The sequence below is a fragment of the Halomonas sp. AOP25-F1-15 genome (genome assembly GCF_052378675.1).
GTDB classification, from domain to species: Bacteria; Pseudomonadota; Gammaproteobacteria; order Pseudomonadales; family Halomonadaceae; genus Vreelandella; species Vreelandella casei.
The window spans coordinates 287,874-403,216 of the sequence record NZ_JBQSXV010000003.1 but is presented as its reverse complement, the minus strand read 5'-3'; the positions used below and the strand labels follow the sequence as shown (position 1 = coordinate 403,216).

Genomic DNA, 115,343 nt, shown 5'->3' with positions numbered 1-115,343 from the left:
TGACGCGGCTGCGTTCGGAGCTTTCAGCGGGAGTGAGCAATCCAGATGTACTGCTGATTGCCGACAGCATGACCATGGAGTCGCTCAAACAAGAAGGCCTTTTGCAGCCTTACTTAAGCGATGAGCGTCAGGCACATGACGCCGAGCTATACGACCCCGAGGGCTACTACTACGGCACCAAGCTGATCACCACTGGGATTGTGTATAACACCGGCGCTGAGCACCAGCCGCAAAGCTGGCAAGACCTGTTGGGCCCCGACTATGAGGGGCTCGTCACCATGCCCAGCCCGCTTTACTCGGGCGCAGCGTTAATCCATATGGCGGCCATCAGCGCCAATCCGGCACTTGGAGCTGACTACTACGACGCGCTGCACGCCAATCGTACCGAAGCCCAGGGCGGCAATGGTGGCGTATTTAACGCCGTGGCCGCAGGCACTAAGCCCTACGGTATCGTGGTCGACTTCTTACCCATTCGTGAAGCGGCTAAAGGCTCGCCGGTCGCGTTTGTGTTCCCTGAAGAGGGTGTCAGCGCGGTGACTGAGCCAGTGGCGATTATGCAGGACGCCAAGAATGTGGATGCCGCACAGAAGTTTGTGGATTTCGTGCTCTCCGAACAGGGCCAAGCACTGGTGAGTCAGCAGGGATATCTGCCTGCGCGCAACGATGTAACGCCCCCCGAAGGCTTCCCTGCCCGCGACAGCATTACGCTGATGCCAGTGGATATTGAGCAGGCTCTGGAACAAGAAGCTGCGTTGAAACAGCGCTTTAGCGATTTATTCGGCGGGTAATTATGACATCTGCCCTGACCTATAGCAGCCAGCATCGCTGGCTGCTTTCCAGCCTGTTAATCGGCATTGTGCTGCTTAGCCTAGTGCCCAGCGTGCGCCTGCTGATGGAGGCCTTGAGCGACCTTGCTCAAGGCCGGCAGTCTCCACTGTGGCAAGTACTCAACAGCGCCAGCACCTGGCGTGCACTCTGGCACAGCCTGTATACCTCAGGGCTTGGCATGCTGATTGCGCTGGTGCTGGGCAGCCTGTTTGCGTTTGCCATCACGCTCACCAACGTGCGTGGTAAATCGTGGCTGGTGTTCTGCTTCATGCTGCCCATGATGATCCCACCCCAGGTCACTGCGCTTAGCTGGTTACAGCTTTTTGGCCCAGCCAGCCCGCTATTAAAGAGTCTGGGCATGGCACCGCCGCTAGGCAGCCCTCAACCGCTCTACTCAGCGGAAGGCATTGCCTTACTGCTAGGTATTCAAAGCGCCCCGCTGGTGTTTCTGGCTCTGCGCACTAGTCTACTTTCACTGCCCCGCGAGCTTATCGAAGCCGCGCGCATTAGCGGCGCCAAGCAAACCCAAGTGTGGGGCCATATTATCCTGCCCGTTACCCGCAGCGGCTTAGTGGCCGGGGGCTCAATGGCGTTTATTTCGAGCCTGGGCAACTTCGGCATTCCCGCCATGCTGGGCATTCCTGCCGGGTATTTTGTGCTGCCCACGTTGATCTATCAGCGCATGGCCAGTTTCGGCACCGGCGTGCTGGCTGAAATGGCCGCCCTGTCACTGCTGATTGGCTTACTCGCGCTGACGGGCGTGGCACTCCAGCAGCGCCTGATGAGCCGCAGCCGCTTCGGATTAGGTGGCCATAGCGGCCGCTCGCATGATTTTACGCTTGGCCGCTGGCGCACGCTGGTAACGGCAACGCTGGTCGGCATCTTAGTGGTTATTTTAGTCGCACCGCTACTCGCCCTTATCGCCAGCTCTCTGGTACCGGCCATGGGCGTGCCGCTTAACGCTGAAACGCTCACGTTGAACGCTTATGCCGACGTGATTGGTCGTCAGGGTGCAACGTGGCGGGCAGTCAACAATAGCCTATGGCTGGCGGGCAGTGCCGCCGTGGTGTTGATGCTGCTTAGCCTGCCGCTGGCGTATCGATTACAGCGCTTGCCCGAACGCTTGCGTGGCGTAGTGCTCAGCGCGATTGAAATTCCCTACGCCCTTCCCGGCGTGGTGCTGGCGATTGCCTGCATTCTGCTGTTTGTACGCCCACTGCCGATTATTAATGTGGCGCTCTACGGCACGCTGGGGCTTATTTTCATCGCCTATCTGGCGCGCTTTTTGGTGGTTTGCGTCAAGCCCGTGGCCGCCAGCTTAGCGCAGCTTGACCCGTCGCTTGAAGAAGCCGCCCAGCTAGCCGGCGCAGGCCCTTGGCGGCGGCTAGGCGGCATCGTGCTACCGCTGGTGGCACCCGCCGTGTTTGCCGGTGGGCTGCTGGTGTTCTTATTAGCGGTCAACGAACTCACCGTGTCCGCGCTGCTTTGGAGCGCCGGTAACGAAACCCTCGGCGTGCTGATTTTCAATCTTGATGAAGGTGGCGAAAGCGTTCTGGCCTCCGCCGTTTCAGTGCTGGTGGTGATCATGGTTGCTTCATTAATGCTGGCACTTAGTTTACTGGCGCCACGACTACCCAAAGGAGTGATCCCATGGCAGAGCTAATACTGACAAAGCTAATATGGACAAAGCTAATATGACCGGGCTAACCATTGAGCGTGTCACCAAACGTTTCGGTGAACATACCGCCATCGATGAACTATCCCTCGCGGTTGCCCCTGGTGAGTTTGTGGCGCTGCTCGGCCCCAGCGGCTGCGGCAAAACCACCATGCTGCGAATGCTGGCAGGCTTTGAGGCGGTTAACGACGGCACTATTCGACTAGGCAACCGCACGTTGGCAAGTACCGAGATTCATGTACCGCCCGAACAGCGCAATATGGCCATGGTGTTCCAGTCCTATGCGCTATGGCCGCACATGAGCGTGGCTGACAACGTGGGCTATCCGGTCAAACTACGCGGCCTGCGCGGGGCGGCGTATCAGCAAAAGGTGCAACAAGCCCTGGCCTTGGTGGAACTTGAAGCCTACGCCGAGCGAACGCCCCAGGCTCTCAGCGGCGGCCAGCGCCAACGAGTGGCCCTGGCACGCTGCCTGGTCAGCGACCCGTCCGTCGTACTGCTGGATGAGCCATTGGCCAATCTTGACCGCCACCTGCGCGCCACCATGGAGCACAGCTTCCGTGACTTTCATCAGCGCACTGGCGCTACCCTGGTCTACGTCACGCATGACCAGAGCGAGGCGATGGCACTGGCCGATAAAATCGCCGTGATGAAAGCAGGGAAGCTAGTTCAGTGGGGTGCTCCGGAGATGCTCTATCGTGAGCCGCGCACAGCGTGGGTCGCGGGATTTATAGGCCAAGGCAGCCAGCTAAACGTCGCCGCTGGCCGCCCTGGGCAGAAGCTGGAGAGCGCAAGCCTAATGCACGGCCTGAATGCCATGGCGTCCGAGCGCACTCAAACGGTACTGGTACGCCCCGAGCATATTCGGATCAGCCTCTCTGCTGCGATGGCAGACCAACTGCCCGCTCAGGTTGAAAGCGTCATTTTTCGTGGCGAGCGCTATGAGCTCAGCCTGCGTCTGCCCAGCGGCGAAACGCTGCTCGCCTATCACCACAGCGCACCTGAACTGGGTAGTCAAGTCGCTGCCACCCTTCTTCAAGGCTGGTGTCTGGAGCCCGACCAATGACCGTCAACATCGACATTCTAAGCGGCTTAGGCGACAAAGGCCCTGCCGCTATCGTGGTCGAGGCGAACGGCAAACGCCTGCTGCTGGATGCAGGTGGCGCGCTCCATCCCGGTGACACCATCACGTGGGCCAACCGTCTTGATGTAGACGCAGTGCTGATTAGTCACGATCATATCGATCATATTGGCGGTGTGGCCCACCTGCCTGACGATGTGCCGCTGTACTGCACGCCGCTGGTCGCTCAGGCGCTGCCACCTAGCCGCGCCTGGCGACCATTGCCCGAGCGCGGCTCGCTAAACGTCGCAGGCATTGACGTCACCACGGGGCAAGCCGGCCACTCGCTAGGGGGCGTATGGCTGCACTTAGCGATGGGCAACGGCGTATTTTACAGCGGCGATGCTTGCTTTGAGTCGCGGGTGTTCCCGTTCGATACGCCGCCCAAAGCCGCCACTGCACTACTTGACGGCTCTTACGGCAGCTACGATGCCCCGCAAGCAGTGTGCTATCAGCAGCTGCGCCAGCAGCTTCATCGTCCGCTCGCGCTCCCCGTTCCCACCTCCGGTCGCGCATTGGAGCTGGCGCTATGGCTTAGCCAGCTAGCCCTGCAACAGGGAATAAGTTTGGCGATTGATCCAGCAATACGACGTGCCTTGGCAAGCCTGCTTGCTCAGCCTGTCACGCTAAGACGCCCGGGCATCGATGCCGCCATTGCCCGCGTTTTGACAGGTAAGAATGACCCAAATGCCACGCTTCAACTGATTAGCGACCGCGATGACACGCCAGATCAGTGGCCCCATCATCATCTACTGCATACCGGCTATTTAACGCCCGAACGCTGCGCCCAGCTCGCCGCAGGCAAGATAAGCGCGCAGCGCTGGAATGTGCACCTGCGTGCCTCGCACCTGGTGGCACTCACCGATCAGTTAGGCGCTACCCAGACCGTTCCGCTATTTACTCAGCTTACTGATCATGAATTGAACACGTGGAGCAGGCTGCTGGGTAAGCGCCTCTGTACGACTCGCCGACTTAAAGCCGATGCGCGCTCAGCCACTTTTTCGCCACTAAGGAGTTTTGCATGTCCGCAGTAATTGTTGATGTTGACGGTACCCTTGCCGAGTTTCATCCGCACCAGGTCAGCGACTGGGTGCTGGGTAGCCAAAAACAGTGGGAACCCTTCTTCGCCCATATGGCCGAGGCGCCGGTCATTGAGCCGGTTGTCAGGCTGGTGAAAATGCTTAAGGCACAAGGTCAGCAGATTGTGATTTGCAGCGGCCGGCCGGATAGCCACAGAGCGCATACCCAGCGCTGGCTAGAGCGCCACACCATCCCTTTCGATGCCATGTACCTACGCCCTGAGGGCGATGATCATGTGGATGATGAAGAGGTAAAAGCTGCACTTCTCAATCAAATGCGCCGCGACGGCTTCGCCCCCTGGCTGGTGCTGGATGACCGCGATGCCGTGGTCACCCAGTGGCGCGCACTCGGGCTTACCTGCCTACAGTGCGCGCCGGGGGATTTCTAAGCGTGTGCCAAACTGGCGCGATGCTGCCACAACAGTACCGCCAAGGGCACCAGCGCAGCGGGGATCAACAGTAGGTTAAGCGTCGCCCATCCCAAGCTGCTGACCAAAGGTCCTGCGAGCAACGCAGTGATGGCGGCGGTGCCAAACACTAAAAACTCGTTGGCGGCCTGTGTCCGCGCCTTGTCTACCGGGCGGTAGCTTTCAGTGAGCAGCCCGGTAGCGGGTAGGAACGTAAAGTTCCAGCCCAAACCCAGCAGAATCAGCGCCACGTTGAAACCGGCTAAACCGATCCCCCACTGGGCAACCAACGCACTGGCCACCAGCAGCAGGCAGCCTGCCACAATGACCTGCTTGGCGCCGAAGCGGGCGGCCAAATGGCCGGTGAAGAACGAGGGTAAAAACATCGCCACCACGTGCCACTGAATGGTCATTGAAACGTGGTTAAAGTGGTGTCCAGCCCCTGCCATGGCAAGCGGTGTGGCCGTCATGGCCAGGTTCATCACACCGTAACCGACCATCGCCGCGCTCACCGCCACAATGAAGCCGGGCTGGCGGAGTATCTTACCCAGCGGCAGCGGGGTGCCTTCACCATGGGTGCGCGAGGCAGGCGGTAATCTTATTAGCATTAATACCACTAACGCCAATGCGTAGAGCGCGGCCAAGCCCACAAAACTCGCCAAAAAGGGTACGTCGCCAAGCTCACGACTCACCCTTGCTAGCCACGGCCCAGCAAAAGCAGCCAGCACGCCACCGCCCATCACCAAACCAATCGCTCGATCACGTAGCTTGGCGGGTGCCGCCTCCACCGCTGCAAAGCGATACAGCTGGCCAAAGCCAATACCGATACCAATCAACCATGTTGCCAGCAAGAACAACCCAAAACGCTGGCTCATCAACGCTTGCACGGCGACCAGCGCGCCCACCAACCCAACGATGTTACCCAGTATAAAGCCGCGCTTGCGGCCCAGCCTGGCCATGATGAGCGAGGCAGGAATGGTGGCGCACATTAGCCCCAGCCACTGGGTGGCAACCGGTGCGGTGGACCAGGAGGAACTGGGCGCTAACGACGCTCCAATCAGCGGCGAAACAGCAATCAGCAATACATTGCCGGTGACCAACAGCGCTTGGCAGAGCGATAACAAAGCGACCGTTAAAGGCATGAGGCACTCTCCACTGAGGAATCAGCGTAGGAAGAAGCAAAGCGTTGGCGATAGCTATGAGTGTCAGCGCAAAGCCCAATGTCGGCAAGGGCCATTACCCCACCGATAGGGATAAATCTAACCGGTATGCTCTAGCGGCCCCTCCATACGCCGCACGCTAGAAACGAAATCGCTAAAGCGCTCGCCTTGAATCAACACGTGGTCGCTCAATGCTTGCTGCGCCGCCACAGGGTCACCCTTCTCAATCGCTTCTACGATAGTTTTATGCTCGCTCAGCGAGCTATGCACCCGCTGGCGCACCTGGAGCTGCAGGCGCCGGTAGGGCTTGAGGCGTTGCTTTAACTGACGCGCTTCGCTAGCCAAAAAAGTATTGTGGCTGGCGGCGTAAATGCAGTCGTGAAAGCCTTCATTCTCATAATAATACTCGTCGCTATCACCGGCTAAGGCAGCCGCTTCGCACCGTCGATGCGCTTCACGTAGTGCCGTCAGCTCCTGATCGGTGATCCGGCGGGCAGCGAGGCGGCCGCACATTCCTTCAAGCTCGGCCATGACTTCAAACATTTCGATCAACTGGTCGATTCCGACTTTTGCCACAAAGGTGCCTTTCTTGGGTGACACCGTTACCAACCCGCTGGCAACCAGCTGCTGAAAAGCCTCACGCACCGGCGTGCGCGAGACCTGAAACGCCTGCCCCAAGGCCTCAGGGTCGAGCCGCTCTCCAGGGACACGGCGGCCATTAATGATGTCATCTTCGAGAGAATCTCTCAGTCGCTGTGCGTTTGAACGCTTAATGCCCGTCATGTTTTACCTCCTGAATCGTGGCTTATTTCACGCATTTAAAAAGACCATATAGTTGACATTAGCACAGTTAACCGCTATTGAAATATATATCAGCTTGCCTGATGAACACACAAAAGCTAATCCAAAAACATAACAACAAGTGTTGGAGATGCCACATGAAACGCTATTTGATCCCTACCGCGGCTGCACTAGGTCTTGCTATTGCGGCTTCTCATGCCTCTGCGGATACCGTACTACGCGCCTCGCACCAATTCCCCGGTGGCCAGGGGGATGTGCGCGATGAAATGGTTCAGCTCATGGCCCGCGAAGTGGCCGCCGCGGACGTCGGTCTGACCATCGAAGTTTACCCTGGCCAATCACTGTTCAAAGCACGCGAGCAGTGGGGAGCACTGGCGAGAGGCCGATTGGATATCACGTCGCTACCGCTTGATTACGCCAGCGGCCGCCACCCTGAGTTTTCTGCCACGCTGATGCCGGGCTTAGTGCGCAATCAGGCACATGCCCAGCGCCTGAATGACTCCGAATATATGCGGCTCATCAAAGATGTCATTTTAGAAGGTGGCGGGCGCGTACTTGCCGACGCCTGGTTGTCTGGCGGTTTTGCCTCCAGCGAGCAGTGCATAACGTCACCTGATAGCGTGAGCGGGCAGAATATTCGTGCGGCGGGTCCTGCGTTTGAAGAGATGCTGAAAGAGGCAGGCGCATCCATAGCCTCAATGCCCTCCTCTGAGATTTATACCGCCATGCAAACTGGCGTGCTGGAAGCAGCCAACACGTCCTCCATGTCATTTATCTCCTTTCGACTTTACGAGCAGGTTGAATGTTTGACCCAGCCAGGCGACTTCGCACTGTGGTTTATGTACGAGCCGATTTTGATCTCGGAGCAAGTGTGGCAGGGGCTTAACGAGGAGCAGCAAACGGCGCTGATGGAAGCTGGCAAATCGGCACAGGATTTCTTCGCCGACGCCGCGGCGGCGATTGATCAAGAAATGGTCGACCTCTACGAAGAAAATGGCGTTGAAGTCGTCAGCATGAGCGAAGAAGACTACAACGCTTGGCTTGATATCGCCCGCGAGACCTCCTACAAAAACTTTGCTGAGAACGTACCTAATGGCCAGGCCATTATCGATGCGGCTCTTGCCGTTGAGTAAGCAACGGGTTAACACCTAATAGCTCGGCCACTCCGCTAGGCGTGGCCGCCTTATGATGCTTGCTCAGCCGGATGAACAAATATGGCAACCACCACTCACGAACCCTCCTCACGCGGGGGCATTCTTGGCGGCTACATTCGCGCCATGGACGTGCTTTCTCGCTATTCTGCCTACTTAGCCAGCGCGATGTTTATTGCTGGCGTGCTGGTTATCTGCCAGATGGTCTTTGTGCGCTACGCATTGGGAATGAGCACCAGTTGGCAGACCGAGTTCACCATTTTTTCGGTCACCGGGGCGATGCTCATGGGTAGCCCCTACGTCTTAATGACCGGCGGCCACGTCGCAATCACGATTGTGCCCGATGCGCTGGGTGGCATTGCCCAAAAAGGCATGCGCTTAGTGGCATCGCTATTTGGTCTCGGCTTTTGTGCCGCCTTAGCGTATGCCAGCTGGGTTTACGTACTTGAGGCCCTCCACGGCGACTGGACCACGGGCTCGGTATGGAACCCACCGCTATGGCCGGCACTGTTGCCGATGGCCGTCGGCGCGACCCTGCTATCACTTCAGTATGTGGCTGAAATTTTACGTGGGGAGAGCTGAGCATGGATCCCATTACGTTAGGCATTATTGTCGCCATCGCGTTGATTGCACTAATGGCCATCGGCACCCCTATTGCGTTTGCACTGGGCGGCGTATCCCTGCTGGCGCTGCTTTATGATCGCGGTCTTTCCGAGCTTACTTACTTCGGGGAGACCTTTTTTGATCGCATTGCGGAATTTGGCTTTGTCGCCATTCCCATGTTCATTTTGATGGGCGCTGCGGTGGCATCCTCGCCCACGGGGCGTGATCTGTATCGCTCGCTGGATCTGTGGATGGGTAAGCTACCCGGCGGCTTGGCCGTTTCCAACATCGGCGCCTGTTCGATTTTTGCCGCACTTTCAGGCTCGTCACCGGCGACCTGTGCGGCGATAGGTAAAATGGGCATTCCTGAAATGCGCAAACGCGGCTACCCCGACGGCGTTGCGGCGGGCTGTATTGCCGCCGGCGGCACCTTGGGGATTTTGATTCCGCCGTCGGTCACCATGATCATCTACGGGATTTCCACCGAAACCTCGATCGGGCGGCTGTTTATTGCCGGCGTGGTGCCGGGCTTTATGCTCGCAGGCCTGTTTATGACCTGGACCATGATCGCCTGCAAAAGAGCCGGGGGTTATAGCAACCCAATGGCGGAATCCGCCGAGCGGCTAAAACAGACCGTCAAGCAGAATGTCGATACCAACATGAAGGCATTGGTACGTGTACTGCCGTTTCTCGGCGTGGTAGCGGGCATTCTATTTGCTCTTTACGGCGGGGTGGCAACACCCTCGGAGGCAGCGGGCGTCGGTGCATTCCTCTGCTTGGCGCTGGCTATTCTTATCTACCGCATGTGGCAGCTGGGTCCGATTAAATTGATCATGCGCGACTCGCTGCGCGAAAGCGTGATGATCATGCTGATTATTGCCACCGCCGAAGTGTTTGCCTACGCGCTGTCTTCAATGTTTATCACCCAAACCGTGGCGGCCGCGATTGCAGATTTAGAAGTAAACCGCTGGGTACTCATGGGGGTGATTAATCTTTTCTTGCTGGTAGCCGGCTTCTTCCTACCGCCCGTCGCCGTGATCGTGATGACTGCGCCGATTTTATTGCCTATCATTTTGGCGGCCAACTTCGACCCCTACTGGTTTGCCGTCATTTTGACCATCAACCTGGAGATCGGCCTGATCACGCCACCGGTGGGCCTTAACCTATTCATTATTAAAGGCATCGCGCCGGATATCTCGTTGCGCAACATTCTGATGGGCAGCTTGCCCTACGCGCTATGCATGGTGCTGGGTATGTTGCTGCTTTGTCTTTTCCCAGGCATCGCCCTGTGGCTACCTAATTTGATCATGGGTTGAGGAGCAAATAATGAACATGATGTTTCTTCAGGAGCTGTTCAACAACATCACCCAGCGTGATGCTCTGTTGCGACGCCGCCAGCCTGAGACGCTAACGCCCGACCACCGCCAGCTAGTCAAAGCCTGCCAAGCGCTGCTTGAAAGCGATGGGGAAGCCTCCAGCATCGCCTTGGCAAGTCGCGCCTTAGCGATCTATCAACGCCTTTCAGATGCTGAAAAAAGCAGCTTCTTTGCTCGCCTATCAGCTGACTTCGCGGCCGAGCCAGATCCTATCGACGCTGCCTATGCAAGCTACCATGAGGCCCGTGACAATGACTCACTGCAACGGCTTTTCGAGGCCTGTGAGCCACGTCGTCAGGAGCTCTTCCGGCGTTTGAATCTGGCCAGCGACGGTACTTTTGAGCTGGTTAAAATGCGCGAAGACTTACTAAGATTATTACGCGAACAGCCTGAACTGGCTGCGATTGACGATGATTTTGACCATCTATTCGGCTCTTGGTTTAACCGCGGTTTTTTGATGCTCAAGCGTATTGATTGGAACACGCCGGCCTCAATTCTAGAGAAGATTATTCGCTACGAAGCAGTCCATGAAATTCAAGACTGGAACGATTTGCGTCGACGCCTAGACGCTCGCGACCGGCGCTGCTTTGCCTTCTTCCATCCGGCGATTGGCGACGAGCCACTTATCTTTGTCGAAGTCGCGCTGCATAAGGGTCTGCCGAGCCGTATTCAGCCCATCTTATCTGGAGAGGTGTCTGGCGAGATGTCCGGCGAGAGACCTGGCAATAAAAAAGGACTCAATGATCCGGATGACGCCGATACCGCGGCGTTCTTTGGCATCAGCAACTGCCAAACGGGGCTACGCGGAATATCTTTTGGCAACTTTTTAATCAAGCAGGTGGTTCAGGAACTGTCTCAGGAACTGCCGCAGCTTAAATACTTTGTGACGCTTTCGCCGGTGCCCGGCTTCGCTCAATGGCTGCAAGCCCAGCGTGATGATGAACAGCTGCCCCAGCCGCTGCGACAGACACTCAAAGCGCTTGAAACACCGGCGTGGCATCAAGATAAAGCCCATGAAGAGCAGCTTAAAGCCGCGATTCGCCCGCTGGCCGCGCGCTACTTGGTGGATGAGAAAAACAGCCATGGCCTGCCGCTAAATCCGGTCGCGCGTTTTCACCTGGGCAACGGTGCTGAGCTGCACCGCATCAACTGGTTAGGCGACACGTCCGTCAAGGGGTTTCAACAGGGCGCCGGCTTAATGGTCAACTATCTATATGTGCTGGACGATATCGAGCACAACCACGAAAACTATACCGCCAAGGCCACCGTTGCCTGCTCAAATGAGGTGCGCGACCTCGCTCGTCGCGCGCGCAAACTGGCTAAGGGAGAAACAACCAAATGAGCCATAACCTATTTACAACGTTTGCCGCCAAGATGCGCGAGCGTGCTGATGCCGCGTTTATTACCACGCGCGAAGGTCGCCACTACAGTTATACCGATGCGCTGAACATGAGCGCGCAGCTTGCCGGAGCACTAACCGAGCTTGGCGTAAAACAAGGCGATCGTGTCGCCGTCCAGGTCGATAAAAGCCCCGAAGCAATCCTGCTTTATTTAGCCTGTCTACGCATCGGCGGCGTTTATCTGCCCTTAAATACCGGCTACACCGGCGATGAGATTCGCTACTTCTTAAATGACGCCGAGCCTGCGCTTTTCGTTTGCCGGCCCAAGGCAGCAGATGAGGCGCGCGCATTGGCCGCAGACACCGGCTGCCCAGCGGTAGCCACCCTGGGCAGTATCGCAGACGGCACCTTGATGGACGACGCCCGCCAGTCAGCACCACGAGAAGATATTGTAACGCTCGGCGAGCGCGATCTGGCCGCTATTTTGTATACTTCGGGAACCACGGGGCGCTCAAAAGGCGCCATGCTCACGCATAAGAACCTTGCCTCTAATGCACAAACCCTCTTAAAAGCATGGCGCTTTAGCGCAGATGACCGGTTAATTCACGCCCTCCCCATCTTTCACACCCATGGTCTATTCGTTGCCTGCAACGTCACTCTGATGGCGGGTGCTAGCATGCTGTTCCTGCCTAAGTTTGATGCCGATATCATCTTTGATGAGCTGCCCCGTGGCAGCGTGATGATGGGCGTTCCCACCTTCTATACTCGGTTAGTACAGGATGAGCGCCTAACCCCAGAAGCTACCGCCAACATGCGGTTATTCGTCTCCGGCTCAGCCCCGCTGACCGCTGAAACGCATGAAGCCTTTGAGGCTAAAACGGGCCATGCGATTCTTGAGCGCTATGGCATGACCGAAACCAATATGAATCTTTCCAATCCTTATGAAGGCGCACGCCGCGCGGGCACCGTCGGCATGCCGCTCCCCGGCGTGGAAATGCGCATTACCAACCGTGAGACCGGCAATGAGGTGGCGCATGGCGAAATAGGCATGCTGCAGATTCGCGGCCCGAACGTGTTTATCGGCTACTGGCGGATGCCTGAAAAAACCCGTGAAGAGCTGCTCGATGATGGCTTTTTCATTACCGGGGATCTCGCCATGGTCGACGATCAGAGCTATGTGCATATCGTCGGCCGTGACAAAGACTTAGTGATTTCCGGTGGCTACAACGTCTACCCCAAAGAAGTCGAGCAAGTGATCGATGAGCTTGCGCAGGTCGCTGAGTCAGCGGTGATTGGCTTACCCCACCCTGACTTTGGTGAGGGCGTAACGGCGGTAGTCGTGCGCCAACAAGGCGCTGATGCTGAAGAAAACACGCTTGAAGAAGCGGCAGTGATCCAACATTTAGACGGGCGACTGGCCAAGTACAAGCAGCCCAAGCGGGTGTTTTTTGTCGATGAGCTGCCGCGTAATACTATGGGCAAAGTACAGAAAAATGAGCTGCGTAAGCAGTTCAATGACACCTATCGCTCGTCTTAACTGCCCGCTCTACAAGCATACTCATCCGAGCCTTTGGCCCCGCCGCGTGCGGGGCTTTTAGTAGGCCTCTTCTGGGAAAAGGAACCATTTGCTTCACTAAGTGTTAAGGTGAAACCACTTAACGAACGATGGAGCAAATCGCCTTGACTCAGCCTACCGTCACTAATGGTATAACCGCCGCCGAACTGTATCGTATAGTAAGCCAGCCATCGTCCAGCAGCGACGACGCTGCAACGATCGAGTGGCCCCAGGCGACAATCAGCCTGGATGAAACGAATCAAACGCTGATTTGGGAACTTAACGATTACGGCAACTTGCCGATGACGCTTTCGCGCAGCGAAAATGAGTGGATCGCGATGGCGCCCATTGTGGCGGTGGAAAGCGTGACCAAAACCGCTGAACTGAACGACGTGCTGCTGCGTCAGGGTATTTCACTACCGTTAGCCTCTGTCGGCATTGTAGAAATCGACGGACAAGATGTTTATGTGGCCTACGGACAGCTGTTTGGCGACTCCAAGCTTGAATCCATTTGCGCTGAGCTGCACGCCACGGCCGCTGCCGCTATGGATGTCGCTGAACTGATTCAAACGCACTTCGTCTGATACCGATTAATGTACCGTCGCCTCTATGGTCACTATTGATAGGGTTAATATTGATAGCGATTAGTCGTTGTAGGGCGGCGGTGAGATAACGATATTTTTTAAAAGAGACTCTCTATGTTAAGCAAAATCATGACGGCCCTGCGCGGTAAAGCGAATGAAACCGGTCAAACCGTGGTGGATTCACAGGCACTGCGCATTTTAGACCAGGAAATTCGCGACTCGGAAAACCACCTTAGCCAATCGAAAACCGAGCTCACCCGCTTAATGGGCCAGCGCCAGTTAAACAGCAACAAAGCGGACACCTTGGAAAGCAAAGTTGCTGAGCTGGAAAAAAGCGCTGAGGCGGCACTCGATAAAGGTGAAGAAGAGCTGGCGGTGGAAGTAGCCGAGCGCATGGTCGCGCTACAGGATGATCTCGAAGCAGAGCGCGCGATCGTCAGCGAATACGATGCCAGCATCGAAAAACTGCGCGGCGCGATTCGCGGCACCGACAATCAGCTTCGCCAGCTTAAACAACAGGTTAGCGTTGTAAAAGCCACTGAGTCGGCGCAAAAAGCCCAGTCGGCCGTCGCGGCTCGTCATTCCGGCCAAAACAGCGCCATGAGCAGCGCGATGGAATCTCTTGAGCGCATCAAAGAGCGTCAGCAGCTTAACTCAGCGCAAATGAGCGCGGCGGATGAAATGGCGGCAGAAGAGAGCGGAAGCTCGCTTGAAGCGCGTCTAAAAGCGGCTGGTATTGGCGGCACACAGCGTAAAGCCGATGATGTACTAGCGCGCCTGAAAGCGAAGAAAAGCACCGCACAAGAGTAAAAGCTCATCGCTTGTATGACCAAGCTGCTGAGCAGCCGTATTCACTAACGAGGTAGGCCATGTTTGACACCCTCAAGGCACTTTTTCGCGCCAACACGCAAAAAGCCCACGAACCGAGCACAGGCCGCTCGGTAGCCGCAGGGTTGCCCACCGGCATCAGCCAGGAAGACCTCGAAGGACTGCGGCTGGATGGGCGCGTCAACATTAAGCTGATTGGCCTACGCGCCCACCAGGACGCTCTGTTTCGCTGGGATGATGACGCCTATCATCATATCGCCGCTGTCGGGCACGTTGACCTGGGGCAAGGGGCACACTTAGTGCGCTTTTACTTAGACAACGACACGTGGCTGCAGGCCAACATTGAGCATGGTCAGGTACTTGAATATAAGCTATTCGACTTTTATCGTGTTGCCCATCTGTCGGATGCCGAGTTTGACGATGTCGTAAACGGTGAAACCAAGCAGCCCGACGGCATCGGCGCGCAGACTATCGCCCTTGCTTCGACAGATGATGAGCCTCGCACCTGCAGCTATGAGCGTGCCTGGGGAAACGGCGAAAGCCTGTGGTCACCGCCGGTGATCTTTGAAGAACAGGTAATGACCACGGAAAGCATCGTCGCACGCACGGTCATACACCATGCCATGCTGTACGAGCGCACAATACAAGATACTGAGCGCATGGAGTATTTACTGCTAAGCGCTGAAAACGATGGTGAAGGTGGCTATATGCTGGTGCAAAACGTCGGTGTCGATGTAGCCTCCGTCGACATTGATGCGGTGTAACCCGCTCGATAATTTTACAATCTAAACAAGCCTCTCGAAGGAAATAAGTACCATGGTAAATTACCTCTACGGCCTGCCGTCATTTTTGGCATACCTAGTGACCGCGATCGTTCTGTTAGCCGCTTTTATGTACTGCTACAGCCGTATTACGCCGCACAACGAGTGGGCGCTGATTCGGGCAGGCAATGCCGCTGCGGCCTCTGCTTACGGCGGCTCCATTCTAGGTTTTACCATTCCGCTGTATGGCGCAATGGCGCACTCGATCAACTTTATCGATTTTGTGCTTTGGGGCGTCGTGGCCTTTATCGTCCAGTTGGCAACCTTCTTCGCGGTTAAGCTATTTTTGCGTAAGCAGGGTGAAAGTCTTTCTCAGCACATCACCGAAGGTCATCAGGCTTACGGTATTTTAATGGCAAGCGTAGCCGTGGCCGTTGGCTTGCTCAACGCCGCTTCGATGACTTGGTAATGATGGCATAGCAAAGGAGAAAGCCGGTATGTCTACACAAGATCGCACCCCGCATTTGCCACGTCGTAAGCGTAGTGGTCGCCTTACCTTAGCGATGATGGGTGCCAGCGCATTTGGTCTCACCGCCTGTGGTCAGCCGCCTCAAGAAGAACAAATCACTGAAGTCGACTTCGATGAGCCGAAAAGCTTTCAGAGCGTCGATGAGTGCGTTGCAGAGAATGTTTATACGCGCAGTGCCTGCGAAGATTCCTACAAGGCTTCCTTAGAAGCGGTGCCGCGTTATAACACGCTTGAAGAATGTGAAGCGGAAAACGGCGAAGGCGCTTGCGCCGCACCCACTGAAGAACAGTCCCAAGCCGCCACTGGCAGCACGGGTGGCAGCTGGTTTATGCCCGCCATGATGGGTTATATGGTCGGCAGCATGATGTCCAATACTAGCCGTGGTCGTTCCTTTGAGCGGGTTTACCAAGAGCCGGTATACCGCAACCGCCAGAACCAGGGCAACTGGAACACCGCCTCTAACCAAGCCACGCAGCGCGTATCTCAGCGCAACGAGTCAATGCGTAGCTCTGTGGCCCAGAATCGCCAGGCCGCGTCTCAGCGCAGAGGCTTTGGCTCGCGCTCTTCGGCGCGGGGTGGCTGGGGCTCCTAGCCATCAGCGGATACGACTATGCTACGAATCGATATCCCTGAACGCAAAGAATGGAAAGCCCTGGCACAAGAGCTGGGGTTTCATTTTCATACGATTGACGGGGAGCCCTACTGGAAAGAAGACGCCTACTATCAGTTCACCATGGAACAGGTGGAAAGAGATATTGAAGCGCCTACCGAAGCGGTGCATGAGATGTGCATGGAGCTGGTCGATAAAGTCTGCCACTCCAATGCACTCATGCAGCGTTTGGCTCTACCCGAGCACATGTGGGACAGCATCCATAACTCATGGACATCAGGCCAGCCGCATCTTTATGGGCGGATGGACTTTGCCTACTCCGGCGACGGCCCGGCCAAGCTACTGGAACTCAATTACGACACGCCCACCTCGCTTTACGAAGCCGGTTTTTTTCAGTGGGTGTGGCTTGAACAGGCGATTGCTCAAGGCATTCTGCCGCGCCACGCCGACCAGTACAATTCGATTCAAGAACGGCTGATCAATGCCATGGCACACCTTGGCGATCGCCTGGACGCACGCACGCTGTATTTTTCCTGCATCAAAGATAACGCCGAAGAGCGTGCCACCGTGCACTATTTACAGGATGTGGCCGTACAAGCGGGCCTGAACGCACCGTTTATCTTCACCGAAGATATCGGGCTACAGCCCGGTGCCGAGCACTTTGTTGATTTAGATGACCAGCCTATCCACGCGCTGTTCAAACTCTACCCGTGGGAAGAAATGGCCGATGATGCCTTTGGCGAGGCTATTCCGCAGTTAAACACGCACTGGTTTGAGCCTCCCTGGAAAGCCATCCTGTCTAACAAAGGTATTTTGCCGCTCTTGTGGGAGCATTTTGAAGGCCACCCCAACCTGCTTCCGGCGTTCTTCGAGAATGCCAGCAGTCCACCGCTGCCAGCGGGCTGGGTGCGCAAGCCGTTCTTCTCACGGGAAGGCAGTAATGTAGAACTGATTACCCCAGCTGGCCAGCACGAAGCCGTGGGCGGCCCGTATACTGACAGCCCTTGGATTCGCCAGGCGTACCATCCGATGCCTCGCTTTGGTGACAACCACGCCTTAATTGGCAGTTGGGTCGTCGGTGACCGCGCCTGCGGCATGGGGATACGCGAAGACGTAGGGCGCATCACCAAAGACTCCTCCTGCTTCGTGCCCCACGCGATTGTGTAATATGGCTGGCGTTAGCCCGCCAGCCACAAGCAGCTAATCATATCGCCTTCAGCTATCTCGCTGTTGGGCGGTATCACCGCAAACGCATCGGCATTGATGCACGACGAGAGCACGCCTGAGTTCTGATCATCAAAGGCCGTGGCGGTTACTCCACGGGGCGTAAACTGCAGCGTGACACGCATGTAGTGCTCGCGCGGCCCGGTCGAGGTGGCAAAGTTAGCGCTGGCGGTAATGGTGGGCAGCTGGCTTAGCGCCGGGCAGCCCAGCATTGTGCCTAGCAACGGGCGTAGAAACAGCCAAGCTCCCACAAATCCCGATACCGGATTGCCCGGCAGACCAACAAAGCGTGCCTGGCTGCCATCACGGCGAGGCAAGCGGCCAAGCGCTAAGGGTTTGCCTGGGCGGATCGCCAGCTTCCACATATCGAGCTGGCCAATTGCCTCCAGCGCTGCCTTAACGTGGTCTTCTTCACCAACACTCACGCCGCCGGTGGTGACCACAAGATCTGCCTCAGCGGCTTCTTTTAACAGCGCCACGGTACGGGCATAGTCATCCGGTACGCTGACCGTGCTCACCACCTCAGCACCAAAGTTCTCTAACAGGCGCTTCAGCATGGGCCGGTTAGAGTTATAGAGCTGCCCCGGTTTCAGCGGCGTGCCGGGGTCGATGATTTCATCACCGGTCGACAGCAAGGCTACCCGAGGGCGGCGACGCACGCTGACCTGAGTAACGCCCTGCCCGGCCAAATGGCCTAGCGCGGCGGCTTCCAGACGCTCACCGGCATTAAGCAGCACGCTGCCTTGACGCACGTCACGACCTCGGCGGCGAACGTTGTCACCGCTGGGAACATCGGCAGGTATCAAGGCGCGCTCGCCATCAACGTCAACACGCTCCTGCATGACAACGCAGTCAGCCCCTGGAGGAATTTCCCCACCGGTAAATATACGCGCGCAGCTGCCCGGCGCCAGCGCTTGGGCTGGCGTTCCTGCGGCAATACGCTGGCTAACGGGTAGCCACTTTCCGGCATCGACGGCGCGCAGCGCATAGCCATCCATCGCGCTGTTATCGAACGGCGGCACGTTTAACTGCGCGGTCACTGCATCGGCCAGTACTCGTCCGGCGGCGGCTTCCAGCAAGACACTTTCGATCGCAACGGGGCACACGTCGGCTAGCAGAGCGACAAGCGCGGCGTCTATCGGCTGCAAATCAGCCATGTTGACCTCGGCCTGGAATGACCAGGTTAGCGAAATTGCAGGGCTTATGGCGACTATCCAACTGTTCAGCCAGAATGCCGTCCCAGCCGGTGCGGCAGGCGCCGGTTGAACCGGGTAAGCAAAACACTACCGTCGCGTTTGCCAGACCGCCTAAGCAGCGGCTTTGGATAGTGGAGCTGCCAATTTCATCACCGCTGAGCTGGCGAAAGCGCTCGCCAAAGCCCTCAATGCGCTTGTCCAATAATACTGAGATGGCTTCCGGGGTTGAATCACGGCCGGTAAAGCCGGTGCCGCCGGTAGTGATCACCACCTGCACGTCGCCACTGGCTATCCACTCCGCGACCACTGCGCGAATACGGTAGACATCGTCTGGCACAATGCGCTTTTCCGCCAGGATATGCCCTGCGCTGGTTAGGCGCTCAACGAGCGATTGGCCGCTACGATCCGTGTCTTCCGTTCGGGTATCCGAGACGGTGAGTACCGCTATGCTCAAAGGCACCATGGATTCCATTCGCCTACTCCTGGCTATTTTTCTTGGCTTGACGCGCATCAAGTGCGGCCAGCTGTTCCGGGGTCGCCTTTGCCTGGTGGTGCTCTTTCCACTCACTGTAAGGCATGCCGTAGACGTACTCGCGCGCGGCCTCCAACTCCAGCGTCTCGTCGCGCTCATCGGCGGCGCTCACCATCCATTTGGAGAGACAGTTACGGCAGAAGTCCGCCAGAATCATCAGGTCAATGTTCTGCACGTCCTTGTTGTCGTCCAAATGGCGCAGCAGGCGGCGAAAGGCGGCTGCTTCAAGTTCGGTACGGGTGGCCTGATCAAATTCGTTAAACGCTGACATTGCCGTTCCTCTCGTTAAAAGTGGCGTAAGGTGCAGCATAACAAAAGACACCGCCAAATGGCGGTGTCTCAGATACTGCGCATGGTGCTCAGCTGGTTCGCGTTGCCGAGGGTTCGCCGCTGCCGCTAGACGATTTACGCGCCGCGATCTCTTCCTCCGAAACCGTCTGATCCTTGACCTCTTCGTACCACAGGCTGTGGTGCTCTTTGGCCCAGGTTTCATCCACGTAACCCGTGGTCATACCTTCTAACGCGCCTTCCGTACCCAGCGTACCGATATAGATATGCCCCAAGGAAACGGCGGTCAGCCCCAGCGCACCCACTGCATGGATAATGTTCGCCCACTGCATGGTGTCGCGCCCCTGATTGAAGTTGGGGAAATCGAGCACAAAGCCACTGGCAATCACCAGCACTCCAACGCTGGCTAGCAGCCAGTACCAGGCTTTCTCGCCGCCGTTAGCAAAGCCTGCTTCTACATGCTGTTTACCAATCATGCCGCCGCCCTTTTTGAACCATACCCAGTCGTGCTTTTTAGGAATGTTCTCTTTAATCAGGCTAACCAGCATGACCACCAGCAATATGCCAAAAATAGGCCCTAAATAGTTATGCAGCACTTTCGAGGCTGCGATCATCCATGCCCAGAAGGCATCGCCAAACAGCGTGCGGAAAACAAACTTACCGAGCAGCAAGTTCAAACCGGTCAGCGCCAGGGTGATAAACAGCGTGGCGACCGTCCAGTGCAGCGCGCGCATCACCAGCGACCAGCGCAGCAGTTTGCGCCCGGTGCGCGGAGCCTCCAGGTGCTTGCGCCCAACAATCAGGTAGAACAGCGTAATCAACGCGGCCGTACCGCCTATCGCAATCATCCCAAACGGTGAGACCCAGCGATTGCGAATCTGCCGCCAGGTTTCACCACTTGCATTGATCAGGCTGTAGTTGCTGTCGTAACGCGAATCGCGGTAATTGGGACCAGTTTCCCCGCTACGCACCTGACGCCACTGATCGGCGGTAATGCCCGGAGCGGCGGTGGTCATTTCACGATCAGGATCCGCCTGCGCTACCGCTACCTGCGTAAAACCAAGGCTAAGTAACAGCGCAAGTGCCACCAGCATAAAGCGCCACATGCCCAGGGCGATGAGCCTTTTATCTGAGCGCGACACCCTGCTGGGCGCCTGTGCAGTCAACTGGTTCATGACACGCCTCCTTACCCTTTATGGGCAGCATCATAGGCTAGGTTGTCGGCACTGGCCTGGGGGTTGTTAGACCAGGCACCGTCTTTGTGACCGCGCTGAACCACTCGCTGGCGAAAGATATCAGCAACGTCTTGCGCATCACCGGCCAGCAGCGCTTTGGTAGAACACATTTCCGCACACAGCGGCAGCTTACCTTCCGCAATGCGGTTAGAGCCGTACTTCTCGTACTCTTCTTCTTTGCTATCGGCAGGGCCGCCGGCGCAGAAGGTACATTTGTCCATCTTGCCGCGCTCGCCAAAGGCATCCTGCTGAGGAAACTGCGGCGCACCAAACGGGCAGGCGTACAGGCAATAGCCGCAGCCAATGCACAGATCTTTGTCGTGCAGCACGATGCCGTCATCGGTTTTGTAGAAACAGTCGGTGGGGCAAACGGCCATGCAGGGTGCGTCGTCACAGTGCATGCAGGCGACAGAGATCGACATTTCGTTCGCTTCGCCGTCATTGAGCGTGACCACACGGCGGCGCTGAATGCCCCACTCAACATCGTTAGCATTCTTACAGGCGGTGACGCAGCCGTTGCATTCAATGCAGCGCTCGGCGTCACACATAAATTTCATTTGAGCCATGTTGTTCTCCTAATGCCGGGGGCTTGTTTTCTAGACTCAGGCGCGCTCAATGCGGCAAATGGTGCACTTGGTCTCTTGCATCAGTGTCACCGGGTCGTAGCCGTAGGTCGTTGCGGTATTAGCCGCCTCACCAATGATGTATGGATCAGACCCATCCGGATAACGATCGCGCAGGCTTTCACCTTGGAACATGCCGCCAAAGTGGAACGGAATAAACGCAACGTTACGATCAACGCGAGGCGTAACCAGCGCTTTGACTTTTATGCGCCCCCCTTCCGCCCCTTCGACCCAAACATCATCGCCATCTTTGACGTTAAGATCATTGGCATTCGCCGGGTTGATCTCGACGAACATCTCCTGCTGCAGCTCGGCAAGCCACGACATGGAACGCGTTTCATCACCACCGCCCTCGTATTCCACCAGCCGCCCGGAGGTGAGAATAATGGGATACTCGCTGGCGTTGTTGCGATCCTGGATCGTTTTGTACAGGGTCGGCAAACGCATGATCGAGTCGAAGTCATCCCAAGTGGGAAAGCGGTCAACCAAATCACGCCGCGTGGTGTACAGCGGTTCGCGATGCTTTGGCACCTGGTCAGGGAAGGTCCAGACCACGGCGCGCGCCTTGGCATTGCCGTACGGCGCGCAGCCATGCTCAATGACCACACGCTGGATACCACCGGAAAAGTCGGTCTTCCAGTTTTTGCCTTCCGCTGCCTGCTTCTCTTCGGCGGTCAGATCATCCCACCAGCCCAAATCTTTAAGCAGCTGGTCGTTGAACTCAGGATAGCCATCGTCGATATCGCCACCCACTGGCGCCGAGCCTTCGGCCAGAAGATTCACGCCGTCACGCTCAATACCAAAGCGCGCCCGGAAACCCATGCCGCCTTCCATCACAGGGATACTGGTGTCGTAAAGGTTGGGTGAACCGGGATGACCGAATTCGGGCGTTCCCCAGCACGGCCATGGAAGACCATAGTAGTCCCCATCGGCAGGGCCGCCCTGGGCGCGCAGATTCTCAAAACTGAAGGTATGCCAGTTTTTTTGATGCTCTTTAAGGCGCTCAGGACTTTGGCCGGTGTAGCCTACCGTCCACATACCGCGGTTAATTTCACGCAGGATATCGTCGATCAGCGGCTCGTCACCGTTCATCTGATAGTTTTTTACCAGCTCATTGCCAAACCCTAACTTACGGGCAAATAAGTACATGATTTCGTGATCGGGTTTGGATTCAAACAGCGGTTCAATCACGCGGTCACGCCACTGAATAGAGCGGTTCGTGGCGGTAACGCTGCCGGTCGTTTCAAACTGACTGGCGGCAGGCAGCAGATAAACGCCGTCGCTGCGATCATGCATCACCGATGCGACGGTGGGGTACGGGTCAACGATGACCATCATTTCTAGCTTGCGCATCGCCTGCTGCATTTCAATGCCACGTGTTTGAGAGTTAACCGCGTGCCCCCAATAGAACATGGCTTTCAATGCAGTACGTTGAGAGATGTTTTCATCATCTTCAAGCACACCGTCAACCCAGCGCGAGACGGTAATGCCGCTGGTGTACATTGGCTGGCCATCGGCATATTCGGCGTCATCAAAGCGGCCTTTAATCCACTCGTAGTCAACGTCCCATACCTGCGCCCAGTGCTGCCACGCGCCTTCCGCTAGGCCGTAGTAGCCCGGCAGCGAATCAGAGCCTAAGCCCAAATCGGTCGCGCCCTGCACGTTATCGTGGCCGCGCAGGATATTGGCACCACCGCCGGATTTACCGATATTGCCTAGCGCCAGCTCTAAAATGCAGTAAGCGCGAGTATTGTTGTTGCCCGTGGTGTGCTGCGTGCCGCCCATGCACCACACGACGCAGCCAGGGCGGTTGTCAGACAGCCGCTTGGCCACGTCAAACATGTCGGCTTCGGAAACGCCCGTCACGTCTTCAACCACATTGGGAGGGAAGTTGGCGACTTCGGCGCGCACTTCATCCATGCCGTAAACGCGCTGGTTGATGTACTCGTTATCTTCCCAGCCGTTGTCGAAGATATGCCACAGCAGGCCCCAAATATAAGCCACGTCTGAGCCCGGACGCAGGCGCACGTACTTGCTAGCTTTAGCCGCTGTGCGAGTAAAACGCGGGTCTGCCACGATGATGTCGCAGTTGTTACGCTCTTTCGCGATCAGGATATGCTGCATCGCTACCGGATGAGCTTCGCTGGGATTCGAGCCTATAAACAGCATCGACTTGCTGTTGTGCATGTCGTTGAGCGAATTGGTCATCGCTCCGTAACCCCAGGTATTGGCCACGCCCGCAACGGTAGTGGAGTGGCAAATGCGTGCCTGGTGATCGGTGTTGTTGGTGCCCCACAGCGAAGCAAGCTTACGCATCAGGTAGGCTTGCTCATTACTAAACTTGGCCGACCCCAGCCAGTAAACGCTGTCAGGGCCATGCGCTTCGCGTAGTTCAAGCAGCTTGTCGCCAATTTCGTCAATGGCGTCATCCCAGCTCATGCGCTCCCACTCGCCCGCCACTAGCTTCATGGGGTACTTGAGGCGCCGCGTAGAGTGGCCGTGTTGGCGCAGTGAGGCGCCTTTTGCACAGTGCGCCCCGCGGTTGATCGGATGATCGAATGCCGGTTCCTGCTTGGTCCAAATGCCTTCCTGCACTTCCGCATAGACGCCACAGCCCACCGAACAGTGCGAGCAAATGGTGCGCTTTGTTTCTACGGGTGAATCCAGCACGGGCGTTTTACCGGCGGACTCGGCACGCCGCATCATCGGCGCGCCCATAAAGCCCACCGCGGCAACGCCACCCGTGGCAGCACCGCTGCGTTTAAGGAACTGACGACGTGAAATACCCAGCCCGGGAGCCTTGGGGGCGTCTGTTTTGCGAGTTAAGCGCATGGCAAATCTCCTGGCATTCTGCCGTCAATCACGCAACGAGGCGTAATACGCCCGAACGTGGTCGGTCTCACGGTAGTTAGCCGTTTGTTTTTCTTCTTTCGCCGGGGCGCTATCAGCCTGAGCTAAGGTGACATGACCGGCGGCGGCCGCGGCACCAGCGGCAGCGGCTCCTAACCCAACCGTTTTCATAAACCGGCGGCGCTCAGAATTGTGGGGGGTGTGCATGGATTTCTCCTCTCGCCTATGTTTTATACTGGGTCTTTTTATACGCGACTATCGCCGACGATCTATCCACGTTTGCGTTCAATAATGCGCACCGGAGCGTGGTCAGCATCAATGCTTAAGCTCACCCTCTCGCTTTCCACATAAGCACTGCCTAACGCTCCCAGCGCTGCATAAAAAGCGGTGTCTACCTGCCCTAGATCGTCGAAACAACTGGCTGCCCAAGGGGCAATATGCTGACTAAAAAAATAGGCCTGTTCATGGCTTTCAGACGCAATCAGCATGGCCATTACTTCACATAGCGCCGCCAGATGGTCTTCAGGGTCTCGGGTGTGCTCACTGCGTTCAAAGCCCAGCACTCGGAGGTCTTGGCGCAGCGCCACTAGCGCGGCTTCCATCAACTCACCATTGCGATACCATGAGGCATACGGCACGACGTCGCCCTGAATGACGCCCACCAGATGACGAAAGTGAGCGCGCTGAAGCGGCTCTACGCCAGCGCCTGTCTCATCCATGGCGACTGCCGCATCTGCCAATGCTTGCCAGCGCTTTGCAAGTTGGCTGCCATCTTGTTCAATCGCCAGCTCAGCTAGCCATGCCAGCAGGTCTGCATCCGGGGCTTGACGCAATAAGGTGGCCAACAGCCGGTAGATATCGGCACGTAGGGCATCCGCTTCTTTCAGCGCGGGCAATCCATCCGTCATCGGCTTATACCTTCAGTTGCGCGTCAGGATCGCGAATCATGGTTTTCCAGACATCCTTCACCCGGCAGTCTTCGCACATTTCCAGGCGGCTCATCGCCTCACCGGCAAAGTAGGGATGATGGGCAAGCTTCTGTTTAATCGCGGCTACCGTGCTCACGGTGGCAAATGGTTTGCCGCAATTGATGCATTCAAAGGCCGCTTCTTCATGGCAGATATGCCGCGTTTCACGGGCGCCATCTGCCAAAAAGCCTGGCATCAGCGTAATCGCGTTTTCCGGGCACGCCTGCTCACAAAGACCGCACTGCACGCAGTCCGCTTCAAGAAAGCTAAGGGCGGGCGTATTGCCGCCAGATTTTAACGCGGGCGTAGGGCAGTTGCTGACACAGGCCTGGCACAGCGTACAGGCGTCGCGGTCGACCTGAATCGCGCCGTAGGCAGCGCCTACCGGCATCGTGGTGCGTGCCCCGTTAGGGCTACCCAGCTCGGCAAGGCGCGCTAACACGCGGTTCAAGCGTGTGCGCTTTTCAGGCTCAGGCAGCTGCAGCGGCGCCTCTGTTAAAGGAGGAAGCGTCGGCAGTGCATCACGCGCGGCCCCATCGGCGACGCCAATCAGCTGTACACGAGCGCGGTCGTGCCCCAAAGCATCTAGCATGGCGTGCGCTTGAGCGATCTGGTCGTTCAAAAAAGTACTTAGGCGTGCAGGCATACTAGGATGCAGCTGGATACGCACCTCGGCGGCACCCGCAGCCAGTGCGGTTAGCCACTGGTCGTGGCCCGCCGCTCCCAGCTCTTCCAGTGGGGCATCAATCACATGGCCTGCAGGCACCACGCCGGTTGCGCGCTCAGCGTCTTGCGAATCATGGGTAAGAAAACGTAGCACCGGCACCTGGCCACCCGCATCACGATAGGCCGCGAGCCAAGTAGATAGCGTATCCTGCTGGCGGCGTGTTTCTGGCATGCGAAACTCGATCGCCCCCGTCGGGCAGGCGCTGGTGCAGCTGCCCACGCCTTGGCAAAGGTAGGGGTCAATTTCAATATGGGATTCAATGCGCCCTTGAATGCTGGAGATAGCATCCGCCGGGCAGACATCCAAACAGCGGGTACAGCCAATATTGCCACTTGTGGAGTGGGCACATAGGTCGCTGTTGACCTGAAAATAGCGCGGCTTGTCGAATTCACCGACCAGCCCGGCAAAATTTTCGAGTGTTTCGCTGCGCTGCTCAACATCCTGCCAAGACATCACCACGTAGCCAGGTGGCGGCAATTCTGAACGCTGGGGATGAGCCATCGCTGTAAGATCAAGCACAAGGTCAAATCCGGCGCGCTCAATCAGCGCCCTGGCGAGATCCAGCGGAGCATCGCCGTCATCTAACCGAGCGCTAAACGCCCCCAAATAACCGCTTATGTGTAGCTGGCTTAGCTGCTCGTGGGTGAGCATTTGCGTCACTAACGGCTCGCTGGCGCCGACTAGCTCTGCCGCCTCGCTTTCAGCACCATTACCAACAGGCCAAGTAACAAGCAACGTAAGCGATGCAAGACCGCGCCCCTGAAGAGCGCGGGCAGCCGGGTATACGTCGGCGGCCGCGCCTATCAGCAGCGCATGGCCACGGCTGTGATAGGTCACATTAGCAGGTGTTAAATTAGCAGGCCACGAAATACGTCGACGTACCGTTTCCCGAGCCTCGGCATTACGCTGGTCGTCTATCGACGCCAGTTGGATTCTTTGATTCATGCATTCTCACGGTCAGTGAATAATTCTTATTATAATTTTGAGTAATATTATTTAACTATTATGGCATAACGTTTCGTTGACACTAAGTTGAGCCTAGGCGTAACGCGGTGTTTAGCCAACTTAATTGCGTTTAATGCAGTCTGCAAAAAGGAAGAAAATTAACTTTAACAAATTGATTCTATAGCCATTAATGAGAGTATTCAGACTTTCTTTGGGGAGTAAATATTAAATCAGACTGGTCGTCTAGGAGGGGCTTTTCTGCAGCGCTACCGTTGGCGCTGCCAGGTATAGCAGATTCGTTTTCAAACGCGATCAAGTGATCATTGGATTGCTCGCTGGCCACCTGCTCTTTTTGTGGCTCAGCAGAAGCATCTTCTAGCGGCTTATCCAGCGTCTCGTCTACTTTATGGGTCCAGCTGCGCAGTTTGCTGGCAAGCCCAGAGGCCATGGGCTTGAGCTGCTGGCGATAGTCAGCATCGTAGTCATCCAAACCATCGCGCACGTTGTAATTACCGGTGGCCCAAAGGCGCTTCAAAGCGCGCCGGCGCAGGGCTCCGCTGACGCCCGGCAACATGAATGCACTAAAGTCGCTGCCGACACCCAGGGTATCGGGGTCGGGCAACGTGTGATCGAGACTGCCGGGCGCGGGTTCGCGTTCTGGCTCTTGTGCGTCCAGTGCCGGTGCCGACCGTTGATCAACGGTGGCGTGCGGCTGCTCGGCGCCGCTATGAAGCGCGCCAGTTGGCTCCACGGTGATGTCATCTGCAGGCTCGCTGGCAGGCACAACGCCTGGCGAGGCACCGCCTTCCTTTTGGGCATTGCGCTTTAGGCGCGACCAGCGTTCCAGGCGGCTCATCGCGGCGGCTCATTGGCCGGCATCTCTTTTGCACGCCCTGCCCCCTTGCGTTTTTTCTTGCGTACCTCGACGGGCGCCTCGCCGTGGCGAGCAAGGTAGCTCTCAATCCATACCTGAATCGCCATTGGCATCAAGGCTTCCAGCACCTGTTGTTCACCATCCATCCAGCCTGCCGCCACATCTTGGCTAGCCGTGATTGCATCGGGTTGCGGTGCTTGCCCGGTAAAGCCCGCGCGGACAAATAGACGCGGCGCGCTAGAGGTGAGGTTAAAGCGATACGCCGCGCGCTCGGTCATCGAAAGCTGTAGTTGCAGCGCGATCGGCCCCCGATCGCCCAAAGCAAGTTCCGCAATGCGCCACTGCGTTAGGGTAAAGCGCTTTACCTGCTTGGCTTCGGCAACCAATGTGATACTGATGGAGCGTAAATTATCACTCATGGCATTAGCACCCTGAAACTGGAGTCGACAGAACTTGAATAGGCTGAGCTTGAATAGATGGAGCTTGAATGGGTAGACAAGTAAGCATCCCCAGCCCCATCATCGTCAACCCCGACGTTTTGCGAGAACTATTTTCAAGAACTATTTTTCAAGAACTACTTCTCAAGAACTATTTAGCGAGGTTCATGGATGCCTGCCCTTCAGTTAAGCCGAGCCCGCTTACCGGCTACTACTCAGATTAGCATCGTTGACGAATATGGCGATACGCGCCAGCAGGCGATTGCCGCTGAACGGGCGCTAACCGTGTATCTCAATAAGCGCGAAATTGTCACGCTGATGACCCTGGGTGACGACCCCGAAGCGCTGGTGGTCGGCTATTTACGCAATCAAGGCTTGCTGCGAGCTGCCGAGGACTTGACTGCCGTGCAGGTCGACTGGGAGGTAGAAGCCGCCGTGGTGGTTACCCGCCACCTACCTGAAGACCTGGAAGCACGCTTAAGTACTCGCACGGTCACCACCGGCTGCGGCCAGGGCACGGTGTTTGGTAAATTGTTGGATCAAACCGCGCTGATGGCGCTGCCCGATACGCAGCTGGCACAATCGACGCTTTATCAGCTGTTGCAAAATCTCAACGCCTATAATGAAACGTACCGGAGCGCTGGCGCCGTTCACGGCTGCGCACTTTGCGATCAAGCACAGGTGCTCGATTTTGTCGAAGACGTTGGGCGACACAACGCCGTAGATACCCTGGCGGGGCGCCAATGGCTTCAGCAGGCAGATAGTGCCAATGCAGATATTTTTTATACCACAGGGCGGCTGACGTCAGAGATGGTGCTAAAGGTGGCGCAAATGGGGATTAGCGTACTGGTGTCGCGTTCAGGCGTAACGCAAAAAGGCGTTGAGCTGGCCGAGCGCTTTGGCGTGATGCTTATCGCCCGCGCTAAAGGCCGCCATTTTCAGTCGATCAATACCCAGCATCGCCTGACGCTGGACGCGATTCCTGAGCGACCGTCCACAGTACATTCATCAAAACAGGCGCGCTCATCAAAGCAGGCACATTCATCAACACAGGCACGCTCATGATTCCTACCCAAGAACTAACCGGTATGATTCTAGCCGGCGGCGAAGGTCGTAGAATGGGCGGTCGCGATAAGGGACTTGAGCCTTTTGCGGGCTTACCTCTTGTCGCCCATGCGGTTAAACGCCTGGAGGGCCAAGTAGGCGAACTGCTGATTAATGCCAATCGCAATGCCGATGCTTACCGCTTCTTTGCTGACCGTGTGATCGCTGATCTGGTAATAGAGGGCGCCGACGAAGGCTTCAAAGGCCCGCTCATGGGGATTTATAGCGGGCTGCGCGCAGCCAAAACGCCTTGGCTGCTGATTGTTCCCTGTGACTCTCCCGCCCTGCCAGATGACTTAGTAGCACGTTTGGTCGCAGGGATTGGCGATCATGATATTGGCGTGGCCTTTGACGGCGAGCGGCTGCACCCCGTGATAGCGCTGCTGCGTACGTCACTCGCCGATGACTTAGCCGCCGTATTGGCCGAGGGTGAGCGCAAAATCGACCGCTGGTATGCGCGCCATCACTGGTGCAAGGTCGATATGTCCGACTGCCCCGAGGCCTTTGCTAACCTCAACACTGAAGAGGAAAAGCTGCACCTTGAAACTGTTCTGCTGTCGACTAAAGGCAAGGAGGCAACGTGACGCTCTCCTGCTTTGATCTCGGTGAGAAAATGCTTAGCGTTGACGAAGCCCGTCAAGCGCTCGCTACGTTGATTGAGCGCCCGCTAGACAGCGAACAGGTGCCTCTGGCACAGGCCCATGGCCGCCGCTTGGCCACCGAGGTGCTGGCGACGCTTAACGTGCCGCAAAATACCAATGCGGCGATGGATGGCGTGGCGCTGGCCTTGGCGAGAGAAGGTGTTGGGGCCAAGCAAACCCATTGGCCCGTGGCCGGAGAGGTATTAGCAGGCCAGTATCGCAGCGAAATGGTGCCTGCCGGCCACTGTGTACGCATTACCACCGGCGCCCCATTGCCGCCAGGCACCGACACAGTGGTGATGAGTGAACAGCTGCGCGAACCGTCAGACGAACAGCCTGAGCATGTGATTATTGAGTCGCCTGAGCGCCTCAAGCACGGCCAGCATGTACGCCAGGCCGGTGAAGACATGGCGATTGGCGATACGGCACTTGCGGCAGGTTCGCGACTCGATGCCGCCAAGCTGGGCTTATTAGCGTCGCTAGGCTATGCCACGGTTACCGTGTGCCAACGCCCGAAGGTGGCGATTTTCTCGACCGGCAACGAGGTCACGGCCCCCGGCGAGCCTATTGCTCCGGCCGGGGTTTATGACGCGAATCGTTTTACGCTGATCGGCATGCTTGCCGAGTACGGCGCTGACGTGATTGATCTCGGCATTTTGCCGGACGAACAGGACGCTATCCAAACAGCGCTGGAGCAAGCCGCCCAGCAAAGCGATTTGGTGATCACCAGCGGCGGCGTATCCGTGGGTCAGGCTGATTTTACCCGCACCGCGCTGCAGCAGTTGGGCCGCTTAGCGTTCTGGCGCGTAGCGCTTCGCCCAGGCCGGCCCATGGCCTGCGGCTGGTTAGGCGAACAGCACACGCCGTTCGTCGGCCTTCCCGGCAATCCAGTGGCGGTCATGGTAACCTTTCTACAGTTTGTGACGCCGCTGCTGGATCGACTTCAAGGGCTGCCGGTTTCACCGCCCCATCGCCTTTATGCGATTGCCGATGACGTCTTAAAAAGCCGCTTAAAGCGCACTGATTTTATTCGCGGTGTCTACCATACTGATGGAGAAGGACAGTTACACGTACGTAGCACCGGCGCCCAGGGTTCGGGTATTTTAACCTCGATGGTGGCTGCTAATTGCTTGATTGAACTTGCCGATGACCAAGACGGCGCACAACCAGGCGAGGTAGTCAGCATACAACCACTAACGGGATGGCTATGACCGAGCAACGAACGACTCAGCAACGCGCTGGCCACTCACATTTTGACCAACCACATGCTGACCAGCCACTGATTGATGATTTTGGCCGCCGTATTAGCTACGTGCGTATTTCGGTCACCGACCGCTGCGATTTCCGCTGTGTGTACTGCATGAGCGAAGAGATGACGTTTCTGCCTCGTGCTCAGGTACTGACGCTGGAAGAGATTGCCATGGTGGCCCGCGCCTTCACCGAGCTGGGGGTTGAAAAGATTCGCCTTACCGGTGGCGAACCGCTCGTGCGCAGCGGCATTGACCAACTGGTCGATGAGATCGGCGCCATGCCGGGCCTTACCGACTTCACCATGACCACGAACGGCGCCAGCCTGCGTAAGCACGCTCAACAGCTTTATGCCAGCGGCCTGCGGCGTCTCAATACTAGCTTGGACTCACTGGTTCCGGAACGCTTCAAGCAGCTGACTCGCACCGGCGATCTCGCCAAAGTGATTGACGGCATTCGCGCCGCTCAGGAAGCTGGGTTTAAGCGTATTAAGCTCAACGCGGTGATCTTAAAAGGCCGTAATGACGATGAAGTGATCGACTTGGTCACCTTTGCCCGCCAAGAAGGCCTGGACATTAGCTTTATCGAAGAAATGCCGCTGGGCGATGTCTCCGATCACTCACGGGCGGAGACGTTCTACTCCAGCGACGACGTGCAGGCGATGATTGAGTCCCGCTACCCGCTGATTGCCACGGCCGAAACCACACCGGGCCCATCGCGCTACTTTAAGATGCTCGACAGCGAAAGCCGCGTTGGATTTATCTCACCGCATAGCCACAACTTTTGTGATACCTGCAACCGCGTACGGGTCACCGTGGAAGGCCGTCTACTGCTCTGCTTAGGCAATGAACATTCAGTAGATCTTCGCGCCGTGCTGCGCCGCCATCCGGGCAATATGCAGATACTTAAGCAGGCCATCATTGATGCCTTGCCGCTTAAGCCGGAGCGCCATCACTTCACCACCGATGGCGATGTGCAGGTGGTACGCTTTATGAATATGACAGGAGGCTAGGCCTTGTCAGCGTTAACGAAAGTCCCTGTGCATATTATTACTGGCTTTCTAGGTAGCGGCAAAACCACGCTTATCCACAGCCTGATCGAGCAAAAGCCTGTGGATGAAAAATGGGCAATTTTAGTCAACGAGTTTGGTCAAATCGGCATCGATCAGGCGATGTTTGATGCCCGCGATGATGTCGTTGTAAAAGGCCTGCCTGGCGGCTGCTTATGCTGTCAATTGGCGTTTGTACTGCAAGCGGCTCTGGTTAATTTACTGGCACGTAGCAAACCCGACCGGGTAATCATTGAGCCTTCAGGCCTTGGACACCCCGCAGGCCTGCTGGACTTATTGCGTGGTGAGGCATTTAACGATGTGGTCGACGTGCGCGACATTATTGCCACTCTCGACCCGCGCCGCCTGGATGACGCCCGCGCTCGCCAGCACGACACCTTCCTCGATCAGCTCGATATGGCAGACGCCGTGGCGCTTACGATGCTCGACCAGAGCACTTCAGGCCAGCTAGCGGCTGCCCATGCGTTTGTCGCCGAGCGCTGGCCTCCGCGCAAATGGGTGCAGGAAACCTTACAAGGCGAACTATCGCTCACGCTGCTCACTCAAAGTAGCAGCGCCGCTGTTCGCGGCCAAGAAATGCCAGGCAGTCATCAGCAGCTCGCGGCAATGCCCAGCCTAGCGGGTTCGTTTTTTGATTTCCCGCCGCCACCGGGCAAACCCCAACGTGAAACCGGCACGTCGCTAGGCTATACCAGCACAGGACTACGCTGGCATCCCAGCGAGCGCTTTGACCTGGACAGCCTCGCCGCGCATCTAGGGGAACTGCCAAGAGAGACGCGCATTAAAGGCGTTTTTCATACCGATAATGGCTGGAAGCGCCTTAACCGTGCGGACGGCACACTCAGCATTGAAAGCAGCGCATGGCGGCAAGACTCTCGACTGGAAATGATTCTTCCCGACACGCTGCCCACCCCTAGCCTGGATCTTGAACCCCACCTATGCGCCCTGCCCGTCAGTTAACAGGCTGACAGCTGCGCTGAGCATTCAGACTTTTTCAATCCGTCTTTCCATTTCATCTACGGTTACCGGTTGCCCAAACAGATAGCCCTGGTAAACGTGGCAGCCATGAGCCAATAGCCACGCCTGCTGTGCTTCTGTCTCCACTCCTTCCGCAATGACCTCTAGATTTAAACTACCAGCCAGGGCAATCGTACTTTCCACAATGGACGCATTCGCTTGGCTATCCAGTACCTGTTGAACAAACGACTGGTCGATTTTCAATTGATCCAACGGCAGCTGAGCCAGATACGCCAATGACGAATAGCCGGTGCCAAAATCATCCAGCGAAAAGCGCACGCCCTGCGCCTTTAAGGCGAGCATTTTATGCCGAGTTTCATCCTGGGCTGCCACGAACAGTGACTCAGTCACTTCTAGTTTTAAGCGGCTAAGCGGCGCTTGGGTGCGGGCAAAAACCCCCTCTACACGGGATAAAAAATGCTTATCGCGAAACTGTTGCGGGCTAAGATTGACCGATATGGTTAACGTGCTTAAACGCGGATGCTGCGCCCACCGCGCTAATTGCTGACAGGCACCGGCCAATATCCATTCACCCACGTCATTAATCAATTCAGTGCTTTCTAGCAACGGAATAAATTCACAGGGAGACACCATGCCACGCTCTGGATGCTCCCAGCGTAATAGCGCTTCTACGCCAATGATCGTACCGCAGGAGTTGACCTGAGGCTGGTAGTAAAGCAACCACTGCTGGTTTTCCTGTGCCTGGTGTAAATCTGCCTCTAACTTCACATGGGCCAACAGCGCTGCCTGCATGGCGGGATCAAAAAAACACAGCGTGTGGCGGCCATTGTCTTTGGCTTTAAAGAGTGCCAGATCCGCCTGCTGCAAATACTCATCGACGCTGTGTTCATCGCCCTCCATCACCGCAATACCAATACTGGCCGTGATCGTAACAGTCTCTTCACCAAGTACGATGGGCTCATTGAGTACTGCCAATAATTTATGGCCAATACGCTCAACAAGCTGCGTGATTTGAGTACGGCTACTCTCAGCACCTTCAATTAACACCGCAAACTCGTCGGCTCCCAAGCGTGCTAGTGTGTCCGTATCGCGTAGCATTTGGCCCATCCGCTGAGCGACACACTGCAATAACTGATCCCCTTGGTAGTGTCCAAGGGTGTCATTAATTTGCTTAAAGTTATCAATATCGATAAACAACAGTGCGACACCATGCTGATGGCGCTGAAGCGCTTTGAGCGCAGCATCCATGCGATCTAGAAATAGGCGCCGGTTCGCCAGCCCCGTTAATGAATCATAAAATGCCAGCTGATGAATCTCCTGCTCAGCGGCTTTGCGCTCGCTGATATCGCTCATCGTAGTCACGTAATGCGTCAACACGCCGCCGTTGCCATAAACCGCGCTCACCGTGAGCCACTCAGGAAACAGCTCACCGTTCTTGCGCTGATTCCATATCTCGCCTTCCCAGTTGCCGGTTTTGAGCACTTGCTTCCATAAACGACGATAAAATGCTGCATTATGTAGCTCGGAGCTAAAGACGCGCGGGGTTTTACCGACAATTTCGACTTGGCTGTAACCGGTAATACGCGTGAACGTGTCATTCACTTTCAGAATCAAGCCCTGAGCATCGGTAATTAAAATGCCTAAGTGTGTTTGAAAGGCGGCGGCAGCGACTTGCGCTTCAGCACGCGCCTGTTCTCGCTCTTCAATGCGCTGGCGTAATTGATCCGCTAGCGTTAAACGGCTTAGATAATGACGCGCCCCCCAAGCCCCTAGCAGCGCCATCACAGCTACTATCAGCACAAAAATCCACGTCCGTTGGCGCCAATCCGCTAGCAGCGCATGCAGATCAATACCGACAATGACCAGCATGGGATATGCTCCGACTCGCTGCATGCGCATCAGCCGCATGCGGCCGTCAATAGGTGACACTCCCTTTAGTGCAAGAGCGGATTCGCCACTGTCTAACCATTGCGTCATATTAGGGCTAACGATTTGACTACCAATAGCCATTGATCCCTCTGACGGCGGATATCTAGCGATCATCTTTAAATCGGTGTCGATCAGCGTAATGCTTTCGCCGTCATAGACATTCATCTGCTCAAGCACGTCGGTAAATACGCCCGGTACGATGCGTGACACTACGACACCTGCAACGCCGTTATTGGAGTTCTCGAATCGCCTTCCATGGTAAAAGTAGAGACGTTGATCACCGGTCGATACCTGCAGCGGCGTAATCAGCTCCTGTTCTTCCCCCTGCGTCAAGGCATTAAAAAACGCTGTCTCGCTGATATTAAAACGTGTATTCCACTTTCCGCCACCGCTTGCCAGCAAGCGTCCCTGGGTATCAAAAAGAACTATTTCGTCGATCAGAGGCACGTACTGGGTGAGATTTTCTAATGCTTGCTGAAGCTGCGGATTAGAATTGCTATCCGATATATCTTGTAAGGCGAGTAGTTCGGTTAATCCGAACTGGGCTTGCCCACTTTGAGAAAAGCCTCCTTTTGCCCACGCCATAACGACATTGGCGCGGGCATTAATATGCGACTCTGCGGCGGCCATTTCTTGCTTATACTGCTCACTCAACAGCCAACCGAAAAGCGCCATAATGATGCTAAGCGCTAGCACATATAGCGCTATCACATGTCGCCGCTGCTGGCGGTAGGTAGCCGTCGCTTTCAGCACATCGTCTTTTGCATCAATAGAGATGACGGGCATCGCACAGGGGCCTTATCTAGGTATGCCATGAAAACACCTAGTACAGTTTAAGAAAAATTAGAAATGCTATACCCCACTCACAACAAGCGGCTATGCCATGTATATCAGTTTTTATCGTAGTTGATTCATTAAAAAAGCATGGCACTATATATTAATTATTTAGATACCCAGGGGCTGTGATGGCATCGCTAGGTCAAATGAGCGACTACGAAATACGCTTAATTCGTATTTTTAAAACGGTTGTCGAATGCGGCGGTTTTACCGCGGCTGAAACGACGCTCGGCATTAGTCGCTCGGCGATTAGCCAGCATATGAACGACCTGGAGGGGCGGCTAGGATTCTCTCTCTGCCAGCGAGGGCGTGGTGGGTTTAGCTTAACCGAAGAGGGTAAAGAGATTTATCAGGCAGGGCTTACGCTGCTCACTGCGTTGGAAACCTTTAAAAGCGATGTAAATGCTCTGCATCAAACCATAAAAGGTGAGCTTAACATTGGCATTACCGATAATTTGGTCACGCTACCGGCCATGCATGTCACCAATGCGCTGGCCGAGCTGAGTGCACCGGCGCATGATGTCACGCTGCATATTCATATGGAGCCTTCCGATGCGGTAATTCGTGGCGTGATGGATGGCCATCTTCACGTTGGCGTTGTACCCGCAGTGAACCTACCGACCAGCTTAGAAACGCGGCACCTCTACGATGAGCCTTCTTATCTTTACTGCGCGGCAGAGCATCCGCTTTTTTCTGAGCCTGATGACATTCTTGATACTGCCAATATTGCCCATTACCCCGCTATTTCACCGCGCTACCCGCTTCCTGCAAAAGCGCGCGAGGCGCATGATGCGCTTTGCCTGCGCGCCTCGGCATCAGACCGCGAAGGAGCGGCCTTTCTGATTCTTACCGGGCGCTTTATCGGTTTCCTACCCGAACACGTGGCTGCCCAGTGGGTGGCCGCCGGCAAGATGCGGGCGCTACATGCAAGCGCCCAGCACTATCGCATCCCCTTTGTACTCATCACCCGCCACGACCGGCGCCCTAATCGCGTAGTGGATGCGTTTTTAAGTTTTATTAAAAATGCAGAGTAAGCAAAAAACAGTGCGTTTTATGAACGTTGCTCTGCTGCGTCACGCGCCATGATGGGTACCGGCCCAACCTGTGGCGACGATGACAACACTTGGCTCGCCACGTAGTAAACGATGGCTCCAAGCGCTGAGCCTGTGAACCAGCCATAGTCATAAAACCAGTTCATCGTGTCTGTCACTAGCGACATTAACGTGAGCAGCACCGGCACACCAAAAGCAATAAAGCCAGCGATGTTCACAGCAGGATAGGCGTGATCATCCATGTACAGGCTCGGCACATCCAAACGCTGCTTTTTAATCAGAAAGTAGTCCACTGCCATGATGCCAGCGATGGGCCCTAACAGGCTTGAATAACCCAGCAGCCAGTTGGAATACATCTGTTCAAGGGAAACCCCGGGAGGAATAACACCCGCCTTTTGCAGCAAGTCATAACCCATTAGCAGCACCCCAACAGCCCCAGTGATCAATACACCGCGCGTTTGGTTAATCAGCTTAGGGGCAATGTTTTGGAAATCGTTGGTGGGCGAGACAATATTCGAGGCGGTATTCGTAGAAATGGTAGCAATAATAATCAGCAGCATCGCCATCACGACCCAGAAGGGGCTGTCGATATAGCCAATTAAGCGCACCGGGTCGGCAACGGTTTGGCCCACTAACGTCTCAGAAGCGGCAGTCAACACTACCCCGAGAGCTGCAAAGAAGAACATCGTCAGTGGCAGGCCGATTACTTGACCAACAATCTGGTCTTTTTGGCTTTTCGCAAAGCGGCTGAAATCGGGGATATTAAGCGATAGCGTGGCCCAAAAACCGACCATAGCGGTCAAGCCCGCGAAAAAATAGCCGTAAACCGATGCCCCTTCAGGGCGCGATGGCGGCTGCGCGAGAAGCTCGGTCATCGACATATTCGGCCATGCCCACATCATTAGCCCAATACCCACCGCTAGCAGCAGCGGCGCGGCCAATGTTTCCAGCCATTTGATCGATTCAGCCCCGCGAATAACCACGTAAAGGTTCATCGCGCCAAAGACAAAAAAGCCAATAACTTCACCAACCCCACCTAATGCTGCCCAAGCAGGCACCAGTTCTGAAAGCAGCAGATGAATCGCCAGACCGCCAAACATCGTTTGAATACCAAACCAGCCACAGCCTACCAATGCGCGCACCAGGCAGGGCACGTTAGAGCCTAAAATGCCGAATGAAGAACGCAAAACCACGGGAAAAGGAATACCAAACTTGGTGCCTGGAAAAGCGTTCAACGTCAGCGGGATCAGCACGATGATATTCGCCAACAGAATAGCGAATAACGCCTCGCCCACGCTTAAACCAAAATAGGCGGTTAAAACGCCGCCCAGTGTGTAGGTAGGCACGCAGATCGACATGCCGACCCACAGGGCGGCGATATTCCATTTGGTCCAGGTGCGCTCGCTAGCCTGGGTCGGTGCAATATCTTCATTAAAACGCGAACTGTTGCGTACATCGTTCCCTACCTCAAGCTCAATCAGACCATCTCGATCCACCATCTGAGAGGTTGTTTCTGGCATTTTTGTATCTCCTCAGCATTGCGTTGTCCAACCCAGGCGGTGTCTGAACGCTAGCGACAGCGGCTAAATCCTGACAAACCTTAATCCCCACGGTCAGTGAAGTTTCCTAGACAGGATTCAAAGCAATAAGTGTGCCTAGCTAAGCGAGCATGCCAATTAACTCATTGATTAAAAAGCTGCCTTTATGGACAACAATATTATTATTAGATCATTACCTTTGACGATGTTACCTCTCGAACAAACGTCGACTAAACAAAGCTAGATCAAAAAAAATATTTGCACCAACTTTAAACATCTCAGAATTTAAAATAAGCCCTCTAAAATAGATAACATCATGATTCAAAACAATTAATAAAAAATTCCAAAACAGTGCGCATGATCACCAAAAGAGTGAACACTGCTATTTATATAAATAAAATCAAACAAACTCAAAGAGTTAACGTTAATTTAAAAAACAATAAATGATGACTTGCCAAAACCACCAAGCCAACGATACTTTTAAGAAAAGCTGTCTTGATTGTCAGCTTTATTAGACAACGCTTAAGACTCAAACAAACGCTTTACACCAACAATTAGAGGGAGCGTCTAATGCAGAAGATGAAAATCGGCTTAATTCAAATGGGCTTAAAAACCAGCACCGAGCTTTCGCCCGCGGCCATTCGTGACGCGATGAACGAAGCCCATCTACCGATGATTCAGCAAGCCGCAGACCAGGGCGTGCAGGTGCTGTGCTTTCAGGAAGTCTTTAATCAGCCGTACTTTTGCCCCAGCCAAGACGGCAAATGGTACGCCGCCGCCGAGCGCGTACCCGAAGGCCCCACCTGCCAGATGATGCAAAAACTGGCCGCTGAGCACCGCATGGTCATTATTGTTCCGATCTATGAAGAAACCGAAACCGGCGTTTACTACAACACCGCCGCCGTGTTCGATGCCGATGGCAGCTACTTGGGCAAATACCACAAAACGCATATCCCTCAAGTGGCCGGTTTTTGGGAGAAGTTCTTCTTCAAACCTGGGCAATCCAACTGGCCGGTGTTTGATACTGCCTACGGCAAAATTGGCGTGTATATCTGCTATGACCGCCATTTCCCCGAAGGCTGGCGGGCGCTTGCGCTCAACGGTGCCGAAGTGATTTTCAACCCCTCTGCCACCGTGGCGGGGCTTTCTCAATATCTTTGGGAGCTTGAACAACCCGCCTCTGCGGCAGCCAACGGCTGCTTTATTGCTGCCATCAACCGTGTAGGCACTGAAGCACCGTGGAATATCGGCAATTTCTACGGCTCCAGTTACATCGTCAACCCCCGCGGCAAAATCGAAGCTCAGGCTAGCGAAACCAACGATGAACTCCTCGTCCACGAGATTGATTTGGACATGGTGCGAGAAGCCCGTAACAACTGGCAGTTCTTCCGCGACCGCCGCCCGGAAACCTACACCCGTCTCACCGACGGCGAATAGCACTGTCCAAACAATCATCCAAGGAGCGAACGATGAGCTTATTAATCAAAGGCGGCACGGTGGTCACTCACGCAGACACCTACCGGGCCGACGTGCTCTGCGTAGACGGTAAGATTCATGCCATTGGCACGGATCTAGACATCCCTGAAGGCTGTGAGACGGTTGATGCCAGCCATCAGTTGGTAATGCCCGGCGGTATCGACCCGCATACCCATATGCAGATGCCGTTTATGGGCGCGGTGGCCAGCGAAGATTTTTACACCGGCACCGCCGCGGCTATGGCAGGTGGCACCACAACGATTATTGACTTTGTCATCCCAAGCCCCGGCCAGTCGCTGCTAGAAGCCTTCGAAACCTGGCAAGGCTGGGCAGAAAAAGCCGCCACTGACTTTGCGTTTCACGTCGCCATTACCTGGTGGGATGAAAGCGTTAAAGAGGAAATGGGCACTCTGGTGCGCGAGCATGGCGTTAACAGTTTTAAGCATTTTATGGCCTATAAAGGCGCCATTATGGCCACCGATGATATTCTGGTGGAAAGCTTTTCGCGCTGCCTAGAGCTAGGCGCCATTCCCACGGTACATGCCGAAAACGGCGAGCTGGTGTACCACATGCAGCAAAAATTGCTCGCTCAAGGCATAACTGGGCCAGAGGCGCACCCGCTTTCCCGCCCGCCTCAAGTAGAAGGCGAAGCGGCTAGCCGCGCGATCCGCATTGCTAGCACGCTAGGCGCGCCGGTGTACCTGGTACATGTTTCCACCAAAGATGCGGTGGATGAAATCGCCTACGCCCGCCAACAGGGCCATCAGGTGTTTGGCGAGTGTTTAGCAGGCCATTTACTGATTGATGACAGCGTCTACCAGCACGCCGACTGGGCAACGGCAGCGGCCCACGTAATGAGCCCTCCCTTCCGGCCCAAGGGCCATCAAGAAGCACTCTGGCACGGCCTGCAATCCGGCAACCTACAAACGACCGCTACCGACCACTGCTGCTTCTGCGAGGAGCAAAAAGCGGCCGGCAAGGATGACTTCACCAAAATCCCCAACGGCACCGCCGGTGTCGAAGACCGCCTGGCCGTGCTGTGGGATGAAGGCGTTAACACCGGCCGACTTTCGCCCCAAGAATTTGTTGCTATCACCTCGACCAACACCGCCAAGATTTTCAATCTCTACCCGCGCAAGGGTGCGATTCAAGTCGGTGCCGACGCTGATATCGTGGTGTGGGATCCCAACGGCACCCGCACCATCTCCGCCAAGACCCATCACCAGAACGTCGATTTCAACATCTTCGAGGGTAAAACAGTCCGCGGCATCGCCCGTCACACGATTAGCCAAGGGAAATGGGTGTGGCGAGATGGCGAGCTACGCGCCGAACGCGGTGCAGGCCGCTATCTAAAACGCCCCGCCTATCCCGGTGTATTTGAGCTTCTGGCCAAGCGGGCCGAGTTAAACGCCCCGAAGGCTGTCGCACGTTAAAAATGAGCCAATAAAAAATACAGCGCAAGACAAGACTAGAGAATGGGAGTAACACCGTGACCAATCCACTGGACTACCTGCCCAGCGCAAAAGAGGTCGGCACCTACGACCCGCAAGCGCTGGTGAATAACTTTAGTGATCTTCATCCCCCACTCACCGATCGCCAGGCGATCATCGAAAGCCAGCGCTGCCTCTACTGCTATGACGCGCCCTGCGTTGAGGCCTGCCCCTCGGATATCGATGTCCCAAGCTTTATTCGCCAAATCAGCGACAGCAACATCAACGGCGCGGCAGAAACCATTTTGAAAGCCAATATTCTGGGCGGCAGCTGTGCCCGCGTATGTCCTACCGAAATTCTCTGCGAGCGTAGCTGCGTACGCAATCACGATGCCGAGTGCCAGCCGGTGCTGATTGGCCTATTGCAGCGCCATGCCACCGACAACATGCAGTTTGAACAACACCCTTTTACGCGTGCAGCCTCAACTGGCCAGCATATTGCGGTGGTGGGTGCAGGGCCTGCAGGGCTCTCCTGCGCTCACCGCTTGGCCATGTTTGGCCATCAGGTAACGATTTTTGAAGCCGAACAGAAACCCGGCGGGCTGAACGAGTACGGTATTGCACGCTATAAAATGACCGATGACTTTGCGCATAAGGAAGTCGCATTTTTACTCGAAATCGGCGGCATCGATATACAGTACGGCCAGCGCTTGGGAAGCAATTTAGCACTGAGCACGCTTCGCCAGCAGTACGACAGCGTGTTCATAGGCCTAGGGCTGGGCGCCAGCCGCGCTTTAGGCCTCACCGGCGAAGAAGCACCCGGCTTAATGCCGGCGGTTGAATATATAAAAACGTTACGCCAAGCCACTGACCTGGGCAGCCTACCCGTTTCCAAACGCTGCATTGTCATCGGTGCGGGCAATACCGCCATTGATATGGCCACGCAGATGTCTCGCCTAGGCGCCACCGAGGTCACGCTGGTATATCGCCGTGGCCTTGAGGCAATGTCCGCCACCGACCATGAACAGGAAATCGCCAAGGCCAACGGCGTACGCATAGTGACCTGGGCACAGCCTGACGAGATTATGCTGGATACCCAAGGGCGCGTAGCGGGGATGCGCTTTGCCAAGACCGTTGAACAAGCGGGGCGTTTAATGCCCACAGGCGAGACGTTTGAACTTGCCGCCGAGGCCATCTTCAAAGCTATTGGTCAGGGTTTCGACGACACAAGCCTAAGCGACGCAACGGCCGCTGAGCTTGATCGAGACGGCGAACGCATCCACGTCGATGAGATGTTTCGCACCTCTTTACCCAATGTTTATGCTGGCGGCGACTGTGTCCAAGCCGGCCAGGACCTTACCGTGCAAGCGGTGCAGCACGGCAAACTGGCGGCTCACGCCATTCATCAGGCGCTTGCCGCCAAGCAGGAGGCCGCATGAACGTCTTAAATAACGCATCACTCTCTTTTCCAGGCAAGAAAAACAGCGGCGATAGCGTGGTCAACGGCGTTGATTTGTCGGTTAATTTTGCGGGCATTAAAGCCCCTAATCCGTTCTGGCTGGCCTCAGCCCCGCCCACTGACAAAGCTTACAACGTGGTGCGCGCCTATGAGGCGGGCTGGGGTGGCGTGGTATGGAAAACCTTAGGAGAAGAGCCCGCCGCAGTGAACGTATCCTCGCGTTATTCGGCCCACTATGGCAAAAATCGCGAGGTGATCGGCTTTAACAATATTGAGCTGATTACCGACCGTTCGCTGGAGATCAACCTTCAAGAAATCACCCAGGTGAAGAAGGATTGGCCCGACCGCGCGCTGATCGTTTCCATCATGGTGCCGTGCAATGAAGAGGCCTGGGCGTATATTTTGCCGCTTGTGGAAGCGACCGGCGCAGACGGCATTGAGCTTAACCTAGGCTGCCCACATGGCATGCCCGAGCGCGGCATGGGCGCGGCGGTAGGCCAAAATCCTGATCTGATTGAAAAAGTCACCTACTGGTGCAAGAAGCACTACTCCAAACCGGTGATTGTGAAACTGACGCCCAACATTACCGACATTCGCGTGGGCGCTCAGGCGGCACTGCGCGGCGGTGCTGATGCGGTATCGCTAATCAATACCATTAACTCGATTACCAGTATCGATCTCGATGCCATGGTCGCCAAGCCTACGGTGGGCCATCAAAGCACTCACGGTGGCTACTGCGGTAGCGCCGTGAAGCCTATTGCCATGAACATGGTGGCTGAAATTGCCCGCGACCCGGCGACCCCCACGCTGCCTATCTCCGGCATTGGCGGCATTTCCAGCTGGCGGGATGCGGCGGAGTTTATCGCCCTAGGTTCGGGTAGCGTTCAGGTATGTACTGCGGCAATGCTCAACGGTTTTCGCATTGTGGAAGAGATGAAAGATGGCCTTTCACGCTGGATGGCAGACAAGGGCTACGACTCGATTGAAGCGTTCTCCCGTAAGGCGATACCGCATACCACCGACTGGAAACATCTCGACATCAACTTCAAAACCATTGCCCAGATCGATCAAGACCTGTGCATAGAGTGTGGCCGTTGCTATATCGCCTGCGAGGATACCTCCCACCAGTCGATTGCCAAGCTCACCGAGCAGGACGGCGCCCGCCGCTACGAGGTGATTGAAGACGAATGCGTGGGCTGCAACCTGTGCCAAATCACCTGCCCGGTAGAAAACTGTATCACCATGGTGCCTCAGGAAACCGGCCAACCCTTCCTGGCTTGGGATAACGACCCACGCAATCCTTTCCAGGTCGCCAGTTAAAACGACTTAAACGGCCTAACGCCACCGCTCTCACTGCTCAAGAGCGGTGGCACTTATTGCAACACACCGTTCCTTCAACAAATAGCGACAAAGCACGGCATCCTTGAGAACATGAGAAACTATCGCATATGCTATTTTTTCTTATAAATGTTTTTTTTATAAAGGAAGCCTGATGACGTCTTCGCTTTTCTCCCCCATTTTTACAAAAACGCTCGCGGCAACGCTGCTTGTCTCAATCGCTGCCGCCGCTAATGCCGACCAGCGCATCGCTACGTTTGACCTAGGCAGCCTGGATACGCTTGATGCGCTCGGCGCCAGTGAACAGGTAGTCGGTCTTCCCAAGCAGAGCCTGCCTGATTATTTATCGGCATATAGCGGCGATGCTTATACCGACTTAGGTGGACTAAAAAATCCTGATTTTGAAGCCATTGCGGAAAGCGAACCAAGCCTAATCCTTTATACCGGCCGCCAAAGCGACTGGGAAACCGAGTTAGCAGAGATTGCTCCACTGCTGAATACCCGCTTACAAGGTGATAATTACCTGGCATCCTTCGATGAAAATGTTCGTCAGATCGCAAGTCACATAGATGCCGAAGCGCATGCAGAAGAAGCCCTCGAAGCCCTACACGCCGATATTGAAGCCCAGCGCGAAGCGCTCAGCAACGCACCGCGTACGCTGGTAGTGACCCACAACGGCGGCAACTTGATGCTTAATCAACATCCGGTAGTGCATGACGTATTGGGCGTTGCAGCCCTGGAGATGCCCGATAGCGTTACCAGCGAAACCCGTGGCACGCGTACCTTCACGCCGCTTTCCCCTGACGCGATTGCCGAGATTGCCCCAGACGTGGTGCTGGTGATTGACCGCAGCGCGGCGATTGGCGACGAGCCCGCTAACGCAGAAGCACTCGCACAAGCGCTTGACGATGCTGGAGCCAACACGAAACTCGTACTGCTCACACCCGCGCTCTGGTACCTCTCAGGTGGTGGCCTGCAAAGTTTGAAGCTACAAATCGACGAGGTTGTCAACGCTCTGTAAATTGAGCGCTTACTCATTTCAGCTGAGCCCCTGTTCTTACTTAGGCAACACAGGGGCTTGTTATCAAACGATGCCCCAGCACCTAACCACTGGGCATAGCCTTTATGGCACATCTCTTGCTTCGTATATAGCCAGCAGCTAACCGGCTGTGGGCTTACATCGGGGTACACTGCCATGCACCACTCTGACTATCCGCTCAGCGAAGTTCCTACTAGCGCCCGCAAAGGACTGTTTTCCACCGCTGTGATTTTGCTGGGCTTCACCTTTTTCACCGCCACCATGTGGGCTGGCGGCACGCTGGGCCAGGCCTTTCCTATCGGCCAACTGCTATGGATCATTCTGATAGGCAACTTACTGCTGGGTGCTTATGCAGCAACGCTTGCTTATATCGCCTGTAAAAGCGGGCTTAACTCCGTTCTTATGGGGCGCTTCTGCTTTGGCGAGAAAGGCAGCAAACTCTCCGACTTCATCCTTGGTTTTACTCAAATCGGCTGGTACGCCTGGGGCACGGCTACGATTGCGTTAGTGTTAGTACGCACCACCGGGATGCCTGAATGGCTGGAAATCCCCTTAATGGTGCTATTTGGACTGGGTTTCTGCATAACCGCCATGATTGGCTACAAAGGCATGGACTGGCTTTCGCGTTTCGCCGTGCCAGCGATGATGCTGTTTATTATGATGAGTCTATTCACCGGGCTGGTCGATATACGAGGTATAGCGGGATTAAGCCAGCAAACGCCAACGGAAAGTATGAGCATAGCCGCCGCCATTACCGTCATCATCGGAACGTTTATCAGTGGCGGCACCCAGGCCACCAACTGGAGTCGTTTCGCTCAAACACCAAAAATTGCCGTCATCGCCACCTTAGCGGCATTTTTTATCGGCAATGGCTTAATGGTACTCACCGGCGCGCTGGGCACCATGATTTATCAGCAGGCGGATATCGTCGATGTGCTGATCGCCCAAGGGTTTGTCAGCATCGCGGTACTCATGCTGTTTTTAAATATTTGGACCACCCAGGACAACACGATCTACAACTTTGCCGTAGCAGGCTGCAATTTGCTGCGCACTGAAAAACGTCGTTTGGTGACAGTAGGCGGTGCGGCCATTGGAACCATATTAGCCGTCGGCGGAATGTATAACCTCCTCATCCCCTTTTTGGTTCTACTAGGCACCTTTATTCCGCCGATGGGCGGGGTGATCATGGCAGATTTCTGGCTCAAACATAAAGGTTGCTACCCAGCGCTAGATAAGGCTCGGCTACCGAATTTCAATCGTCGAGGGCTTGCGGCTTACGCGCTAGGGGCGGGGGCTGCCTATTTCTCACCGCTACTGCCGCCGCTGGTGGGAGTCGCAGTGGCAGCAGGAAGTTACGCCGTGCTGCTTCGTTTAAACCACGCTACGCTGAGCGATAGCCTCCCCTCGACAGCTAAGCCATAAGTGAGCTCTTATATGCAGATCATTAACGCCCGCCTGCGCCAACGCCCCGAGCTATATCGTCTTGAAATAGACAACGGCACGTTTAGCGCGATTACTGCCCAAGATGCACCGCTAACGGCAAGTGAAGGGCAGATCGATGCCGGTGCCAAACTAATTTGCGCGCCGTTTATCGAGCCTCATATCCATTTGGACGCGGCTCTTACGGCGGGTGAGCCCAACTGGAATCAAAGCGGCACGCTGTTTGAAGGCATTGAGCGCTGGGGCGAACGAAAACCCATGCTCACAGAGGCAGATATTCGCGAGCGCGTGCTAAAAACCCTTAACTTACTAATTGGCAACGGCGTTCAGCATGTGCGCACCCACGCCGACACCAGCGACCCAAGCTTAGTAGGAATAAAAACGCTGTGCGCTTTACGCGATGAGCTGAAGGACAAAATCGACATCCAGGTCGTTGCCTTCCCTCAGGATGGGCTACTTTCCTACCCCGGCGGCGACCGCTTGATGGAAGAGGCGCTGGAGATCGGCGCCGATGTGGTGGGCGGCATTCCCCACTTTGAATATACCCGTGAGCTGGGCGTCGCCTCGATGAAGCGGGTGATTGAGCTGGCGATTAAATATGACCGTTTGGTGGACGTGCACTGCGATGAAATTGATGACCCCAACTCACGCTTTCTCGAAGTGCTCGCCTGTGAAGCACTGTTTAACGATTTAGGCAGCCGCGTTACCGCCAGCCACACCACGGCGATGCACTCCTACGACAACGCCTACTGCTCAAAACTATTTCTGCTGCTTAAGCGCTCGGGGATCAATTTCATTTCCTGCCCGACCGAAAGCATTCACCTCCAGGGACGCTTCGACACTTACCCGAAACGGCGCGGCGTAACCCGCGTCAAAGAGCTAAACGCAGCGGGCATTAACGTCTGCTTTGCTGAAGACTCGATTTTCGACCCATGGTATTCACTGGGTAACGGCAAGCTGCTTCGCACACTCGATTTTGGCCTGCATATCTGCCAGATGATGGGCTATCAGGATTTCAGTCAAGCGCTTTCGCTGATTACCGATAACAGCGCCCGTACGATGAACATCGAAGAACGTTACGGCATTGAAGTAGGCAAGCCCGCCAGCTTCAACCTGCTGGAGGGTGAAGATGACTACAGCGTACTGCGCACCCAGGGCGAGGTACTGCTTTCAGTTCGCCACGGTGAGATCACCATGCAGCGTGAGCCGGCTAAGATCGTCACCCCACCGTGGCTTGGCTAAGGCAATCCCATAAAGATTATTTGACGTCTAATAGATAGCCGTAAAACGCCGTATTGCGCTGCCAGCCCAACGATTCATAAAGATGTTGGGCTCGCTCGTTCTCAACCTGCGTCATCAATATTAGGCGGGGAACGCCATGATCGCGAGCAAGCTGGGTAGCAGCATCCATTAGCGCCCTACCGGTACCTTTCTCACGGCAACCAGGTAATACAAATAGATCATTTAACGTCCAGCGCGCATTCAAGCCTACCGTAGAAACACCGGGATAAAGCTGCACAAAGCCAGTGAGTGTGGTTTCACTGGTTTCACTTACCAAAATGAATGAATCTCCTAATCCCATGCGCTGGTTTAAAAATTCACGAGCGGCCTGCATATCACTCGGCTGCTGATAAAATTGACGGTAGCCATCTAACAGCTCGGTTAAGGCATCCAGGTCATTAATGTTTGCTGCACGAACGATAGTCATCAGGAATCTTCCTTAGATAGCATGCCTGCGTATTCTCTAGGTGCCTACTTATAGTAGTGTAGCGACTTAAACGCTTATCCATACACCAAACAACAGTAGAACACGATGTTCTCAACGGGGTTAATGTGGCTCAACCGCTCTCTTCGCAAGCAGGCTCACACGCATCGCGATGCAAAGCATGGAGCGTACACGCATTTACGGCAAGTGGAGTACTACTTGGCACGATGGCGTTGCTGTCACTGATCGACAACGATCCGGTAGCCTGCCTTCTCTGGTTAGGCGCCGCGATGATGGTGGATGGTGTCGATGGCGCGCTCGCCCGTAAATACGAAGTGAAGGCCATACTGCCCCATTTCGACGGCTCGACCCTGGATATGGTGATCGATTACCTAACCTGGGCCTTTATTCCCGCCTTGTTTATCTACTTCTTTGTTGAATTGCCGTCTTATCTTGAACTGCTGTCGGTGTTCATCATTCTGCTGTCATCGATGTTCTGTTTCTGCAACGTTGGCATGAAGAGTCAGGATAACTACTTCGTGGGTTTTCCTGCGGCCTGGAATATCGCTGCCGCCTATTTCTATATTCTCGATCTCTCACCGTTCATCACGTTTGCCACGATCGTATTGCTGGCCATCCTCACCGTGACAAAGATGAAGTTCCTGCATCCCTTCCGGGTGCGTCTGTTCATGCCGTTCAATATTGCGATCACTCTAGCGTGGTGCGCCTGTGTTACGTCACTGCTGCTCTCAAGCTCCGAGCACGCAGCCTGGGCACTCTGGGGGTGGGGTATTGCATCGGCCTATTTCATTGGTATGTGCTTATGGCGTACTGCCAAAGAATGGTTTGATTGAGAGGTAGGCAACGCATGGCTAACGAGTTTATCGCCCCCGATGGACACCCGCGCTGCTTGTGGTGTGGCGGCGCACCGGAGTTTCTTCCCTATCATGACAATGAATGGGGCTTCCCGGTCGACAACGACCAACGGCTATTTGAAAAGCTGTGCTTGGAAAGTTTTCAATCAGGCTTGAGCTGGCGCACCATTCTTAACAAGCGCGAGAACTTTCGCGCGGCCTTCCACCACTTCGACATTCATCAGGTCGCCCGCTTTAACGAAGATGACGTACAGCGCTTACTGCAGGACGCGGGAATTATCCGCCACCGCGGCAAGATTGAAGCCGTCATTAATAACGCGCAGCGCGCATTGGAAATGATTGAAGAGGGGTCGCTTGCCGCGTTTTTCTGGGGGTTTGAGCCCGCGTTAGATGCATTGCAAGAGCCGCAGTCGCAGACAACATCGCCTGAGTCTGTAGCACTATCAACATCACTCAAGAAAAGGGGCTGGAAGTTTGTGGGCCCGACTACGGCCTTTGCATTTATGCAGGCAATGGGGCTTATTAATGATCATGCCAGCGGGTGCATCACACGAAAGAAAGCAGCCCAGGCACGCAGACTATTTACACGCCCCGCCAACAAACGACACTCGTCGCCGGGAAGCCCGGCGACGAGTGAGTTAGCGCAGAATAAATAGCGGCTAATGCTTAGGGCATTAAGACGCTATCAATCACGTGGATCACGCCGTTAGATTGGGCCACATCAATAACGGTGATGTTAGCGCCGTTACCTTGAGCATCCATGACCATCAGGTTATTGCCGTTACGCACCACGGTCAGGTACTCGCCCTGTACGGTTTGGAAGGCAACGGTACCGTCGTTCTCCATCACTTCTTCCCACAGTGCATCACGGTTTAGATTACCGGGCACCACATGGTAGGTAAGAACAGTCTGCAATTGCTCAATATTTTCAGGTTGTAACAAGGTATCTACTGTGCCGGCAGGCAGAGCCGCAAAGGCTTCATCCGTCGGGGCAAATACGGTAAATGGGCCTTCACCCTGTAGCACATCCACCAGCTCAGCGGCCTTAACTGCTGCGACTAGCGTGGTATGGTCGCCGGAGTTAACGGCATTCTGAATGATATTGCGCTCAGGCAACATGCTAGCGCCACCAACATTAGTGGGGCCATGATCCGCCAAAGCAGCACTGGTCCATAAAGCGGTTGCACATAGGCTAGCAGCAAGAAGTTTGAGTTTCATTCGGGCATCTCCTGATGATCATTATTGGTTTGTCATTAAAAGGCCCCTTTAATGCAGGCTCACCAATGTTTACGTGGCTAAGATCTGTGTGGATGCACAATTCTCACAAAAAAATTCTAGCCAACTGACTCAGTACGCTTGCCTTCAACGCGCGACTCGCCAAGACTGGTGGATCGGTTCGTTCTGCAGAGATCCTGAATGTTAGACGCGACTCAACGTCATCAATACCTGATCGACCAGCTCAATGGCTGTGCGCATGGCAATCGCCAGGCCCTCGAACGCCTCTATCGTGCCTCATCGGCGCATCTGTATGCGCAGTTGCTGCGTATAGTCAGAAACGAGAGCGCTGCACAGGACTGCCTACAACATGTGTTTATCAAGATATGGCACGCTGCCGATCAATATGATGAAACGCGGGCTAAGCCGATGACGTGGCTGTCAACGATGACCCGCAACATTGGTATTGACTGGTTGCGACGCCAAAAACCGCAGGATGCAACCGCTAATGAGCCGTTGCTGGAAACACTGTTTAGCACCGATGATCCTGAAGACGACAGCATGAGCGCACAGCAGAACAGCAAGCTCCAAGACTGTTTAGACACGCTTAGCCGTCAGCAGCGCCAAGTCATGGAAATGGCCTTCTTTCAGGGGCTAACCCACAGCGAACTGGCCGACTCCTTAGCCCAGCCACTGGGTAGCGTCAAAAGCTGGATTCGCCGTGGACTCGAGAGGTTAAAAACATGTCTGACCAGTGGGATTTAACCAGTGCTGAGGAACGTCATCTAGCCGCTGGCGAGTACGTACTAGGAGTGCTGGACAGCGACCAAAAAGCACGCTTTGAAGCGCTGCTTGCTGTCAGCCACGACGTACGTAATGACGTAGACAACTGGCGCGAGCATCTGCAGCTGTTTAATGAGCGCCTTGATCCTAAAACGCCACCAAAAGAGATTTGGCAGCGCATTACCCATGCGACGGGGACGCGTACCACCCCGTGGTGGCAGCGCTTAGGTGCCTGGCAGGCGATGGCTGCCAGCTTTGGCGCGATCGCCGTTGCATTGGGACTGCTATGGCAACAGGCCGCGCTGACGATGATTCCTTCCGGGGAGGCCGTATTCGTCGTTCAGGATGAATCACAAACGCCGGGATGGATTATCAGCGCAACCGCCGATGGAGAGCTGCTCGTTCAGACTGTGCAACCGACCCAACTGGGCCGTGAACAAACGGGTGAGCTGTGGCTAATCGCCGACGGCACGCCAGTTTCGCTAGGCCTTTTACCCGACCAAGGCAGCCAGCGCTTGCAGCCGAGCGCTCAACTACGCGAGCTGTTATTCACTGCCGATTTAGCCGTCAGTATTGAGCCTCATGGAGGCGCACCCGCTGGGCAGCCCACTGGCCCCATTATCGACCATGGCCGCTTAACGCCGGTGCGCGGCAGCACCATTAGTTTATGACACACGGCTACGTTATAGCGCAGACAGGCCATGTTCATGCTGCTGCGCCTCTTCCACCATGTCTGCGGCAAACTCCCCCACTGTACGCACGGCATCCTCTATAACCGGTGTTAGCGTGAAGGCATAGTTAAGGCGCAGACACTGGCGAAATTTTCCAGAAGCTGAAAACAGCGACCCTGGTGCTACGTGAATTGCACGCTTGGCTAAGCGCTCGTTAAGCTTCACGCAGTCCACCGCAGCAGGCAACTCCACCCAGAGCAAAAAACTCCCCTGTGGGTAGCTAATGCCCGAACCTTCAGGAAAGTAGCGCTGCACCCAACTGATCATAATATCCCGCTGGCGCTGATACTGGCGGGTAGCATAGCGAAGGTGGCGTTCGTAGTGACCTTTAGCGACAAACTCCGCCACCGCCAGCTGTGGCAACGTGGCCGACGCACCGGTCGAGACGTACTTCATATGCAGCGCCTGATCGCGATAACGGCCCGGCGCCAGCCAGCCTACACGCAAGCCAGGCCCGACTGTTTTGGAAAAGCCACTGCACAGCATCACCCGACCATCGTCGTCGAAGGATTTCACGGTGCGTGGTCTTGGCAGACTAAACGCCAAATCACCGTAGATATCATCTTCAATAATAGCGACATCAAAGCGTTGAGCGAGCTGAAATAAAGCCCGCTTTCGCGCCTCGGGCATGGTGTAGCCCAATGGGTTATTGTGGGTCGGCGTCACCTGTATCGCACGGATAGGCCACTGCTCCAGCGCCATTTCCAATGCTTCTAAGCTGATACCCGTTTGCGGATCCGTGGGAATTTCCAGCGCTTTTAAGCCGATCGCCTTGAGAATTTGCATGGTGCCATAAAAACTGGGCGAGTCCACGGCCACCACATCACCAGGCTGTGTGAGAGTGCGCAGCGAAATGGACAGCGCTTCCTGGCAGCCAGTGGTCACCATAATGTCGTCAGGGTGCAGCAAGCAGCCGGAGGCAATCGCCAGCCGAGCCACCTGCTGACGCAGCTCGGGGCTGCCGCTCAGCTTGTCGTAATTGAATCCCATTAAGTCATTATGGCGATGTAGGCTGGCAAGAATTTTTGACAGCGGCTGCAGCGTCTCATACTCAAGATTCGGCACGCCACGCCCAAGCAACAGCCGCGCATCATCCCGCTGGGTAGCGACGAGTTCCAGCACCTGATCCCATTGAGAAACGTCCAATGGGCGCTGCGCGGGTCGCGACATGGACGGCAGAACTGGCGGCACCCTGCTCGGCAACACGAAATAACCCGATTTAGGCCGTGACTCAATCAACGCCACGTCCATTAATTGCCGGTAAGCTTCCTGCGCAGTGGAAATGCTAACGCCTAACTCTTGGCAAACCGCGCGAATAGAAGGCAAACGATCGCCCACACGATAAATACCGTGCTCGATACGCTCCTGTAACGCACTGGCAACTTCTTCATAACGCGTCACGGCAGTGGCTCCTCGCTGTCGCTGCAACAATACAGATAGCTATTTATAGCCCATACAGAGTGATAAAACACTTCATCTGTATCTTTATAATATAAATTTCTATATCTGTATCGTCATAGCGACGCTGAGTAACCTAATGAGGCATATCGCATTCAAGGAGCACCGTCATGCTACGCCTCAACCTTACTCAGCTTCGCTACCAGTTAAGCGCCACGTTACGAAAATACCATCAGCGCCGTCGCAGCCGCCGCCAGCTACTGACACTTGATGACCGCTTGCTAAAAGATATTGGTATCAGCCGCGCCCAGGCAAAAAAAGAGAGCCAAAAAGCCTTTTGGAAACGCTCACTTTAAAGGGAGAACGGTATGAAAACCGTTGAGTACTATTTACTCGATGTATTTACCGACCAGCCGTTTGCCGGCAACCCATTGGCCGTCTTTCTGGAGGCCGATGGGCTGGCGACCAGCACTATGCAGGCCTTGGCCAATGAGCTTAATCTTGCTGAAACGGTGTTTTTAGGCGCGGCTGCTGGGCCGAATCACTACCCGATGCGTATTTTCACGCCCACGCGTGAGCTGCCTTTCGCCGGACATCCCACGGTAGGCACCGCGCGCCTGTTAGCAGAGCTGAACCTAGTCAACCCTGCGCAAGAGGTTGTTCTACAGCCCCCTATCGGCGAGCTAATGGTTAGTTATAAACAGGGAAGAGCCACCTTTACTACCGCTCAGCGGGCCAAGGTCATGGGCAGCACTATTGATCATGCCACCGCGGCTAAGCTCCTCGGATTGGAAAGCCACCAGGTGATTGGCAGCCCCGTATTTTCGTCCTTCGGACTACCCTTTCATCTGATCGAGTTAGTCGATCATGAAGCGTTGGTGCGCATCAGCATCGACAACGCACTATGGGAAAGTTCGGTGATGACGAGCAGCGCAGAGCAGGTCTACCTATACGTAACGGAGCCATCAAACAACACAACCATCCAGATCAGCAGCCGTATGTTCTGTATGCACGCGAGTATCTGTGAAGACCCGGCCACCGGCAGCGCCGCAGCCGCCTTAACGGGCTATTTGGCCTCACTCCAGCCAGATGCCTTGCAGTGCACGATTCATCAGGGCGATGAAATGGGGCGGCCCAGCGTTATTCATACCGCCGCCAATGGAGAGATCGAACCTGGTTTCGTCACGGTTGGCGGTAATGCCGTCGTAGTGGGTCAGGGCACATTTAAACTTCATCAATAGGGCGTACCCAGCACGCCCTGCCCCGCTCATTCCCCCAAGCGCTGCCGTAGAGACCGATCAGGCTATCGTCACGTCGGTAGAGAGATAGACATCCTGAATCGCATGCAGCAGATCAACGCCTTCCTGCATCGGTTTTTGGAATGCTTTGCGCCCAGAAATCAGGCCCATTCCCCCCGCACGCTTGTTAATAACCGCTGTGCGTACTGCATCGCCAAGATCAGAGTGCCCTTTGGAGCCACCGCCGGAATTAATCAAACCCGCACGGCCCATAAAGCAGTTGGCTACCTGATAACGGGCCAGGTCAATGGGATGATCAGTCGTCAGCTCGCTATACACTTTATCGTGGGTATGCCCGAAGCCAACCGCGTTGTAGCCGCCGTTATTCTCAGGCAGTTTCTGTTTAACGATATCCGCTTTAAGGGTGGCGGCCATGTGATTGGCTTGACTGGTGAGGTCAGCCGAGGCGTGATAATCGTTGCTACCCTGTTTGAACTCAGGATTACGCAGGTAAGCCCACAATACCGTCACCATTCCCAACTGGTGGGCGCGCTCGAAAGCCTCGCTAATCTCCATGATTTGCCGACGGCTCTCGTGAGAGCCAAAGTAAATCGTCGCCCCCACTGCCACGCAGCCCATGTCGTGGGCCTGCTCCACATCGGCAAATAGCGTCTGATCGTATATCGCCGGGTAGCTCAAGGTTTCGTTATGATTGAGCTTTAACATCATTGGAATCTTATGAGCATAACGTCGCGCTACGGAAGAGAGTACTCCTAGCGTTGAAGCCACGCCGTTGCAGCCTCCTTCAAGGGCTAACTCGACAATATTGGCCGGGTCAAAGTAACGCGGGTTAGGCGCGAAAGAGGCGCCTGCCGAGTGCTCAATGCCCTGATCTACCGGCAACAGGCTGAGATAGCCAGTGCCTGCTAAGCGGCCATGATTAAAGAAGCTCTGCATATTACGCAGTACCGCCGGGCTGCGGTCGCTATCGGCCATCACGCGGTCAATAAAATCAGGGCCAGGAAGATGCAAGTCCTCACGACGAACTCCCTGGCACGTATGGTTAAGCAAGCTATCGGCGTCACTGCCTAGCAGAGCGGGTAAATCAATCATGATGAACTCCTTGAGGGATTTCGTAACAAAAAGTAAGCACGGATCAGATACTGCTTTAATAGAGCCTAGTCTTTCAATAGAGCATAGCGGAAACCCCACCGCAATCAGGCAACGCCTGGTTTCCCTGCGGTTGACAAAGCTACGACTAAAGGATGAAAATACAATCACGAATGAGTTTTAGTCGCAAATAAGACTAATCCTGATAACTTTTCGCTCTCACCTGGAAACACCTTCACAATGCCCGCGTCTTCGCCGCTTGCTGCTCCGTTGGCATCCACCTATCGGCGCTTCATTGTTACCCGTTTGCTGATTGTCGCGGGGTTAGCCATAGCGTTAGCGATATCGCTGCTCGCTGATATTGCCAGTGGCCCTGCGAATATCTCAGTGACTGATTTAATCGCACTGCTATTGGATCCTCATGCTCAAGGGCCGATTCAGCAAGCCATTGTTTGGGAAATCCGCCTCCCTGCCGCACTCATGGCAGTGCTGGTAGGCGCAGCGCTGGGGCTGGCAGGGGCAGAAATGCAAACGGTGCTGAATAACCCGCTGGCCAGCCCGTTCACGCTAGGCGTTGGTGCGGCGGCCACCCTAGGCGCTTCGCTGGTTATTGTTTTCAATCTCACCTTGTTTGGTTTAAACGCCCACTACGCCACCGCTTTAATGGCATTTATGTTTGCGGCGGCGTCGATGCTGACTATCAATGCTTTATCTCGTCTCTACGGCGCCAGCCGTGAGATTATTGTGTTATTCGGCATTGCGTTGGTATTTGTACTCAACGCGCTGGTGGCACTTTTGCAGCTCATCGCTAGTCCCGATGCGCTACAGCAATTAGTGTTCTGGACGATGGGCAGCCTCTCACGCGCCTCTTGGGACACGGTGGCCATCGTGGCAGTGGTATTAGCCATTTGTATGCCTTTCTCGTTGCGCAGCGCCTGGGCAATGACGGCACTGCGCTCGGGTGATGAACATGCGCGCAGCTTCGGGATTGCGGTTGAGCGTTTGCGACTTATCTCGCTACTTAGAGTGAGCCTGCTCGCCGCTGCAGCAGTCGCGTTTGTGGGCACCATTGGCTTTATTGGGCTAGTCGGCCCGCATATGGCACGCCTGGCATTGGGTGAAGATCATCGCTTTTACTTACCGGGCAGCGCCTTGGCGGGGGCGCTGGTGCTATCGCTCGCGTCGATCGCCAGTAAAACGCTGGTCGATGGGCTGGTGCTGCCTGTGGGCTTAGTAACCTCGCTGGTAGGCATTCCCTTCTTTATGGCGTTAATCATGCTGCAGGGGCGCGCGCGATGAAAGCAGGCTTTACGCTCAGCAACGTCACGACCGGCTACCGCAAACGGCGCGTTTTCGAGCAGCTAAGCTTGCCCACACTGCCACCCGGTTCACTGGTCGCAGTGTTGGGGCCCAATGCGGTGGGTAAATCGACCCTGTTAAAAGCCATCGCGGGCTTACAGCCAGCCAGCGGACGTATGCAGCTTAATGATATCGACCTCACCACCCTCAGTGGCGCCGCGCGGATGCGTCATGTGGGCTATCTACCGCAAACGCTCCCTCAGGCCACCACGTTAGTGGCCTACGAAGCGGTACTGAGCGCTTGTCGTGCCGTGCGCCCCGACCTAAGCCGTACAGAGATAGACACGTTAATCGAGCGCGTTTTCGATGCACTGGCCATTCGCCCGTTAGCGTTGCGCCCGTTGAGTGAGCTCTCCGGCGGGCAGCGTCAGATGGTTGGCCTAGCTCAGGCGATCGCCCGCCAGCCCGCACTATTACTACTGGATGAGCCCACCAGCGCGCTAGATTTGCGCTGGCAGCTGGCGCTGATTGATACCGTGCGCTCGGTAATAGCGGAGCGTCAGGCGGTCTGCCTAATGGCTATCCACGATATCAACCTCGCCCTACGCTTTTGTGATCAAGTGCTGCTATTTGGTAACGGGGGGCTACTGGCTGCAGGCGATCCTCACGAGGTGATCACCCCCGACGTGCTGCACACCGCCTATGGGGTCGAGTCCCGGGTCGAGCGATGCTCGCTAGGGCGGCCACTTGTGCTCAGTGATCGCGTCAGCGAGCCATTGTGATGTTTATATCAACAACCACCATTTATGATCATCCGATGCGTCGCTTGGCTATTAATTTTCTGTATTGGATGAGCCTGTTAATCGCTGCCGCTTGCTGGGCAACCGATTCACAGGCGGGCGATTCTAAAGACTTTCCTAAAACACTGACTGATCTTGCTGGGCGTCAGGTAACGCTTTCAGCACCGCCCACACGCTTGTTTCTTACCCAGCCACGCCAGCTTTATGCCTTGGCAACACTTCTAGATGACCCAACACCGCGCTTAGCGGGCTGGGCCTATCCGCTGGCCGTATTTGACCCCGCCATGGCTCAACGGTTTCTCACCCAGTGGCCTGCGCTTGATCAACTGCCCGCTCTTTCAAGCGCGCCGACACCCCAACTCGATAGCGAAGCGCTGCTTAATCTGGCCCCAGACTTAGTACTGCTTGATCTCGCGCGCGCTAGTAACTTCGAAGGCTCTCCGCTGGCGCAGCTACTGGACGAGCTAGGTATTGCCTACCTGTTTATCGACTTTAACCGCCACCCGCTGGAGAACACGCCCAAAAGCCTTGCGCTTTTAGGCGAGGCCTTGAACGCGATGCCTCGAGCTAGCGCAATGATTGCCCTAATTGAACAACGCTTGGCGCGTATCGACCAGGGCTTGGCAGACTTGAAGCTGGCGGAACAGGCCGCCGATGCCCCCACCGTGCTAATCAATGTCGCCCCTGGGCTAAAAGTGGACTGCTGCCGTACCAATCTAAGCAACGGGCTAGCCGACCTAGTAGCCCGGGCAGGTGGCGATAATCTTGCCGATGCATTAATTCCCGGCGCATCGGCAACGCTGAGCAATGAATGGGTGCTCAGCCACCCACCCGACGTCATCCTCAATACCGCGGGGCAGTGGACAGCGGGTGATGGTGTGCGCGTTGGACTTGATATCAGTGCTGATGATATCAGCCAGGATTTGCGGCATCTGAGCCAATCGCTTCCCGGCTGGGCGCATCTTAACGCCGTTCAGAATGGACAGTTTTATGCGCTATGGCATGGTTTTCATCAGGGTCCTTTCGCCATTGTAGCGCTCGAACGTATCGTCCAATGGCTCTATCCCGAACACTTCACTGACCTTGATCCGGCCGCCACCTTCAATGCCCTACTACCTATCACGCCAGCGCTAAGTCACGAAGATCACTTTTGGGGCGCACTCAACGCTCCATAATCCTTGGCCCACTCCCCCTCTGACAATAACAGGATCTGTATCGACCATGCTGCGCTCCCGAACCTTTGCATTGTTTTCGCCACTGCTACTGCTGAACCCACTGCCCGATGTCTATGCACAACAGACCCAGGCACAACAGGTCTACGAACAGCAGGCCAACGAGACCGCGCCAAAAACACTGATCGTCACCTCAGATCGGCTCACTGACGTGGCTCCGCGGAGCTATCGTGCCCAGCGCTCAAGCCTTGCCAGCAAACAGCCGGTGTCGTTTTTAGAAGAGGCCCGCGCCGTGGAGACCGTCACCGCCCAGGTGATGGCCGACCATGACATCGACAGCTTGGACGAAGCAATGGCGATGGTTGCAGGGGTGACCGCAGGCAATAACATGGGGGGCACCGAGGATGGCTATATTAAACGCGGCTTCGGCAGCAACAGCGATGGTTCGATTCTGATCGATGGCATTCGCCAACCGCGCGGCACCTTCTCAATGGCAACGGTGGATCATGTCGAAGTACTCAAGGGGCCTGCCTCGCTATTTCAAGGCCAGCAGGATCCTGGCGGGGTGATCAACCTGGTCACCAAACGGCCTGAGTACGAGTGGCAGCGCGAAATCAGCGCCGAAGCCACCTCCTTGGGTGGCGGCAATGCCAGCGTGGATGTCACCGGGCCAATTGCCGATACCGGCCTGGCCTTCCGATTTATCGTCCATCATGAAGATGAAGACTCCGCGCGCGTTTTTGGTCATGATCGACGCACGATTATTGCCCCTTCGCTGCGCTGGGAAGGCCGCGAAAGTCGCGCACAAATCTCCTATGAGTATCGCGACTACGACTTGGATCTGGATCGCGGCACGGTGATGATTGATGGTGAACCCGCCAAGGTACCTAGTGAGCGCCGTTTCGACGAATCCTGGTCGCGGGTTTTCGGTCACGACGAAGCCGTCACCGCCTGGTGGGAACAGGATATTAACAACGACTGGTCAACACGGCTCACCTACGGCTGGAACCGCCGGCAGTACAGCGATGGCCAACCGCGAGTACTAAGCGTTAACGCGCAGAGCGGTGCATTAACACGTCGTGCAGATGCTAATGAAGGTTATGACCGCCGCGTACAGTACACCGCCTGGGATACTACCGGCACCGCCACGCTGGCAGGCATGCGCCACGACCTTACCGTAGGAATTGACCACGAACGTCGCCGCGACTATCTGGCCGAGGTGTATCGCGGCTCGTCGGTGACTGATCAAAACATTTACGCTATGAGCTACGGCGGCCTGACGCTGGATAGCGATAGCCTTAACACCTCGCGCAGCAACCGCTTGGATGAGGTTAATACGACCGGCGTTTATCTCAATGATCGCTGGCACTTCAACGACCGCTGGACGCTGGGGCTAGGCGGGCGCTATACACACTACGAGCAGTTTTCCGGCCGTGGGCAGGACTTCATCACCGAGACGGATACCAGCGACGATATTTTCCTGCCATCAATCAGTCTGCTGCATCGCCTGACCCCGGAGACGTCCGTTTATGCCAGCTACAGCGAAGCGTTTGTGCCCAATGGGGCCGACAGCGATACCGGACAGGCGCTGGATCCTGAACACAGTATGGGCAGCGAAATCGGTGTGAAGCATCTATGGAACGACCAGTTCTCGTTGGCCGTTGCGCTGTTCGATATCCGCAAGGAGAATGTTGCCGTCTCAGACAACGGTGTGACCCGCACGGTAGGCGAAGCGGGTTCACGGGGGGGGGAGCTAACGGTTTCCGGCCAGTTGACTGATCAGCTTTCACTACTAGGCGCTTATGCCTATACCGACACCGAAGTACTTAAAGACACCGAAGATACCCAGGGCAACCGGCTGACCAACGCCGCACGCCATACCGCCACCCTCTACTTGGCACACGATTTAACAACCGCGCCTGGCCTGGGCAACTGGCGCTTAGGTGGTGGGGTTCGCTATGTGGGTGAGCGCGAAGGCGATGCTGACAACAGTTTCCAGTTAGACGACTACACCGTCGCTGACGCGTTTATCGGCTGGGACACCCCTTGGCTGGGCGACACCCTTCACCTGCAGCTCAATGCCAAGAATCTGTTCGACACCACTTACTACCCTTCAAGCGGTGGCAACACACGGGTCGTGGTCGGCGATCCCCTAGAGGTCAGCCTACAGGCGTCGGTTAGGTTTTGACGCCCAGGTAAGTAACGACTGACTTGGCACTATGATTGCCTATACATTAAGGTTTAACGCTGTATACAGTTCGCGGTAACAGCTGATATGACGTGTTAGCCGTTGTGCCTTCCCATTTTCAAGGAGCTCGCTATGTCTCGCCCTCTGACTACGCCTCTCAATATTCTCGTTATCGGCGCGGGCATTGGCGGGCTGAGCACCGCTCTCGCTTTCCAGCGGCAAGGGTATCAGGTCACGGTGGTTGAACGCGTAGCAACGATGCGTCCAGTAGGCGCGGCGCTCTCGATATGGTCTAACGGCGTGAAAGTCATGCATCAACTGGGCCTTGGTAACGCCATTGAAGGCTTAAGTGGCAACATCACCCAGATGCGCTATCTGACGCATGACGGTCAACCCTTAACCGATTTTAGCCTGGTGCCGCTATTTGAAGAGATCGAGCAGCGTGCATGCCCTATTTCTCGCGCCGCCCTACAACAAATGTTGCTAGACGCGGTAGGCACCGAGCATGTGCAGTTTGGCCGCCGCTGTCATGATTACACGCTGACGCACGACGGTGTTTCTGCGCATTTTGACGATGGCGAAAGCCTGCACGCAGACTTATTAGTCGTCGCGGAAGGTACTCATTCAAAGCTGCGCGGTAAGGTCGTGGGTCACCCCGTTGAGCGCCAATACGTGGGTTATGTGAACTGGAATGTACGCGTGCCTGCCGATGATGCCTTGGCACCGCAGAGTCACTGGGATCAGTATGTCGGCGACGCGAAGCGTGTCTCGTTTATGCCCATGGGCAACGGGGGCAATGCCGAAGGCGCGCAGGAATTTTATTGTTTTCTTGATGTACCGCTCCCCGCTGGCACCACCAACGACCCCAGCCACTATCGCGATGAATTACGCGCACACTTTGCAGGCTGGGCTGCGCCGGTGCAGGCACTTATCGAACGCTTCGACCCTGCGCGCATGGCGCGTGTGGAAATCTACGATATTCCTCCGCTTGATTCACTGACCGCACCGCGTGTTGCCCTTCTAGGTGATGCTGCTCATGGCATGGCACCCGACCTTGGCCAAGGCGGCTGCCAAGCGATGGAAGACGCCTGGGTGCTGGCTCAAGTCGTGCAGCGCGCACTTGAAGAACATACCGACACCTCATCTGCCATTGCCAGCGCCTTGACGCAGTACGACGCGCAACGCGTTAGCCGAGTGGGAGAGATCGTCCAGCGCGCCCGTAAGCGCGCGGAGATGATTCATGGGCACGACGCCGCCCAAACGCAAGCCTGGTACGACGAACTCAAGCGTGAGGATGGTCAAGCCATTATTAAAGGATTGAAGACAACGGTTACCAGCGGGCCACTGGGCTAGTGAAATGTTAACGTTCCATAGGTGCGGGCTTGCCATCAGCGCTTAGATAGATACCGGTCGTCTGACTAACCGGCTTTATCCTCTTAGGAGATATACCCATGCCACTTTCCACTTGGCTGCTGTTTGTTGCCATGGCGCTGGTCAGCATTGCGAGCCCTGGGCCCGCTTTTTTAGTCGCGGTGCGTAATGGCATGGCCGGTGGAACAAAGCGCGTGGCGCTTTCCTCGCTGGGCAATATTATGGGATTGCTAATACTGGCGAGCGCCGCGGTATTGGGGTTAGGCGTGATATTAAATGCCTCAGAAACGCTGTTTAGCCTGCTGAAATTTGGCGGCGCCGCTTACTTGATATACTTAGGCATTCGCCAGTGGCGTAGCAAACGCTCACTGGCAGTACCGTCCACCGCTGCCAAGCCCATTCCTCACTGGCGCATTTTCAGTGAAGGCCTGCTGGTCGCCATGAGCAACCCAAAAGCAATCCTGTTTTTTACTGCTCTGTTTCCTCAGTTTTTGGATACACAGCGCGCGCTGCTTCCGCAATTTTCTATGATGGTAGGCACCTTTATGGTGCTTTCATTCGCCACCTTAATGGCCTACGGCGGGCTCGCGAAACATCTCACTCGCTGGCTGAGCAACACACGCCGAGCAAAGTGGGTCAATCGCATCATGGGCAGTGCTTTTATCGGTTTAGGCGTAGCGATTTTGCGTATGCGACAGCCCATCTAATCGCTGGCCAATACTCATACCGTCAGCCCAATACCTCTTAAAGTCATCGTAGTCACTGACTGCACGGCTTTTTCAAACTGCAGGTCGTCTAGCGGTTTATCATCATTGAGCATTAAAGCTAAAACCCCTTACTAACGCCTTTAGGCATTGCTGGCTGGGGGCGTTCGCACGGTAAGAAACATCCCCCACCCGGCCCACCTATAAAGATATTCTCTTTCCAGACAACCTGACCGCGCAATAACGTTGTTATAGGTTTACCTGTGAGGGTCATACCTGAATAAGGCGTGTAATCAACATTGTGATGTAGCCTATCGTTGGTAATCGTCCACTCAAGAGTAGGGTCCCATATCACGATATCGGCATCAGACCCAACGGCAAGTGTTCCTTTACGAGGATAAAGACCGTATATCCGAGCCGGATTAGTGGATGTTAATGCGACAAATTTGGTGATGTCGATTCGGCCTTTTAAAACGCCTTCTGAAAACAGAAGAGGGAGCCTAGTCTCAACACCTGGAATACCATTTGGAATGTGCTTAAACGACTTGCCTTCAGCCGACTTTTTACCTTCCGCATCCTCATAACGGAACGGCGCATGGTCTGAAGAAAAAATTTGAAAGACTCCGTTTTCAAGTGCCTCCCAAACAGCCTCTTGACTTCGCGCATCACGGGGAGGAGGACTACAGACACACTTTGCGCCCTCAAATCCATCCAACTTCAAGTCGTCAGCTGTTAGGAACAGATATTGAGGACACGTTTCAGCATAAATCCTTAAACCTCGCCCTTGCGCCCAACGTATCTGTTCAATCGGCTCCTGCCCTGACACATGTACAATAAGAACAGGGGTATCGACTAATTCGGCAAACGAAATTGCGCGATGGGTTGCTTCTCTTTCTACCACGGGCGGGCGAGAGGTTGCATGGAAGCGCGGTGCGGTTTGACCGGCGGCTTCAAGCGCATCACTTAACCAAGCAATGCAGTCAGCATTCTCAGCGTGGATCATTGTCATCGCACCTTCTTGCCTTGCGACAGCCAATGTCTCTAAGATCTCCCGGTCATTTAGCTTGAGATCGTCGTAGGTCATGTAGATTTTAAAAGACGTGTATCCTTCCTCGATCAGAGAAGGTAACTCCTCTTTTAAGACTAGGGGCGTGGCATCAGAAACAATCAGATGGAAAGCGTAATCAACACAGGCATTACCATCTGCCCGGCGATGATAATCTTCTACCGTCGCTCTTAACGTATCGCCTTTTTGCTGCGCAGCGAACGGAATAACCGTTGTGGTGCCGCCACAGGCTGCTGATCGAGTGCCCGTTTCGAAATCATCAGCCATTTGGATGCCTGGCCCCGATGGCTGATCGAAATGACAGTGAGCATCGACACCACCTGGCAAAACGTAATGCCCTGACGCCTCTATCTCTTCCTTACCGGCACCTAGCGACTCTCCTAATGCAACAATCCTCCCATCGCGAATGCCGATATCACATATAGTCGTATCGGAAGCGGTGACAACAGTGCCGTTACGGATGACTAAATCGTAACCCTTCATACAGACGTCTCACCCTTGGCTGAAAGATACGCTAACCAGCCACCCCGATTGGTAATATCTACAACGCCATCAACGTTAATATCCTCTTCACGCATTATCATGCTCAAAGAGCCGCTTCCATCTTCCAGTTCGATAATACTCAGCTCTAACTCGGAAGGTTCGTTGGGAAGCAATGACTCGCGAAGCTGAGCATAAGTGACTTCATAGACTTCACCAGGGATGGACTTACCGCCCTGTTCTACAGGCCATAGCCCAGGGAATTCATCACGCACGGAGTAAAAACGATACTTCGCGGCAGTATTAACGGCGCCCAAAAACTTAGCCTCCTTTAAAGCAAAATTGATACTTCCGCCAGACATCGCCTGACCGTTAACAAACATAAGCACCGTTCTAGATTGTTCGCTCATAAAGCCTCCTATCCGTTTAATGTCGATGGCGCTCATTGATAATGAGATAACCACCTGCTAAGGCAACAATGCCTGCTCCGATGAACGTGTCACGGGTGGGATAGTCACCGAAAAACCAGTAGCCAATGAGCGTTGCCCAAATAAGCTGTGAATATAAAAAGGGAGATACCAGTGAAGCCGAGGCCGAACGCATTGCCTCGATCAGCGCAAAATGACTGAGCGCACCGAGTAATCCGATCAAAATAAACAGTGGGATATCCTGCGCTTGCACGGGCACCCAGAAAAAGGGAACCACCAACGTGCTGACAACGCCCCCTGCGGCGGCTGTATAAAGGAGCGAGGTAAGCGAGGAGTCCTGCGCGGCAAAGTATCGCGTTGCCAGTTGATAAAGCGCAAAGCACACCGCCATCCCTACCGGCAATAAAAGCTCGACGTTAAAGTCACCCACATCAGGCTGAACAGCAATCAGAACGCCTGAAAACCCACAGAGAACTGCCAATATACGTTTAGCACCAACACGTTCATTTAAAAGCGGTATAGCAAGTAGCGTAACGATAAGCGGCGAGCTGAAGTTGACAACATAGACCTGCGTGAGAGGTAACGCACGAACCGATAAGTACGCAAATATTGTGGCTCCCAGCAGCAGCAAGCCCCGGCCAAATTGGCCCCAAGGTGCACGGCTTTCAAGCTCCCTACGATTAAGCCTACCCAAAATGATCAGTAGCAATATCAGGACAATCAAGTGAACGCTATAACGCGACCAGGCCAACTGCACAGAGGAGTAGTCATCGCCCAGATATTTGGCCAAAGAATCCATTGCTACAAAAAGTGCCGCAGCCACTAGCATACAGACAATGCCGCGCAACGGGCGCTGTGCAGGAAGTGTCAATGACGTCACGCCGCACCCTGCCCCTCAAAACGCGCGAGCGAAAACGGTGCCAGATTCCAGTCGCTCTTGCCGCGCGTTATCAAATCCGCGGTGATCTGTCCGACCAAAGGCCCAAGTGTGAAGCCGTTGGACGTCACCGCATTATAAAAACCGGGGCGGTGAGGTACTTCACCTAAAATAGGGGCGCCATCGATGTTGATATTGATGGCCGCCCAGGTACGCAGTACACGCAGTTGATTTAAAGCGGGCAACACATGCTGGGCGACCCAAAGATTACCCTCGATACTTTCCAGAAGCGGTCGCTGGTAGCCAAAGGGAATGCTCAGCCCGGCAGGCCAACCGCCACCAATAATCACGTTGCCGTTAGCCGCCTGCTTGAGGGTCAAATGACGATCGGCATGGGCAAGCAGTACATCAACAACTGGCTCTGCTGCTTCAGTCACGATCATCTGCAACGGTGCGGCGTGTACGGGCACGCTCACCCCTGCCAGCTTACCGATTTCGCCCGCCCATGCCCCAGCGGCGTTGACGACTTTACCTGCCCGGTATTGGCGGCCACTGCTGGTGGTTGCCTCCCACTTTCCGTTGGCATACTCCAGGCTCTGAACTGCCTCGCTGGTAAAAAAGCGCGCGCCGGCCTGTTGGGCGGCGCGTACCAAAGCGGGGGTCGCCAAAAGCGGATTTATTTTTCCCTCTTCACTGCACCACGCCCCACCGATGACCGCCTCTGAAATAGCGGGTAGCTTATGTTCGATATCGGCGCGGCCAATCATCTGGGTATCGATACCGAGCGAGCGTTCAAGCGCTGCTTTTCGTTCGAGAAAGCGCATCTGCTCTTCACTTTCAGCCACCATGATGCCGCCGCTGCGCTTGAATTCGATATCACTATCAAGCTCTTTGGCCAGCTGCTCCCAGAGCGATGCACTCGCTTGCTGAAGCGGTAAGGTACTGGCAGCGGGGCCACCGCCACTTTCGGCTTTTTTGCCAAAATCGAACGACAGCAGCTGGACGTGTAAGCTTCCCGCATTGCCACCCGACGCTTGGCCGTTGGGAAGCCCTCGATCCAATACCGCTACGTCAACGCCCTGCTTGGCGAGCGACATCGCGGTAGCACTGCCCGCAATGCCGGCGCCAATCACCAACACGTCGACCTCGATACTTGGTGGCGATGTAGTCGATTCGTTAATAACGCGCGCGGTAGGCATCGTCACCCGCCGGTGACCGGCCCACTCCCCTTTTTCAATAGCCAGCGCGCCAATCGCGATCGGTTTAATAGGATTTTGCGGTGCGGGCAAATCAAACTGGCTACCGGTTTTCTGGTCACTGGCGATGAGCATATTAACCGTGGCGGCGCAGTAGCGGCCCTGGCACCGCCCCATACCCGCTCGGGTTTGACGTTTGATAGAGGCCACATCGCTACATGGCTCGCGCCCGCTTACTATCTCTTTTGCGGTAATCCCTTCACAGCGGCATACAATCGTATCGTCGGTGATGCCCGCCAGCGGTTTGAGCGGAGAAGAAAACGCGCTCCAGAGCGCTTTTTGAAAGTGTTGGTGCTTTCGCTGTTGTGAAGACCAATGGGTAGTCGTGTCTTCTACGTTATACCCACAGTGCTTCGCAGCGGCGGCACCAGATAGCGCGCCTTGAGCCAAGGCTAACTGGGCACCACCAAACCCACCCGCCTCACCCGCAATGAAAACACCCTCGACATTGCAGCGACCATCGGGAAAGCGCTCGGCGGAGAGCACCTTGAGTGCGGATGACGTGTCGGATGCGTAATGATGCTCTACCCCCAGCAGTCGGCTGATTTCGGCTTGTGGCTGAAAACCATAACCCAAGCCTACCGCTTTTACCTTGATATGCAGCATCGGCTGTCCAAGCTCGCCCTCGGCGGTGACCGGGGCTAGTGTTACGCTATCGACGGCGTTGTCGCCTTCAATCGCTGCAATCGCATAGCCATCAAAGACAGGCACCTGAGCACGCTTGAGCGTAAACATGTATCCAAGCCCTTTACCAATGAGCGATGGAGCATGACGCGTCGCTTTACCGGTCTGGGCAAGCGCGGTCAACGAGGTTAATTTTGCGCTTTCTACAACCCCCGCCACCTCAACGCCCGCCTCGACCAGTTCGGCCGCAACCTGCAAATTAAGCGGGCCGTTACCCGCGATCAGCACTGGGCCCGGTGGTGCCGTGCGGTAAGAGCGCAGCAGGGTTTGTAGTCCACCTGTCGTCATTACGCCCGGGAGTGTCCAGCCTGGTACGGGATAAGGAAGCTCAGTTGCTCCAGTCGCGATAATAACGGCCTTTGGCTCGACTATTAGCGCTTTGCCATCACGCTCGATGCCAATACGAAACTGATCGTGCTCTTCACGAAACACACCCCATACCAGGGTGTTGCGCCACTGCTTGATATCAGCCGCCGCCAGTTCATCAATCAGCGTCCGTCCCGCTTGCATCTGCTTATCGGGCGCTTTGCCGTCTTTAGTTGAATAGGCTGATGAAAGCTGCTTGAAATATTGCCCACCCAGACTGGCACGTTCGTCGACCAGCAGTACGCTCGCTCCCGCTTTTCGGGCTGAAAGGGCGGCCTGTAAACCGGCGGGCCCACCGCCCACAACCAGCACCTCTACCGCCACGACTTCAAGCGACTCTTTAGGGTCGCTTTGATGACGGCTAGCATCGGCATCAAATGCCGTTTTATAAGGGTGATGCTTAACTGATTGCCCATGCTGAACAGGCGTCATACATGCGCGTACACCGGAACGCTCATCCACTGTTACCAGGCACTCAAAGCATGCCCCCATGCCACAGTAATGGCCATGCGTTCCACCCAGACGACCTTCGCGCTGAGACAGATGGCCCGCACCCACGAGCGCGGCGCCCAGGGTTTGGCCTTCCACGGCACTGACCTTTTTGCCCTCGTAAGTAAAGGTTATCTCTTTAGCGTTTTTAGAGATCCTGCGTCCCAGCGCGTCCATTTGAGCCCCTTACTTCAGCGAAAGCTTGCGAACGATCTCATCGGCCCACGCCTTGTCTTCAGGAGGCGAGGGAAGGCGCGGAGCACGTGGATGGCCAACGCTCTTACCCATCGATTCAAGCAGCGCTTTGGTGCCAGAGACGTAGCGATGGCCAAACACGAAATCGATGACGGGCAGAATGTTGTGATACACGGACCTGGCGCGGTCCAAATCCTTCTCAACGACCGCGGCCGTGTATAGGTCAGCGAACTCAGCGGGCATAACGTTGGAGCCGACCGCCACCCAGCCGATCGCACCTTCCACATAGGATTCGAATCCCAGCACCCCACCAAACACGCCTATCTTGTCCCCGCAGAGTCTAATGATGTCTCGAACGCGGGTGATCTCAAGCGTTGACTCCTTGATGTAAGCCACGTGTTCAATATCGGCAAGCCTTGCCACTGTCTCGGGCAACATGTCGACGTTGGCCGCATTGGGGTTGTTATAAATCATGATCGGTATCGAAACGGCATCCGATACCTGCTTGTAATGGTGATAAAGCTCGTCTTCGGTCGGGCAACTGTAATAAGGCGGAATAATCATCAGCCCGTCTGCGCCCAGTTGCTCGGCCTCTCGGCTATAACGTACAACGTCGTTGGTATTTTCAGCTCCGGCACCTATCAATACAGGAACACGCCCCGCCGCTTGATCGATGACGGTTTTGGCCACCAGTCGGCGCTCATCGTCGGTCATCGAAAGAAATTCACCAGTACTTCCCAGAGGGATCAGGCCGTGAATGCCCTGCTCGATCTGCCAGTCGATAAACGTGCGCAATCTTTCGACGTCAACCTTCAGATCTTTATCAAAAGGCGTAATAAGAACACTATAAGTACCAGCAAACTGGGACATTTAAATCTCCGACTCAACGTTAACGATTTCTAAAAAAATCGGGTAAAGCGGTAACGACATAAGGGACGTAAGTCGCCAGCACCAGTACGGCTAGCATAAAACTCAAAGGCAAGATGATCTTGGCCGCCACGCGCATGATGGGGCGCTGGGCAATACTGCTGGCGACAAACAGGGTGATGCCGTAGGGCGGTGTAATCATCCCGATAGAAAGATTGATGATAATCACTACGCCCAAGTGGAGCGGGTCGATCCCATAGCTTTGCGCCACGGGCATCAAGACAGGTACCAGGATCAAGATGGCCGCAATGCTCTCCATAAACATGCCGACAAAAATCAGTCCGACATTGAGTAGAGCCAGAAATACCCAGGGGTTGTCGGATAAGGACTGAAGAAATCCGACCAGCAACTGAGGCACGCCCTCTCTAGCCACTAACCATGAGAAAATATTGGCCACGGCAATGATCATCATCACGGAGGCCGAAATACTTGCCGCCCGCAGTATGAGATGCGGCAGGTCACGAAGTTTGAGTTCTCTATAGATAAAGAGCCCCACCAGCAGCCCGGTCGCAACGGCGACCGAGGCGGCTTCGGTCGGAGTGAAAACGCCGCCGACAATACCGCCGATAATGATGATGGGCATCAAAAAGGCCGGGATGGCCTTTAAAGCGGTCGCGCCCAGTTCACGCAAGGAGAAAGGCTGTATCTGACTATACACACCGCCGTGACGGCGGGCATGAAAGTACCCCGCCAGCAATAGACCCAGCGCCATTAAAAACCCTGGGACGATACCCGCGATAAACATATCGCCTACCGAGATGTTACCCACTGAGGCCAGCACGATCATCATTATGGAGGGAGGAATAATAGGTCCTAGAGAGCCCGCCGCGGCCATCAGGCCCGCGGCAAAATCGATATCGTAACGACGCCGTCTCATCTCGGGCAGCATCAAGGAGGCAGTGGCTGCCGTATCGGCGGAGCCTGAGCCAGATACCGCGGCAAGACCGGTACCCGACACCACCGACACCAGTAGCAGCGACCCTCGAATCCAGCCGACCAGCGCGGTGGCAAAATCGATCATGCGTCGCGCGATACCGCCGCGCTCCATCAAAAGCCCCGACAGAACGAAAAACGGGATGGCCATGATGGTAAAGCTATCCAGGCCCGCGAACAGACGTTGGGAAATGATGCTGTTGGGAATCCCTTCGCCCATTAGCACGACACTCGCCGAGACCCCCATGGTAAACACGATGGGAGCGCCAGCAATTAAAAGAAGTACAAATAACACCATGACCATTATCATAATGTGGCTTCCTCTTTATTATTGTCAGCGCACTCTTTAGCGAAAACTTTCTTTAAATAGGCAATACAGAATTCGAGGAAGAAATAGCCAAGCCCTACCGGCAAGGAGAGATAAGGTATCCACATGGGAATACCTAACGCCGGCGAGGTTTGCATTTGGCCGATTTGCAATAACCGCTGGCTACCGAGAATAGCCAGCCATAAAAACCAGCTGCCAAAAAGCAAAATAAGCAGGGCGGTAATTCGCTTTAAAGTATCGGGGAGGACTTCATAAAGAATATCGACGCCAATATGCAGCTTTTCACGCATGGCAATACCGGCAGCGAGGAAGATAACCCATATCTGAGCAAAGGTAGCCGTCTCTGCCGCCCCCGCCACGGAAAAACCGAAGACATACCGTCCTGCTACTAGCGTCAGGATTGCTACAACCATATAGCTGAACAAAACAACGACACATACAGCAATCAAGAATCTGATACCCTGCAGCACTCGCTCGGCTACTTGCACAATAGGGGCCATAACTCCTCCTGAAGTAGCAGGGCTATCCATGATGATCATGAATAGCCCCGGCTATTTAACGCAGCTGTTCGATAAGGTCCAGGAGCTCTTGCTTCTGATCCGTATCAACGAATTCGCTATAAACCGCCTGAGATCTTACGCGGAAGGGTTCAAGATCGGGCTGGGTAAACTCGACACCGGCACTTAAAAGCTCTTCACGAATGCGCGTATCCATTTCGGCATACACCTGGCGCTCGTACTCTGCAGACTCAGCACCCGCCACTATTAGTGCCTGCTGTACGTTGTCAGGCAGGCTCGAAAGCCGCTGCTCGGACATGATCAGATCCGCGACCAATGTGGTCCAGCTCACTTCAGCAAGGTAGGGCGCCACTTCATAAAATCGCTGCGCCTGGTAGTTGGTAAAGGCAGCTTCAGCACCATCCACCACGCCGGATTCCAACGCTGCGTAAAGCTCGCTGTAGGCAAGCGGCGTCGCGTTGGCACCAAACTCGTTAAAAGCGGCTACGTGAGCCGGAATCTGCATGGTTCTAATACTTTGGCGTTCTAGGTCTTCGATGCTGTTGACCGGCTCCTTGGTCACGATATGCCGAATACCCGCCTCATAAAAACCCAGTAGCTGAAAGCCGCTCTCCTGCATGGATCCGGCCAGGCGTTCACCAACCTCACCGTCCATGACGCGATACATGTGCTGACGATCATTGAATAGAAAAGGCAGATCGAAAATCGACAGCTCAGAAACGAAGTTGGTCAAGACACCGTTGGTGGGAACGGCAATATCCAGAGTGCCCAGCAGCACACCTTCGATCATTTCCCGCTCATTACCCAACTGATTATTAGGAAAGATTTGTACAGTAACTTCACCGTTTGTTTCGCGCTCGACAACTTCAGCAAACTTCTCCAAGCCTTTTTGATAAGGCTCACTTAAATTGGCCGAGTGCCCAGCTCTCAGTACTAAGCTTTCAGCCCAAGAAAACGTGGAATAAACAGAGGCAAGTGCAACAATCCCAACAGCTATAGATTTTTTCATAATTATTTCTCTTAGACGTTGACAGCTTATTTGTAGACCACTGGTATACCACATGTCAACTCATAAAATAGATTATTATTATAATATCCTTGCGCTTCAAAAAGGTGATAGATAAAACAAATTGCACAAAGACTGTGCATCCGCATAACGATTTAAAAGATCCCCCACCATATAGACTTTAGCATAAGACATAGAGATGTTTTTAATACTCAATTTACAACCAGTATGCACCAGATCAGCGCTTGCAATGCTAAGTTATATTAGAGAGCTTCAAAAATATTTTTCTTCGTCTCACGTAAATGATCGAGCATGGCTATACGCGCCTTGTCAGAATCACCTTCTACGATGGCGTTAATAATCGCTAGATGTGCGTCATATCCGGGAAAAGATTTAGCGGGCAGAGTCTGGTTTTCAAATATCTGCGTCGTTTTTCTTAGCTCAGAAATAATTTTAAGCAGCACCTCATTGCCTGTTGCCTGTGCTATCCCCATATGAAGCGTCTGATCAAACTGCCACTGTTGCTTGAGGCCAACCTGGGTTGATTTTCTTATAGCATCAAGCTTTTCAGCCCAATCACTAATAATTTTTGTGTGGGACTTTGCTGCCGCCATTGCAGCTGCTTCAGGCTCTAACAACTCTCGAACTTGTAATGCAGCAACATATTCATCAATCGCTATTTTTTTGACGCCAATAGTTCTGGAGTTCAAGCGAATTAACCATCCTTCAGCTTCTAAGCGTCGCAGCGCCTCTCTGACAGGCGTTCGTGACATATCAAGAACATCCGCAAGCCGACGCTCTTGAACGATATCGCCACCGGACATTTCGCGAGCCAGAATCATTCGCATGATCGCCTCATAAGCAACGCTAGAGAGGCCGCCATAATCAGCTTGCTCGTAAGAAACACCATTATTCACTGCTAACATATATGTTGAATCTCTCTATTTAAAAGACCGTCTGGATACTGCTAAGAAGGCATTGTAACGAGAATTTCTGCGTTCAACCTACATTGAAAGTCTATTTCCACCATAAGCACAGTCAATAAGACTTATAACTAAGATAATGGGAGTCATATTGCAAACTGCATTACCGTTCTTGATTAGCCACCACGCCGCATCCAGCCCTCATAGAACAATCTGACTTAGGTCATGTCGAGGAGCAATTGAGCACTGCTCATACCGTCAGCCCAATACCTCTTAAAGTCATCGTAGTCACTGACTGCACGGCTTTTTCAAACTGCAGGTCGTCTAGCGGTTTGTCGTCATTGAGCAAGTAGATTTGGTAGTCGAAGTCGGCGTAGTGTTGGGTGGACGCCCAGATCATATAAAGTAGATAGGAAGGCTCAACAGGGTGGATCTGGCCTGATGCGACCCACTCGCTAATTTTCGACTCTTTGAGTTTAGCCCATTCGTAAAGATTGTCGCGCAGGCGCTCTTTTAGGATCGGTGCGCCCTGCATGACTTCGGCCGCCCACACTTTAGAGCCGTGGGCGCGATTGCGGGAGTGGGTCATTTTGGCGCGAATGTAAGTGGACAGCACCACGCGAGGGTCATCGTAGAGTTCAAAGCAAAGCGCGTCCTGCTTCCATATTTCCAGCAGCTCTAGCAATACCTCTTGGTAAAGCGCTTTTTTAGTGGCGAAGTAGTAGTGCACGTTGGACTTGGGAAGTTCAGCCAGCTGTGCAATTTCTCCCATGGAGGCGCCGGCATAGCCTTTTTCCGCGAACAGTTGCTCCGCGGCCTGGAGAATCTTCTTAACGTTGGTCTGGCGAATTTCGTCCTGGGTTCTTGCCACGCTGCACTCGTCCCTTACGTCGAAGATAGGCACAAAAAAGCACCGCCGGAGAGCGGCGGTGCTGAGAAGATCTCCTATTTACGCTATAACGTCAACTCTGATTGGCGGGGAATGAGAACTCCGCTTGCGTCGCTTCGCTAACGGAAGGCCAGCGTTGAGAAACAGCTTTTCGACGCGTGTAGAAACGCACCGAATCAGGTCCATAGGCGTGAAGATCACCAAATAGCGAGCGCTTCCAACCACCAAAGCTGTGGTAAGCGACCGGTACAGGCAGCGGGACGTTAACACCGACCATGCCCACCTCAATACCGTCGGTAAAGCGTCGGGCGGCTTCACCGTCGCGGGTAAACAGGCAGGTACCGTTGCCGTATTCATGGTCATTAATTAGCTGCATGGCATCATCTAGGCTACCGACCCGCATGACACAAAGCACTGGCCCGAAGATCTCTTCCTGATAAATACGCATATCAGCCGTGACATTATCGAACAGGCAGCCGCCAACGAAATATCCCTGCTCGTGGCCTGACACCGTGAGGTCACGACCATCGGCTACCAGCGTTGCGCCTGATTTTACGCCATCTTCAATGAAGCCCAGTACTTTGTCGCGGTGCTCTGCGGTCACTAGCGGGCCCATATCCAGCCCTTTCTGAGTGCCGGGGCCAATTTTTAGCTGCGCGATTTTCGGCAGCATGGTTTCAACCAAACGATTAGCCGTTTCATCACCAACGCATACGGCAACTGAGATCGCCATGCAGCGCTCGCCGCAGCTACCGTAAGCCGCACCCATTAGAGTATTAGCGGCGTTTTCCAAATCGGCATCGGGCAACACTACGGCATGATTTTTCGCACCGCCCAGCGCTTGAACGCGTTTACCAGCGGCCGCACCACGGGTGTAGATCGCCTCAGCCACCGGCGTCGAACCCACAAACGAAATAGCCTTCACGGCCTTGGCATCCAACAGCGTTTCCACCGCTTCGCGACCACCGTGAATCACGCTCATCACGCCTTTCGGTAGCCCGGCTTCTTGAAGCAGCTCAGCCACGGCCATTGAGGAAGAGGGGTCTTTTTCCGACGGTTTGAGAATGAAACAGTTGCCACAGGCAATTGCCATCGGATACATCCATAGCGGCACCATAGCCGGGAAGTTAAACGGGGTAATACCTGCAACGACGCCCAGCGGTTGGAAATTAGACCACGCATCAATGCCAGGCCCTGCGTTGTGGGAATACTCACCTTTTAGCAGTTCAGGCACGCCGCAGGCGTACTCAACGTTTTCAATGCCACGTTTGAGCTCACCCATAGCGTCTTCTGGCGTTTTGCCATGCTCTTCGCTGACCAGCTGCACGATGCGGTCAGCGTGCTCTTCGAGCAGTTGCTTAAAGCGGTACATAACTTGCGCGCGCTTGGCCGGTGGCGTATCTCGCCAGGCGGGAAACGCTGCCTGAGCGGCATCAATGGCCTTTTCAACATCGGCCGCAGAGGCATCAGACACTTGGCGAATGACAGCTCCCGTTGAAGGATTGGTAACGTCCAGCGTGCGCTGGCCCTTCACTAACTCACCGTTGATCAGGTGGGAAATAACACTCATTTTTATACTCCGAAACCGGTTTTATCAAAAAATAGGCTATGCCAATGAATCAAGGGTGGTCGCAACGGCGTCGAACAGGCGCTCTAGCTCGGCATCGGTGGTGCCAAAGGGAGGGCCAAATTGCAGCGTATCGCCGCCATAACGTACGTAAAAGCCTGCTTTCCAAAGTGCCATATGTGCATCGCGTGGTCGAATCGTTGGGTCGCCGTCACGAGGCGTTAACTGGATCGCGCCCGCTAAGCCGTAATTGCGGATATCCACGACGTGGTTGCGGCCCTTGAGAGCATGCAACTTCTCTTCGAAGCGCGGCGCAATGGCGCTAACCTGGGCGGGGAAATTTTCGCGCTCCATTAACTCAAGCGCCGCCAGCCCTGCTGCACAGGCCACCGGGTGAGCGCTGTAGGTATAGCCATGCGTAAACTCAACGGCATGCTGGGGCCCACCAATGTGCATAAAGGTGTCAAAAATCTCGCGTGATGCAATCACTGCGCCCATGGGTACGGCGCCATTAGTGATCTGCTTGGCCACGTTCATGATATCTGGCGTCACGCCAAACGCCTGGGCACCGGTGGTCGCACCGCTACGCCCAAAGGCGGTAATCACTTCGTCAAAAATCAGCAGAATATCGTTAGCGGTGCAGATTTCGCGCAAACGATCCAAGTAGCCTTTGGGTGGCACAATCACACCCGCCGAGCCAGACATTGGCTCAACAATCACAGCCGCAATCGTCGAGGCGTCGTGTAGGGCTATTTGATCAAGCAGCGCATCGGCAAGCTCAGCCCCCGTTTCTGCCTGGCCACGGGTATAGGCGTGGCCCGCTTGAAGCGTGTGCGGTAGATGCGTGACATCCATCAACTGGCCGTAATGCTTACGATTGCCACCGATACCGCCAAGGCTTGTGCCACCGACATTGACGCCGTGATAGCCCTTCGCTCGGCCAATCAGGCGCGTTTTCTCAGGCTTACCTTTAAGCCGCCAATAGGCTTTGGCCATCTTGACCGAGGTATCGGCCGCCTCGGAGCCTGAGTTGGTAAAAAATACGTGATCAAGCCCGGTAGGCATAAGGCTGGCGACTTTTTCCGCTAACTTAAACGCCAGCGGATGGCCAAGCTGAAAGCCTGGGGCAAAGTCGAGAGTGCCTAGCTGTGCCGCGACGGCTTTTTGGATTTCTTCACGATTGTGGCCTGCGCCGCAGGTCCATAGCCCTGACAGCGAATCGAATAATTTGCGGCCCTGGTCATCAATGTAATAGCGCCCTTCCGCCCCCGTGATCATGCGTGGGTTAGCGTGAAAATCACGATTAGCGCTGAACGGCATCCAGAAATGCTGATTAAGCGCACTGTTTGAGGCGCCCTGCTCTGACGGGAGTTCTGAAGAAAGTTCTGAAGAATGCTCTGATGTTTGCGGTGTCGTTTTGCTTTTTATTCCAAACATGGTGTCCAGCTCCATCGCGTTAAGACGTTGCATCAGGATGCGCCACTGAACATGTTTATAAAATTACGCTTTCCTGTTGTTCACGTTAGGGAATCTATACGTAACATGGCTTTTTTATCTCTACTCTAATAATGAGCCAAACAATAAACCGGGGAGTCGCCAGCTTTATCCGTGCTCAATAAAAGGAAGTCATATGAATTCGCTTGCTGAACCGAAAACTGCTATAGCCGATCTGCGCACCGACAGTAACCGTCTCTGGGAAGCGCTGATGGAAATGGCCAAGCTAGGTGCCACACCTAAAGGCGGCGTGAACCGTCAAGCGCTTACCGATCTTGAACGCCAAGGGCGCGATCTATTTATCCAGTGGTGCAGAGCTGAAGGCTGTACTATTCGTATTGATAATATCGGCAATATCTTCGCACGCCGAGAAGGCAGCGACCCCAGCGCCAAAACCGTTATGGCGGGAAGCCATTTAGATAGCCAGCCTACCGGAGGCAAATACGACGGCTGTTTTGGGGTACTGTCAGGCCTTGAAGTAATCCGCACGCTCAACGAACACAAAATAGTGACGCAATCGGCCATCGAAATTGTCGCCTGGACGAACGAAGAAGGCTGCCGCTTCCCCCCCTGCATGATGGGTTCTGGCATTTTTACCGGCGTGCTTGAATTTGACACCATGATGGCGCGCATCGACGCTGATGGCGTGACGGTTAGCGATGCTTTGGACGCCATTCACTATCGTGGCAGCGACGAGGTGTCACCAAGCGAGATCAAAGCCTACTTTGAACCGCACATTGAGCAAGGGCCAATTCTCGAAGATACCGACACCACCATTGGCGTGGTTATCGGCGGACTTGGTCAGAAGTGGTTTGATTTAACCCTCACCGGGCTTGAGGCCCACGCAGGCCCAACCCCCATGCACCTTCGTCGGGATGCCATGATGGGCGCAGCGGAAGTTACTCAAGCGCTCAACCGTATCGCCAATGAACACCAACCCCACGGTCGTGGCACGGTAGGCTGTATGACGCTGCACCCAGGTTCACGCAACGTGATTCCAGGACAGGTAAAAATGACGTTGGATATGCGCCACTGGGAGCCCGAGGCTCTAATCGAAATGGCCCAATCATTGGCTGCTGCCGTTGAAGAAATTTGCCAACGTCACGGGCTGTCGTACGAGCTAACACCTACCGCGGATTTTGCACCTGAGCACTTCAATAAAGTGTGCGTTGACACCGTGCGTCATGCAGCTGAAAAGCTTAAGTTCTCGCATATGGATATCATCAGCGGCGCAGGGCACGACGCAATGTTTGTCGGCCGAGTTGCTCCCGCTGCAATGATCTTTATTCCCTGCAAGGATGGCATTAGCCACAACGAGATTGAGAGTGCAACGCCGGAACATGTTCACGAGGGCTGTAACGTGCTGCTGCAGGCAATGCTAGAGGCGGCAGGCACTGCTTAAGCAGCATCAAGCTACCGCATGAAAAGCACCTCATGCGGTAGCACGCGACCTACAACACCACTTCATAACCTTCAAACTTCGGCGGGCCGAGGTAAATCCCTTCAGGCGCTTTAGCACCCGCGTGGGCCTTGCGAAATGCGTCTGACTGGGTCCACGCGCGGAAAGCCTCTTCGGACTCCCAAGCGGTATGAGAAATGAACACGGTATGGTCTTCCTGGCTTTCGCCGCGCAGCATGTTGAACTGCTGAAAGCCTGGCACTTCATCCAGGTGAGAGTCACGGTTGCGCCATACCTCTAGAAAATCTTCTTCACGGCCTGGGGCAATACGAAAACGGTTCATCGCGATATACATGATGGCTCTCCTGTTGGACGGGACCTGCTCGATTGGTGACGCAAACAATAGCTTGATGGTAACGTCACAGGCAAATGGCGAATAGGCTTAGCGGCGGATAGCCCTCAACGGTCAGGCTCCAGTATGAGTAAGGCACGTATTCAGGTCGTTTGGTTCAAACGCGATTTACGTCTTCATGATCACGCGCCGCTTTCTAACGCCGCCGCGGCTGGCCCCGTGCTGCCCGTATTTGCTATTGAACCGGGGCAGTGGCAAGCGCCAGACAGCGCCCTGCGCCACTGGCAGTTTGCCGCTGATTCGCTTATCGATCTTTCAAACGCACTCGAAACACTGAGTCTGCCGCTGTGTATTTGGCAAGGCGATATGGTCGATTTACTGAACGCCCTGAAAACCCATTACAGCGAGTTTGTGCTTCATTCACATGAAGAGACCGGCAACGCCTGGAGCTTTGCCCGCGATCTCAGCGTCAAGGCATGGTGTCAGCAGCACGGCACACCCTGGCATGAAGCACGCCAGCACGGCGTAGTGCGTGGCTTAAAATCCAGAGTTGCTGACCGCAACGCATGGGAAAATCAGTGGGAAACGTTAATGACGGCGCCCACCGCCACTGCCCCGCAAAGCGCCCAGGCGGCTGAGAGCTGGCAAGCCTTTCACCATATTGACGTCAAACAGCTTCACGACCTGACGCTAGGGTTTGACACCACGCCCTGCCCCGAGCGACAGCCAGGCGGTCGTAGCGAAGGCCGAGCAGTCTGGCGCAGCTTTATAAGCCAGCGCGGGCGGCGTTATCGCGGCTCACTTTCTAAACCGCTGCTGGCCTGGGAATTTGGCTCACGGCTTTCGCCGCACTTGGCCTGGGGTACGCTCTCCATGCGCGAAGTGGTGCAGTCACTGCGACGCCAGCGCAAAAAGCATGCTGAAGATGCCGCTTGGTCACGCTCACTGCGCGCCTTCGCTTCCCGGCTCCACTGGCACTGCCATTTTATTCAAAAGCTCGAAAGCGAACCAAGCATCGAATCGCAAAGCCTACACCCGGCGCTGCGCGGCCTGCGCGAGCGCGACCCAGAACACCCCAACCTGATCGCCTGGAAGCGCGGGCAAACCGGGATGCCGTTGGTAGATGCCTGTATGCGCAGCCTAATCGCCACCGGCTGGATCAACTTTCGCATGCGCGCCATGCTGATCTCCCACGCCACCTTTGGCCTTGGGCTGCATTGGGTTGAGCCAGCATTGCATCTGGCGCGGCTGTTTACCGACTTCGAGCCCGGCATTCACTACCCCCAAGTGCAGATGCAGGCAGGCGCTACGGGCATCAACGCGCTGCGGGTATACAACCCTATTAAGCAGGCGGAGGATAACGACCCCAGCGGCGAGTTTGTCGCCCGCTGGGTGCCGGAATTAACGCCACTCCCGTTAGAGTGGCGCGCCAAACCCTGGGCACTGCCGGAAAGCCTGCAAAAGCGGTTCGGCTTTCAACCTGGCGTAAACTACCCAATCCCCAACGACTTTGAGGCCGAAGCACGCCACTGGAAGAAGACGCTCTACGAGCTGCGTCGCACCTCAGACGCCAGAGAAGCCAGCCAAGCGATTGTGGATAAGCTCGCCAGTCAGCGTCGACCGCCCGTTCGGCACGCTAAAAAAGCAAAACCCGCTAATCGGCAGCAGCTTTCGTTGTTTGATGAGGGAGGATTGGGGGAATAGGTAGACGTTACGCTTAGCTATAGCGTGACCGCATGTGGGAAACTGCACGTCATTACACATGCACCATTAGATGGAGCCTGTCGTTCGGCATGCTACTGATATTATTGGTGGACTGCTTCAGTAATGCCGCCGATCGTTATCTATCCTGCGTCTCGTTTGAGGAACGGCCGACACGTGCTTACTCACCAAAGCGAAGGAATTCTATCAAACGAACTACTTCTCTTGGTGGCCTGTTTAATGGTGCCACTGTTTTTATTGAGACTTTTATCAAGCACTTATTACCGATCACATTGTCTGTAGCCTTCGTGAACTGCTCTACTGCTTCTTTACTAGCGGCGCCGTAATAAAGCATTCCAGCCTTATCAGCCAACTCAAACTTACGGTGCTCTGGCAAAAAACCAACTAAAGTGCCTTCAATTTCATTTGTGCTTTCTTCAATACTTGTAGCTTCTGTTCTTATTTTTGCTCGATGTATAGATGGGGCATCAAGTGTAAAATCCAATTCTTTTTCGACGACTCTGAGAGTTGCTTTGTTTGAATCTAGATTGTTGAACAAGTCTCTAAGCGCTATTAATGTTCTTGGCTCCAATTCTTCTAGGATTGACTCAAAAACAGCATCATCTTGAGCGGCAGAGTCTCTAAGAAGAACAGCAGCCCTATCGATGACGTGTGATAGTTGTGACGACTCTAATTGTACCTGATCATTCATCTCATCAAGTACAAATCCAAATGAGCCTCTTGCTAAACCTGTGACCATTAATTCAGAGTTAGCCTTGAAGGGTACGAGTCCTCTTTCGCCTAAATCTCCGACTTCATTATTAGCAAATATCTTGGCGATAAGATTTTGAAACTGTTCCAATGCAGTACCGGCAAATTCAGCTGCAATTCCCTTTGATCCAAGCACAGGTTGCCCACCAAAGAATAGGGCAACACTGGCACTATTATCAGACAACACTTCTTCTTTAAGTGAATTTAGCTTTTTAGATAATTCTGCAACTCGATGCTCGATTTGCATTTCTCCTACGATATCGCCAGATTGGCGGGCGCTGACAAGCAACTCATTAAGAGTGGTAATTTCAGAAGATAGGCTGTCAATATTGAGCTTCTTAGGCATTGTCTGACTCCCTATCTAGCATTTCCAACGCCTCATCGTCGCTGCACTCAATGGCAATCTCTACCATCCCCTTCCAAAGATAAGATTCTCGTTGATGTGAAAACAGACCAAACCAGTATCGAGTATTGCTCACCACATGTATGGGGTGCGTGTTCAAATCAACAAAATACGCATCACAATAGTATTTCTGCTTTGCTTCACCAGGAAGGAACAGGTCCGGGTTCCCATAGACTACACTCTTCCAGTCCTCCAGATCATTGGTAGGCCTTAAGGCAAAAGTAACTATATCTACATCTGCAGGAGGGCGACCACGATTTTGCTCTACATTTTCCACAAAGCTGCCATCAAGCCACTGAAAACCTTTACAAATACCTATTTCCCTAAGCTTCCTACGATAATCTAGCAGTCCTCTAAGTATAGCTCTCCTCTCGGGAGTATGAGCATACCGACTTACAAACTCAGTTATCTTTGTCTTATAGGGTGCCATGCCAGCAGGGTCGGTCGGCCCTTGCTCAGGTATAAACGGAGGTAATACTCCTGATTGATTTAATTCTGGTATCACTCTTCATTCTTCCTATGATCTTTCCGCTAACTCCAATACATAACGTTAGCCATTAGCGCGTGTGTCTTCGCACGTCGCGTGCACGGCATTGTTAGCGAGCGACGTCTGGAGCAAAGACACGAGTGTCCGTCCTGAGTTCTGGCTTGAGTTTGCAGATGATGATGAAGTACTGCACTTCACTGTCTACGGCGTATTTCGGATCGTATGAACCGACCTGCACAGCAACTAGGTCACCCTCAACGATTGGCGATGACTTCAAGTCCACATCAGACGCCAGTTGATCCGCAATCGACCCGCAATGATCCGTCTGAAGGACACCGTGCTCCGTCGCCAGCCGCACCCGCCACTTTGGCTGCTGTTTCAGGAGCCCTCCGAATTGCGGAGAAACCTTTGCCAGAACTTGGCCGAAAATCGTAGCGTCCTTCAAAAGTGGGCGCAGCATGTACTTCGAAGCATACTCGAACGCAGCATCGTTGGACTTAAATAAGAGCGCCTCAGGGCGCTTCGGCTTCAACCATCCAAACATGCTTCTCTCCCGCTAAAAGATATTAGACAGCGAGTCCTATTATTAGATAAAAGCGCCAGCATGCTAGTCAAAAAAAGCAGCCTACAAATCACTGATGCTTTGGACTATAAATTTTAATTATCTCTCATATCATAATTCGTGCTTCTGTTGCATTTCCCTGCACCTCCGCCTTGGGCGGCTAATTTACCAAATCCAGCTTAGCACAGGGTTCTTTGGTCGGCTGACTATCTCAGCTTTGAGCTTTCAACGCATAAAAAACCCCGCCCTCGCCAACAGCTTTCGCTGTTTGACGGTGGCGGGCTAGATAATCCTTAGAAAGGTATTAGCTAAGCGCTTCCAGCGATGCCTCAATAATGCTCAAGCCCTCTTCCAACACCCCGGACGACACCGTTAGCGGCACCAGAATGCGGATGCTGTTGCCGTAGAAGCCGCAGGAAAGCAGGATCAAACCTTTCTCGCGGGCTTTGGCGCATAGCGCGCCGGTCATCTGAGCATCTGGCTTGCCGTCGCTGTCGAGCAGTTCAAACGCTGCCATGGCGCCGAGCTGGCGGCCGTGGGCTACCGCTGGGAAGCGTTCTTCCCAGACGGCAAAGCGCTCGGCCAGCATTTTGCCCATCTGCTCGCTGCGGGCCAGGATGTTTTCCTCTTCGATCACCTCGATCACCGCCAGTGCTGCCGCGCAGGAGAGCGGGTTGCCGCTGTAGGTGCCGCCCAGGGAGTTGGGGCCCGAGGCGTCCATTACCTTGGCGCTACCTACGACGGCAGAGAGCGGCATGCCGTTGGCTAGGCTCTTGGCGGTGGTGAGAATATCCGCCTCAATACCGCTATGTTCGAGCGCAAACAGCTTGCCGGTGCGCGCAAAGCCGGACTGTACTTCGTCGGCGATTAGCAGAATGCCGTGCTCGTCACACAGCGCGCGCAGCGCTTTCAGGTAGCCCGGTGAGGCGATGTAGAAACCGCCTTCGCCCTGTACCGGCTCAATCACGATGGCCGCCGTGCGGTGCGGGGCGATATCGGTTTTGAACAGCGTGCGAATGGCTTCAAGTGAGGCTTCTTCGCTTATGCCGTGCAAAGGGTTAGGGAACGGTGCGCGGAACACATCGCCCGGCATCGGGCCGAAATCGTTCTTATAGGGCAGCACCTTGCCGGTCATCGCCAGGGTCATCATGGTGCGACCGTGGAAGGCGCCATCAAAGGTGATGATGCCGGTGCGGCCAGTGGCGGCACGGGCAATTTTCACGGCGTTTTCCAGCGCTTCGGCACCGGTATTGACTAGCATCGCCTTGCGCTCAGGGCCGCGCACCGGGCTCAGTTCGCAGAGCTTTTGGCACAGTTGCACGTAAGGGGCGTAGGAGATCACCGCCGCGCTGGTGTGCATCACTTTCTTAAGCTGCGCTTCTACCGCCGCGACGATTTTCGGGTGGCGGTGGCCTAAATTAAGGACACCGATGCCGCCAGCGAAATCGATCCAGCGATTTCCGTCGGCATCCCACAGTTCTGCGTTTTCAGCATACTCGGCAAACTGGGTCGTCGGCGTCGCGGCACCGTTGGCCACATAGCGGTTTTTCAGCTCGTTCAGTTCTTGGTTGGTCATCTTCATTCCTTTATAAGCCGCCGACGCAGACGTATTTCAATTCAGTAAACTCATCTAATCCATGGTGTGAGCCTTCGCGGCCCAGCCCTGATTCTTTCACGCCGCCAAACGGCGCAAGCTCTGTGGAGATCAATCCTTCATTCACACCCACCATGCCGTACTCCAGCTGCTCCATGGTGTGCCAGATACGGCGGTAGTCGGTGGCATAGAAGTAGGCGGCTAGGCCGAACGGCGTATCATTGGCCATCTGGATAGCGTCTTCGTCGCGCGTAAAGCGGAACACTGGCGCCACGGGGCCAAACGTTTCTTCATCGGCCACGGCCATTTGCGTGGTGACATCCGCCAGTACTGTGGGCGTAAAGAAGCGTTCCCCCGCTGCGTGAGGCTTACCACCGCAAAGTACGCGCGCGCCGTGGCTAACGGCGTCATCAATATGACGCTGCACTTTGTCTACGGCTGCTTGGTTAATCAGCGGGCCGATAATGCTGCCGTCGGCCAAGCCATCGCCCACCTTCAGGGCATTAACACGTTCGGTGAGTTTGCTGACGAAGGCGTCGTAAACACCGTCCTGAACCAAAAAGCGGTTGGTACATACGCAGGTTTGCCCAGCGTTGCGGAATTTTGAGGCAATGGCACCGTCAACGGCGGCGTCAATATCGGCGTCGTCAAAGACGATAAACGGGGCGTTGCCGCCAAGCTCCATAGCGGTTTTCTTTACGGTGCTGGCACACTGGGCCAGCAGGCGCTTGCCCACCGGCGTGGAGCCGGTGAACGAGACCTTGCGCACCCGCGGGTCGGTCGTCAGCACTTCGCCTATCGCTACCGGTTTAGAAGCAGTGATGACGTTGATAATGCCCGCGGGCAAGCCCGCTTCTAGCGCCAGATAAGCCGCGGCCAGCGCCGTGAGCGGTGTGGCTTCCGCAGGCTTAATCACTACGGTGCAGCCTGCAGCAAGGGCAGGCGCGCACTTGCGGGTGATCATCGCCAGCGGGAAATTCCATGGGGTGATCGCCGCCACCACGCCGACCGGCTCGCGCAGCACTAACAGGCGCTTATCGGCACCGTGGCTGGGCAGGGTTTCGCCCGCCATGCGCTTGGCTTCTTCAGCAAAGAACTCAATAAACGAGGCGCCATAAATCACTTCGCCTTTGGCTTCTGCCAGCGGCTTGCCCTGCTCTAAGGTCATCAGCCGGGCAAGATCATCCGCATGTTCAATGATCAGTTCAAACCAGCGGCGCAGTAGTGCCGAGCGCTGCTTGACCGGCGTGGCGCGCCAGCCAGCGCCTGCGCTGTAGGCGGCTTCCACCGCGTCGCGGGTATCATCCGCGCCCATGTCAGCCACGCGGGCAATGGTTTCGCCGGTGGCGGGATTATCGACGGCAAAGGTTTGCTGGCCGATGCGCCACTCACTGCCAATCAGGCTAGGAACGGCATCGTGCAACCACTGTTTTATAAAACTCATAGCGTGCTCCTTAAAATATCAGGCATAACTTACATCGTTGCCTTCATGTGCTGGTCGCTGAAGTCGCGGCCATAGGTGCGCAGTGCATGGATATAGAGCGCCAGGCCTAATACAGCCCAGCCGGCAAAAATGCTCCACTCGGCACCGCTTAGCGCCGCCGGACTGCCCGGCAGGTAAAGACACGCCATGCCAAAGGCAAGAATGACGGCGAAGATGCCGCATAGTTTGCCGTTACTCACCTTGAAGGGGCGCGGCATATCCGGTTCGCGTACGCGCAGCACCACAAACGAAATGGCGACAAACAAATAAGCGATCACGATGCCAAAACCACCGGCGTTAACGATCCACACCAGCGCAGGGCGGCCAAAAAACGGCGCGATGCAGGAGAGAAACCCCATCATGAAGATAGCGTTGGTAGGCGTTCTGTAGCGTGGGTGAAGCTTAGCAAACGGCGCCGGCAGCATGCCCGCTTTAGCTAGCGCATAAATGGCACGCGAGCCGCCAATGTAGAAGGCGTTCCAGCTGGTGATAATGCCTGCAATGCCCGCCACCACCATGAGATTACTTGCCCAGGCGGCGTTGAACAGTGAGCCCATGGCGTCCGGCACGCTGAGTGTGCTGGCGCCTAGTTCGTCGCTATTGAGCGCCAAACTCGTGGCCAAAATAATCAGCGCGTACCACACCACGGCCAAAATGACTGACAGCATCAGCACGTTGCCAATGGCTTTATAGGGCAGATTAATCTCTTCCGCCGCTTGAGGAATAACGTCAAAGCCCACAAACAGAAACGGCACCATGACCAGCACGGCGACGATGCCTGCGAAGACGCCGGTGTCGGCCTGAGTAAAGAGCGGCAGCATATTGATCGTTTCGCCTTCAAACAGCGAGCCGGTCACAAACATCACCCCCACCAGAAGAATCAGCCCAGTGACGACCTTCTGTAGCAACGCCGCGGTCGTGACGCCGAAGTAGTTAATCACCATCATCGCAAGCGAGCCGCCCACGCCTACGGCCACCCACGTCGCTTTAACTTCCCATCCAGCAATCGTCCAAAGATGACCGACCGCGTAGTTAGGCGCTAAGTGCTCGATCACCGTAGGTAGTGCGACGGCTTCAAACGCCACTACGCTCAAGTAGCCTAAAATAATCGCCCAGGTACATAAAAACGAAGGCAGATGACCCAGCGCACGGTAGCTATAAACATGCTCACCGCCGACTTTGGGCATGGCAGAAGCAAGCTCTGCATAGGTAAGGCCAACTAATACAATGGCTAAGCCACCGATAATAAACGCTATAATGGCGCCTAAGCTGCCTGCCGATTGAATCGCGGTGCCCGTGAGTACAATCCAACCCCAACCGATCATGGCACCGAAGGCCAGCGCTAATACATCGCCACGGGCGAGTACTCGGACTAATCCGTCCTGCTCTGATGAAGGTGTGGTCATTGTCAGTGTCCTGTGAATTATTAGAGTGGGTTATTGGAATAGGTTATTAGATGTTGTGGTGGGCGCTCGGAGGCGCAGTATCCTGATCCTATTTTCAAGGGACTTGCCTAACAGAATAGCAACACGCTAGCAGGCGGCGAGGAAAAGACGAACGCACCACTTTTGTGTTCGACTAGACCACTTCTTTTGCGCGCCAAAAGAGTGCGTAATATAGCTAATGCTTTCGTCTAAACACCCGGCGATAGCGGGCTAAGCGGGGAAAAAGAGGCGTTGACATGGAACGAAGGCAGGTCGTGCACCAGCTTGAACAACTTTATGCACTCCAACCCGAGCGGTTAAGCAAGCAAGTGCGTATTGAGCAGGCGTTACGCCAAGCCATTACTCAGCAATGGCCTTCTGGGCTGCGGCTGCCCTCCCATCGCCAGCTAGCGGAGGCTCTCGTCGTTTCCCGTCAAACGCTGGCGCTGGCGGTGCGCACGCTGCTGGAAGAAGCTTTGCTTAAAACGGCCCATGGGCAAGGCACCTGGACCTGCAGGCCCGTTACGGCGAGCGTGCCGCCCGCTGGCAATACACCGCTTTCTGTACGTGCCAGGCGAGTGCTGGATGGCCCCGGCGCCAGCATGATTCAAAGCGGCGCGTTTGTACCCGGCATACCCGACATTGCGCAGTTCCCGATGCGCAAGTGGCGACAGCTCTACGCCAGTGTAACGGTGCCGCAAAATGCCCTGCTGCTTTCCTACTCCACCGGTGGCTATGGCCCGCTAAAACGTGCGATACGCGATTTTCTAGCCCGCTGGCGCAATCTTAGCTGCGACATAGAGCAGATCATTATTACCGACGGCACCCATAACGGCATCGAGCTCTGCGCCATGGCGTTGGCCGATGTGGGCGACACTGTCGCCATGGAATCGCCCTGCTATTGGGGCGCGCGCAATGTGTTTACCGCGACAGGTTTAGAGATTCAGATGTTGGCGTGGCAGCCCGGCCAGGGGCACGCGCTGCCAGCGTCGCCTGGCCCTGTAAAGCTTGCCTATCTCACCGGTTCACACCACTACCCGCTCAGCGTGCCCACCAGCGCGGTCGACAAACAACGCTTATGCGATGCCTTAACGCCGGCTTATATTATCGAAGATGATTACGAGTTTAATCGTGACGATCACGCTAACCTGCTCTTTGACCCGCAGTCTGAACGCCACTTGCTGGTCGGCTCATTTTCCAAGATGATGTTTCCAGGCCTTCGCCTAGGCTATTTAGTCGTACCGCGGCATTTAGCCGGGCCTATGAATCGCCTGCGTAGCGAGCTGTTTCGTGAAGGCCGCATGCTAGACCAGGCCGTACTAGCACAGTTTATATTTGATGGTGACTTAGATGCCTGGTGTCGGCGCATTCAGCGCGACTACTTAGGGCGCCAGCAGGTGCTGCATGATCAGCTCCTCTCACTGCCGCAGGTGCGCAGCGTTTCGCCACCCACCAGCACTATCAGCTTATGCCTTGAGTTTGAGCCGCATATTAATGATGTGCTGATTGCCCAAACGCTGCTAAAAGAGCACTTGATTGTGCGCCCCTTAAGCCCGGTATGCGCGAAAGGCGACCTGCGTTCGGGGCTGGTCATGGGAGTAGGCATGCTGTCAGGAGAAACCCTGGTACGTGAAGCACAGCGGCTGCGCCGTTGTTTAGAGGCGCTGCTGCGCTAAGAACTGGCGTGTGCCTGTTAATGACAACAACCCGATTGGTAAGTACGACTTTATCAGCACTTATCCACAAGGACTTTTCATGCGCTGCCCTGTTGATGGTTTCATTGCTCATCCCTCCCCTGTCATTGCTAGGCTACGTTCAGGGGCGATGCTAGTTTTTTTGCTGCTGCTCTCTGGTTGCGCCACCTTCGCGCCCAGCCCGCCTGAGGATCAAAGCAATATCTGCGAAATATTCCGCGAACAGCCTAGCTGGTACGACTACGCGCAGGAATCAGAACAGCGCTGGGGAACGCCTATCGCGACCCAGATGTCGTTTATCCAGCAGGAATCGTCCTTTCGCAGCCATATTCGGCCTGACCGCAAATACTACCTAGGCTTTATCCCCGGCCCGCGCCCCTCTTCCGCCAGAGGCTATGCCCAGGCCCAAGACCCGGTTTGGGAAGAGTATCAAGACCAAGCGGGCGGTTTGTTTGCCCGGCGTACGCATATGAAACACGCCACCGATTTTATTGGTTGGTATAACCGTCGTTCGCAGCAGCAGGCCGGCATCTCGCTCAATAATCCTGAACACCTCTATTACGCCTATCACGAAGGCGCTGGCGGCTATCAGCGCGGCAGCTATCGCGGCAAGCCACAAGTACTCCGCGCAGGCAGCCAAGTCGCGGCACGCGCTAATCGCTATCAGGCCCAGCTCAACGCCTGTGAAGCGGAATTCCAATGCCGCAAGTTTTATCAAGTCTGGCCGTTCTGCCGTAGCTAAGGAGCCTAACGATGACATTAGCTATTGGCGCGGCCTTCATTTGTGTCGTTTTTTTCACCTCAATGCTTTCTGGCATCTTCGGGATGGCAGGCGGCTTGGTGCTGCTGTGGTTTCTGCTGCTGGTCTTTCCCGCAGGCACTGCGATGGCCGTGCACGGCGTCATACAGCTCACCGCTAATGCTTCACGCGCGTGGCTGTCGCGGCACTTTATCGTCTGGCGCATCGTTGCCTTGATGACACTGGGCGTACTGAGTGCCGCAGGCTTACTGCTGCTGTTCAGCTACAGCCCGAATGCCGCCACCGTCTCGCTGCTCATTGGCTTAATGCCTATTTTGGTATGGATGCCCAAGCGCTGGTTCCATTTGGACGCCAACCGTGCCAGCCACGCGGTGTGCTGTGGTATCGCCTCCGGCGGGCTGACGATTGCGGCAGGGGTTTCAGGGCCGCTGATTGATATTTTCTTTGTACGGTCTCACATGGATCGGCGACACGTCGTGGCCACTAAAGCGATGATTCAAGTCGTCGCCCACAGTATCAAAATCCTCTTTTACCTAGGCTCTGCCCTGGCGCTGAGCGCCGGTGAGTGGAGTATTATTCTGCTCGCCGCGCCGTTCGCTATTTTCGGCACTCACACGGGCAACCGCATTTTACATCGCCTGACCGATGCTAACTTCCGCACTTGGACACGCTGGATCGTGACCGGCATTGGGGTTTTCTACTTCCTTCAGGGGGTATTCCTACTCACCCGCTAGCGTTGAGGCCCTCAAAAGCACGCATGGGATAGCGACCTATACTGACCTTATCTAATGATGGAGGTCGCTATGGATTACTACCAGTACCGCGAAGCGCTGTCCGAGACGCTGGCGCAAAGTGAGCTACCCTTTTCAGCGTCGGAATATCAAACGCGGCTAGAAAAGGTGCGCTTGGCCATGGCACACCGCCAACTGGGTGCATTGCTGCTCACCGACCCTGCCGACATTAACTACCTGACCGGCTATCACACCTTTGAGGTCTCGGTGTATGCGTGCTTAGTCTGCACGCAGGAACGTCTCGTACTACAGGTCGCCTCGATTGAAACAGGCGCGGCGGTGGTGACTGCGCGGGTGGATGAGATCATCGGCTACCGCTGGGAAAACCTGGACGAAATCACCTCGCCCTTGGCGGACCTGCTCGCACCGCATCAGAACATTGGGATTGATAGCTGGAGCGCGGGGCTGCGCTTTGGCGTTTTTGATGCCCTTACGCAAACGATTGGTCGTGACAGGTTTAGCGAAGCAGGCGAGCTACTTGATGACATCCGCCTGGTGAAAAGCTCAGTTGAACTTGAAGCGCTGCAAGAAAGCGCGCGGATAACGGCCTTAGGGTTGGAAGCCGCGGTACAAAGCATTCGCCCCGGCATGACCGATAACGATATCGCAGCGGTGGGTGCCAAGGCATTGCTGGAAAACGGCAGTGAATTTATGAGCCTGCAGCCGATTGTCACCAGCGGGCATCGTATGGGCGTCATTCACGTCAATCATAAAAGGCATGTTATTCAGCCGAACGAGCCCGTCTTTTTAGAGTTTGGGGCGGCCTTTCAACGCTACACAGCGCCTATGATGCGCACCGCCGTCACCGGCACTCCAAGCCCTGCTCTAGCGGCGACTAGAGATCTATGCCATTCACTGTTCGAGTCGCTGTGTGCCACCATGCGCCCCGGCAATACCTTCGATCAGGCGGCGCAGGCGGCCGATGCACTGCTCGCTCCTCAGCGTGACAAATTCTTCTTCTCCGGCGTGTTTGGCTATTCCGTAGGAGCACAGTTCCCGCCTAGCTGGGTGGAAGGCACAGGCTATATCGCCAAAGGCCAGATGCGTGCTTTTGAAGCCAATATGGTGTTCCACCTGCCGCTCTGCTTGCGGGTACCCGGCCAGTGGGGCGTCGGGTTAAGCGACACCGTGGTGGTCACCGAACAGGGCGCCAAACCGCTGACCAATAACGACTGGCAGCTGTTCAGCCAATAATCTCGGTATGACTGCAAATACTTTCATGCTGGGCATCAGGCCTGCCTTTGAGCGGCCTGATGGCGAAGACGCGCAGCCACAATGGTGCGGTGATGCGTATCGGCCCACGCCACCAGCTGTTGCATTGGCTCAAGAAAGGAATGGCCCAGCGGGGTGAGAGTATATTCCACTCGTGGAGGGACTTCAGCGTAGAGCGTCCGCGTGATAAAGCCATCCTGCTCCACTCTCTTGAGGGTTCGCGAGGGCATTTTTTATATGTGGCGTGGCTGCTTTATTGCTCTTTCGGCTTGCAAGCTTGATGACAAAAGAAGCGCTGAACACATAGATAAATAGATAGATGAACAGTCAGTTAATAGGATTTAGGGCTGGCCACCTGCGCTAACTGACGTTAGCGCAGCAGCAGATCCCCTTCTATAGGGATAAACTCGCTCGCCTCGTTCATCAGCGAGGCGGCGGTCAGCTGGGACACGCCATACACTTCCACTTTCTTGCCATGCACCGTGCGGATTTTATGGGCGAGCAAATCAAAATCGCCGTCGCCTGAGACCAGAACGATGACATCGGCCTTTTCCGCGTACTCAATCGCATCGAGGGTAATACCGACGTCCCAGTCACCTTTGGCAGAGCCGTCTGCACGCTGAATAAACGGCTTGAGCTTCACCTCAAAACCAATCGCTTTGAGTATGTTTTGGAACTCGCGCTGTTTTTTGTCGCCTTTATTGATGGCATAGCAAAATGCAGCTACAACCTCTCTGTTAGCGGTAGCCTGTGCCCAGAATTTGTTGTAATCGAAGTTTTTTCGATACGCGTCACGCGTGGTGTAGTAGACGTTCTGTGTATCAACAAATATCGCAACTTTATGCATAAGGTAGCGCTTTCCTGGTAAGTAAGTCAGCAATCACTTAGCGCCCCAAGCGTATGCCATGTTCGCGGTACAACTCTGTAATGCAAATACTCGGCTCGGATTATTAAAGGGGAATGTGCCCTTTGTCGATCAGTCAGACACGAGGCCACTCAAGCGAATATACACAACTTTTGACAATAACTCGGCTTAGCGCTATCGTCATCACAAATGCAAATGAGAAACACTTTCTTTTTAAAGTTGGTTTTCCGGCCAGCAACACCATCGAAAGCCATAAGCGCGAGGGATCAGTGAGATGACGAGCGAGCAGCGGCAACTTCGCCAAACAGTCATGTTTTTGCGCACCTCTTTTGAAGCAGTTCAGCACTCTATTGCTGGCCGCCTAGAAGACCCGCTGCCCTGCTGGATGGATACCAGCATGCTTTCCATGCTGGCGCGGGAGCTTTCACGTTGTGGCCATCAGTCGCAACCACTATTTTCCACGTCGATAACGGAACAACTTTATCTAGCGTCACAACAGTGCGAACTGTTACTCAAGCAGTGCCCTGGCGTACTGAGCAGCGCTGTCTGCTATCGCCAGTTAGCCGCTATCAGGCTGTCGCTGTCGAATGCGTTACAGCACATTGATACGCCCACCAAACGCCGGTGGCTCTGGCAACGCCATTAACCAGCGCCGTCTATTGTTGGCATCCCATGCGTTTTTAACTGGCATCAACACCTTGGCAGTATACGTTTCCGTCCCCCCTTGATTTATCATGCGTCACGCTAAGTAAGACGCCAGAGAGCGCTCACGCCACGACTCATCTCATTAAGGGTATTTCCATGGTTGAAAAAAATGCTGCGGCAGCGGCTTCTCGCTCGCCTAAAAAATGGTATCAGGCGGTTCCTGATCCCATGGTGCTTATCTTTCTTATCCTCGTGGCGACGTATTTACTGACGTTTATTATTCCCGCCGGCGAATTTGAGCGCGTCACGCAAAACGGCCGAACGATGGTGGTCCCCGGCTCATTTACCTATTTGGAAAATGTAGCCAACATCCCGCTGTTTAATATTTTTGTGGCCATTCCTGAAGGGCTTGTCGCTGCCTCACGCTACCTATTTATCGTATTCATCGCGGGCGGGCTCTTTCACATTCTGCAAAAAACCGGTGCATTAGAGAATGCCATTGGCGTAGCGGTTAACCGCGTAGGCGTTGAGCGACGTAACATCATCATCGTAGTCGTCACCTTTATTTACGGTTTTTTTGGCGTCGCCGTTGGCTTTGAAAACAACATTGCGTTAGTGCCTATTGCCATACTGATTGCCAGCGCGATTGGCTGCTCAAGCCTGGTGGGTGTCGCAATGGCCGTTGGTGGCATTGGCATTGGCTTTGCGCTGTCGCCGATTAACCCATATACCGTGGGCGTTGCCCAAGGTATCGCCGAGCTACCGACGTTCTCAGGCGCGTGGCTGCGTACGTTGCTGGTAGTTTCATCGCTGGGCCTGCTCTCGCTGTATATCTGCAAGCGCGTCGTCAACATGGAGTTTGACGAGCCTGATAATGCCGAGTCGCTTAGCAAACCGCTCAGCGAATATAGCCTGACCAAACGCGACATTTTGACGATGGTCGTGTTTGTGGGTGGCTTGGTCGCCATGCTGGTAGGAGTCTTCACCCGCGGCTGGTACATCAATGAAATTGCCGGTGTTTTCCTGATTTTGGCGATCCTCATTGGGGCGATCAACGGCCTGTCTGCAAATGGCATCGTTAAACAACTGATGGAAGGTGCGGCCAGCGTCACTGCCGGAGCGCTGGTGATTGGGGTGGCGGCGTCTATTCAGGTGATTCTTGAGCAAGCGTTAATTATCGACACCATTGTTAATGCGCTGAGTACGCTGATCGACGGCATTCCACCCGTATTTGCTGCCATTATGGCCAGCGTAGTGCAGGGCGTTATCAACCTGTTTATTCCTTCTGGTTCCGGCCAGGCGCTAGTCACCATGCCGATTCTTATTCCTGTCGCTGATCTCGTTGGCATGAGCCGCCAGTTGATGATCACTGCATTTCAGATTGGTGACGGCTTAACCAACCTTATTATTCCTACGTCAGGCGGTACGCTGGCCATGCTGGCACTCGGGCGCGTGTCATACGCTCAGTGGCTAAAAGCGATTCTGCCCTTTATGGTGATGGTATACGGTCTGGCGTGGGTTGCGCTGATCATCGGCCACTTGGTGGGTTATTAAGCACAGACAGTGTCAAAAAAGATTCGATTGGCGCTAACTAGTAAACTGGTCTATTCTGCGCCTTACTTGTTTATCATAGCGTTCCAAAGGAGCTTATTTGATGGCTTTCGAAACACTCTTTACGCCTATTCAGCTGGGCAGCCTGTCTCTTCCTAACCGCATTATCATGGCGCCGCTGACGCGTTCACGTACCCCGGACAGCGTACCCGGTAAGATGCAGGAAGCTTACTACGGCCAACGCGCGGGCGCAGGGTTGATCATCAGCGAAGCCACCAATATCTCTCCCACCGCCCGTGGCTATGTTTATACGCCAGGCATATGGACCGATGCTCAGGAAGCCGGTTGGAAAGATGTCGTCAGTGCGGTGCACGCTAAAGGCGGCCGTATTGCGCTTCAGCTATGGCACGTTGGTCGTGTTTCACACGAAATGGTTCAACCGGACGGCCAGCAGCCCGTTGCGCCCAGCGCACTGAAAGGCGAAGGCGCCCAGTGCTTCGTCGAATTTGAAGACGGCACTGCGGGCCAGCACCCCACCAGCACACCGCGTGCGCTGGAAACCGATGAGATCTCGGGCATTGTCGACGACTACCGCCAAGCGGCTGAGCGCGCTAAGCGTGCTGGTTTCGATATGGTCGAAGTCCATGCAGCCAACGCCTACTTGCTGAATCAGTTCCTGGCGACCGGCTCTAACAAGCGTACCGACCAATACGGCGGCTCGCTGGAAAACCGTGCCCGTTTCCCGCTAGAAGTCGTCGACGCAGTGGTTGAGGTGTTTGGCGGTGATCGGGTGGGTATCCGCATGACGCCGTTTATCGAGCTCTTTGGCCTGACCGACGACGAGCCAGAAGCCATGGCGTTTTACATGGCCGAGCAGCTTTCCAAGCGCGGTCTTGCCTATCTGCACCTGAACGAACCCAACTGGGCCGGTGGCGATATCACCTTCCCTGACGGTTTCCGTGAGCAGATGCGCGAACGCTTTAGCGGCAGATTGATTTACTGCGGCAACTACGATGCCGAACGCGCCGAAGCTCGCATTGGTGAAAATACGACCGACGCCATTGCCTTTGGCCGCCCGTATATTGCCAACCCTGATCTGCCGGAACGCTTCCGCGTTAACGCACCGCTCACCCAGCCGAACCATGAAACGTTCTATGGCGGTGACGAGAAGGGTTACACCGACTACCCGTTTATGGATAACGGCTATGATCGTCGCAGCTAAGGTATGCGCTTAGCGCACGGCTAAAAGGCTATGCGAGAAAAGCACCGCTCACGCGGTGCTTTTTTTATGCCTACTCCTTTTCAAACGCTGGTAGGCTATTACTCTCTGCGCTAAAGGAGCAGCGTTAAAATGCTTGAATCACTGATTGTGTTACTGATTTCGATAGCGCTGGTAGGGTTGACGGCGAGTACAGGCGCACGCTTTCGACCTGACAGCTGGTATCGCGAACTGAATAAGCCTTCCTGGACACCGCCTGATATCGCGTTCCCGATCGCCTGGGGAATACTGTATCTATTGATGGCGATAGCCGCATGGCGACTGTATATGGCCGATGGGTCATCTTGGCGGACAGCGGGTTTAATCGTTTACGCACTACAGTTACTGGTTAATGCTGCGTGGTCTTGGCTGTTCTTTGGCCGTAAGCAGATTGTTGCCGCACTTGCCGATATCGTGGGGCTACTGAGTCTGATAACGGTCGCTATTGCGGTGTTTTCACAGGTAAGTACCCTAGCTGCATGGCTAATGGTGCCCTACTGGCTGTGGGTAGCCTTGGCGCTGGCACTCAATGCAACTATTTGGCGGCTGAATCAACGTTAATTGAATGAGCAAATATCACGAGATATTCCAGGGCGAGCGTCTCGATGCTGATCGAGTGCCCGCCACTGACGCTACTTAATCAGCGTGTTATCCCTTAAACAACGCCTTGACTGCGCAGGTAGTCGTCATAGCTGCCGCTGAAATCGACAATGCCTTCCGGCTGCATATCAATAATGCGCGTGGCCAGCGATGACACAAACTCACGATCGTGGCTCACAAACATAAGTGTGCCGGGGTAGTTTTCCAACGCCAGGTTTAGCGCTTCGATAGACTCCATATCCAGGTGATTGGTCGGCTCATCCATCAGCAATACGTTGGGCTGAGTAAGAATTAACTTACCAAACAGCATACGGCCCTGCTCACCACCGGAAATCACCTTCACCGACTTGCCGATATCGTCGCTGGAAAACAGCATCCGCCCTAGTGCGCCGCGAACTACCTGCTCGCCACCATTGGTCCAGCTAGACATCCACTCAAACAGCGTAGCGTCGACAGCGAAATCATCGCTATGATCCTGGGCAAAAACACCCACATCAGCGGCTTCCGTCCATTTCACTTCGCCACTATCTGGATGCAACTCGCCAGCCAGCGTTTTAAGCAGCGTGGTTTTGCCGATACCGTTGGGCCCGATAATAGCAATGCGCTCACCGGCTTCAACGGTCATGGATAAGCGCTTAAACAGCGGCGCGTTGCCATCGTAGGCTTTGGTAATCGCATCTACATTCACTGCGTTACGATGGATTTTTTTGGCCTGATCAAAACGGATAAACGGACTAACGCGGCTGGAAGGCTTAATGTCTTCGAGCTTGATTTTATCGATTTGACGCGCGCGCGATGTGGCCTGCTTGGCTTTCGAGGCGTTGGCAGAGAAACGGCTAACAAACTGCTGAAGCTCGGCAATCTGAGCCTTTTTCTTGGCGTTGTCCGAGTGTTGACGCTCACGAACGGCGGTAGCAGCGGTCATGTAATCATCGTAATTACCGGGGAACAGGGTAATCTCGCCGTAATCCAGATCCGCCATGTGCGTGCATACGCTATTCAGAAAATGGCGGTCGTGAGAAATGATGATCATGGTGCTGTTGCGCGCTTTAAGCATATCTTCCAGCCAGCGGATCGTGTTGATATCCAGGTGGTTGGTAGGCTCATCCAGCAGTAACACATCAGGATCAGAGAACAGCGCCTGGGCCAGCAACACGCGCAGTTTCCAGCCGGGTGAGACTTCACTCATCGGGCCAGTATGCTGTTCAATAGGAATACCCAAACCCAGCAGCAGTTCGCCAGCGCGCGGCTCGGCGGTATAGCCGTCCAACTCAGCAAAGCGTACTTCAAGATCAGCGACGGCCATGCCGTCTTCTTCGCTCATTTCTGGCAAGCTATAAATACGCTCACGTTCAGCGGCTATCGACCACAGCTCAACGTTGCCCATGATCACGGTGTCGATCACCCGCTCGTTCTCAAACGCGAACTGATCCTGGCGCAGTTTACCTAGCCGTGTGCTGCTATCCAGCATCACCTGGCCGGAAGAGGGCTCCAAATCACCACCTAAAATTTTCATAAAGGTGGATTTTCCGCAGCCGTTTGCGCCAATCAGGCCGTAACGGTTGCCGTTATTGAATTTAACGGAAACATTTTCAAACAGGGGCTTAGCCCCAAACTGCATGGTGATATTGGCGGTTGCGATCACAAAAGGAGCCCAGTTAGCGTGTCATTTACTATACGAAAGGCTCGCGATTCTACGCGCTCTTGGGCGCGTATTCATCCACCATCCGTTAGTGGTTTCCGGCAATTGCCGGAATATCGAGCAGAAAGCGTTCATCATCAATCGCTTGGCGCAATCGAGTGATCAAAATATCGACAATGCCAGGATGCTCCCCCACAAGCCGAGTAACGCTGATCTCTAAGTGTGAATGCCGCTGCTGGGCCGCTGCGTAAATCTCAGCAATGTCACCACCCTCACCTGCATGGCGTCCTGGTGAAAGGAACAGCATGGCTAAAATAACCGGGCCTACACTGAATTCAGGCGAGTCCAGCAAGCGTTCCAACAGCGGCTCGTTAAAGCGGTACTCCTCACCCTCACGGCGCTCCATAGAAGCAGCGGTAACGCTAGTAACATCCTCGCCCAGCAGCACGCTAAGCTGCCCCGCTAAGCGATTACGTACACCGGTGACCGCAGGGATCGGGCTGCCGTGATCGACCAAGGCCACGCGAGGCGCGGTGCCGGTCGGGTACTTTTCGCGCACGTTATCAGCCAGTAAATGAGCAAGGCGCAGATCGTTATCGCCTCGCTCATCGACCAGCGGCTGGGCCACACGTATCTTAACGTGCGGAAAGCGCGCCTGTAGTGTAGCCATGCGTTCAGGCAGGTAGCCGGTGAGAGCTTTACTCGGACCGAAAAAAAACGGCAAAACGATAATCTCCGTTGCCCCCTGCTCAGCGCTGCGCTCAGCGGCGGGGCCAAGCGTCGTCGCGGGGATACCCTCAACGTCTTCCACGGGAATCTTATTGGAGTGCAGCAGCGAAGCAGCCTGTACGTTTTCACCCATCCGTTGGCTAAGTAAAGATGCCACACGACGCAAATTGAGCGTTGCCTGCGGGCGTAACGAACCGTTATCCACCAAAAAGATTGCGCGCATGCCTGCCTCCTGCCGCCGTTAGATAAGCGATCACCAGTGACATGATAAGATGGGTTATTGCTTTATAACGCACTGGCTCGCGCTGTTGTTTACAAAATCATAAGTATTTACAAAACCATAGATATTTACAAAACCATAGGCATTTAAAAACCATAGGTATTTAAAAACCATAGGGTGCTTGATAACGATGTTAGATACCACAGCCCTTAATCAGCAAAGAAACTTCTTCGATGGCCATTCGAGCATATGGCTGTTCGGCTACGGGTCGTTAATCTGGAAGGCGGACTTTGACTATCTAGAGCGCCGTTCGGCGTATATTCACGGCTGGGAGCGGCGATTTTGGCAAGGCTCCCACGACCACCGCGGGACTCCTGAAGCACCAGGGCGTGTTGCCACGCTGATTCGTGCCCAAGGAGCAGTTTGCCACGGCATGGCCTATCGCATTACGCCTGACGTACTCGCGCCACTGGATAGACGGGAAAAAAACGGCTATTTGCGTGAAAAAGTACCGCTCACCTTTGTTGATGAGAACGGCGATGAGAATGGCGATGAGAGTGGCGAGGCAACTGAGCAAAGCGAAGGGCTTATTTATTTGGCCAGCGACGATAATCCGGCCTTTCTAGGTGAAGCACCGCTTACCGATATTGCCCAGCAAATTGCTCATGCACACGGGCCCAGCGGCGCTAATAAAGAGTACTTACTCAACCTTGCAACCGCCCTACGTGAACTGGGCGCCGAAGACGCCCATATCTTTGCATTAGAACACCAGTTGAAGCTTCTTTAACGTTACCAGTAGCTTGGGTAACGGCGATGTCGGGCAAGATTATTCACTAATATCGCGATGATCAGCATGAGTACGCTGCCAGCTCCGATCGGCAACAGCGGGTACCACCAGCCCAATTGATGAACGCTCGCACCGCCCGCCACAGCAATCAATGCCGCTGCCGCTCCTGGCGGGTGGACCGTGTGCGTTAACTGCATGCCAAGCACCGATAGCGATACGGCCAGCGACATGGAAAGCGGAGAAGTACCCAGCAGTTGATAGCACGCAACGCCAATTCCTGCCGACAGCATACTGCCAAATAGGACGTGGCTTGGCTGCGCAAAAGGGCTTTCAGGCGCTGCATAAATCAGCACTGACGTTGCCCCAAAGGAACCCACAATTAGCAGTTGTTGCGACAGCCACGCTGAACTGAGCAAACAAATGACGGCCATACCGGTAAAGGCGCCAAACCAAGACCAACATGCATCCTGCCAACCCACTCGGGCACGCTTTACCCGTTGCCCCCGCATCTTGCCAAGATAAGTTTTCATCGCCATCGCTTTGCACAAAATTAGTGCGACATAATGGCAAATTGCACCAAATAGGCAAATGACAATTGATCATAGCGTTATGAATGAAGTTCAGGCGCTTACCGTCAGAGCGAATTAACACTTTTCACACAAGCACTTAGCAAGCTTAATTAAATCCCAAGATCGCAATTCGGATTACATCATCAACCACGAGAGGATAAATAATCCCAGTAAAGTGCGCACAATACCGCCTATCAGTGAGCCACGTAGAAATGCACGCAGCCCACCCCATAGGATCAATAGCCCGACGATCAACACGGCAATGCTGAAAAACGAATCGTTGATACCTAGAGACCGGGTGAGGCCATCAATAAAATCACCGAAGGCACCAAAGAAGTTGGTGAAAATCCCTAGCAGGAAATCAACCACCACGCGGATTGCTTCGCCGATGGTTTCACCTATTTCGTCAAAAAAGCCGTTTTCCTGCATGTAAAACCCCTAAGCATAGCCATTGCGATGTTTTTGCATTGTCGGCTAAAACCTGGCGTGGGGCAAAGCAAATGCTCTGCGCACAGCTACTCGCCTGCTGGCAACGGCATGCACGCCACTCAAGCGGGGCAGTTACTAGCTCAGCACTCACCCCCAGCGTGCCCAAGAAGAGTCGGTTCTATCACAGTTTTAAGCAACTCCGTAGCAGTACTTAAAAACGTTGTACGCTCAGGCATCGGCGTCACATTTATGCGTGAACTCACTATTGTTGACGAACATGAATGAACAGCGCACGAGCGCAGATTGTCAGCCTCCACGGCCAGAAGCTTACCGTCGCCGCCCACACCTGCGTGTAACACTTGCGCCAGGGGATGCATTTTTTTCTGCCAACACACCACACCTGTTGCCTTCAAGGCAACGCCTCAGGTATTGCATAGTCAACACATCAATGCATAGTCTTCTAGTGTAATGATAAAAAAAATCGACGCAGGTAAATCTATAAACCTGCCATTTATGATAATAAGCAAGGAGATCTAGATGTTACCGTCCCATTTTATGCCCAAACTGCTAACCGGCGCCTGCCTGATTGGCTCTGCTTTAATGGCAGGCACTGCGTTCGCTGCCACTACCATTAATCTAAGCTACAACGGCGCGCCTGACGAAGAAAAAAACGCGGTTCACGTCTTTGCCACTAACTTAAAAGAGTTGGTTGCCGAAAAGACAGGTGATGAAATTGAACTGCGTCTTTTCCCTAACAGCATGCTGGGCAGTGAAGAAGACCGCATGGAACAAACCATGCACACGCCGATGCTTAACATAGCGTCCTTCGCAGGTGTTTCTCCATTAGTCGATGAGCTTTTCGTTAGCGCCATTCCGTTTCTGTTTGACGATTTCGGTGCTGCCCGCACCTTCTTTGATGAAGGCGACTACTGGCAAGAACTAACTAGCACACTTCAGGAGCGTGCCGGTATCGATATGCTGACGGTGGTTGAAGAAGGCGGCTTTTTGGCGTTCACCAATAACGAGCGCCCAATCAGTCACCCGGATGATTTTGAAGGTCTGCGTTTCCGGGCCATGGACCCGAGCCAAGTAGCGCTTTATGAGTCCTTCGGTGCGTCCGGCACGCCCATTCCGTGGACCGAGACTTACATGGCCCTGCGTACCGGCGTTGCCAACGGGCAGATGAACCCGCCGATGTATATTGCCCTTGCCAGCCTCTATGAAGTACAAAAGTACCTAACGCTTGCCAACATCCAGTATTCCGACCAGTTCCTAGTGGGTAATAGCGACATGATCGCTAACTGGGATGACGAGCTTCGCGCTACGTTTATGGAAGCGGTTGCCGAGGCCAACCACAACGCCCGTGAAGCCAACGAGTCTCAGGTCGATTCGCGCATTGACTACCTGGAAGCGCAGGGTATGGAAGTCATTCGTCCTTCACATGACGATCTGGAAGCATTTCGCACTATTGGTCAGCCCGCTTACCTCGAGTGGCTTGCTGAGCGTGGTATCGAGCAGCGTTGGATCGATATGGCGCTTAAAGATGCGGGTATGGGCGAGCTGAATAACTCATCAGCCACTGATTGACGCGTAACCATCAGGGCCGATTAACGTCGGCCCTTTCCATTCGTGCTTTCGGAAATACTCTCATGCTGACCTCGCTTAGACACCGTCTGCTGGCGATTAGTCGTCCAGCTACACTTACCCTCGCGGGCGCTTTGCTGTCCGTTAATGTATTCGCCATTTTATATGGCGTTGTAATGCGCTATGTCGTTGGCGGCGCGCCTATCTGGACCGACGAGCTATCGCGATTTTTGATTATCGCCACCGTAATGCTGGCGGCTGGCGCCGTTTGGTCCGAAGGGGGACATATGCGTGTTGGACTACTGGAACGCTTGCTGCCAGCGCCCGTGGCCCGCCTACTGCATATGTATCAGTGGCTGCTTACCTTATTCATCGCCCTGGGCGGCGCCGTTATTAGCTATCGCTATGCGCTCTCAGTGAGTATGTTCACCTCGTCAGGGCTGGGCATTAGCCGTTCCATACCGCTTCTTTCACTTCCTTTAGGTTTTGCCTTGCTTGCCTGGCATGCTCTGCTATACGGGCCAGCCCCTCTTAAAAACGTGGAGGAAACCGTATGATTTTAACCATGCTGGGGGTTTTCCTTGTCCATGTACTGCTCGGGCTGCCACTGTTTATCTCGCTGCTGGTAACGGCCATTGTCGGATTTATCTTTGTTGACCCTTCAATGATTCCACGCATGCTGCCGCAGCAGTTTTTTGGCGGCATCAACGTGTTCTCCTTAATGGCCATTCCGCTGTTTATTCTGGCGGGTAACTTAATGAATGCCAGCGGCCTTACCGAGCGCCTAATGGGCTTTGCACGGTTGATGGTTGGCCATCTGCGTGGCGGTATGGGGCACGTCAATGTGGTGTCGAGCGTGTTCTTTGCCGGGGTCAATGGCTCAGCCGTGGCCGATACCTCAGCGCTTGGTTCGCTCTTGGTTCCAGCGATGGAGAAAGAAGGCTATTCGCGTTCGTTTGCCGCGGGTCTGACGGCCGGTAGTTCGCTCATTGGGCCGATCATTCCGCCCAGTATTTTCATGATTTTATATGCGTCGCTGACCAATACATCCGTTGGCGACCTGTTTCTTGCCGGTATTATTCCCGGCCTGCTGCTAGGTATTGCCTTTATGGGCATGAACGCTTGGTATGCTTGGCGCCACCGGCTACCTAAAAGTGGTCGCCTGCCTACTCTTAAAGAACTGACGGTCACATTTGTAGCCGCTACTCCCGCACTGATAGCGCCGGTGATTATCGTGGCCGGCATTGTGCTTGGATTTGTAACGCCGACAGAGTCTGGCGCTTTGACAGCCCTATATGTCGCGCTGTGCGGTGTCGTGCTAGGCGGCCTGCGGCTAAGCCATTGCTGGCAGGCGATGGTCGATACCGCTCGACTGACGTGTGCTATTTTCTTGATTATGGCAGCCTCGGCGACCATTAGCTGGCTACTTTCATACGCCCAGGTACCAGCCCAGTTCGTCTCGCTACTGACACCTTACGTCGACAACGCGATTATCATTTTGCTGTTGCTTAGCGCCATCACCTTTTTGACCGGCATGTTTATGGAAGAGGTGTCAGCATTAATGTTGCTGACACCTATTTTTGCTCCAGTCGCCATGATCGCAGGTATCGACCCAGTGCACCTGGGCGTCATCATCACGCTCAATATCACCATTGCGTTAATTACACCGCCACTGGGCGCCTGTGTATTTGTGGCGGCCGCCGTGAGCCGATTAGAGATTGTGTCACTGTTTAAAACAATCTGGCCCTTCGTCCTGACCGCTATCGCGGTGCTGTTACTGATTATTTTCTTTCCCGCGCTTGCGCTCTGGCTACCCACTTACCTTGGATAAGACAATGCTTGTACCTTCGAGCTTTGATAAGGACTTGTCTCCTATACCGAGCCACCCAGCCCCCCAATGGAGCAAAGTAAGCAGTTTGCCCATAACCGATAACGGGGAGAGATTACTGCCCATGAGCCTGGCGCCCGCCCCTATCCGCGTGTTTCCTGCCTACTCACGACTAGGAATACCTGGCGCTGTAAACGAGTGCTTCGTTCGCGAGAGCGTTTACCGAGCGCTAGTGGCCGCGGCCCGCAGCTTGCCCGGCGGCATCGGGCTGATTGTGCTGGACGGATGGCGTCCATGGAGGGTGCAACAATACTTATTTGAAACGCTACAGGCGGCCATTCAAAACCGTCAGCCTGGGTTGACGGAAAGCGAGCTGCTAGCCCGCACACGTGAGTTTGTTTCCGTGCCAAGCACAGATCCCAGTGCGCCAAGCCCTCATCTGACCGGCGGAGCAGTGGATGTCACGCTTTGCGATGATGATGGGGTGCCGCTAGACATGGGCACACTGTTCGATGAAACGCTGCCCGCTTCCCATACCGATCACTTCGAGCAATTGGACAGCTTAACAACAGCGCAGCATCTGGCTCGCAACAACCGCCGCTTGCTCTACCATATTATGGCCAAGCAAGGGTTTACAAACCTACCCAGCGAATGGTGGCATTATGATCTGGGCGATCAGCTGTGGGGCCACTATTCAGGCAATACCAGCGCTTATTTCGGACCAACACAGCCTGAAACCATCGAAAACCGCTGGCGACGCCCACTTGATTAGCTTGATGGCATTCAAAGCTGACGTTGAACGCTCAATGTGAAAGGCCATGGCAAATGGCTATCAAGCCTTCATTAAGCATGGCTAAACAGGCTACATTAGGACTGAACCTATTTGCCGCCACAATGAAGGAGTTGACGCAATGCCTAGTGTACTCATCACCGGTGCTACTTCCGGCTTTGGTAAAGCCGCCGCCCAGCGCTTTGCTAAAGCAGGCTGGTCACTGATTCTTACGGGACGCCGAGAAGAGCGTCTCAAGGCACTTGAAAAGGAGCTTTCTGAGCATGTGCCCGTGCTAACGTTAACGCTCGACGTACGCGATGGCGCCGCAGTGGCCGACGCCATTGGCAATCTGCCAGAAAGTTTTTTGCCGCTCACCTGCTTAATTAACAATGCGGGTCTAGCGCTAGCGCCAGAACCGGCGCAAAAGGTGGATCTGCAGGATTGGCACACCATGATCGACACCAATATCACCGGGTTGGTCAACGTGACTCACGCAGCGATGCCATTACTGCTTAAAACCGGAGCTGGTGCGAGCATTTTGAACCTAGGCTCTGTCGCGGGGCAGTGGCCCTATCCTGGTGGTCATGTGTATGGGGCATCCAAAGCCTTTGTCCAACAGTTCAGCTATAACCTGCGCTGTGACCTGCTGGGTACCGGCGTGCGCGTCACCGACCTTGCCCCCGGTATGGCCGAAACCGAGTTCACGCTGGTAAGGACGAAAGGCAACCAGGCGGCTTCCGACGCGCTTTATCAAGGCACCACGCCACTCCAGGCAGAGGACATTGCCGAGCAGCTTTTCTATCTGGCAACCCTGCCTGCGCACATCAATATAAACCGCCTTGAAATTATGTCGGTACGCCAAGCATGGTCATCCTTTGCGATTGATCGCGATCCTAAATAGTTAGCCCTCGCTACCGCAGCGTTATCCACGCGACCACGTCATTGCTTACGATAAGCCATGGCATGGTCGCTTAGTGCTTCTCTAACGCCTCTCTAGCCCTGCTTTTCGCCCCGCCCTTCCCTGCATCTAGCGCCGTCATCTTCAAAAATGCACGTCCCGTTTAGTTAGCCTCTAACACTAGCTCTTAACACTAGCCGCTTAAAACTAGTTGGTTAAAACAGTTGCTTAAAACAGTTGCTTAAAAAGCCGGCCGCATTCGAGCGCCTTCGCCAAAGGTCGGGGGGTGTCTGCCTTGACTAATATATTTCAAAAGGCTATCTGTTATATATATCAATTGCGAATGATAAATTTATTAATCATTTTATTGGAATCACCGTTTTTAATGTCGAGGTTGGCGCATGAATATGAACATGTCGTTTTTACAGGACCTGCTTTCCAACATTAGCATGCGCACCCGAGGCCGAAGCAGCCTGTTCGGCACGCTGGACAAGAGCGCCAGTTCTTTGCAAAACCTGATATCGGCTTGCGATACGCTGATGCATCGTGGCGGTGAGGCCTCGCAAATTCTGACCGCCCAGCGGGCACTGGAGCACTATCGACGCTTAAACGATGAGGAGAAGCTGGCCTTTTTCACGCTGCTAGCCGACGATTACTCAGCTGACCCTGCTCCTATTCATGCCGCTTACCAGCTTTATTGCGAGCATCAAGATAACGCTGCTCTGGAGCGCCTCTTTAACGCCTGTGAACCACGCCGGCAGGATTTACTACGACGCCTGAACCTGTGCCCTGGCGGCACCTTTGAACTGGTTCACATGCGCGCCGATTTGCTTAAACGACTCAAGCAGAATCCTGAGCTTTCAGCCTTGGACGCAGACTTTGCTCATCTGTTCGCGTCTTGGTTTAACCGTGGCTTCTTAGTACTAGAAAGTATCGATTGGAATACACCGGCAGCCGTTCTGGAGAAACTGATTAGGTACGAGGCCGTGCATGAGATTGGTGACTGGCATGACCTGCGCCGCCGACTAGACCCTGAGGACCGCCACTGCTACGCCTTTTTCCACCCTGCTACCGGCGATGAGCCGCTGATTTTCGTTGAAGTAGCGCTGTGCCGCGGCATTCCTGGCAACGTGCAAAAAATACTCGAACACGGCGAGGAAGTGCCGCTAGACGAGGTGGATACAGCGGTGTTTTACAGCATCAGCAACTGCCAAGCGGGCCTTAAAGGCGTCTCTTTCGGCAACTTCCTGATTAAACAGGTGGTCCAAGAGCTCAGCCGCGAACTGCCTCAATTAAAGAATTTTGTCACGCTGTCGCCAATTCCTGGTTTCTCAGCTTGGCTGGATCAGCAGCTGGAAAGCCCGCAGGCTGGCGAGGAAGATGCGCCCGATAGCGGCACTCAGAAAGAATTGTCGCGCCTTGCCGCCACGTATTTAGTCAACGCCAAACATCGCAGTGGTCAGCCGCTAGATCCCGTTGCGCGTTTCCACCTTGGCAATGGCGCCAGCCTGCATCGTATTAATTTTCAAGCAGATCTGTCCGCAAAAGGCTTGCAGCAATCTAAGGGCCTGATGGTCAACTATCTCTATCAATTAGACCGTATCGAACATAATCACGAGACCTTCAGCCGCGACTACAGCGTGGTATGTACTAGCGACATTCGGCGCTTGGCCAGTCAAGCCAAACAACCATTGAGCTTAGAGCCCAGCGCCTGAGCGTAACGACAACAAGAAGGAGTCCCCATGAGCGACAACCTTTATTTACAGTTTTACCCCCATTTCGAGCGTCAGCCCAACAAAGTGCTAATGCATACCCAGGAAGGTACTGACTACCGTTACGCTGATGTGCTTGCCATCAGCCGCCGCATGGCTAGCGTGCTGATTTCCTTAGGCATTACGCCCGGTGATCGAATTGCGGTACAGGTCGATAAAAGCCCTGAAATCGTCATGCTTTATTTAGCATGCCTGCAAATTGGCGCTGTTTACCTTCCGCTCAATACCGCCTATACCGATAACGAAATTCACTATTTCCTCAGCGACGCTGAGCCCCATGTCTTTATCTGCCGCCCACAGGATCACGAGACAATTCGTGTGACCGCCGAGCAGTGCGGCGTCACGCACATTGAAAGCCTGGGAACGCATGCTGACGGCAGCTTCATGGAGAAGGTGGCAACAGCAACACAAACGCAGGAGGTTTGTGAGGTGGCTGGCGATGATCTTGCGGCTATCCTTTATACGTCAGGCACGACCGGCCGCTCTAAGGGCGCGATGCTCAGCCACACCAACTTGGCATCCAACAGCCAGGCCTTGACCCAAGCCTGGCAGTATAGCGAGCACGACCATCTTATCCACGCCCTGCCCATTTTCCATACGCACGGCCTATTCGTCGCCTGCAATATCACCCTGCTTAACGGCGCATCCATGACATTCCTGCCCAAGCTGGATGTCGATCAACTGATTGATTTAATGCCACGCGCCACCGTATTAATGGGCGTGCCGACGTTCTATAGCCGGCTGCTGCAATCGCCGCGTCTCAGCCGTGAGGTGGTCAGCAACATGCGTTTGTTCATCTCAGGCTCGGCGCCTTTACTGGCGGAAACTCACGAAGCCTTCGAGCAACGCACCGGTCATGCCATTCTTGAGCGATACGGCATGACAGAAACCAATATGAACACGTCCAACCCTTATCAGGGCAAACGCCGCCCAGGCACCGTGGGCATGCCGCTATCGGGCGTGGAAATACGTATTGCTGACCGTGAAAGCGGTGCCTCACTCCCTCAAGGTGAAACGGGCATGGTGGAACTACGTGGACCCAATGTGTTTCAAGGCTACTGGCGTATGCCTGAGAAGACCCAGACTGAGTTTCGTGACGACGGCTTCTTCATTACCGGCGATTTGGGCTGCATCGACAAACACGGCTATCTGAATATCGTTGGCCGTGATAAAGACTTAGTTATTTCAGGGGGTTACAACGTCTATCCTAAAGAAATTGAGCTTTTGATCGACGATCTCGCCGGCATCTCAGAATCAGCGGTGGTCGGTGTACCGCATGCAGACCTGGGTGAAGGCGTTATCGCCGTTGTAGTTCGCGAAGCGCAAGGCGAGGTTAGCGAAGCAAGCATACTGACGGCCTTGAGCGATCAGTTGGCGCGTTATAAACAGCCTAAGCAGGTCTTCTTTGCGCCCGCACTGCCTCGCAATGTGATGGGCAAGGTACAAAAAAACCAGCTGCGCGATACCTTCGCCGATACCTTTTCATCAAAACAGACCGCTGCCAACGCTTAATACTAGCCTGCGCCGTAGAGGCAAACCGGGAGAAAACCACTGCGGCTAAAACTTTTTCAATACCATGCAAAATAAAGATAAAACAGGATGTTACCTATGGTGATCTACGGAGTTGCCCTCCTCGCAGGGTGTATGTTGGTTGGCCTATGGGCTGGAGATGTGCTCGGCATGCTGCTGGATATCGACTCTAATGTCGGTGGCGTGGGTATTGCGATGCTGCTGCTTATTTTTATCGGCGGCTACCTTAGTGACAAGAAGAAACTGCCGGCCAGCACCGAGAGTGGCATTACGTTTTGGAACGGTATGTATATCCCCATTGTGGTCGCCATGGCGGCCAGCCAGAACGTCGCGGCAGCCATTGATGGCGGCCTGATTGCACTGTTCGCAAGCCTTGTTGCCGTTGGCGCTAGCTTTGCCTTGATTCCTCTTTTTGGTCGCTCAAGCAAGAAAAAGCCTTCATCAGAAGCGCCTTCGACCGCGCAGGATCCACTATCCGCTCGCTCCGTGGCGAGCAGCCACTCACGCCCTACGCGCTAAAAAGAGGCCATATTTATGCTTGAATCACTGCTTACCCAGCTGGAAAAACAGCACCTGATTGCCGCCTTCGCGCTGGTCGGCGGGGCCATGTACCTGTCTTATATTGTCAGCGATAAGCTAACCCGTGGTCGCGTCCATGGATCAGCCATCGCTATTATGGTCGGTTTGATACTGGCCTACGTGGGGGGAGTCGCGACCGGCGGTACGAAAGGACTTGCCGATATCAGCCTATTCGCTGGGCTAGGGCTGATGGGCGGCGGCATGCTGCGCGACCTAGCCATCATCGCCACGGCGTACGGCGTTCGTTTTCAGGAGATCCGCGAAGCCGGCATGAGCGGCGTGGTGGCCTTATTTCTAGGCGTGATAGTGTCGTTCGTTGCAGGTGTTGCGGTTGCCTACGCCTTCGGCTATCGCGATCCGGTCACCTTAACCACCATCGGTGCAGGTACCGCCACGTATATCGTCGGCCCAATTGCCGGTGCCGCCATTGGCGCCTCTTCCGAGATTATTGCGCTCTCCATTGCCGCCGGTCTGTTCAAATCAATATTGGTCATGATTATGACGCCCATGCTGGCACGTCATATTGGTTTGGATAACCCACGTTCGGCCATGATCTTCGGCGGCCTAATGGGCACTACCAGCGGCGTTGCGGCAGGGCTTGCGGCAACCGACCCCAAGCTTGTTCCTTATGGCGCGATGACTGCAACGTTTTACACCGGACTTGGCGCATTGCTCGCGCCGTCGGTGCTTTATCTAGCCGTTCGCGCCATTTTCTAACTGACGACTTACCGTTAACGTTTCGCCAAAACGCCAATGAGCTCGGGAATGGAAAGGCTCTGATCCTCAACGGAGGTGTAGAGGCTGTGAACAGCGGCGGCAACGCCTCCTTCAACGCCAAGGTCATCGGTCATCGTATGGTAATAGCCCAGGTCTTTACTGGCATTGGCGACGGAGAACCTAAAGCCCGACGGATCGTTCTCGGCAATATAAGGACGCAGCCGTTCTAACACGACCCCACCGCCACCGCCGGCCCCTAGCACTTCAAGCAATGCGCTATCGCTGATCCCCGCTTTACGGGAGGCAGCGGTGGCCTCCGCCAATACCGCCGAAAAGCCTAACGATACAAAATTATGCAGCAGCTTCAGGGTATGCCCCGCGCCAACGTCGCCCGCATGGGCAATGTTTTCCGCAAAGCCCTCCAGCAGCGGCAAAGTTTCATCAAACAGCGCCTTCGGTGCGCCCACGATGAGATTGAGCCGCCCTTCAGCCGCTTCTTTAGGCGTGCGCGTCATGGCCGCATCCATAAAGCGGCCACCTGCCTCAGCGACTCGAGCAGCGACTGTTTCAGTTGAGCTGGGCAGCGCCGTAGAACAGTCCATCACAATGCTGCCGGGCTTCAGACCTTCCAGCACACCGCTGGGCTCAAAGAGCACGGCCTCCACCTGGGGCGACCCCGTCACGCACAAAATCACCACATCAACGTTCTGTGCTAGTTCGCGTCCTGTAGGCTGCGCATGAGCGCCGGCGGCTAACAAATCGTCGACGGGCTGATTGCCCGGGTGCTCTAGAAAACTGACAAAATGGCCTGCTCGCTGCAGGCTGCTGGCAATGCCATGGCCCATCAGGCCCACGCCGACGATGCCTACCTGGCGTTTTGTTGTCATGGGTGTCTCCTTAAAGAGAAAGCGTCTGCTAATGTTTAATCGCAATGGTTTTAATACGCGTGTAACTACGCAGCCCCTCAAAGCCTTTCTCACGACCATGTCCCGAGCGGCCAATACCGCCGAAAGGTAGCTCTACGCCCCCCGCTGCGCCGTAATTATTGATAAATACCTGGCCACTGCGAATACCTTTGGCCAAGCGCAGCTGACGGCCGCCATCACGCGTCCAGATACCCGCACAAAGGCCAAAGTCAGTCGCATTCGCCAAGGCCAGCGCTTGCGCTTCATCCTCAAAAATCTGGACGACCAGCACAGGGCCAAATAACTCTTCGCGTAGCACTTCGTGCCCGTCGGGAATATTGGTTAGCAGCTGCGGAAGTACAAAGTGTCCGTCAGCTGGGGCGCCGGCAGCCAACTGGCCTTTTGCAGCCACCCGAATACCGTCGGCTTCAGCCGCTGCCAAACGCTCTTCCAGCTTGGATTTCTGGCGCGCATTGATCAGCGGCCCGCAGTCGGCATCGGCTTCACCCACATCGCAACGCAGTGCCGCAAAGAGTTCAGACAGCGTAGCAAGGACGCTATCGGCAATATCGCGCTGTACTAACAACCGGCTGCCGGCCGAGCAGGTCTGACCCGCATTTTGGATAATGCCGCGCACCACCGCTGGCAACGCTGCCTCAAGATCGGCATCAGCAAACACTAGCTGAGGTGATTTCCCGCCGAGTTCAAGGGTCACCGGCACATGGTGCTGTGCGGCTGCCTGCGCAACCTGCGTACCGGTTTCTGGCGAGCCGGTAAATGACAGATGATGAATATCAGCATGTGATGCCAGCGCCGCGCCAGCCTCAGAGCCCAGCCCTGGTACAACGTTAAGCGCACCGGCAGGCAAGCCATGATTGGTCGCCAGTTCCGCAAGGCACAGCACGCTCAAGCAGGCGTCCTCTGCGGGCTTAAGGACGATGGTATTGCCGGCTGCCAACGCTGCCGCCACGCAGCGTCCAAAAATTTGTGCGGGGTAATTCCAGGGAATAATCTGTGCACAGACGCCGTAAGGTTCACGCAGCGTCATGACGGCAAAGTCATTTTCAAAGGGAATAGTTTCACCGTGTAGCTTGTCCGCCGCACCGCCGTAGAAGCGGAAGTAGCGCGCGCAGGCGGCAATATCACCCTTCGCCTGAGTCATGGGTTTACCCGTATCGGCACACTCAAGCTGCGCCAGCTGCTGGTGATGGGCTTCAATCACCCCTGCAAAGCTCAGCAACCATTCACTGCGAAGGCGCGCAGACCAGCTAGACCACTCGCCTAGTTGGCCAGAAAAAGCGTTTTGGGCTGCCTGCACTGCGGCATTCACCTCTGCAGCTTGGCTGCGAGCAATACGCGCCAACGGCTCACCGGTGGCGGGTGCTTCGACCTGAATCGTCACAGCGGTATCTATCCACTGCCCACCAATTAATGCCTGCTGAGGTGGCAAGGCCAACGCATGGGACATAGGTCACTCCTTTATTGTGGCTATATGTAAGGATTTAAAAGCCGTGTATCTAACCGTAGAAAAGATTGACTAACCCCATCGAAATCCATGGCATATAGGTAATCATCATGAGGCAAACCAGCACCACCAATACAAAATGCACCAGCCAGGGCAGCATTTGATCAATCGATATTTTGGCGACAGCACAGGCGGCAAAGAGATTCACACCCAGCGGTGGAGTAATCATACCCAGCGCCAGGTTCACCACCATCACAAGGCCAAAGTGAACGGGATGGATGCCGAACTGCATGGCAATCGGGGTAAGAATCGGCGCCAGCACCAAAATGGCAGCGCCGGTTTCAATGAACATGCCGACAACGAGCAGCAGCGCATTGACCGCCAACAAAAACGCCCAGGGACTATCGAATACGGATGTTACCCAGGCGGCAACGTGAACCGGCAGCCCCGAGCGGCTGATAAGAAAGCTGAACAGCGCCGCCGCGGCAATAATCAGCATTACAGCGGCCGTTGAGATAACGCTTTGGCGCAGCACCGGCATTAGGTCTGCAAGCTTAAGCTCGCGATAGCAAGCCCCGACGACTAAGGCATAGAACACCGCCACGGCCGAGGCTTCCGTTGGGGTGAAAATGCCGCCATAGATACCGCCAATCACCACGATGGGCATCAGCATTGCTGCCCACGCCCGCTGGAAAGCCGTCACAAAACTAGTACGGCCTTTACTATCCTCAAGACCAAAACCACGCAGCTTGCAGAAAACATACAGAAAGAGCAGCAGCGCACTGCCAATCAGAAATCCTGGCCCAATGCCGGCAATGAACAATTGGCCAATGGAGGTATCGGTACTCACCCCGAACAAAATGAGCGGAATAGAAGGAGGAATCAGCACCCCAAGCTCCGCAGAGGATGCCTGAATGGAGGCCGCGAGCGGCTTCGGATAGCCATGTTTGACCATCGCCGGAATCAGGATCGCACCGATGGCAAAGGTCGTCGCCACACTTGAACCTGACACGGCAGCAAACATCATGCAGGTCAGTACGCACGTCATCGCCAAACCGCCTTGCACGCCGCCGACGATAGATTTTGCCAGGTCGACAAGGCGGCTAGAGATGCCACCAGCCGCCATCAGGTTTCCGGCGAGAATGAAGAAAGGAATCGCCATTAACGGGAAGTTATCAAGCCCCACAAACAGCTGCTGAGGAACCATGACCAGCGGCAGCCGTGAGAAAAACTCGATACCGATGATCGATGCCAGCAGGATCGAAATCGCGATCGGCACGCCGGTGGCGAATAAAATTAGCAGAGAAAGGCCGATAGCTAAGTTCATGAGCGAGGCTCTCTCTGGGTCGACCCTAAGTTTTGCTGGATCGCATCTTGCTCACTAGCTTCGTCGTGCATCGGCCCCAGCGCTTCAAGACCACAGCTTTGCGCAAGCAACCTTGCCATCACGGCCAACATCGCAAACG

Annotated in this window: 109 protein-coding genes (2 of these 109 cut by a window edge); 61 read left to right on the top strand and 48 right to left on the bottom strand. The window is 54.8% G+C overall.

What is annotated here, in order from left to right; genetic code table 11:
* The 5 genes in view from ACT3TF_RS07775 to ACT3TF_RS07755 are tightly spaced (at most 31 nt apart) and all read left to right on the top strand, a layout consistent with a single transcriptional unit that may run on beyond the window.
* On the top strand, positions 1-788 hold the 3' portion of the coding sequence (locus tag ACT3TF_RS07775; protein ID WP_444671949.1) for an ABC transporter substrate-binding protein. The gene continues 217 nt to the left of window position 1, outside the view; the window shows 788 of its 1,005 coding nt (coding positions 218-1,005); its start codon lies off the left edge, out of view; the stop codon is at positions 786-788.
* Between the two features lie 2 nt (positions 789-790).
* On the top strand, positions 791-2,491 hold the full coding sequence (locus ACT3TF_RS07770; protein ID WP_441686269.1) for an ABC transporter permease: 1,701 nt from the start codon (positions 791-793) through the stop codon (positions 2,489-2,491).
* Positions 2,492-2,522: 31 nt separating this feature from the next.
* Positions 2,523-3,569, top strand: a complete 1,047-nt coding sequence (locus ACT3TF_RS07765) for an ABC transporter ATP-binding protein (protein WP_444671948.1) — start codon at positions 2,523-2,525, stop codon at positions 3,567-3,569.
* Positions 3,566-4,657, top strand: coding sequence for an MBL fold metallo-hydrolase (locus ACT3TF_RS07760; protein ID WP_444625005.1), 1,092 nt, complete (start codon positions 3,566-3,568; stop codon positions 4,655-4,657). Before ACT3TF_RS07765 ends, ACT3TF_RS07760 begins: the two co-directional genes overlap by 4 nt.
* The gene (locus ACT3TF_RS07755) at positions 4,645-5,091 is read left to right on the top strand and encodes a phosphatase domain-containing protein (RefSeq protein ID WP_096277731.1); all 447 of its coding nucleotides are present in this window, start codon (positions 4,645-4,647) and stop codon (positions 5,089-5,091) included. Before ACT3TF_RS07760 ends, ACT3TF_RS07755 begins: the two co-directional genes overlap by 13 nt.
* On the opposite strand, the gene ACT3TF_RS07750 is transcribed toward ACT3TF_RS07755, so the two are convergent.
* Positions 5,088-6,251 (bottom strand): MFS transporter, encoded by a 1,164-nt coding sequence (locus ACT3TF_RS07750; RefSeq protein ID WP_444671947.1) that lies wholly within the window; start codon positions 6,249-6,251, stop codon positions 5,088-5,090. The genes ACT3TF_RS07755 and ACT3TF_RS07750 overlap by 4 nt on opposite strands.
* A gap of 117 nt (positions 6,252-6,368) precedes the next feature.
* Entirely contained in the window at positions 6,369-7,052 is a 684-nt protein-coding gene (locus tag ACT3TF_RS07745) for a GntR family transcriptional regulator (protein WP_441686261.1), read from the bottom strand.
* A 155-nt stretch (positions 7,053-7,207) separates the two neighbouring features.
* Between ACT3TF_RS07745 and dctP (ACT3TF_RS07740) the strand changes: the two genes are divergently transcribed.
* The 11 genes from dctP (ACT3TF_RS07740) (at position 7,208) to ACT3TF_RS07690 (ending at position 17,574) form a co-directional block, all read left to right on the top strand.
* Entirely contained in the window at positions 7,208-8,203 is a 996-nt protein-coding gene (dctP, locus tag ACT3TF_RS07740; protein ID WP_441686259.1) for a TRAP transporter substrate-binding protein DctP, read from the top strand.
* Between the two features lie 81 nt (positions 8,204-8,284).
* A complete protein-coding gene (locus ACT3TF_RS07735) occupies positions 8,285-8,803 on the top strand; it encodes a TRAP transporter small permease subunit (RefSeq protein ID WP_444625003.1) in 519 nt (172 codons plus the stop codon).
* Positions 8,804-8,805: 2 nt separating this feature from the next.
* Positions 8,806-10,140 carry a TRAP transporter large permease gene (locus tag ACT3TF_RS07730; protein WP_441686255.1) on the top strand — a complete coding sequence of 445 codons (1,335 nt, stop codon included), beginning with the start codon at positions 8,806-8,808 and terminating at the stop codon, positions 10,138-10,140.
* A gap of 10 nt (positions 10,141-10,150) precedes the next feature.
* Entirely contained in the window at positions 10,151-11,542 is a 1,392-nt protein-coding gene (locus tag ACT3TF_RS07725; RefSeq protein ID WP_444671946.1) for a malonyl-CoA decarboxylase, read from the top strand.
* Positions 11,539-13,077 (top strand): malonate--CoA ligase, encoded by a 1,539-nt coding sequence (locus ACT3TF_RS07720; protein WP_444671945.1) that lies wholly within the window; start codon positions 11,539-11,541, stop codon positions 13,075-13,077. Before ACT3TF_RS07725 ends, ACT3TF_RS07720 begins: the two co-directional genes overlap by 4 nt.
* 143 nt (positions 13,078-13,220) lie before the next feature.
* A complete protein-coding gene (locus ACT3TF_RS07715; protein WP_225734159.1) occupies positions 13,221-13,679 on the top strand; it encodes a DUF2170 family protein in 459 nt (152 codons plus the stop codon).
* Between the two features lie 114 nt (positions 13,680-13,793).
* Positions 13,794-14,489 carry a PspA/IM30 family protein gene (locus tag ACT3TF_RS07710; protein WP_096277713.1) on the top strand — a complete coding sequence of 232 codons (696 nt, stop codon included), beginning with the start codon at positions 13,794-13,796 and terminating at the stop codon, positions 14,487-14,489.
* A 59-nt stretch (positions 14,490-14,548) separates the two neighbouring features.
* A complete protein-coding gene (locus tag ACT3TF_RS07705; protein ID WP_441686247.1) occupies positions 14,549-15,271 on the top strand; it encodes a DUF2491 family protein in 723 nt (240 codons plus the stop codon).
* Between the two features lie 52 nt (positions 15,272-15,323).
* The gene (locus ACT3TF_RS07700) at positions 15,324-15,737 is read left to right on the top strand and encodes a DUF350 domain-containing protein (RefSeq protein WP_096277709.1); all 414 of its coding nucleotides are present in this window, start codon (positions 15,324-15,326) and stop codon (positions 15,735-15,737) included.
* Positions 15,738-15,765: 28 nt separating this feature from the next.
* Positions 15,766-16,389, top strand: coding sequence for a DUF1190 domain-containing protein (locus ACT3TF_RS07695; RefSeq protein WP_096277707.1), 624 nt, complete (start codon positions 15,766-15,768; stop codon positions 16,387-16,389).
* 18 nt (positions 16,390-16,407) lie between these two features.
* Positions 16,408-17,574 (top strand): glutathionylspermidine synthase family protein, encoded by a 1,167-nt coding sequence (locus ACT3TF_RS07690; protein WP_096277705.1) that lies wholly within the window; start codon positions 16,408-16,410, stop codon positions 17,572-17,574.
* An 11-nt stretch (positions 17,575-17,585) separates the two neighbouring features.
* Here the strand turns inward: ACT3TF_RS07690 and ACT3TF_RS07685 are convergent, their stop codons facing one another.
* The 11 genes from ACT3TF_RS07685 to ACT3TF_RS07635 form a co-directional block, all read right to left on the bottom strand.
* Positions 17,586-18,788, bottom strand: a complete 1,203-nt coding sequence (locus tag ACT3TF_RS07685) for a molybdopterin molybdotransferase MoeA (protein ID WP_444671944.1) — start codon at positions 18,786-18,788, stop codon at positions 17,586-17,588.
* The gene (gene moaB / locus ACT3TF_RS07680; protein ID WP_096277700.1) at positions 18,781-19,299 is read right to left on the bottom strand and encodes a molybdenum cofactor biosynthesis protein B; all 519 of its coding nucleotides are present in this window, start codon (positions 19,297-19,299) and stop codon (positions 18,781-18,783) included. The genes ACT3TF_RS07685 and moaB overlap by 8 nt, the downstream gene beginning before the upstream one ends.
* Before the next feature lie 4 nt (positions 19,300-19,303).
* Positions 19,304-19,630: a DUF1244 domain-containing protein gene (locus tag ACT3TF_RS07675; protein ID WP_096277698.1), complete on the bottom strand. Its 327-nt coding sequence runs from the start codon at positions 19,628-19,630 to the stop codon at positions 19,304-19,306.
* Between the two features lie 88 nt (positions 19,631-19,718).
* A complete protein-coding gene (locus tag ACT3TF_RS07670; RefSeq protein WP_444671943.1) occupies positions 19,719-20,822 on the bottom strand; it encodes a formate dehydrogenase subunit gamma in 1,104 nt (367 codons plus the stop codon).
* Between the two features lie 11 nt (positions 20,823-20,833).
* A complete protein-coding gene (fdh3B, locus tag ACT3TF_RS07665; protein ID WP_096277694.1) occupies positions 20,834-21,448 on the bottom strand; it encodes a formate dehydrogenase FDH3 subunit beta in 615 nt (204 codons plus the stop codon).
* Positions 21,449-21,484: 36 nt separating this feature from the next.
* Entirely contained in the window at positions 21,485-24,337 is a 2,853-nt protein-coding gene (locus tag ACT3TF_RS07660) for a molybdopterin-dependent oxidoreductase (RefSeq protein WP_441685103.1), read from the bottom strand.
* Between the two features lie 24 nt (positions 24,338-24,361).
* Positions 24,362-24,562: a twin-arginine translocation signal domain-containing protein gene (locus ACT3TF_RS07655; protein WP_444624996.1), complete on the bottom strand. Its 201-nt coding sequence runs from the start codon at positions 24,560-24,562 to the stop codon at positions 24,362-24,364.
* A gap of 62 nt (positions 24,563-24,624) precedes the next feature.
* Positions 24,625-25,263: a TorD/DmsD family molecular chaperone gene (locus ACT3TF_RS07650; RefSeq protein WP_441685106.1), complete on the bottom strand. Its 639-nt coding sequence runs from the start codon at positions 25,261-25,263 to the stop codon at positions 24,625-24,627.
* 4 nt (positions 25,264-25,267) lie between these two features.
* The gene (locus tag ACT3TF_RS07645; protein ID WP_096277686.1) at positions 25,268-26,995 is read right to left on the bottom strand and encodes a 4Fe-4S binding protein; all 1,728 of its coding nucleotides are present in this window, start codon (positions 26,993-26,995) and stop codon (positions 25,268-25,270) included.
* A 187-nt stretch (positions 26,996-27,182) separates the two neighbouring features.
* A complete protein-coding gene (locus tag ACT3TF_RS07640) occupies positions 27,183-27,851 on the bottom strand; it encodes a DUF3306 domain-containing protein (RefSeq protein WP_441685108.1) in 669 nt (222 codons plus the stop codon).
* Positions 27,848-28,288: a DUF3305 domain-containing protein gene (locus ACT3TF_RS07635; protein WP_444671942.1), complete on the bottom strand. Its 441-nt coding sequence runs from the start codon at positions 28,286-28,288 to the stop codon at positions 27,848-27,850. Before ACT3TF_RS07635 ends, ACT3TF_RS07640 begins: the two co-directional genes overlap by 4 nt.
* A gap of 189 nt (positions 28,289-28,477) precedes the next feature.
* On the opposite strand from ACT3TF_RS07635, the gene ACT3TF_RS07630 reads away from it, so the two are divergent.
* The 5 genes from ACT3TF_RS07630 to ACT3TF_RS07610 are packed head-to-tail and all read left to right on the top strand — an operon-like array spanning position 28,478 to position 33,328.
* Positions 28,478-29,371 carry a formate dehydrogenase accessory sulfurtransferase FdhD gene (locus ACT3TF_RS07630; protein ID WP_096277680.1) on the top strand — a complete coding sequence of 298 codons (894 nt, stop codon included), beginning with the start codon at positions 28,478-28,480 and terminating at the stop codon, positions 29,369-29,371.
* The gene (gene mobA, locus ACT3TF_RS07625) at positions 29,368-29,994 is read left to right on the top strand and encodes a molybdenum cofactor guanylyltransferase MobA (protein ID WP_444671941.1); all 627 of its coding nucleotides are present in this window, start codon (positions 29,368-29,370) and stop codon (positions 29,992-29,994) included. Before ACT3TF_RS07630 ends, mobA begins: the two co-directional genes overlap by 4 nt.
* Positions 29,991-31,262, top strand: a complete 1,272-nt coding sequence (gene moeA, locus ACT3TF_RS07620) for a molybdopterin molybdotransferase MoeA (protein WP_444671940.1) — start codon at positions 29,991-29,993, stop codon at positions 31,260-31,262. The genes mobA and moeA overlap by 4 nt, the downstream gene beginning before the upstream one ends.
* On the top strand, positions 31,259-32,311 hold the full coding sequence (moaA, locus tag ACT3TF_RS07615) for a GTP 3',8-cyclase MoaA (protein WP_444671939.1): 1,053 nt from the start codon (positions 31,259-31,261) through the stop codon (positions 32,309-32,311). Before moeA ends, moaA begins: the two co-directional genes overlap by 4 nt.
* Positions 32,312-32,314: 3 nt before the next feature.
* Positions 32,315-33,328, top strand: a complete 1,014-nt coding sequence (locus ACT3TF_RS07610) for a CobW family GTP-binding protein (protein ID WP_444671938.1) — start codon at positions 32,315-32,317, stop codon at positions 33,326-33,328.
* Positions 33,329-33,352: 24 nt separating this feature from the next.
* Here the strand turns inward: ACT3TF_RS07610 and ACT3TF_RS07605 are convergent, their stop codons facing one another.
* The gene (locus ACT3TF_RS07605) at positions 33,353-36,061 is read right to left on the bottom strand and encodes a bifunctional diguanylate cyclase/phosphodiesterase (RefSeq protein ID WP_444671937.1); all 2,709 of its coding nucleotides are present in this window, start codon (positions 36,059-36,061) and stop codon (positions 33,353-33,355) included.
* 179 nt (positions 36,062-36,240) lie between these two features.
* Here ACT3TF_RS07605 and ACT3TF_RS07600 point away from each other — a divergent pair, with 179 nt between their 5' ends.
* Complete coding sequence (locus ACT3TF_RS07600; RefSeq protein WP_441685121.1) at positions 36,241-37,146, top strand: LysR family transcriptional regulator; 906 nt, start codon at positions 36,241-36,243, stop codon at positions 37,144-37,146.
* Positions 37,147-37,163: 17 nt separating this feature from the next.
* On the opposite strand, the gene ACT3TF_RS07595 is transcribed toward ACT3TF_RS07600, so the two are convergent.
* Positions 37,164-38,684, bottom strand: a complete 1,521-nt coding sequence (locus tag ACT3TF_RS07595; RefSeq protein WP_444671936.1) for an NCS1 family nucleobase:cation symporter-1 — start codon at positions 38,682-38,684, stop codon at positions 37,164-37,166.
* 588 nt (positions 38,685-39,272) lie between these two features.
* Here ACT3TF_RS07595 and ACT3TF_RS07590 point away from each other — a divergent pair.
* From ACT3TF_RS07590 to codA, 7 genes are all read left to right on the top strand, one after another.
* Positions 39,273-40,139 carry a nitrilase-related carbon-nitrogen hydrolase gene (locus ACT3TF_RS07590; RefSeq protein WP_096277665.1) on the top strand — a complete coding sequence of 289 codons (867 nt, stop codon included), beginning with the start codon at positions 39,273-39,275 and terminating at the stop codon, positions 40,137-40,139.
* Positions 40,140-40,171: 32 nt separating this feature from the next.
* Positions 40,172-41,611: a dihydropyrimidinase gene (gene hydA / locus ACT3TF_RS07585; RefSeq protein WP_444624991.1), complete on the top strand. Its 1,440-nt coding sequence runs from the start codon at positions 40,172-40,174 to the stop codon at positions 41,609-41,611.
* A 56-nt stretch (positions 41,612-41,667) separates the two neighbouring features.
* Positions 41,668-43,047: an NAD(P)-dependent oxidoreductase gene (locus ACT3TF_RS07580; RefSeq protein ID WP_096277662.1), complete on the top strand. Its 1,380-nt coding sequence runs from the start codon at positions 41,668-41,670 to the stop codon at positions 43,045-43,047.
* Entirely contained in the window at positions 43,044-44,387 is a 1,344-nt protein-coding gene (gene preA, locus ACT3TF_RS07575) for an NAD-dependent dihydropyrimidine dehydrogenase subunit PreA (protein WP_444671935.1), read from the top strand. Before ACT3TF_RS07580 ends, preA begins: the two co-directional genes overlap by 4 nt.
* Positions 44,388-44,559: 172 nt before the next feature.
* Positions 44,560-45,426: an ABC transporter substrate-binding protein gene (locus tag ACT3TF_RS07570; protein ID WP_444671934.1), complete on the top strand. Its 867-nt coding sequence runs from the start codon at positions 44,560-44,562 to the stop codon at positions 45,424-45,426.
* Positions 45,427-45,600: 174 nt separating this feature from the next.
* Positions 45,601-46,866, top strand: coding sequence for a cytosine permease (codB, locus tag ACT3TF_RS07565; protein WP_444671933.1), 1,266 nt, complete (start codon positions 45,601-45,603; stop codon positions 46,864-46,866).
* Positions 46,867-46,878: 12 nt separating this feature from the next.
* Positions 46,879-48,126, top strand: coding sequence for a cytosine deaminase (gene codA / locus ACT3TF_RS07560; RefSeq protein WP_444671932.1), 1,248 nt, complete (start codon positions 46,879-46,881; stop codon positions 48,124-48,126).
* A gap of 16 nt (positions 48,127-48,142) precedes the next feature.
* On the opposite strand, the gene ACT3TF_RS07555 is transcribed toward codA, so the two are convergent.
* The gene (locus ACT3TF_RS07555) at positions 48,143-48,592 is read right to left on the bottom strand and encodes a GNAT family N-acetyltransferase (protein WP_444671931.1); all 450 of its coding nucleotides are present in this window, start codon (positions 48,590-48,592) and stop codon (positions 48,143-48,145) included.
* Positions 48,593-48,717: 125 nt separating this feature from the next.
* Between ACT3TF_RS07555 and pcsA the strand changes: the two genes are divergently transcribed.
* A complete protein-coding gene (pcsA, locus tag ACT3TF_RS07550) occupies positions 48,718-49,443 on the top strand; it encodes a phosphatidylcholine synthase (protein ID WP_176483362.1) in 726 nt (241 codons plus the stop codon).
* Between the two features lie 14 nt (positions 49,444-49,457).
* Positions 49,458-50,120, top strand: coding sequence for a DNA-3-methyladenine glycosylase I (locus ACT3TF_RS07545; protein WP_096277651.1), 663 nt, complete (start codon positions 49,458-49,460; stop codon positions 50,118-50,120).
* Positions 50,121-50,130: 10 nt separating this feature from the next.
* Here ACT3TF_RS07545 and ACT3TF_RS07540 read toward each other — a convergent pair whose 3' ends face one another.
* On the bottom strand, positions 50,131-50,682 hold the full coding sequence (locus ACT3TF_RS07540) for a fasciclin domain-containing protein (protein WP_096277649.1): 552 nt from the start codon (positions 50,680-50,682) through the stop codon (positions 50,131-50,133).
* Positions 50,683-50,880: 198 nt separating this feature from the next.
* Between ACT3TF_RS07540 and ACT3TF_RS07535 the strand changes: the two genes are divergently transcribed.
* Positions 50,881-51,444, top strand: coding sequence for an RNA polymerase sigma factor (locus ACT3TF_RS07535; RefSeq protein WP_096277646.1), 564 nt, complete (start codon positions 50,881-50,883; stop codon positions 51,442-51,444).
* Positions 51,423-52,133, top strand: coding sequence for an anti-sigma factor (locus tag ACT3TF_RS07530; protein WP_096277644.1), 711 nt, complete (start codon positions 51,423-51,425; stop codon positions 52,131-52,133). The genes ACT3TF_RS07535 and ACT3TF_RS07530 overlap by 22 nt, the downstream gene beginning before the upstream one ends.
* A 12-nt stretch (positions 52,134-52,145) precedes the next feature.
* On the opposite strand, the gene ACT3TF_RS07525 is transcribed toward ACT3TF_RS07530, so the two are convergent.
* A complete protein-coding gene (locus ACT3TF_RS07525) occupies positions 52,146-53,594 on the bottom strand; it encodes an aminotransferase-like domain-containing protein (protein WP_444671930.1) in 1,449 nt (482 codons plus the stop codon).
* Between the two features lie 167 nt (positions 53,595-53,761).
* On the opposite strand from ACT3TF_RS07525, the gene ACT3TF_RS07520 reads away from it, so the two are divergent.
* Entirely contained in the window at positions 53,762-53,947 is a 186-nt protein-coding gene (locus ACT3TF_RS07520; protein WP_444671929.1) for a DUF1127 domain-containing protein, read from the top strand.
* A gap of 12 nt (positions 53,948-53,959) precedes the next feature.
* Complete coding sequence (locus tag ACT3TF_RS07515; RefSeq protein ID WP_096277638.1) at positions 53,960-54,832, top strand: PhzF family phenazine biosynthesis protein; 873 nt, start codon at positions 53,960-53,962, stop codon at positions 54,830-54,832.
* A gap of 57 nt (positions 54,833-54,889) precedes the next feature.
* On the opposite strand, the gene ACT3TF_RS07510 is transcribed toward ACT3TF_RS07515, so the two are convergent.
* Positions 54,890-55,942 (bottom strand): class I fructose-bisphosphate aldolase, encoded by a 1,053-nt coding sequence (locus ACT3TF_RS07510; RefSeq protein WP_444671928.1) that lies wholly within the window; start codon positions 55,940-55,942, stop codon positions 54,890-54,892.
* A gap of 237 nt (positions 55,943-56,179) precedes the next feature.
* Between ACT3TF_RS07510 and ACT3TF_RS07505 the strand changes: the two genes are divergently transcribed.
* From ACT3TF_RS07505 to ACT3TF_RS07480, 6 genes are all read left to right on the top strand, one after another.
* Positions 56,180-57,238, top strand: coding sequence for a FecCD family ABC transporter permease (locus tag ACT3TF_RS07505; RefSeq protein WP_301733814.1), 1,059 nt, complete (start codon positions 56,180-56,182; stop codon positions 57,236-57,238).
* Positions 57,235-58,020 carry an ABC transporter ATP-binding protein gene (locus ACT3TF_RS07500; protein WP_096277632.1) on the top strand — a complete coding sequence of 262 codons (786 nt, stop codon included), beginning with the start codon at positions 57,235-57,237 and terminating at the stop codon, positions 58,018-58,020. Before ACT3TF_RS07505 ends, ACT3TF_RS07500 begins: the two co-directional genes overlap by 4 nt.
* Entirely contained in the window at positions 58,020-59,213 is a 1,194-nt protein-coding gene (locus tag ACT3TF_RS07495; protein WP_444671927.1) for an ABC transporter substrate-binding protein, read from the top strand. Before ACT3TF_RS07500 ends, ACT3TF_RS07495 begins: the two co-directional genes overlap by 1 nt.
* A 46-nt stretch (positions 59,214-59,259) precedes the next feature.
* Positions 59,260-61,398 (top strand): TonB-dependent siderophore receptor, encoded by a 2,139-nt coding sequence (locus ACT3TF_RS07490; protein WP_444671926.1) that lies wholly within the window; start codon positions 59,260-59,262, stop codon positions 61,396-61,398.
* A 132-nt stretch (positions 61,399-61,530) separates the two neighbouring features.
* On the top strand, positions 61,531-62,751 hold the full coding sequence (gene hpxO, locus ACT3TF_RS07485; RefSeq protein ID WP_444671925.1) for an FAD-dependent urate hydroxylase HpxO: 1,221 nt from the start codon (positions 61,531-61,533) through the stop codon (positions 62,749-62,751).
* A gap of 98 nt (positions 62,752-62,849) precedes the next feature.
* Positions 62,850-63,476 (top strand): LysE family translocator, encoded by a 627-nt coding sequence (locus tag ACT3TF_RS07480; RefSeq protein ID WP_444671924.1) that lies wholly within the window; start codon positions 62,850-62,852, stop codon positions 63,474-63,476.
* A gap of 118 nt (positions 63,477-63,594) precedes the next feature.
* On the opposite strand, the gene hydA (ACT3TF_RS07475) is transcribed toward ACT3TF_RS07480, so the two are convergent.
* The 12 genes from hydA (ACT3TF_RS07475) to ACT3TF_RS07420 form a co-directional block, all read right to left on the bottom strand.
* On the bottom strand, positions 63,595-65,022 hold the full coding sequence (gene hydA, locus ACT3TF_RS07475; RefSeq protein WP_444671923.1) for a dihydropyrimidinase: 1,428 nt from the start codon (positions 65,020-65,022) through the stop codon (positions 63,595-63,597).
* Positions 65,019-65,429: an allophanate hydrolase-related protein gene (locus tag ACT3TF_RS07470; protein WP_444671922.1), complete on the bottom strand. Its 411-nt coding sequence runs from the start codon at positions 65,427-65,429 to the stop codon at positions 65,019-65,021. Before ACT3TF_RS07470 ends, hydA (ACT3TF_RS07475) begins: the two co-directional genes overlap by 4 nt.
* A 16-nt stretch (positions 65,430-65,445) precedes the next feature.
* Positions 65,446-66,327, bottom strand: a complete 882-nt coding sequence (locus ACT3TF_RS07465; RefSeq protein WP_444671921.1) for a DMT family transporter — start codon at positions 66,325-66,327, stop codon at positions 65,446-65,448.
* Positions 66,324-69,296: an FAD-dependent oxidoreductase gene (locus tag ACT3TF_RS07460; RefSeq protein ID WP_444671920.1), complete on the bottom strand. Its 2,973-nt coding sequence runs from the start codon at positions 69,294-69,296 to the stop codon at positions 66,324-66,326. The genes ACT3TF_RS07465 and ACT3TF_RS07460 overlap by 4 nt, the downstream gene beginning before the upstream one ends.
* A gap of 9 nt (positions 69,297-69,305) precedes the next feature.
* Positions 69,306-70,184, bottom strand: a complete 879-nt coding sequence (gene dapA / locus ACT3TF_RS07455) for a 4-hydroxy-tetrahydrodipicolinate synthase (protein ID WP_444671919.1) — start codon at positions 70,182-70,184, stop codon at positions 69,306-69,308.
* Positions 70,185-70,203: 19 nt separating this feature from the next.
* Positions 70,204-71,484 (bottom strand): TRAP transporter large permease, encoded by a 1,281-nt coding sequence (locus ACT3TF_RS07450; protein WP_444671918.1) that lies wholly within the window; start codon positions 71,482-71,484, stop codon positions 70,204-70,206.
* The gene (locus ACT3TF_RS07445) at positions 71,481-72,041 is read right to left on the bottom strand and encodes a TRAP transporter small permease (RefSeq protein WP_444671917.1); all 561 of its coding nucleotides are present in this window, start codon (positions 72,039-72,041) and stop codon (positions 71,481-71,483) included. The genes ACT3TF_RS07450 and ACT3TF_RS07445 overlap by 4 nt, the downstream gene beginning before the upstream one ends.
* Before the next feature lie 16 nt (positions 72,042-72,057).
* Positions 72,058-73,029, bottom strand: coding sequence for a TRAP transporter substrate-binding protein (locus tag ACT3TF_RS07440; protein ID WP_444671916.1), 972 nt, complete (start codon positions 73,027-73,029; stop codon positions 72,058-72,060).
* A 260-nt stretch (positions 73,030-73,289) separates the two neighbouring features.
* Positions 73,290-73,952: a GntR family transcriptional regulator gene (locus tag ACT3TF_RS07435; protein WP_444671915.1), complete on the bottom strand. Its 663-nt coding sequence runs from the start codon at positions 73,950-73,952 to the stop codon at positions 73,290-73,292.
* 247 nt (positions 73,953-74,199) lie between these two features.
* On the bottom strand, positions 74,200-74,820 hold the full coding sequence (locus ACT3TF_RS07430; RefSeq protein WP_096277623.1) for a TetR/AcrR family transcriptional regulator: 621 nt from the start codon (positions 74,818-74,820) through the stop codon (positions 74,200-74,202).
* A 91-nt stretch (positions 74,821-74,911) separates the two neighbouring features.
* Positions 74,912-76,408 (bottom strand): CoA-acylating methylmalonate-semialdehyde dehydrogenase, encoded by a 1,497-nt coding sequence (locus ACT3TF_RS07425; RefSeq protein ID WP_444671914.1) that lies wholly within the window; start codon positions 76,406-76,408, stop codon positions 74,912-74,914.
* Positions 76,409-76,444: 36 nt separating this feature from the next.
* Positions 76,445-77,842 (bottom strand): aspartate aminotransferase family protein, encoded by a 1,398-nt coding sequence (locus tag ACT3TF_RS07420; RefSeq protein ID WP_444672026.1) that lies wholly within the window; start codon positions 77,840-77,842, stop codon positions 76,445-76,447.
* Positions 77,843-78,035: 193 nt separating this feature from the next.
* On the opposite strand from ACT3TF_RS07420, the gene ACT3TF_RS07415 reads away from it, so the two are divergent.
* Complete coding sequence (locus tag ACT3TF_RS07415; protein ID WP_444671913.1) at positions 78,036-79,301, top strand: Zn-dependent hydrolase; 1,266 nt, start codon at positions 78,036-78,038, stop codon at positions 79,299-79,301.
* 49 nt (positions 79,302-79,350) lie between these two features.
* On the opposite strand, the gene ACT3TF_RS07410 is transcribed toward ACT3TF_RS07415, so the two are convergent.
* Complete coding sequence (locus tag ACT3TF_RS07410) at positions 79,351-79,653, bottom strand: antibiotic biosynthesis monooxygenase family protein (protein WP_235040563.1); 303 nt, start codon at positions 79,651-79,653, stop codon at positions 79,351-79,353.
* A 123-nt stretch (positions 79,654-79,776) separates the two neighbouring features.
* Between ACT3TF_RS07410 and ACT3TF_RS07405 the strand changes: the two genes are divergently transcribed.
* Entirely contained in the window at positions 79,777-81,354 is a 1,578-nt protein-coding gene (locus ACT3TF_RS07405) for a deoxyribodipyrimidine photo-lyase/cryptochrome family protein (protein ID WP_444671912.1), read from the top strand.
* Positions 81,355-81,532: 178 nt separating this feature from the next.
* Here ACT3TF_RS07405 and ACT3TF_RS07400 read toward each other — a convergent pair whose 3' ends face one another.
* The 6 genes from ACT3TF_RS07400 to ACT3TF_RS07375 all read right to left on the bottom strand — a co-directional run bounded on the left by ACT3TF_RS07400 (position 81,533) and on the right by ACT3TF_RS07375 (position 88,057).
* Positions 81,533-82,468: a hypothetical protein gene (locus ACT3TF_RS07400; RefSeq protein ID WP_444671911.1), complete on the bottom strand. Its 936-nt coding sequence runs from the start codon at positions 82,466-82,468 to the stop codon at positions 81,533-81,535.
* On the bottom strand, positions 82,461-83,030 hold the full coding sequence (locus ACT3TF_RS07395; RefSeq protein WP_444671910.1) for a DUF6932 family protein: 570 nt from the start codon (positions 83,028-83,030) through the stop codon (positions 82,461-82,463). The genes ACT3TF_RS07400 and ACT3TF_RS07395 overlap by 8 nt, the downstream gene beginning before the upstream one ends.
* Before the next feature lie 91 nt (positions 83,031-83,121).
* Positions 83,122-83,556: a hypothetical protein gene (locus tag ACT3TF_RS07390; RefSeq protein ID WP_444671909.1), complete on the bottom strand. Its 435-nt coding sequence runs from the start codon at positions 83,554-83,556 to the stop codon at positions 83,122-83,124.
* A 322-nt stretch (positions 83,557-83,878) separates the two neighbouring features.
* Positions 83,879-85,150, bottom strand: coding sequence for a 4-aminobutyrate--2-oxoglutarate transaminase (gene gabT, locus ACT3TF_RS07385; protein ID WP_444671908.1), 1,272 nt, complete (start codon positions 85,148-85,150; stop codon positions 83,879-83,881).
* Positions 85,151-85,160: 10 nt separating this feature from the next.
* A complete protein-coding gene (locus tag ACT3TF_RS07380; RefSeq protein WP_444671907.1) occupies positions 85,161-86,612 on the bottom strand; it encodes an NAD-dependent succinate-semialdehyde dehydrogenase in 1,452 nt (483 codons plus the stop codon).
* 29 nt (positions 86,613-86,641) lie between these two features.
* On the bottom strand, positions 86,642-88,057 hold the full coding sequence (locus ACT3TF_RS07375) for an APC family permease (protein ID WP_444671906.1): 1,416 nt from the start codon (positions 88,055-88,057) through the stop codon (positions 86,642-86,644).
* Positions 88,058-88,332: 275 nt separating this feature from the next.
* Between ACT3TF_RS07375 and ACT3TF_RS07370 the strand changes: the two genes are divergently transcribed.
* From ACT3TF_RS07370 to ACT3TF_RS07355, 4 genes are all read left to right on the top strand, one after another.
* Positions 88,333-89,751, top strand: a complete 1,419-nt coding sequence (locus ACT3TF_RS07370; protein WP_444671905.1) for an aminotransferase-like domain-containing protein — start codon at positions 88,333-88,335, stop codon at positions 89,749-89,751.
* Between the two features lie 79 nt (positions 89,752-89,830).
* Positions 89,831-90,511, top strand: a complete 681-nt coding sequence (locus ACT3TF_RS07365) for a transglycosylase SLT domain-containing protein (protein WP_444671904.1) — start codon at positions 89,831-89,833, stop codon at positions 90,509-90,511.
* An 11-nt stretch (positions 90,512-90,522) separates the two neighbouring features.
* Positions 90,523-91,263 (top strand): TSUP family transporter, encoded by a 741-nt coding sequence (locus ACT3TF_RS07360; RefSeq protein ID WP_444671903.1) that lies wholly within the window; start codon positions 90,523-90,525, stop codon positions 91,261-91,263.
* A 69-nt stretch (positions 91,264-91,332) separates the two neighbouring features.
* Positions 91,333-92,514, top strand: a complete 1,182-nt coding sequence (locus ACT3TF_RS07355; RefSeq protein WP_444671902.1) for a M24 family metallopeptidase — start codon at positions 91,333-91,335, stop codon at positions 92,512-92,514.
* Positions 92,515-92,549: 35 nt separating this feature from the next.
* Here the strand turns inward: ACT3TF_RS07355 and ACT3TF_RS07350 are convergent, their stop codons facing one another.
* Together ACT3TF_RS07350 and ACT3TF_RS07345 are read right to left on the bottom strand one after the other, a co-directional pair.
* Entirely contained in the window at positions 92,550-92,762 is a 213-nt protein-coding gene (locus ACT3TF_RS07350) for a winged helix-turn-helix transcriptional regulator (protein ID WP_444671901.1), read from the bottom strand.
* Positions 92,763-92,902: 140 nt separating this feature from the next.
* Positions 92,903-93,379 carry an NYN domain-containing protein gene (locus ACT3TF_RS07345; protein ID WP_444671900.1) on the bottom strand — a complete coding sequence of 159 codons (477 nt, stop codon included), beginning with the start codon at positions 93,377-93,379 and terminating at the stop codon, positions 92,903-92,905.
* Positions 93,380-93,671: 292 nt separating this feature from the next.
* Here ACT3TF_RS07345 and ACT3TF_RS07340 point away from each other — a divergent pair, with 292 nt between their 5' ends.
* From ACT3TF_RS07340 to ACT3TF_RS07325, 4 genes are all read left to right on the top strand, one after another.
* The gene (locus ACT3TF_RS07340; protein WP_441685925.1) at positions 93,672-94,043 is read left to right on the top strand and encodes a hypothetical protein; all 372 of its coding nucleotides are present in this window, start codon (positions 93,672-93,674) and stop codon (positions 94,041-94,043) included.
* A 155-nt stretch (positions 94,044-94,198) separates the two neighbouring features.
* Complete coding sequence (locus ACT3TF_RS07335; protein ID WP_444671899.1) at positions 94,199-95,596, top strand: YfcC family protein; 1,398 nt, start codon at positions 94,199-94,201, stop codon at positions 95,594-95,596.
* 100 nt (positions 95,597-95,696) lie between these two features.
* Positions 95,697-96,815 carry an alkene reductase gene (locus ACT3TF_RS07330; RefSeq protein ID WP_444671898.1) on the top strand — a complete coding sequence of 373 codons (1,119 nt, stop codon included), beginning with the start codon at positions 95,697-95,699 and terminating at the stop codon, positions 96,813-96,815.
* A 129-nt stretch (positions 96,816-96,944) separates the two neighbouring features.
* Positions 96,945-97,412, top strand: coding sequence for a TspO/MBR family protein (locus ACT3TF_RS07325; protein ID WP_444624938.1), 468 nt, complete (start codon positions 96,945-96,947; stop codon positions 97,410-97,412).
* A 94-nt stretch (positions 97,413-97,506) separates the two neighbouring features.
* Here ACT3TF_RS07325 and ACT3TF_RS07320 read toward each other — a convergent pair whose 3' ends face one another.
* Positions 97,507-99,096 carry an ABC-F family ATPase gene (locus ACT3TF_RS07320; protein ID WP_444671897.1) on the bottom strand — a complete coding sequence of 530 codons (1,590 nt, stop codon included), beginning with the start codon at positions 99,094-99,096 and terminating at the stop codon, positions 97,507-97,509.
* Between the two features lie 85 nt (positions 99,097-99,181).
* Positions 99,182-100,045: a sirohydrochlorin chelatase gene (locus ACT3TF_RS07315; protein WP_444671896.1), complete on the bottom strand. Its 864-nt coding sequence runs from the start codon at positions 100,043-100,045 to the stop codon at positions 99,182-99,184.
* Between the two features lie 187 nt (positions 100,046-100,232).
* On the opposite strand from ACT3TF_RS07315, the gene ACT3TF_RS07310 reads away from it, so the two are divergent.
* Positions 100,233-100,829: a gamma-glutamylcyclotransferase gene (locus ACT3TF_RS07310; RefSeq protein WP_444671895.1), complete on the top strand. Its 597-nt coding sequence runs from the start codon at positions 100,233-100,235 to the stop codon at positions 100,827-100,829.
* Between the two features lie 2 nt (positions 100,830-100,831).
* Here ACT3TF_RS07310 and ACT3TF_RS07305 read toward each other — a convergent pair whose 3' ends face one another.
* Positions 100,832-101,359, bottom strand: coding sequence for an HPP family protein (locus ACT3TF_RS07305; protein ID WP_441685937.1), 528 nt, complete (start codon positions 101,357-101,359; stop codon positions 100,832-100,834).
* 174 nt (positions 101,360-101,533) lie between these two features.
* Complete coding sequence (locus tag ACT3TF_RS07300) at positions 101,534-101,827, bottom strand: hypothetical protein (RefSeq protein WP_441685939.1); 294 nt, start codon at positions 101,825-101,827, stop codon at positions 101,534-101,536.
* Positions 101,828-102,364: 537 nt separating this feature from the next.
* Between ACT3TF_RS07300 and dctP (ACT3TF_RS07295) the strand changes: the two genes are divergently transcribed.
* From dctP (ACT3TF_RS07295) to madM, 9 genes are all read left to right on the top strand, one after another.
* Positions 102,365-103,414, top strand: a complete 1,050-nt coding sequence (dctP, locus tag ACT3TF_RS07295; protein ID WP_441685943.1) for a TRAP transporter substrate-binding protein DctP — start codon at positions 102,365-102,367, stop codon at positions 103,412-103,414.
* Between the two features lie 62 nt (positions 103,415-103,476).
* Positions 103,477-103,968 (top strand): TRAP transporter small permease, encoded by a 492-nt coding sequence (locus ACT3TF_RS07290; RefSeq protein WP_444671894.1) that lies wholly within the window; start codon positions 103,477-103,479, stop codon positions 103,966-103,968.
* The gene (locus ACT3TF_RS07285; RefSeq protein WP_441685947.1) at positions 103,965-105,242 is read left to right on the top strand and encodes a TRAP transporter large permease; all 1,278 of its coding nucleotides are present in this window, start codon (positions 103,965-103,967) and stop codon (positions 105,240-105,242) included. The genes ACT3TF_RS07290 and ACT3TF_RS07285 overlap by 4 nt, the downstream gene beginning before the upstream one ends.
* A 121-nt stretch (positions 105,243-105,363) precedes the next feature.
* Positions 105,364-106,011: a M15 family metallopeptidase gene (locus ACT3TF_RS07280; protein ID WP_441685949.1), complete on the top strand. Its 648-nt coding sequence runs from the start codon at positions 105,364-105,366 to the stop codon at positions 106,009-106,011.
* Between the two features lie 139 nt (positions 106,012-106,150).
* A complete protein-coding gene (locus ACT3TF_RS07275; protein ID WP_444624932.1) occupies positions 106,151-106,912 on the top strand; it encodes an SDR family NAD(P)-dependent oxidoreductase in 762 nt (253 codons plus the stop codon).
* A 404-nt stretch (positions 106,913-107,316) separates the two neighbouring features.
* Positions 107,317-108,624, top strand: coding sequence for a malonyl-CoA decarboxylase (locus ACT3TF_RS07270; protein WP_444672025.1), 1,308 nt, complete (start codon positions 107,317-107,319; stop codon positions 108,622-108,624).
* Between the two features lie 27 nt (positions 108,625-108,651).
* The gene (locus ACT3TF_RS07265) at positions 108,652-110,193 is read left to right on the top strand and encodes a malonate--CoA ligase (protein ID WP_444671893.1); all 1,542 of its coding nucleotides are present in this window, start codon (positions 108,652-108,654) and stop codon (positions 110,191-110,193) included.
* Between the two features lie 96 nt (positions 110,194-110,289).
* The gene (gene madL, locus ACT3TF_RS07260; protein WP_096277559.1) at positions 110,290-110,730 is read left to right on the top strand and encodes a malonate transporter subunit MadL; all 441 of its coding nucleotides are present in this window, start codon (positions 110,290-110,292) and stop codon (positions 110,728-110,730) included.
* Between the two features lie 15 nt (positions 110,731-110,745).
* The gene (gene madM, locus ACT3TF_RS07255; protein ID WP_096277556.1) at positions 110,746-111,507 is read left to right on the top strand and encodes a malonate transporter subunit MadM; all 762 of its coding nucleotides are present in this window, start codon (positions 110,746-110,748) and stop codon (positions 111,505-111,507) included.
* A gap of 14 nt (positions 111,508-111,521) precedes the next feature.
* Here madM and ACT3TF_RS07250 read toward each other — a convergent pair whose 3' ends face one another.
* The 4 genes in view from ACT3TF_RS07250 to ACT3TF_RS07235 are tightly spaced (at most 49 nt apart) and all read right to left on the bottom strand, a layout consistent with a single transcriptional unit that may run on beyond the window.
* Positions 111,522-112,394: an NAD(P)-dependent oxidoreductase gene (locus ACT3TF_RS07250; protein WP_444624930.1), complete on the bottom strand. Its 873-nt coding sequence runs from the start codon at positions 112,392-112,394 to the stop codon at positions 111,522-111,524.
* A gap of 28 nt (positions 112,395-112,422) precedes the next feature.
* Positions 112,423-113,880, bottom strand: coding sequence for an aldehyde dehydrogenase family protein (locus ACT3TF_RS07245; protein WP_444671892.1), 1,458 nt, complete (start codon positions 113,878-113,880; stop codon positions 112,423-112,425).
* A gap of 49 nt (positions 113,881-113,929) precedes the next feature.
* Positions 113,930-115,204, bottom strand: coding sequence for a TRAP transporter large permease (locus tag ACT3TF_RS07240; protein ID WP_444671891.1), 1,275 nt, complete (start codon positions 115,202-115,204; stop codon positions 113,930-113,932).
* On the bottom strand, positions 115,201-115,343 hold the end of the coding sequence (locus ACT3TF_RS07235) for a TRAP transporter small permease (RefSeq protein ID WP_441686900.1). Its footprint extends 421 nt past the window's final position; the window shows 143 of its 564 coding nt (coding positions 422-564); its start codon lies off the right edge, out of view; it ends in the stop codon at positions 115,201-115,203. The genes ACT3TF_RS07240 and ACT3TF_RS07235 overlap by 4 nt, the downstream gene beginning before the upstream one ends.

Excerpts from the sequence above, each read along its gene's own strand:
- ACT3TF_RS07770 (WP_441686269.1), top strand. The coding sequence starts at position 791 with ATGACATCTGCCCTGACCTATAGCAGCCAGCATCGCTGGCTGCTTTCC.
- ACT3TF_RS07765 (WP_444671948.1), top strand. The coding sequence starts at position 2,523 with ATGACCGGGCTAACCATTGAGCGTGTCACCAAACGTTTCGGTGAACAT.
- ACT3TF_RS07760 (WP_444625005.1), top strand. The coding sequence starts at position 3,566 with ATGACCGTCAACATCGACATTCTAAGCGGCTTAGGCGACAAAGGCCCT.
- ACT3TF_RS07755 (WP_096277731.1), top strand. The coding sequence starts at position 4,645 with ATGTCCGCAGTAATTGTTGATGTTGACGGTACCCTTGCCGAGTTTCAT.
- ACT3TF_RS07750 (WP_444671947.1), bottom strand. The coding sequence starts at position 6,251 with ATGCCTTTAACGGTCGCTTTGTTATCGCTCTGCCAAGCGCTGTTGGTC.
- ACT3TF_RS07745 (WP_441686261.1), bottom strand. The coding sequence starts at position 7,052 with ATGACGGGCATTAAGCGTTCAAACGCACAGCGACTGAGAGATTCTCTC.
- dctP (WP_441686259.1), top strand. The coding sequence starts at position 7,208 with ATGAAACGCTATTTGATCCCTACCGCGGCTGCACTAGGTCTTGCTATT.
- ACT3TF_RS07735 (WP_444625003.1), top strand. The coding sequence starts at position 8,285 with ATGGCAACCACCACTCACGAACCCTCCTCACGCGGGGGCATTCTTGGC.
- ACT3TF_RS07730 (WP_441686255.1), top strand. The coding sequence starts at position 8,806 with ATGGATCCCATTACGTTAGGCATTATTGTCGCCATCGCGTTGATTGCA.
- ACT3TF_RS07725 (WP_444671946.1), top strand. The coding sequence starts at position 10,151 with ATGAACATGATGTTTCTTCAGGAGCTGTTCAACAACATCACCCAGCGT.
- ACT3TF_RS07720 (WP_444671945.1), top strand. The coding sequence starts at position 11,539 with ATGAGCCATAACCTATTTACAACGTTTGCCGCCAAGATGCGCGAGCGT.
- ACT3TF_RS07710 (WP_096277713.1), top strand. The coding sequence starts at position 13,794 with ATGTTAAGCAAAATCATGACGGCCCTGCGCGGTAAAGCGAATGAAACC.
- ACT3TF_RS07705 (WP_441686247.1), top strand. The coding sequence starts at position 14,549 with ATGTTTGACACCCTCAAGGCACTTTTTCGCGCCAACACGCAAAAAGCC.
- ACT3TF_RS07700 (WP_096277709.1), top strand. The coding sequence starts at position 15,324 with ATGGTAAATTACCTCTACGGCCTGCCGTCATTTTTGGCATACCTAGTG.
- ACT3TF_RS07695 (WP_096277707.1), top strand. The coding sequence starts at position 15,766 with ATGTCTACACAAGATCGCACCCCGCATTTGCCACGTCGTAAGCGTAGT.
- ACT3TF_RS07690 (WP_096277705.1), top strand. The coding sequence starts at position 16,408 with ATGCTACGAATCGATATCCCTGAACGCAAAGAATGGAAAGCCCTGGCA.
- ACT3TF_RS07685 (WP_444671944.1), bottom strand. The coding sequence starts at position 18,788 with ATGGCTGATTTGCAGCCGATAGACGCCGCGCTTGTCGCTCTGCTAGCC.
- moaB (WP_096277700.1), bottom strand. The coding sequence starts at position 19,299 with ATGGAATCCATGGTGCCTTTGAGCATAGCGGTACTCACCGTCTCGGAT.
- ACT3TF_RS07675 (WP_096277698.1), bottom strand. The coding sequence starts at position 19,630 with ATGTCAGCGTTTAACGAATTTGATCAGGCCACCCGTACCGAACTTGAA.
- ACT3TF_RS07670 (WP_444671943.1), bottom strand. The coding sequence starts at position 20,822 with ATGAACCAGTTGACTGCACAGGCGCCCAGCAGGGTGTCGCGCTCAGAT.
- fdh3B (WP_096277694.1), bottom strand. The coding sequence starts at position 21,448 with ATGGCTCAAATGAAATTTATGTGTGACGCCGAGCGCTGCATTGAATGC.
- ACT3TF_RS07660 (WP_441685103.1), bottom strand. The coding sequence starts at position 24,337 with ATGCGCTTAACTCGCAAAACAGACGCCCCCAAGGCTCCCGGGCTGGGT.
- ACT3TF_RS07655 (WP_444624996.1), bottom strand. The coding sequence starts at position 24,562 with ATGCACACCCCCCACAATTCTGAGCGCCGCCGGTTTATGAAAACGGTT.
- ACT3TF_RS07650 (WP_441685106.1), bottom strand. The coding sequence starts at position 25,263 with ATGACGGATGGATTGCCCGCGCTGAAAGAAGCGGATGCCCTACGTGCC.
- ACT3TF_RS07645 (WP_096277686.1), bottom strand. The coding sequence starts at position 26,995 with ATGAATCAAAGAATCCAACTGGCGTCGATAGACGACCAGCGTAATGCC.
- ACT3TF_RS07640 (WP_441685108.1), bottom strand. The coding sequence starts at position 27,851 with ATGAGCCGCCTGGAACGCTGGTCGCGCCTAAAGCGCAATGCCCAAAAG.
- ACT3TF_RS07635 (WP_444671942.1), bottom strand. The coding sequence starts at position 28,288 with ATGAGTGATAATTTACGCTCCATCAGTATCACATTGGTTGCCGAAGCC.
- ACT3TF_RS07630 (WP_096277680.1), top strand. The coding sequence starts at position 28,478 with ATGCCTGCCCTTCAGTTAAGCCGAGCCCGCTTACCGGCTACTACTCAG.
- mobA (WP_444671941.1), top strand. The coding sequence starts at position 29,368 with ATGATTCCTACCCAAGAACTAACCGGTATGATTCTAGCCGGCGGCGAA.
- moaA (WP_444671939.1), top strand. The coding sequence starts at position 31,259 with ATGACCGAGCAACGAACGACTCAGCAACGCGCTGGCCACTCACATTTT.
- ACT3TF_RS07605 (WP_444671937.1), bottom strand. The coding sequence starts at position 36,061 with ATGCCCGTCATCTCTATTGATGCAAAAGACGATGTGCTGAAAGCGACG.
- ACT3TF_RS07600 (WP_441685121.1), top strand. The coding sequence starts at position 36,241 with ATGGCATCGCTAGGTCAAATGAGCGACTACGAAATACGCTTAATTCGT.
- ACT3TF_RS07595 (WP_444671936.1), bottom strand. The coding sequence starts at position 38,684 with ATGCCAGAAACAACCTCTCAGATGGTGGATCGAGATGGTCTGATTGAG.
- ACT3TF_RS07590 (WP_096277665.1), top strand. The coding sequence starts at position 39,273 with ATGCAGAAGATGAAAATCGGCTTAATTCAAATGGGCTTAAAAACCAGC.
- hydA (WP_444624991.1), top strand. The coding sequence starts at position 40,172 with ATGAGCTTATTAATCAAAGGCGGCACGGTGGTCACTCACGCAGACACC.
- preA (WP_444671935.1), top strand. The coding sequence starts at position 43,044 with ATGAACGTCTTAAATAACGCATCACTCTCTTTTCCAGGCAAGAAAAAC.
- ACT3TF_RS07570 (WP_444671934.1), top strand. The coding sequence starts at position 44,560 with ATGACGTCTTCGCTTTTCTCCCCCATTTTTACAAAAACGCTCGCGGCA.
- codB (WP_444671933.1), top strand. The coding sequence starts at position 45,601 with ATGCACCACTCTGACTATCCGCTCAGCGAAGTTCCTACTAGCGCCCGC.
- codA (WP_444671932.1), top strand. The coding sequence starts at position 46,879 with ATGCAGATCATTAACGCCCGCCTGCGCCAACGCCCCGAGCTATATCGT.
- ACT3TF_RS07555 (WP_444671931.1), bottom strand. The coding sequence starts at position 48,592 with ATGACTATCGTTCGTGCAGCAAACATTAATGACCTGGATGCCTTAACC.
- ACT3TF_RS07545 (WP_096277651.1), top strand. The coding sequence starts at position 49,458 with ATGGCTAACGAGTTTATCGCCCCCGATGGACACCCGCGCTGCTTGTGG.
- ACT3TF_RS07540 (WP_096277649.1), bottom strand. The coding sequence starts at position 50,682 with ATGAAACTCAAACTTCTTGCTGCTAGCCTATGTGCAACCGCTTTATGG.
- ACT3TF_RS07535 (WP_096277646.1), top strand. The coding sequence starts at position 50,881 with ATGTTAGACGCGACTCAACGTCATCAATACCTGATCGACCAGCTCAAT.
- ACT3TF_RS07530 (WP_096277644.1), top strand. The coding sequence starts at position 51,423 with ATGTCTGACCAGTGGGATTTAACCAGTGCTGAGGAACGTCATCTAGCC.
- ACT3TF_RS07520 (WP_444671929.1), top strand. The coding sequence starts at position 53,762 with ATGCTACGCCTCAACCTTACTCAGCTTCGCTACCAGTTAAGCGCCACG.
- ACT3TF_RS07515 (WP_096277638.1), top strand. The coding sequence starts at position 53,960 with ATGAAAACCGTTGAGTACTATTTACTCGATGTATTTACCGACCAGCCG.
- ACT3TF_RS07510 (WP_444671928.1), bottom strand. The coding sequence starts at position 55,942 with ATGATTGATTTACCCGCTCTGCTAGGCAGTGACGCCGATAGCTTGCTT.
- ACT3TF_RS07505 (WP_301733814.1), top strand. The coding sequence starts at position 56,180 with ATGCCCGCGTCTTCGCCGCTTGCTGCTCCGTTGGCATCCACCTATCGG.
- ACT3TF_RS07500 (WP_096277632.1), top strand. The coding sequence starts at position 57,235 with ATGAAAGCAGGCTTTACGCTCAGCAACGTCACGACCGGCTACCGCAAA.
- ACT3TF_RS07495 (WP_444671927.1), top strand. The coding sequence starts at position 58,020 with ATGTTTATATCAACAACCACCATTTATGATCATCCGATGCGTCGCTTG.
- ACT3TF_RS07490 (WP_444671926.1), top strand. The coding sequence starts at position 59,260 with ATGCTGCGCTCCCGAACCTTTGCATTGTTTTCGCCACTGCTACTGCTG.
- hpxO (WP_444671925.1), top strand. The coding sequence starts at position 61,531 with ATGTCTCGCCCTCTGACTACGCCTCTCAATATTCTCGTTATCGGCGCG.
- ACT3TF_RS07480 (WP_444671924.1), top strand. The coding sequence starts at position 62,850 with ATGCCACTTTCCACTTGGCTGCTGTTTGTTGCCATGGCGCTGGTCAGC.
- hydA (WP_444671923.1), bottom strand. The coding sequence starts at position 65,022 with ATGAAGGGTTACGATTTAGTCATCCGTAACGGCACTGTTGTCACCGCT.
- ACT3TF_RS07470 (WP_444671922.1), bottom strand. The coding sequence starts at position 65,429 with ATGAGCGAACAATCTAGAACGGTGCTTATGTTTGTTAACGGTCAGGCG.
- ACT3TF_RS07460 (WP_444671920.1), bottom strand. The coding sequence starts at position 69,296 with ATGGACGCGCTGGGACGCAGGATCTCTAAAAACGCTAAAGAGATAACC.
- dapA (WP_444671919.1), bottom strand. The coding sequence starts at position 70,184 with ATGTCCCAGTTTGCTGGTACTTATAGTGTTCTTATTACGCCTTTTGAT.
- ACT3TF_RS07450 (WP_444671918.1), bottom strand. The coding sequence starts at position 71,484 with ATGATAATGGTCATGGTGTTATTTGTACTTCTTTTAATTGCTGGCGCT.
- ACT3TF_RS07445 (WP_444671917.1), bottom strand. The coding sequence starts at position 72,041 with ATGATCATCATGGATAGCCCTGCTACTTCAGGAGGAGTTATGGCCCCT.
- ACT3TF_RS07440 (WP_444671916.1), bottom strand. The coding sequence starts at position 73,029 with ATGAAAAAATCTATAGCTGTTGGGATTGTTGCACTTGCCTCTGTTTAT.
- ACT3TF_RS07435 (WP_444671915.1), bottom strand. The coding sequence starts at position 73,952 with ATGTTAGCAGTGAATAATGGTGTTTCTTACGAGCAAGCTGATTATGGC.
- ACT3TF_RS07425 (WP_444671914.1), bottom strand. The coding sequence starts at position 76,408 with ATGAGTGTTATTTCCCACCTGATCAACGGTGAGTTAGTGAAGGGCCAG.
- ACT3TF_RS07420 (WP_444672026.1), bottom strand. The coding sequence starts at position 77,842 with ATGTTTGGAATAAAAAGCAAAACGACACCGCAAACATCAGAGCATTCT.
- ACT3TF_RS07415 (WP_444671913.1), top strand. The coding sequence starts at position 78,036 with ATGAATTCGCTTGCTGAACCGAAAACTGCTATAGCCGATCTGCGCACC.
- ACT3TF_RS07410 (WP_235040563.1), bottom strand. The coding sequence starts at position 79,653 with ATGTATATCGCGATGAACCGTTTTCGTATTGCCCCAGGCCGTGAAGAA.
- ACT3TF_RS07405 (WP_444671912.1), top strand. The coding sequence starts at position 79,777 with ATGAGTAAGGCACGTATTCAGGTCGTTTGGTTCAAACGCGATTTACGT.
- ACT3TF_RS07400 (WP_444671911.1), bottom strand. The coding sequence starts at position 82,468 with ATGCCTAAGAAGCTCAATATTGACAGCCTATCTTCTGAAATTACCACT.
- ACT3TF_RS07390 (WP_444671909.1), bottom strand. The coding sequence starts at position 83,556 with ATGTTTGGATGGTTGAAGCCGAAGCGCCCTGAGGCGCTCTTATTTAAG.
- gabT (WP_444671908.1), bottom strand. The coding sequence starts at position 85,150 with ATGACCAACCAAGAACTGAACGAGCTGAAAAACCGCTATGTGGCCAAC.
- ACT3TF_RS07380 (WP_444671907.1), bottom strand. The coding sequence starts at position 86,612 with ATGAGTTTTATAAAACAGTGGTTGCACGATGCCGTTCCTAGCCTGATT.
- ACT3TF_RS07375 (WP_444671906.1), bottom strand. The coding sequence starts at position 88,057 with ATGACCACACCTTCATCAGAGCAGGACGGATTAGTCCGAGTACTCGCC.
- ACT3TF_RS07370 (WP_444671905.1), top strand. The coding sequence starts at position 88,333 with ATGGAACGAAGGCAGGTCGTGCACCAGCTTGAACAACTTTATGCACTC.
- ACT3TF_RS07365 (WP_444671904.1), top strand. The coding sequence starts at position 89,831 with ATGCGCTGCCCTGTTGATGGTTTCATTGCTCATCCCTCCCCTGTCATT.
- ACT3TF_RS07360 (WP_444671903.1), top strand. The coding sequence starts at position 90,523 with ATGACATTAGCTATTGGCGCGGCCTTCATTTGTGTCGTTTTTTTCACC.
- ACT3TF_RS07355 (WP_444671902.1), top strand. The coding sequence starts at position 91,333 with ATGGATTACTACCAGTACCGCGAAGCGCTGTCCGAGACGCTGGCGCAA.
- ACT3TF_RS07350 (WP_444671901.1), bottom strand. The coding sequence starts at position 92,762 with ATGCCCTCGCGAACCCTCAAGAGAGTGGAGCAGGATGGCTTTATCACG.
- ACT3TF_RS07345 (WP_444671900.1), bottom strand. The coding sequence starts at position 93,379 with ATGCATAAAGTTGCGATATTTGTTGATACACAGAACGTCTACTACACC.
- ACT3TF_RS07340 (WP_441685925.1), top strand. The coding sequence starts at position 93,672 with ATGACGAGCGAGCAGCGGCAACTTCGCCAAACAGTCATGTTTTTGCGC.
- ACT3TF_RS07335 (WP_444671899.1), top strand. The coding sequence starts at position 94,199 with ATGGTTGAAAAAAATGCTGCGGCAGCGGCTTCTCGCTCGCCTAAAAAA.
- ACT3TF_RS07330 (WP_444671898.1), top strand. The coding sequence starts at position 95,697 with ATGGCTTTCGAAACACTCTTTACGCCTATTCAGCTGGGCAGCCTGTCT.
- ACT3TF_RS07325 (WP_444624938.1), top strand. The coding sequence starts at position 96,945 with ATGCTTGAATCACTGATTGTGTTACTGATTTCGATAGCGCTGGTAGGG.
- ACT3TF_RS07315 (WP_444671896.1), bottom strand. The coding sequence starts at position 100,045 with ATGCGCGCAATCTTTTTGGTGGATAACGGTTCGTTACGCCCGCAGGCA.
- ACT3TF_RS07310 (WP_444671895.1), top strand. The coding sequence starts at position 100,233 with ATGTTAGATACCACAGCCCTTAATCAGCAAAGAAACTTCTTCGATGGC.
- ACT3TF_RS07305 (WP_441685937.1), bottom strand. The coding sequence starts at position 101,359 with ATGAAAACTTATCTTGGCAAGATGCGGGGGCAACGGGTAAAGCGTGCC.
- ACT3TF_RS07300 (WP_441685939.1), bottom strand. The coding sequence starts at position 101,827 with ATGCAGGAAAACGGCTTTTTTGACGAAATAGGTGAAACCATCGGCGAA.
- dctP (WP_441685943.1), top strand. The coding sequence starts at position 102,365 with ATGTTACCGTCCCATTTTATGCCCAAACTGCTAACCGGCGCCTGCCTG.
- ACT3TF_RS07290 (WP_444671894.1), top strand. The coding sequence starts at position 103,477 with ATGCTGACCTCGCTTAGACACCGTCTGCTGGCGATTAGTCGTCCAGCT.
- ACT3TF_RS07285 (WP_441685947.1), top strand. The coding sequence starts at position 103,965 with ATGATTTTAACCATGCTGGGGGTTTTCCTTGTCCATGTACTGCTCGGG.
- ACT3TF_RS07280 (WP_441685949.1), top strand. The coding sequence starts at position 105,364 with ATGAGCCTGGCGCCCGCCCCTATCCGCGTGTTTCCTGCCTACTCACGA.
- ACT3TF_RS07275 (WP_444624932.1), top strand. The coding sequence starts at position 106,151 with ATGCCTAGTGTACTCATCACCGGTGCTACTTCCGGCTTTGGTAAAGCC.
- ACT3TF_RS07270 (WP_444672025.1), top strand. The coding sequence starts at position 107,317 with ATGAACATGTCGTTTTTACAGGACCTGCTTTCCAACATTAGCATGCGC.
- ACT3TF_RS07265 (WP_444671893.1), top strand. The coding sequence starts at position 108,652 with ATGAGCGACAACCTTTATTTACAGTTTTACCCCCATTTCGAGCGTCAG.
- madL (WP_096277559.1), top strand. The coding sequence starts at position 110,290 with ATGGTGATCTACGGAGTTGCCCTCCTCGCAGGGTGTATGTTGGTTGGC.
- madM (WP_096277556.1), top strand. The coding sequence starts at position 110,746 with ATGCTTGAATCACTGCTTACCCAGCTGGAAAAACAGCACCTGATTGCC.
- ACT3TF_RS07250 (WP_444624930.1), bottom strand. The coding sequence starts at position 112,394 with ATGACAACAAAACGCCAGGTAGGCATCGTCGGCGTGGGCCTGATGGGC.
- ACT3TF_RS07245 (WP_444671892.1), bottom strand. The coding sequence starts at position 113,880 with ATGTCCCATGCGTTGGCCTTGCCACCTCAGCAGGCATTAATTGGTGGG.
- ACT3TF_RS07240 (WP_444671891.1), bottom strand. The coding sequence starts at position 115,204 with ATGAACTTAGCTATCGGCCTTTCTCTGCTAATTTTATTCGCCACCGGC.